Below are 115,343 nucleotides of genomic sequence, written 5' to 3'. Positions count from 1 at the left end.
TCTACGACCAACATCCCATTATGCTCGCAGAGAACCTTATCACAGCCGGTTAGCGACTGCACTCCTAGCTCAACCTTAACGCGTTACCATCTCAGCCGACGGCGACGTGGTTTCATTTTGCGCACGAACGCAGTACATCAGCACCACCGATGACAGCAGAGCAATCGCCATGAAGGTGTAGGAGACGCCCGGCCCGCCGGTCACGCCGTTGAGGTAACCCACCAGCCACGCGCCGAGGAATGCCCCTAACGCACCAAAACTGTTGATCATTCCCATCGACACGCCGGAGACGTTGCGCGGCAGCAGTTCGGGGATCAGCGCAAAGAACGGTCCGTAAGGCGCATACATACAGGCGGCGGCCACGACCAGCAGCGCGTAGGAGAGCCAGAAGGACTGGTTGCCCAACAGCCACGAGGCAAAGAAAGCGATGGCGGCAATCAGCAGCAGCGGCCAGATAAACAGCTTACGGTTCTGGTATTTATCGGATAGCCAGGAAACCGTCAGCATCAGGCAGATCGCCGCCAGATACGGCACTGCCGCCAGCCAGCCCACCGCCACAATATCCATCTGCGCCGCGTTTTTCAGAATCGACGGCATCCACATCATGAAGCCATACACCCCGATGCTCCACAGCGCATGCACCGCGCACAGCATAATGACGCTGCGTGAACGCATCGCTTCACCGTAGTTGCGCATCGGTTTGATGTCCCGCTGCTCGCGGTCCATCGCCTGCTGTAACGCCTGTTTCTCCTGCTCGCTCAACCAACCCGCATCCGCCGGTTTATCGCGCACCAGAATCACCCAGCAGAAAGCCCAGATCACCGCTGGAATGCCTTCGAAAATGAACATTTCGCGCCAGCCCCAGGCTTCAATCAGGTAGCCAGAGACAATCGACATCCACAGCACTGTGACCGGGTTACCGAGAATTAAAAAGGTGTTGGCGCGCGAGCGTTCAGTTTTGGTAAACCAGTTGCTGATATAAATCAGCATCGCGGGCATCACCGCCGCTTCGACGATGCCGAGAATAAAGCGGATCGCCATCAGCATCGGGATATTGCTGACAAAGCCGGTCGCCGCGGCACAAAGCCCCCAGAGGATCAGGCTGTAAAAAATCATTTTACGGACGCTATGTTTAACGGCATACATGGCGCCAGGCACCTGGAAAAAGAAATATCCCAGGAAAAAGAGCGCGCCAATCAGCGAGGCCGTGCCCTGGGTGATCCCTAAATCGTGTTCGATACCAGCGGCAGCGGCAAAGCCGTAATTGGCGCGATCGAGGTAGGCTAAGCTGTAGGTAATAAAAATAATCGGCATTAAATACCACCAGCGACGCGCTGGCAGTTTTGCGAGCATATTCATACTCACTCCTTGGATTATCATTAAAGGATGAGGTTGCTTCCCGCGGCCTCGTTAGCGATCAAACAGCGGCCAGCATGCCGCCATCGACAAACAGAAGATGCCCATTCACAAAGTCAGAGGCGGGCGCAGCGAGATAAACCGCCGCGCCGATCAACTCTTCCGGGTTACCCCAGCGAGCAGCGGGCGTGCGCTGGAACAGCCAGGCGGAGAATGCTTCATCGTTAACCAGCGCGGTGGTCATGTCGGTAGCGAAATAGCCGGGAGCAATACCGTTGACCTGAATATTGTATTCCGCCAGTTCCACGCACATGCCACGGGTTAACATTTTGACCGCGCCTTTTGACGCCGCGTAGGGGGTAATGGTTTTACGACCTAATTCGCTTTGCATTGAGCAGATATTAATAATCTTCCCGCGGCGGCGTTGCACCATGTAGCGGGAAACCTGCTGTGATACCAGAAAGACCGATTTCTGGTTTACATCAATCACTTTGTCCCATTCAGCCTCCGGGAATTCGGTGAAGGGATAACGACGCTGGATTCCGGCGTTGTTAATTAAAATATCAATGGCCCCAACGTCCTTTTCAATTTGCGCGATGGCGCACGCCACCTCTTCCCCGCTGGTAACATCAAATCCATAGCCAACAGCGCGATAGCCTTCGGCCACCAGTTTGTCCGCCGCCGCCTGCGCCCGCTGCTGGGTAATGTCGTTAATAACAATCTCAGCACCGTGCGCCGCCAGACCGCTGGCCAGCAGGTTACCAATGCCCTGAGCGGAACCGGTAATCAGCGCGCGTTTACCGGTCAGGTCGAATAGGTTTTTCATGAAAAAACTCCTTTTTTGATAACTGTTACGCGTAACTGTATACGCGTAACAGTAGAAAAAAGAAGATCAAGGAAGAGGAAAATGATCGTTATGTGATCAACGTTACATTTACGTGCAAGATAAAAAAAGAAGGATAGGCCTGATAAGCGTAACGCGTTCAGGCCGTAGGGACAGGTTGCCGGATGGCGGCGTAAACGCCTTATCCGGCCGACAAAAACGACAAAAACTAATGCAAAATATCGCCAGGCCGGGCACTACGACGCCAGGACTGCGCCGGACTAAACGTCCTTCACCCGCCCGGTCATCCACAGCGTAACCACCGAAATCACCGCAATCACCCAATAGACGGCATAGTGACCATAGCTTTGCGCAACTGCCCCCTGAATCACCCCTGCCAGAATGACTCCCGTTGAAATACTGTTGGTAAATAATGTGGTCGCTGACCCCGCACGTCCAGGCATCAGATCCTGAAACCACAGCATGCCTATCCCGGCGATAATACCGATAAATACCGCGTTAAACAGTTGCAGCACCAGCAGCGCCATACGGCTGTGAAAGAAGATCAAACCAATATAAAACAGCACGCCTGCCGCTACGGCCGCGATCATCATTCGCCGTTTACCAAAGCGCTTCACGTAATAGCCTGCCAGAATCATCGCCGGAATTTCCAGCCCAGCCGCCGTCCCCATCAGGATCCCGGCCAGCTTGTCCGGCAAGCCCAGTTCAAGACTTATCCACAGTGGCATATCAATGATGTACATGGTGTTGCAGGTCCACATCAGCGTGGAGGCAATAAACAACATACGCACATTTTTGTCCTGCCAACCGCCGGTCTGTTCCAGCGGCGCGTCTACAGGCTGCTCCACCCGCGCGACAGACGGCAGTATCAGCGCAATCAGCACCAGGCTAATGGCAAAAATCCCTGCGGCAATGGAAAACATCGCCGTAAAGCCGTAATTCAGCGCCAGCATGAATGCCAGTGGCGGTCCTATCACCCAGGCCAACGAAAGCTGCGCACGCATCACCGAGCTAAACATCACCACTTCACGCGCGGAGTTATCAGCATATTCTCGCGCCAGCGCAAACAGCTGCGGCATGGCGGTGTTCGCTAGCGAGGCCAGCAGCACACCGCAGGTGATCAGCGTGAGATAGTGGCGATTAAAGGCAAACAGCAGCGCATTGCCAATCGCCATCAGGCAGCAAAACATGATCAGCTTGCGCCGATCGCCCTGGCTGTCGGATCGTTTCGCGAGGCCAAGGCTGACGACGATCCCGACAATTGCATTGACGGTGTAAAACAGCCCGACCCAAAATGGCTGCGCCCCGACTTCACGGCTCAGGAACAGACTCAGGGTGGGTGCCTGCAATGCCCCCGCCACGCCCATCATAAAAGCGACCAGCATAAATGCCGCGTAAACGCCGTTGAGGCGCCGTCCCATGGTCATAATCCAGAGCATATCTTTCCTTTTAAGCGCAGCTGAAACGAAAAAAGCCAGCAGATAATACCTGCTGGCGGGTGAACGAGGCTGTATCCTGCCATTATATCTGGCATCGACGCTGGGTAAAAAACGCATAATCCAGGCGGAGGGCGCTGGGTATAGAAATCTATTCCCAAGCCTGACAACGCAGAGTATGCGTTTTTTACACGCGTCCCGGAGGGCTGGGGCCATTTTTTCACATAGCTGTGTTGCTCACACCTTATTTGGTTCACCAAATTTCACTGTTCGCGCCTTGCCATGTGAAAAAATAGCCACCAGCGATGCTCAGAGATAATGGCAGGATACAGCCTGCACCAATACTCAGTCACACATGATGTCTGCAATTTCCAATTCAGGAGTCAGATGTCATCTCCCACTGCATCAGCTCTTCGAGCATCTTTAAGCGCTGCGGTGCGCTCAGGCAAGCCAACCAGGACGATTTTTCCGTCGTGGTAAAGTACTTCAACCAGAACTGACGCATAGATGACCCCTTCGTTGTCTCATCGCTTCATCGGAATCTATTATTGGCTTAATATAGGGATTATAAAATTGCTGAGTTTTCCGCAGGAGTTCCCCTTTTATGTCTTCTGGTCGTTTGCAACAACAGTTCATCCGTCTGTGGCAATGCTGTGACGGCAAAGCGCAAGACACGACGCTCAACGAGCTGGCGGATCTGCTGAGCTGCTCGCGCCGCCATATGCGTACGCTGCTTAATACCATGCAGGATCGCGGCTGGTTAACGTGGGAAGCTGAAGTTGGACGAGGTAAACGCTCGCGCCTGACATTCCTCTATACCGGGCTGGCGCTCCAGCAGCAGCGCGCGGAAGACCTACTGGAACAGGATCGCATCGATCAACTGGTGCAACTGGTCGGTGACAAAACGGCCGTACGGCAAATGCTGGTCTCCCATCTGGGTCGCAGCTTTCGCCAGGGTCGGCATATCATGCGCGTTCTCTATTACCGCCCCATGCACAACCTGCTCCCCGGCACGGCATTACGACGCTCCGAAACCCATATCGCCCGGCAAATCTTCAGCGCCTTAATTCGGGTAAATGAGGAAAATGGGGAACTGGAAGCGGACATTGCCCATCACTGGCAGCAAATTTCACCTTTACACTGGCGATTCTTCCTGCGTCCGGGGATCCATTTTCATCATGGCCGCGAGCTGGAAATGGCAGATGTTATCGCCTCACTGATGCGCATTAACAGCCTGCCGCTGTACTCACACATCACGCAGATCGTCTCTCCCACGGCCTGGACGCTGGATATCCATCTGGCCCAGCCAGACCGCTGGCTTCCCTGGCTTTTGGGGCAGGTCCCCGCCATGATCCTGCCGCGAGAATGGGAAACGCTAAACAACTTCTCCAGTCACCCGATTGGTACCGGTCCGTATGCGGTAATACGAAACACCAATAACCAACTGAAAATTCATGCATTTGATGATTACTTTGGCTACAGGGCCCTGATCGACGAAGTTAACGTTTGGGTATTACCTGACATCGGAGAAGAGCCTGGCGGCGGGTTGACGCTAAAAGGTCCCACAGAGGATGAAAAGGCGATCGAAAGCCGCCTCGAAGAAGGTTGCTACTACCTGCTGTTTGATGCGCGTAGCCACCGTGGAGCTAACCAGGAGGTCCGCGAATGGGTAAGCCGCATTCTCTCGCCAACGAATTTAATCTGCCACGCCGACGAACAGTACCAGCGACTGTGGTTTCCCGCGTATGGTTTACTCCCCCGCTGGCATCACGCAAAACCCGGCCATGGTGAAAAACCCGCCGGGCTGGAAACGCTGACTATCACTTACTATCGCGATCACATCGAACACCGGATTATCGCGCAGATAATGAAGACATTGCTGGCTGCGCATCAGGTGCAGTTGAATATTCAGGAGATCGACTACGATCAATGGCATGCAGGTGAAATCGTCAGCGATATCTGGCTCAACAGCGCCAACTTTACCCTACCGCTCGACTTCTCACTGTTCGCCCATTTGTGCGAAGTCCCGTTGCTGCAAAACTGTATCTCGCGGGACTGGGAAAACGATGCGGCTCGCTGGCGAACGGGCGAAATGAGCCTGGCTGCATGGTGCCAACAGCTGCTCGCCACAAAGGCCATTGTGCCATTAATCCACCACTGGCTGATCATTCAGGGACAGCGCAGTATGCGCGGGCTGCGCATGAATACCCTCGGCTGGTTTGATTTTAAATCGGCGTGGTTTGCTCCGCCGGATCCTTAATTGCTGCTAAGCAACAAAATCATTACACTAACGCCGTTCTCAACGGGGTGCTAAATAAAAACATACACAAAATCATTCGATCTGCGTATGGGCTGAGAGATACCCGTCGAACCTGATCCGGATAATGCCGGCGAAGGGATTTGAGGCTTATCTCAAGTCCTTTGCCACCCAACTCTTGAGGTGCAAAGTGTTTAAAAAATGTCTTCCGCTTTTACTGCTGTGCGCAGCGCCTGTCTTCGCCAAACCTGTACTGACCGTCTATACCTACGACTCGTTCGCAGCTGACTGGGGCCCGGGCCCAACAATCAAAAAAGCCTTTGAAGCTGACTGCAATTGCGAGCTGAAACTGGTCGCGCTGGAAGATGGCGTCTCGCTGCTTAACCGCCTGCGCATGGAAGGAAAAAACAGCAAAGCCGACGTCGTGCTGGGTCTGGATAACAACCTTCTGGAAGCCGCCACACAAACCAAACTGTTTGCCAAAAGTGGTGTAGCAAACGACACCGTTAACGTACCCGGCGGCTGGAAAAACGATACCTTCGTGCCGTTTGACTACGGTTATTTCGCCTTCGTTTATGATAAGAACAAGCTGAAGAATCCGCCCAAAAGCCTGAAAGAACTGGTAGAGAGCGACCAAAAATGGCGCGTCATTTATCAGGATCCACGCACCAGCACGCCAGGTCTGGGTCTGCTGCTATGGATGCAGAAAGTCTATGGTGATAAAGCGCCAGAGGCGTGGCAGAAACTGGCAGCCAAAACCGTCACCGTCACCAAGGGCTGGAGCGAAGCCTACGGCCTGTTCCTGAAAGGTGAAAGCGATCTGGTGCTCAGCTACACCACCTCTCCGGCCTATCACATCATCGCCGAGAAAAAAGACAACTACGCCGCCGCTAATTTTAGTGAAGGCCACTATTTGCAGGTGGAAGTCGCCGCCCGCACAGCGGCCAGCAAGCAGCCGGAACTGGCCGAGAAATTCCTGAAGTTCATGGTGTCTCCGGCATTCCAGAATGCGATTCCGACCGGCAACTGGATGTATCCTGTGACGCAAGTCGCCCTGCCGTCAGGATTCGAGCACCTGAATAAACCGACCACCGCGTTGGAATTTACGCCGCAGCAGGTTGCAACTCAACGTCAGGCATGGATTAGCGAATGGCAACGCGCCGTCAGCCGTTAATCCCCGGCTGGCTGGTTCCAGGGCTTACCGCCGCCACGCTGATGGTGGCCGTTGCCCTGGCCGCGTTTCTGGCACTGTGGTTTAACGCCCCGCAGGGAGAGTGGTTCTCGCTGTGGCAAGATGACTACCTGTGGCACGTGGTGCGCTTTTCTTTCTGGCAGGCTTTTCTATCCGCTGTGCTGTCGGTTGTCCCGGCGATTTTCCTTGCCAGAGCGCTCTATCGTCGCCGTTTTCCAGGACGTCTGGCGCTGCTGCGCCTGTGCGCCATGACGTTAATCCTGCCGGTGCTGGTCGCGGTCTTCGGTATTCTTAGCGTCTATGGTCGTCAGGGCTGGCTGGCCTCACTCTGGCATGTCTTCGGGCTGGAATGGACCTTTTCGCCTTACGGTTTGCAGGGCATTCTGCTGGCGCACGTCTTTTTCAATCTGCCAATGGCCAGCCGTCTGCTGTTGCAGTCGCTGGAGAATATTCCCGGCGAACAGCGACAGTTAGCCGCTCAACTCGGGATGCGCGGCTGGCATTTCTTCCGTTTTGTTGAATGGCCGTGGCTGCGTCGTCAGATCCTGCCCGTCGCAGCACTCATCTTTATGCTGTGCTTCGCCAGCTTCGCCACCGTTCTGTCGCTGGGCGGCGGGCCACAGGCCACGACCATCGAGCTGGCTATCTATCAGGCGCTGAATTTTGATTACGATCCTGCCCGCGCAGCCATGCTGGCGTTGATCCAGATGGTTTGTTGTTTGGCGCTGGTGCTTCTCAGTCAACGTCTGAGCCGCGCGATTGCTCCCGGTGCTACCCTGGTACAAGGCTGGCGCGATCCTGACGATCGCCTGCACAGCCGACTGACTGACGCAATCCTGATTATTCTGGCCCTGTTGCTGTTGCTGCCGCCGCTGCTGGCGGTGATTGTCGATGGCTTAAACCGCCATGTTCTGGATGTACTGATGCAGCCAGTGCTGTGGCAGGCGCTGGGAACCTCGCTGCGCATCGCATTAGCAGCAGGAGCGTTATGCGTCATACTCACCATGATGCTGTTATGGAGCAGTCGTGAACTTCGTGCACGACAGCAGGTGCTGGCAGGTCAGATGCTGGAACTGAGCGGCATGATGATCCTCGCCATGCCGGGTATCGTGCTGGCAACCGGCTTCTTTCTGCTGCTCAATAACACTATTGGGCTTCCCGAATCTGCCGACGGCATTGTCATTTTTACCAATGCGCTGATGGCGATCCCTTATGCATTGAAGGTGCTGGAAAACCCAATGCGTGACGTCACTGCGCGCTATAGTATGTTGTGCCAATCGTTGGGCATTGAGGGATGGTCGCGCCTGAAAGTGGTTGAACTGCGCGCCCTGAAGCGCCCGCTGGCACAGGCGATGGCGTTTGCCTGCGTGCTGTCGATTGGCGATTTTGGCGTAGTGGCGTTATTTGGTAATGAGGATTTCCGCACCCTGCCGTTTTATTTATATCAGCAGATTGGCTCTTATCGCAGTCAGGATGGCTCAGTTACGGCGTTATTACTGCTGATCCTGTGCTTTACGCTGTTTACCGTTATTGAGAAATTGCCGGGTCGAAATGTTAAAACTGATTGATATCACATGGCTTTATCACCATCTGCCCATGCGCTTTACGCTGTCGGTCGCGCGCGGTGAGCAGATAGCGATACTCGGGCCCAGCGGCGCCGGGAAAAGTACGCTGCTGAATCTGATTGCCGGCTTTCTCACGCCTGCCAGCGGTAACATGGTGATTGACGGTGAAGATCACACCACGACACCACCCTCGCGCCGTCCTGTTTCTACGCTGTTTCAGGAAAACAACCTGTTCAGCCATCTGAGCGTACAGCAAAATATCGGCCTGGGCCTGAATCCTGGATTGAAGCTTAACGCATCGCAGCGGGAGAAAATACTCCACATCGCCCAGCAAATGGGGATCGACTCTCTGCTGGAACGCCTCCCCGGTGAGCTTTCCGGCGGACAGCGGCAGCGCGTGGCGCTGGCGCGTTGTCTGGTGCGGGAACAACCTATTTTACTGCTTGATGAACCGTTCTCTGCACTTGATCCCGCGCTGCGCCAGGAGATGCTAACGCTGGTGGCCGAAGTCTGTCGCGAGAAGCAGCTGACGTTACTGATGGTTTCCCACAGCGTAGAAGATGCGGCGCGAATTGCGCCCCGCTCGATTGTGGTCGCCGACGGGCGCATCGCCTGGCAGGGCGATACGGACGATCTGTTAAGCGGCAACGCTAGCGCCTCGGCGCTATTGGGCATTAAAGCATAATGCGTTGCCGGATAAGGCGAAGCCGCCATCCGGCAAAAGATTCGTCAGTAACCCACGACTTTACGCAGAATATCGATATACACCGGCATCAGTGGATGGCGCAGTAACGCCACCAACGCAACCACACCGATCCCGAGCGTCAACGGCGCCAGATACAGCAAACGGCTGCGGGGGAAATACGCCGTTAAGCGATCGACAGCCGCTTTGCCACTGCGCCATAGCCGCCAGCAAAACCAGCCGCCAACCCAGAGCAACACCGCCGTCGCCAGCAGCAACCATTTGAAATCCCCGCTCTGCATATCAGAAGGAATATCAATTGCCGCTCCCGCCAGGATCCCCGGCAGGAAGTAGAACGGTGGCCACAGCACGCAGCCGATAATATTCGGGACGATAAATTTAGCGACAGGCAGATCCAGCATGCCTGCTACCATCGGCACCAGCGGACGCGTCGGTCCGACAAAACGCCCCACCAAAATAGTAAACATGCTGTGCTGATGCAGGGCGTGCTCGGTTTTATCCAGCAACGCCTTGTTCTTTTTCATGAACGACCAACGGTGCAATGGCTTTTTAAAGCGCCAGCCCAGCCAAAAAGAGATCCAGTCCCCCAATAAGCAACCTATAATGCCCGCAAGCCAGGCATGCCAGAAGTTCAGTTCGCCGCTGCCAATCAGCGCACCCAGCCCCGCCATCATCACGGTCCCGGGTAGAATCAGGCCAACCAGCGCCAGCGACTCCAAAAAAGCCACCAGAAGTACGGCGATCAGAGAGTACAGGGCGGACTGGAGAATAAAGTGTTCCAGCAATGCTTGCATAATGTGTCCGTCAGATTTACGAAGCAGGGATTTTGATAACCCCTCTCAACTTCGTCAAGCCATCAATTGTCTGAATAGATTGCGAGTTATGACAACTTTCAAGATACATCATTCACTTTTTATTCACATCCAGCGCGAAACTCGCTCGGACTGGCGCCGGTACATTTTTTGAAAACACGAGAGAAATAGAGCTGGTCGTCAAAGCCAACATTGCGACCTACGGTGGCAATGGGCATACGTGTGGTACTCAGTAATAGCTTCGCCTGGCTGATGCGCTGGTCCTCGCGCCAGCTTAATACGCTGATACCTAACTGCTGACGGAACAGATGCGACAAACGGGAAGGCGACAGGCAGACGTGCTGCGCGACGCTGGCGATATCAAAATTGCTGTCCGCCAGGTGATCGCTGATGTACTGGCAGGCATCGCGGACGCGGTTGTCCATGGGCGGGTGTAGCGATTCATTGATGGCTTCCATACGTCGGAGCAACAACTGTTCCAGTAAATTAATCGCCAGTAGTTCGGAATAACGACCTTCTCCCTGCCCGGCGTTAATTATCTGCCCAAACAGCTCGTTAAAATGCGGCTGATGCGCTTCATCCGGGCGGAAAAAACCGGTCTGGGCAAAAATGGCTGGCCAGGTCAGCCACTCCTGCCAGTAGGCGCGCGGGCGAAAGTAAACCCACTGGTGATACCACTCGCTGGCGTCAGGGTGGCGTCCGTAGTGGTGAATTTCTCCTGGTGGAAACAACAGAATATCGCCAGGCCGACAGACAAACTGCTTGCCCTGATTATTGATAACCCCTTCGCCACGGATGGTGAGATTGAGGATATAACCCTTCATACCCAGCGGCCTGTCGATAAAAAAATCCAGGTATCCGTTCGCCTCAATGGGGGTTAATCCGGCCACCAAATGCGCGTTAAACGAATAACCTGGCAACAGGGGATCGTTTTGCGTTTCAGCCATAATTTCAATACTCCCTATGTCCTGCCAAGAAACAATTTGTCCATATTACGCCAGACATCATCGCTGTCGCCCCTGCGGGCCGCTGTATTTGCGGTAATGGACCACCAATCCCGCTTGTGAAAAGCTCTTTGTAAAAAACATGTACTACGCCAACGTCAAAATCGGCTAACAAAAGTGTCTATAACTACGGCAGAAATGTCCACATTGATTATTTGCACAGCGTCACACTTTGTGATGCCACAGCATTTTAATCCATAAGATTAGCGGATCCTGCCTGACGGTTTTTATCGCTACTCACTACTGTTTATCCATACCCGTATTTTTGGATGGAGTAAGACGATGGCGATTGCAATTGGCCTCGATTTTGGTAGTGATTCAGTACGCGCTTTGGCGGTGGAATGTGCCACCGGCGAAGAGATCGCCACCAGCGTTGAGTGGTATCCACGTTGGCAGGAAGGGCAGTATTGCGATGGCCCAAACAACCAGTTTCGCCATCATCCGCGCGACTACATTGAATCCATGGAAGCGGCGCTGAAAACCGTATTGGCCGAACTGAGCGCTGAACAGCGCGCGGAAGTGGTCGGGATAGGCGTTGACAGTACCGGCTCAACCCCGGCGCCCATCGATGCAGACGGTAACGTACTGGCACTGCGTCCGGAGTTCGCGGAAAACCCGAATGCAATGTTTGTCCTGTGGAAAGATCACACCTCAGTAGAAGAAGCCGAAGAAATCACCCGCCTGTGCCACACACCGGGCAAGATCGATTACTCCCGCTATATCGGCGGCATTTATTCCAGCGAATGGTTCTGGGCCAAAATCCTGCATGTAACTCGTCAGGACCATGCGGTAGCCGAAGCTGCGGTCTCGTGGATTGAGCTATGCGATTGGGTTCCGGCCCTGCTCTCCAACACCGTACGCCCACAGGATATTCGTCGCGGTCGCTGCAGCGCCGGACATAAATCCCTGTGGCATGAAAGCTGGGGTGGTCTGCCGCCAGCCAGTTTCTTTGACGAACTCGACCCCATCCTCAACCGCCATCTGCAATACCCAATGTTTACCGATACCTTCACCGCGGATCTGCCGGTTGGCACCCTGTGCGCTGAGTGGGCACAGCGCCTGGGGCTACCGGAAAGCGTGGTGATTGCAGGCGGTGCTTTTGACTGCCATATGGGCGCGGTTGGCGCAGGCGCACAGCCTAACACGCTGGTGAAAGTCATCGGCACGTCGACCTGCGACATTCTGATTGCCGACAAGCACAGCGTCGGCGAACGCGCGGTGAAAGGCATATGCGGCCAGGTTGATGGCAGCGTAGTACCTGATTTTATTGGCCTCGAAGCTGGCCAGTCTGCATTCGGTGATATCTATGCCTGGTTTAGCCGCGTGCTGAGCTGGCCTCTGGAACAGCTTGCCGCACAGCATCCGGAACTGCAGTCCCAGATTAAAGCCAGTCAAAAACAGCTGCTGCCTGCACTCACTGAAGCATGGGCGAAAAATCCATCGCTGGAGCATCTCCCGGTGGTGCTCGACTGGTTCAACGGTCGCCGTACGCCCAATGCCAACCAGCGTTTGAAAGGGGTAATTACCGATCTGAACCTGGCAACTGACGCGCCAGCGCTGTTCGGTGGGCTGATTGCCGCCACGGCCTTTGGCGCACGCGCCATAATGGAATGCTTCACCGAACAAGGCATTGCGGTTAACAACGTAATGGCGCTTGGCGGTATCGCGCGCAAGAACCCGGTCATCATGCAGGCCTGCTGTGACGTGCTGAACCGCCCGCTACAGATTGTCGCTTCAGACCAGTGCTGCGCACTCGGTGCGGCTATCTTCGCTGCCGTTGCCGCGAAAGTACACGTCGATATCCCAGCCGCTCAGCAGCAAATGGCAAGCGCCGTGGAAAACACGCTGCAACCTCGCCCAGAGCAGGCTCAACGTTTTGAACAACTCTACCGCCGCTATCAGCAGTGGGCGGTAAGCGCTGAACAACAATACCTTCCGACTGCCGCTCCGGCGCAACAAGCCCCGGTAGACCTGGCAACCCTGACACATTAAGGACACGACAATGACGATTTTTGATAACTATGAAGTGTGGTTTGTGATTGGTAGCCAGCATCTGTATGGCCCTGAAACCCTGCGTCAGGTAACCCAACATGCGGAGCACGTCGTTAACGCACTGAATACTGAAGCCAAACTGCCCTGTAAGCTGGTATTAAAACCGCTGGGCACTTCCCCTGACGAGATTACCGCTATCTGTCGTGACGCTAACTACGACGATCGCTGTGCAGGGATGGTGGTCTGGCTGCATACCTTCTCCCCGGCCAAAATGTGGATCAACGGCCTGACTATCCTTAATAAACCGCTACTTCAGTTCCACACCCAGTTCAACGCCGCCCTGCCGTGGGACAGCATTGATATGGACTTTATGAACCTGAACCAAACCGCGCACGGCGGTCGTGAGTTCGGCTTTATCGGCGCACGTATGCGTCAGCAGCACGCCGTGGTCACCGGTCACTGGCAGGACAAACAGGCACACGAACGCATCGGCTCCTGGATGCGCCAGGCCGTGTCTAAACAGGACACTCGCCATCTGAAAGTCTGCCGTTTTGGCGACAACATGCGCGAAGTTGCGGTCACAGATGGCGATAAAGTCGCTGCGCAGATCAAGTTCGGTTTCTCGGTAAACACCTGGGCCGTGGGCGATCTGGTGCAGGTCGTGAACGCAATTAGCGACGGCGAAATCAACGCGCTAATCGATGAGTATGAAAGCACTTACACCATGACGGCGGCGACGCAAGTCCACGGTGAAAAACGTCAGAACGTCCTGGAAGCTGCCCGTATTGAACTGGGGATGAAGCGCTTCCTGGAACAGGGTGGATTCCACGCCTTCACCACCACATTTGAAGATTTACACGGCCTGAAACAGCTTCCGGGTCTGGCCGTACAGCGTCTGATGCAGCAAGGCTATGGCTTTGCGGGTGAAGGCGACTGGAAAACCGCCGCTCTGCTTCGCATCATGAAGGTGATGTCAACCGGTCTGCAGGGCGGCACCTCATTTATGGAGGATTACACCTACCACTTCGAGAAAGGCAACGATCTGGTACTCGGTTCGCACATGCTGGAAGTTTGCCCGTCCATCGCGGTGGAAGAGAAACCGATCCTCGACGTACAGCACCTCGGCATTGGTGGTAAAGACGATCCCGCCCGTCTGATCTTCAACACCAAAGCCGGCCCGGCCGTGGTTGCCAGCCTGATCGATCTCGGCGATCGTTTTCGCCTGCTGGTTAACTGCATCGACACGGTACAAACACCGCACTCCCTGCCGAAACTGCCTGTAGCTAACGCGCTGTGGAAAGCTCAACCCGATCTGCCGACCGCATCTGAAGCCTGGATCCTGGCCGGCGGCGCGCACCACACCGTGTTCAGCCACGCGCTGGATCTGAACGATATGCGCCAGTTCGCTGAAATGCACGATATCGAGATCGCGGTGATCGATAACGATACCCGCCTGCCGGCCTTTAAGGACGCGCTGCGCTGGAACGAAGTGTATTACGGGTTCAAACGTTAATTGTCGAAACGGATTGCCCGGTGGCATTTCATTTACCGGGCCTACAAATCACCGTAGGCCGGATAAGCGAAGCGCCATCCGGCATTCAGGAGTTAACATGCTAGAAGATCTTAAACGTCAGGTACTGGAAGCCAATCTGGCGTTGCCTAAGCACAATCTGGTCACCCTGACCTGGGGGAACGTCAGCGCCGTCGATCGCGAGCGCGGCGTGTTTGTGATTAAACCTTCCGGGGTCGATTACAGCGTAATGACCGCAGACGATATGGTGGTAGTCAGTATCGCCACGGGTGAAGTAGTCGAAGGCCAGAAGAAGCCCTCTTCCGATACCCCAACGCACCGACTGCTGTATCAGGCATTCCCGACCATTGGCGGCATTGTTCACACCCATTCGCGTCATGCAACCATCTGGGCGCAGGCGGGTCAGTCGATTCCGGCCACGGGTACCACCCATGCGGACTATTTCTACGGTTCGATTCCCTGCACACGGAAAATGACCGACGAAGAAATCAACGGCGAATATGAATGGGAAACCGGCAATGTGATCGTTGAAACCTTTGAGAAACAAGGTATTGACGCCGCGCAGATGCCTGGCGTGCTAGTGCACTCTCACGGTCCGTTTGCCTGGGGAAAAAATGCCGAAGATGCAGTGCATAACGCCATCGTGCTGGAAGAAGTCGCCTACATGGGGATCTTCTGTCGCCAGCTCGCGCCGCAATTGCCAGATATGCAACAAACCCTGTTAGATAAGCATTACCTGCGTAAACACGGTGCTAAAGCCTACTACGGGCAATAGTCCCTGCTGACACATAACAACTGTATAAAATCACAGCCAATCTATCAGAACCAGGCTATAATAATGCCTGGTTTTTTAATGGATACACAGCGTGGCGCAGGCAGGCTTTATTCTAACCCGACACTGGCGGGACACTCCGCAGGGAACTGAGGTCTCATTCTGGCTGGCTACAGACGATGGGCCGCTGCAGGTCACGCTTGCGCCACAGGAGTCAGTCGCGTTTATTCCCACCAGTCAGGTTCCTCGCGTCAGGTCATTATTACGCACTGAAAACGGCTATCGCCTGACGCCTCTTCAGTTGCAAGACTTCCACCGCCAGCCCGTTTCCGGCCTGTATTGCCGCTCACATCGCCAGCTTATGCGGCTGGAAAAACTGCTGCGCGAAAACGCAGTCACCGTCTACGAATCCGACGTACGGCCGCCGGAGCGGTATCTGATGGAGCGCTTTATCACCTCCCCTGTTTGGGTCGAAGGCGACAGACATGACGACATGCTGGTTAATGCCCGCCTGAAGCCGAACCCTGACTATCGACCACCGCTAAAATGGGTATCGCTGGATATCGAAACCACGCGCCACGGCGAACTCTACTGCATCGGTCTTGAGGGCTGTGGGCAGCGTATTGTCTATATGCTCGGCCCGGCAAACGGTGACGCCTCTGCGCTGGATTTTGAACTTGAGTACGTTGCAAGCCGCCCGCAGTTGTTGGAAAAGCTCAATGACTGGATTGCCCGTCACGATCCTGATGTGATAATCGGCTGGAACGTCGTGCAATTCGATTTACGCGTCCTGCAAAAGCACGCCGAACGTTACTGCATTCCCCTGCGTTTTGGTCGTGACAATAGCGAGCTGGAGTGGCGCGAGCATGGCTTCAAAAACGGCGTGTTCTTCGCGCAGGCTAAAGGTCGCCTGATTATCGACGGCATTGAGGCGCTCAAATCCGCATTCTGGAATTTCTCGTCATTTTCGCTGGAGACGGTGTCGCAGGAGCTACTGGGCGAAGGGAAGTCAATTGATAATCCCTGGGACAGGATGGACGAAATCGATCGCCGGTTTGCCCAGGATAAGCCCGCGCTCGCCACCTACAATCTCAAAGACTGTGAGTTGGTCACGCGTATTTTTCATAAAACCGAGATCATGCCATTTCTGCTTGAGCGATCGACGGTCAACGGTCTGCCGGTCGACCGGCACGGTGGTTCAGTTGCCGCCTTCGGACATCTCTACCTGCCACGAATGCACCGGGCGGGTTATGTGGCACCGAACCTGGGTGAAGTCCCCGCGCACGCCAGCCCCGGTGGCTACGTGATGGACTCGCGCCCCGGCTTATACGACTCGGTACTGGTGCTGGATTACAAAAGCCTGTACCCCTCAATAATTCGTACTTTTTTAATCGATCCGGTGGGGCTTATCGAAGGAATGGCGCAGCCGGATCCGGAGCACAGCACCGAAGGGTTCCTTGACGCCTGGTTCTCACGTGAAAAGCACTGCCTGCCGGAAATCGTGACCCGGATCTGGCATGGTCGCGATGAAGCAAAACGCCGCGGCAATAAGCCGCTCTCGCAGGCGCTGAAAATCATCATGAACGCATTTTACGGCGTGCTGGGAACCACCGCCTGTCGCTTTTTCGACCCGAGACTGGCCTCGTCCATTACCATGCGCGGCCATGCGATCATGCGCCAGACCAAAGCGCTGATTGAAGCTCAGGGTTACGACGTTATCTATGGCGATACCGACTCGACCTTTGTCTGGCTGAAAAAGGCGCACTCAGAAGACGATGCCGCCCGGATTGGCCGTGAGCTGGTGAGCTATGTCAACGACTGGTGGGCGCAGTCGCTGAAACAACAAAAATTGACCAGCGCGCTGGAGCTGGAATTTGAAACCCATTTTTGTCGCTTTCTGATGCCGACCATTCGCGGTGCAGATACCGGCAGTAAAAAACGCTATGCAGGGATGATTCAGGACGGCGCTGAACAACGTATGGTGTTTAAGGGACTGGAAACGGTACGAACCGACTGGACGCCGCTGGCCCAACAGTTTCAGCAGGAGCTATACCTGCGAATTTTTCGTAACGAACCTTATCAGGAGTTTGTTCGCGAGACTATTGACCGTCTGATGGCCGGTGAAATGGATGAACAACTGGTGTACCGCAAGCGCCTGCGCCGCCCGTTAAGCGAATACCAGCGAAATGTTCCACCACACGTGCGTGCCGCGCGACTCGCCGATGAGCAGAATGTAAAGCTGGGGCGTCCACCGCAGTATCAAAATCGCGGAACCATAAAATATGTCTGGACGGTCAATGGCCCAGAACCTGTTGATTATCAGCTATCTGCGCTCGATTACGAGCATTATCTGACACGCCAGATCCAACCCGTTGCCGAGGGAATTCTTCCCTTTATTGACGATAATTTTGCTACACTACTCACAGGGCAACTGGGGTTATTTTGACGCGTGACGAAACCGTCGCCATCCAGTACCATAGCGCCCTTTCCATTCCTGGACCCCAATACACTTGCTGCCACTTTACTCTGGCAGAGGGTGAGTATTGCCTGCAACTAAAGATATAGAGCCGAACATATATGCCTTTTACACTTGGTCAACGCTGGATCAGCGATACAGAAAGCGAATTGGGACTTGGTACCGTTGTCGCCATGGATGCGCGAACCGTCACATTACTTTTCTCATCGACGGGCGAAAACCGTCTGTATGCGCGCAGTGATTCCCCCGTGACCCGCGTGATGTTCAATCCTGGCGATACGATAACAAGCCATGAAGGCTGGCAACTGCATGTCGATGAAGTAAAAGAAGAAAACGGCCTGCTTGCCTATATCGGAACCCGCCTGGATACCGAAGAAACCGGTGTCATGCTGCGTGAAGTACTACTCGACAGCAAACTGGTATTCAGCAAACCACAAGATCGCCTGTTTGCCGGCCAGATTGACCGCATGGATCGCTTTGCTCTGCGCTATCGCGCGCGTAAATTTCAGAGCGAACAATACCGTATGCCGTGGAGTGGTTTGCGTGGTCAACGTACCAGCCTGATTCCTCACCAGCTGAACATTGCCCATGATGTTGGCCGTCGTCATGCCCCTCGCGTTTTACTGGCAGACGAAGTGGGTTTAGGTAAAACCATTGAAGCCGGGATGATCCTGCATCAACAACTGCTGTCCGGCGCCGCAGAGCGCGTGCTGATCATCGTCCCGGAGACATTACAGCACCAGTGGCTGGTCGAAATGCTGCGTCGCTTCAACCTGCGTTTTGCACTGTTTGATGATGAGCGTTATGCAGAAGCGCAGCACGACGCCTACAACCCGTTTGAAACCGAACAACTGGTCATCTGCTCGCTGGACTTTGCCCGCCGCAGTAAACAGCGCCTGGAGCACCTGTGTGACGCCGAATGGGATCTGCTGATCGTCGATGAAGCCCACCACCTGGTGTGGAGCGAAGACGCGCCCAGCCGCGAATATATGGCCATTGAACAACTGGCAGAACGTGTGCCGGGTATCCTGCTGCTAACCGCTACACCTGAGCAGCTGGGCATGGAAAGTCACTTTGCGCGCCTGCGCCTGCTGGACCCTAGCCGTTTCCACGATTTCGCCCAGTTTGTTGAAGAACAGAAAAATTACCGTCCGGTCGCCGACGCCGTCGCTATGTTACTGGCAGGCAACAAGCTGAGTAACAATGAGCTGAACATGTTAGGCGACATGATTGGCGAGCAGGACATTGAGCCGCTATTGCAGGCGGCAAACAGCGACAGCGAAGATGCCCAGAGCGCGCGTCAGGAGCTGGTTTCGATGCTGATGGACCGCCATGGCACCAGCCGCGTGCTGTTCCGTAACACCCGTAATGGTGTGAAAGGCTTCCCAAAACGCGAGCTGCACACCATCAAGCTGCCGCTGCCGACCCAATACCAGACGGCGATTAAAGTCTCCGGCATTATGGGTGCGCGTAAAAGCGCGGAAGACCGGGCGCGCGATATGCTCTACCCGGAACAGATTTATCAGGAATTCGAAGGCGACACCGGCACCTGGTGGAACTTTGATCCGCGCGTGGAATGGCTGATGGGCTACCTGACCAGCCACCGCTCGCAAAAAGTACTGGTTATCTGTGCGAAAGCCACCACCGCGCTTCAGTTGGAGCAGGTTCTGCGCGAGCGCGAAGGTATCCGCGCAGCCGTGTTCCATGAAGGGATGTCGATCATTGAGCGTGACCGCGCCGCAGCCTGGTTTAGCGAAGAAGATAGCGGCGCCCAGGTAATGCTGTGTTCTGAAATCGGCTCCGAAGGGCGTAACTTCCAGTTCGCCAGCAATCTGGTGATGTTTGACCTGCCGTTCAACCCGGACCTGCTGGAACAGCGTATTGGCCGTCTGGACCGTATTGGTCAGGCACATGATATTCAGATCCACGTTCCGTACCTGGAAAAAACCGCGCAATCCGTGCTGGTGCGCTGGTACCACGAAGGTCTGGATGCGTTCGAACACACCTGCCCGACCGGCCGTACCATCTACGACACGGTCTATAACAATCTGATCGGCTACCTGGCTGAACCAGAAAATACCGATGGCTTTGACGATCTGATCAAAACCTGTCGCGAACAACATGACGCGCTGAAAGCACAGCTGGAACAAGGTCGCGATCGTCTGCTGGAGATCCACTCTAACGGCGGTGAAAAAGCGCTGGCGCTGGCTGAGAGTATTGAAGAACAGGACGATGATACCAGCCTGATCGCCTTCGCCATGAATCTGTTTGATATCGTTGGTATTAATCAGGATGACCGTGGTGACAATTTGATCGTGCTGACGCCGTCCGATCATATGCTGGTGCCAGATTTCCCGGGATTGCCGGAAGATGGCTGCACCATTACGTTCGAGCGCGATGTCGCCCTGTCGCGTGAAGACGCACAGTTTATTACCTGGGAGCATCCGTTAATCCGTAATGGTCTGGATCTGATCCTCTCTGGCGACACCGGCAGCAGCACCATTTCATTGTTGAAAAACAAAGCATTGCCGGTCGGAACGCTGTTGGTTGAGCTGGTGTATGTGGTTGAAGCGCAAGCGCCGAAACAGCTGCAGCTGAACCGCTTCCTGCCGCCAACGCCGGTACGTATGCTGCTGGATAAAAACGGCAATAACCTCGCTGCACAGGTTGAGTTCGAAACCTTTAACCGTCAGCTCAGCGCCGTTAACCGCCACACCGGCAGTAAACTGGTCAACGCCGTGCAGCAGGACGTACATGCTATTCTGCAACTCGGTGAAGCACAGGTGGAAAAATCAGCCCGCGCGCTGATCGACGCGGCGCGTAAAGAAGCGGACGAAAAACTGACTGCGGAACTCTCCCGTCTGGAAGCGCTGCGTGCCGTTAACCCGAACATCCGTGATGACGAACTCAGCGCAATTGAAAGCAACCGTCAGCAGGTGATGGAAAGCCTGGATCAGGCGGGCTGGCGTCTGGATGCCCTGCGCCTGATCGTCGTGACGCATCAGTAACGGAGCCATACATGGGGATGGAAAACTACAATCCGCCGCAGGAACCCTGGTTGGTCATCCTGTATCAGGATGAGCACATTATGGTGGTCAACAAGCCGAGCGGTTTGTTGTCTGTGCCGGGTCGTCTGGATGAGCACAAAGACAGCGTGATGACGCGTATTCAGCGCGATTATCCGCAGGCTGAATCCGTCCATCGTCTGGATATGGCCACCAGCGGCGTGATTGTAGTCGCGCTAACCAAAGCGGCAGAGCGCGAGCTAAAACGCCAGTTTCGCGAGCGCGAACCGAAAAAACAGTATGTTGCACGCGTCTGGGGGCATCCCGCTCCGGCCGAGGGTCTGGTTGATTTACCGCTGATTTGCGACTGGCCGAACAGGCCAAAACAAAAAGTGTGTTATGAGACCGGGAAATCAGCGCAGACAGAGTATGAGGTGGTGGAGTTCGCGGCGGATAACACCGCCCGGGTCGTGCTTAAACCGATTACCGGACGCTCCCACCAGTTGCGTGTGCATATGCTGGCGTTAGGGCATCCAATCCTCGGCGATCGCTTCTATGCTCCGCCTGAAGCGCTGGCGTTGGCACCCCGCCTGCTGCTGCACGCCGAGATGCTAACCATCACGCATCCCGAATACGGCAACAGTATGACGTTTAAAGTCCCGGCGGATTTTTAAATTCTGAGCCAATTTATGCCGGGGGCGCTTCGCTTGCCCGGCCTACATTCATTACCGTAGGCCGGATAAAGCGCTAGCCGCATCCGGCATAATTATTATTTAAAGCCTTTTTGTTCTTTGATTAACTCGTAAGCCTTCTGGATTTCCTGCGCTTTTTGCTTCGCCATTTCCATCATCTCTGGCGGCAGACCTTTCGCGACCAGTTTGTCCGGATGGTGCTCGCTCATCAGCTTACGGTAAGCGCGCTTTATGGTAGTCGCATCATCGGTCGTTTTCACACCCAGCACATTACAGGCGTCTTCCAGCGTCGGGCCGCGTTGCGCCTGCTGCCAGCTACCGCCGCCAGACTGCTGCTGATATCTGCCGCCAAACTGTGCACCGCCCTGCATCATGCGCAGGAACTGATCAAATTGGGTACGTGAGATCCCCAACTCTTCAGCAATCACATACAGCACTTCACGTTCGTTAGGATGTAACGACCCATCGGCAAATGCCGCCTGGATTTGAATTTCCAGAAACATGCGGATCAGATCGAATCGACCGAAACAGACGCTGCGAAACTGACGCATCTTTTCACGTAATGGATAATTATCCGATTTTCCTACCCGGAAGGCGTGTTGTGCAGCCGTTCGCGAATCACCGTGCAAATTCATCCGATCCATCAACTGGCTGGCGATATGAATATCGGCTTCCGTGACGCGACCTTTGGATTTGGTCAGATGTCCCATCACCTCAAAAGTGGTGGCAAAAAACAGCGCCTGGCGTTCACGTTGGTTGGCAAACCACGCCATTTTGCGCATGCGGGCTTTGTCGAACATGTGGCCAACTAACAGCCCCAGAACGACACCCCAGAAGCCGCCACCCATCATTAAGGCCACGGCTACACCAATTATCTTTCCCCAATACTGCATAGACTCCCCAAATCTTTATGCTCTCAGCCAGGCTATGTCCCACAATATAAGGTGCTTTTACCGATTTACGGCTGCGGTCAATTGTGGGACATCGCCTATAATTTGCATTATCATACCTGTCATTCAATGCCGTGCCTAACACCACGGATGCCTAAATGGGCAGGATTAACACTAGCGCAGTGAAGATGAGATAAGTTAGGCTGTGACCGTTTGTCACGCGCGACGCTACTGATGATGGAACAATAAATACAACGTATGAAAAAACGTATTCCCACTCTTCTGGCTACCATGATTGCCAGTGCCCTCTATAGCCATCAGGGCCTGGCAGCCGATCTCGCCTCACAGTGTATGCTGGGCGTGCCGAGCTATGACCGTCCTCTGGTACAGGGCGAGACTAATGAATTACCCGTCACCATCAATGCCGACAACGCTAAAGGGAATTATCCCGATGACGCGGTGTTTACCGGCAACGTGGACATCGCACAGGGTAACAGCCGCCTGCAGGCCGACGAAGTACAGCTTCATCAGAAGCAGGCTGAAGGCCAGCCGGAGCCAATACGTACCGTCGATGCGCTGGGCAATGTCCATTATGATGACAATCAGGTTATTCTGAAGGGGCCGAAGGGTTGGTCGAATCTGAATACCAAAGATACCAACATCTGGGAAGGTGATTACCAGATGGTGGGCCGTCAGGGACGCGGGAAAGCCGATCTGATGAAACAGCGTGGGGAAAACCGTTATACCATTCTGGAAAACGGTAGCTTTACCTCCTGTCTGCCAGGTTCCGATACCTGGAGCGTCGTCGGTAGCGAGGTGATCCACGACCGTGAAGAACAGGTCGCAGAGATCTGGAACGCCCGTTTTAAACTGGGTCCGGTTCCGGTCTTTTACAGTCCTTATTTACAGTTACCCGTCGGCGATAAGCGCCGTTCCGGTTTCCTGATCCCGAACGCAAAATATTCCACTAATAACTATTTTGAGTTCTACCTGCCGTATTACTGGAACATTGCGCCCAACATGGACGCCACCATCACGCCACATTATATGCACCGTCGTGGCGGGATCATGTGGGAAAACGAATTCCGCTACCTGACGCAAGCAGGTGCGGGCCTGATGGAGTTCGACTATCTGAACTCCGATAAAGTGTATGAGGACGAACATCCGAAGGATGACAATTCACGTCGCTGGCTGTTTTACTGGCAACACTCTGGGGTGATGGACCAGGTGTGGCGTTTCAACGTTGACTATACCAAGGTCAGCGACACCAGCTACTTTAATGATTTCGATAACAAATACGGTTCCAGTACCGACGGCTACGCCACGCAAAAATTCAGCGTCGGCTACGCGGTACAGAACTTTGATGCCACAGTTTCGACCAAGCAGTTCCAGGTCTTCGACGCGCAAAACAGTAACAGCTACTCTGCGCAGCCGCAGTTAGACGTCAACTACTACCAGAATGACGTTGGTCCGTTTGATACCCGTATTTATGGTCAGGCGGTGCACTTCGTTAACACCAACGACAACATGCCGGAAGCGACGCGTGTTCACCTTGAACCGACCATCAATCTGCCATTGTCGAACAACTGGGGAAGTATCAATACCGAAGCAAAACTGCTGGCAACGCACTATCAGCAGACTAATCTGGATTGGTACAACAGCAACCCGCAGAACACCAAGCTCGATGATTCAGCTAACCGCGTCATGCCGCAGTTTAAAGTTGACGGCAAGATGGTGTTTGAGCGTGACATGCAAATGCTGGCGCCGGGTTATACCCAGACGCTGGAGCCGCGCGCGCAGTACCTGTACGTACCGTATCGCGACCAAAGTCATATCTATAACTATGACTCGTCCCTGCTGCAATCCGACTATAGCGGCCTGTTCCGTGACCGTACCTATGGCGGTCTGGACCGCATTGCCTCCGCCAACCAGGTCACGACTGGGGTCACATCTCGCGTTTATGATGACGCAGCCGTTGAACGTTTTAATATATCCGTGGGTCAAATCTACTATTTCACCGAGTCTCGCACCGGCGATGACAACATTAAATGGGAGAATGACGACAAAACGGGCTCACTGGTATGGGCGGGTGACACCTACTGGCGCATCTCCGATCGCTGGGGTTTACGCAGTGGGATCCAGTACGACACGCGTCTGGACAGTGTTGCAACCAGTAGCAGCAGTATCGAATACCGCCGCGACGAAAACCGTATGCTGCAGTTGAACTACCGTTATGCCAGCTCGGAGTATATCCAGGCTACTCTGCCGTCTTACTACTCTACGGCAGAGCAGTATAAAAACGGGATCTCACAGGTGGGCGCAGTGGCAAGCTTCCCAATCGCCGACCGTTGGTCGATTGTTGGCGCTTACTACTTCGATACCAACGTGAACAAAGAAGCAGATTCAATGCTGGGGCTGCAGTACAACTCCTGCTGTTACGCCATTCGCTTCGGTTACGAACGTAAGCTGAACGGCTGGGATAACACCCAGAAACACGCGATTTATGACAACACGATCGGCTTTAATATCGAACTGCGCGGCCTGAGCTCCAACTACGGTCTCGGCACCAACCAAATGTTGCGTTCAAACATTTTGCCGTATCAAAGCTCTTTATGATCTGATTGATTTACAACGTAATCCGCATCGCGGTTAATTGAAATGGAAAAAGTATGAAGAACTGGAAAACGCTGCTTCTCGGTATCGCCATGATCGCGAATACCAGTTTCGCTGCCCCACAGGTAGTCGATAAAGTCGCAGCCGTCGTCAATAACGGCGTCGTTCTCGAAAGCGACGTCGATGGCTTAATGCAGTCAGTAAAACTTAATGCGGGTCAGGCTGGTCAGCAGTTACCGGACGACGCCACGCTGCGTCATCAGATCCTGGAACGTTTGATCATGGATCAAATCCTCCTGCAAATGGGTCAGAAGATGGGTGTTAAAATCTCTGACGAGCAGTTGGATCAGGCTATTGCCAACATCGCCAAGCAGAACAACATGACGTTGGATCAGATGCGCAGTCGTCTGGCACAGGATGGTTTAAGCTATTCGACCTATCGTAGCCAGATCCGTAAAGAGATGACCATCTCTGAAGTGCGTAACAACGAAGTTCGCCGTCGCGTCACTATCCTGCCTCAGGAAGTGGATGCCCTGGCGCAACAGGTAGGCAACCAAAACGATGCCAGCACCGAACTGAACCTGAGCCACATTCTGATCCCATTACCGGAAAACCCAACTTCCGACCAGGTTAACGCGGCTGAAAGCCAGGCGCGCTCTGTTGTTGATGAAGCGCGTAACGGTAGTGATTTCGGCAAACTGGCTATTACTTATTCCGCTGACCAGCAGGCGCTGAAAGGCGGCCAGATGGGTTGGGGACGTATTCAGGAGCTGCCGGGTATCTTCGCCCAGGCGTTAAGCACTGCGAAAAAAGGCGATATCATCGGCCCAATTCGTTCAGGTGTCGGCTTCCACATCCTGAAAGTCAATGATATGCGTGGCCAAAGCCAGAGCATCTCCGTGACTGAAGTTCACGCCCGCCATATTCTGCTTAAGCCGTCGCCGATCATGACCGATCAGCAGGCGCGTCTGAAGCTGGAACAAATCGCGGCAGATATTAAGAGCGGTAAAACTACCTTCGCAGCAGCCGCTAAAGAGTTTTCTCAGGATCCAGGCTCTGCCAACCAGGGCGGCGATCTGGGTTGGGCTGCAGCGGATATTTTCGACCCAGCTTTCCGCGATGCGCTGACCAAACTTCATAAAGGCCAGATGAGCGCCCCGGTGCACTCCTCTTTCGGTTGGCATCTGATCGAACTGCTGGACACGCGTAACGTTGATAAAACTGACGCGGCGCAGAAAGACAGAGCTTACCGTATGCTGATGAACCGTAAATTCTCGGAAGAAGCAGCAACCTGGATGCAGGAACAGCGCGCCAGCGCTTACGTTAAAGTTCTGAGCAACTAATGGCTCGTACTCAACGCGTTGTTATCACTCCCGGCGAACCCGCCGGGATTGGCCCGGACCTGGTGGTTCAGCTCGCCCAGCGCGATTGGCCTGTAGAACTCGTTGTCTGTGCGGATGCAGGACTTCTCAGTGACCGGGCAGCAATGCTCGGTTTACCGCTTTCACTCCTCCCCTACTCTCCAGATACCCCAGCCAGACCGCAATCAGCAGGCACATTGACGCTGTTACCGATTGCGCTGCGGGCACCTGCTGTCGCGGGTCAGTTGGCGGTAGAAAACGGGCAATATGTAGTGGATACGCTGGCTCGCGCCTGCGATGGTTGTCTGCAAGGTGAGTTTGCGGCGCTGATTACTGGTCCGGTTCACAAGGGCGTAATCAATGACGCAGGCGTTCCGTTTACCGGGCATACCGAGTTTTTTGAAGAGCGCTCACAGGCAAAGAAAGTTGTTATGATGCTGGCGACCGAAGAACTGCGCGTTGCCCTGGCAACCACGCATTTGCCGCTCAGAGCCGTTGCCGACGCCATTACGCCCGCCCTGCTTCAGGAAGTGATCGGCATTTTACATCATGATTTACGCACTAAGTTCGGCATTGCCGATCCACATATTCTGGTGTGCGGTCTTAACCCGCATGCTGGTGAAGGCGGTCATATGGGAACGGAAGAGATAGACACCCTCATTCCGGTACTCGATGAACTGCGTGCGCAGGGGATGAAATTAAACGGCCCGCTGCCCGCAGATACGCTTTTTCAACCCAAATATCTCGACCACGCGGATGCCGTGCTGGCAATGTACCACGATCAGGGTCTCCCCGTGCTAAAATACCAGGGATTTGGTCGCGGTGTGAATATCACGCTGGGCCTGCCCTTTATTCGCACATCCGTCGATCACGGCACCGCACTTGAACTCGCGGGCCATGGACAAGCAGATGTCGGCAGTTTTATTACGGCGCTTAATCTCGCCATCAAAATGATTGTTAATACCAATGAATAATCGAGTCCATCAGGGCCATTTAGCCCGTAAACGTTTCGGGCAGAACTTCCTCAACGATCAGTTTGTGATCGAAAGTATTGTCTCTGCTATCAACCCGCAGAAAGGTCAGGCTATGGTCGAAATCGGCCCAGGCCTGGCGGCATTGACCGAACCAGTAGGCGAACGTCTGGACAAGCTCACGGTCATTGAACTGGACCGCGATCTGGCAGCACGCTTACAGACACACCCGTTTTTAGGGCCTAAGCTGACGATTTATCAGCAAGATGCCATGACCATGAACTTCGGCGAACTGGCACAAACGATGGGTCAGCCGCTGCGCGTATTCGGCAACCTGCCGTACAACATCTCCACGCCACTCATGTTCCATCTTTTTTCCTATACTGATGCCATTGCCGACATGCATTTCATGTTGCAAAAAGAGGTGGTCAATCGTCTGGTTGCAGGGCCAAACAGTAAAGCGTATGGTCGATTAAGCGTCATGGCGCAGTATTACTGCAATGTGATCCCGGTACTTGAAGTACCGCCTTCCGCATTTACGCCAGCGCCTAAAGTTGATTCAGCTGTTGTGCGTCTGGTCCCTCACGCGACGATGCCGTACCCGGTTAAAGATGTTCGTGTGCTGAGCCGTATTACCACCGAAGCGTTTAATCAGCGCCGTAAAACGGTACGTAACAGTCTCGGCAACCTATTTAGCGTTGAAGTACTGACAGAGCTGGGCGTTGATCCGGCGATGCGAGCGGAAAATATCTCTGTCGCGCAATACTGCCGGATGGCTAACTATCTGTCAGAAAACGCGCCATCGAAGGAGAGTTAAACATGATCAATTCGCCCCGAGTGTGCATTCAGGTACAAAGCGTCTACATTGAGGCGCAATCCTCACCTGATGATGAACGTTACGTTTTTGCTTACACCGTAACTATCCGCAATTTGGGGCGAGCGCCTGTGCAGCTGTTGGGGCGTTATTGGTTAATCACTAATGGTCATGGCCGCGAAACAGAAGTCCAGGGTGAAGGCGTGGTTGGCGTCCAGCCCCATATCGAACCCGGCGAAGAGTACCAGTATACCAGCGGTGCGGTGATTGAAACACCGCTGGGCACCATGCAGGGTCACTACGAAATGATCGATGAACAAGGCATCGCCTTTACCATCGACATTCCCGTATTCCGACTCGCCGTTCCAACACTCATTCATTAAAACAATAACTATGGCGACATACCTTATTGGCGACGTTCACGGTTGTTACGATGAACTGGTAGCCTTGCTGCATCAGGTAGACTTTAATTCCCAAAAAGACACCCTATGGCTCACTGGCGATCTGGTCGCTCGTGGGCCGGGCTCGCTGGACGTTTTGCGCTACGTGAAATCACTGGGCGACAGCGTGCGGTTAGTATTGGGTAATCACGATTTACACCTGCTGGCCGTATTTGCTGGTATCAGTCGTAATAAACCTAAAGACAGGGTCACATCTCTGCTCGAAGCACCGGATGCCGACGAATTACTTAACTGGCTCCGCCGTCAACCGCTGTTGCAGGTAGACGAAGAGAAGAAGCTGGTGATGGCACATGCCGGTATCACCCCACAGTGGGACCTGCAGACGGCAAAAGACTGTGCTCGCGATGTTGAAGCCGTGTTGTCGAGTGACTCATATCCCTTCTTCCTTGATGCGATGTACGGCGACATGCCCAATAACTGGACCCCGGAACTGACCGGGCTGGCGCGCCTGCGTTTTATTACCAACGCCTTTACCCGCATGCGTTACTGCTTCCCCAACGGTCAACTGGATATGTATAGCAAAGAGTCACCAGAAGACGCACCTGCCCCGCTGAAGCCGTGGTTTGCCATTCCTGGACCTGTCAGTGAAGCGTACAGCATTGCATTCGGGCACTGGGCATCGCTGGAAGGCAAAGGCACACCAGAAGGTATTTACGCGCTGGATACGGGGTGTTGCTGGGGAGGCGATCTCACCTGTCTGCGCTGGGAAGACAAACAGTACTTTGTGCAGCCATCAAATCGCCATCTGAATCTGGATCCTGGCGAAGCGGTCAACGCCTGAGAGATTTATGCCTGATGGCGCTACGCTTATCAGGCCTACATCTGGCACAAGAGTAGGCCGGATAAGACTTTTCGCCGCCATCCGGCACTTACAGGATTAACGACGCTCCAGAATCTCGAAGCAGTAGCTGTGAGAGTTTTGCGCGTCGGCATCGTGGAATTCACTGAACACCGACTCCCAGTCATCCGGTTCGTAGTCCGGGAAATGCGTATCCCCTTCGACTTCAGCATCAATGTGCGTCAGATACAGCTTCTGCGCTTTTGGCAGGAACTGCTCATACACGCGCCCACCGCCAATCACCATAATCTCTGGTTCATCACCGCAGGCCGCAATGGCTTCATCAACAGACTTCACCCACTGCACACGATCGTCAGTGCCAGGCTTGCTGCTGATGACGATATTTTTACGCCCAGGTAACGGTCGCCCGATGGATTCCCAGGTGTGGCGTCCCATGACAACCGGCTTGTTTAAGGTATTACGTTTAAACCAGGCGAGATCGGCAGGGAGGTTCCACGGCATGGCGTTCTCCATACCGATGACGCGATCTACCGCTAACGCCGCAATCAGACTGATCATTGAATATTTCCCGGATACAAAAAAATTGTCGCCACTATACGGAAAGCGCAATCTTTCGTCGACTGGCGGAAAGAGGATGAACAGGAAAATTTTCCGTTCTGCTGGCGAACCGACCTATTTAAGGTGGTACGCCAGCATTACAGTAGTTCAAAAACAGCCAATTAGCAGTAAAGTTTGCAGAACATCACATTTTTTACCCTATGCTGACGGTTTCACTTCCGGCTCATCGGCGACGTCGCCCGTATGCTTACCTTCATCCGTGCCTTGCCAGCCATGGCGTTGAATTAACGATAAGTGCTGACGATCTTCCGCAATAATTTCACTCAGCATTGCGCTGGTGCGTTTATAAACGGCCGCGCGGGAAGTCGCGTCATTTTCCCCTTTCACCATCTCCTCTACCATCATGGTATTGAATCGGCGGAATACGTCCGCCCGCTCACGTGCCTCATAGCGCCCAAGCCCGAGACCCTCCAACGCCAGACGTCCGGTCTTCAGTGCACCTTCAAAGGTTTCGCGTTCCGGCATATCCACGCCCGCGTGGCGCAGGCGGATGTAATGATCCACATCGCGCGCACGAGCAATAATTTGCAGATGCGGGAAATGCTCTTTCACCATTTCGGTTAACTGCAGGCTGGTTTGCGGATCGTCAATGGCATTAATAATGACTTCAGCTTTCGCCGCCCCGGCAGACTCCAGCAGATCCATCCGGGTCGCATCGCCATAGAAAACCTTCATCCCGAATTTACGCAGCGTTTCGATATGGTCCGGGTCATGATCAAGAACCACCATTTTGACCCCACTCGACAACAACAGACGACCGGTTATCTGGCCAAATCGCCCAAATCCAGCGATGATCACCCGCGGTTGCTCCTCATCAATTTCATCGGCTTCCCGCTCTTCCGAAGTCGCCGATTTTTCCAGACGCGTCAAAATCACCAGCAAAATCGGCGTAGCCGCCATCGACAACGCCACCGCCAGCGTCAGCGATTTCGCCCAGTCAGGATCGAGCACATTTGCCATTTGCGCCGCGCCAAACACCACAAAGGCAAACTCACTGCCCTGCCCTAACAATACGGCAAACCAGCGACGCTGCTTGTTCGGCACCTGCAACGGTTTCGCTATCAACCACAGCATGACGGTTTTGATAACCAGGAAACCGACCAGCAAAATGATAATGCGCAAGGGATTATCAATCAGCGTACCAAAGTCGATAGACATCCCCACGCCAATGAAAAACAGTCCCAGCAGCAATCCTTTAAATGGCTCAATGTCGCTTTCCAGCGCGTGGCGATACTCAGAGCTCGCCAGCAGCACCCCGGCCAGGAAGGCCCCCATCGCCATCGACAGGCCAACCTCTTCCAGGAGCAGACCGAAGCCAAACACGAGGAACAGCGCAACGGCACTGAATACTTCCCGCAGGCCCGAACGCGCAACAAAACGCAAGGCCGGACGTGTGACATAACGCCCCAATACCACCACCAATACCAGTGCGCCCGCTACCTTCAGGGCTGACAATGCAAACGCCCCAAGCGTAGTCGATGCGCCGCTCGCCGCCAGTAACGGGATCATCGCCACCAATGGAATAGCGGCGATATCCTGGAACAGCAGCACGGCAAACGCGCTGCGGCCCATTTGCGAAACCATCAGGTTGCGTTCATTCATTGCCTGCATAGCGATAGCCGTTGAGGAAAGCGCCAGCGTCATGCCGATCAGTTCCGCTACCTGCCAGCGCAGGCCAAGGAACATACAGAACAAACCAATTAAGCCGCCGCAAACCACCATCTGTAGCGCACCGCCGCCGAACACCGATGCCCGCAATTTCCACAAACGTTGCGGATCCAGCTCCAGACCGATGACAAACAGCATCAGTACCACACCGATCTCCGCAAAATGCAGGATGGATTCGGCGTCCGTCACCAGCCTCAGCCCCCAGGGTCCGATAATGCATCCGGCGATGAGATACCCCAGTACCGACCCTAATCCCAGCCGTACGGCGATGGGTACAATCAGCGCCGCCGATCCGAGATAAATCAGCGCCTGTATCAGCGTATGGCTATCCATGGTGTGCCTCCTGCCATTCCATCAGACGCTGTTTGTAGTGACGCGCCTGCGCTTGCAGCGTTTCATCATCACAGATAAACGTACAGTGCATCGCAAACGGCGGCAGCCATTTGAGGCCGCAATAGAGCGCTGTTGCCTGTAAAGGCTGAGAAAGCACATCAAATCCGGGATGGGAGCCAATATCGAAGTGGTTTTCACCGCCGCCGGTCGTCACCGCCCACAGCAGTTGTTTACCGTGCAGCGCAGTACCGCCATGGCCATACGCCCAGCCGTGCGAAAGGACTTTATCCATCCACAGCTTGAGTAATGGAGGTGTGCTGTACCACTGCATCGGATGCTGCCAGATGATCAAATCAGCGCGCGCCAGCGCATCCTGTTCAGCGGCAATATCGATATTGAAGTCGGGGTAGAGCTGGTAGAGCGAGCGTATCTCCACGCCCTCCAGCGTCCTTGCCTGTTCAAGCATCCGCTTATTCGCATGCGAATGCTGCGGATAGGGATGCGCATAAATGATGAGAATCATGATTAGCCTGTGTCACTGCATTATTGTAATAACAGTGAGTTTAGTCACTTAATCCACAGGCTAACAGTCAATATTATTGAGTGGCTGAATGGAGAAAACTGAACTAGTTGTCCAGTTCGCTCATATCCTTAACCTGATCGCGGTTAATCTGTTCCGTCTTACCCGTCTGGGCATTTTTGTACGACACCAGACCAGTATCATCATCAACCTGCGGTTTGCCGTCAGTGACGATTGTTTTGCCATCGGTGGTTTTAACCGCCTGGTTTGAGGAACAACCGACCACGGTAAACAGTGCTGCTGCGGTAAAAATTGAGGTGATCAGGATATGTTTTTGCATGGTGTTCTCCCTGCTTTTCAGTTGTTTTCAGTGATATACCCAGTTAACTGTAGGCTAACTGACTGAGTTGCAGGGAAAATACAGAACACTCCTAATAGCCTGCCCTGGTCACGGGCTTACTGCGAATCGTCATTTGACTGGTTTGCGCCAGCGTCAGACCTCGCGTTTCCGGGGCGAAAGCGATGGACACAAGCAGGCCAATCAGCGAAATTCCTGCGCCCATCAGCATGACATTGCTGATACCGTATTTGGTGATGAATACCGGCAGCGCCCAGGTTGAAACAATAGTACCGATGCGGCTTAAGGACATAATCACCCCGACGGCAGACGCGCGAATGTCGGTAGGGAACAGCTCGTTTGGGTATAGCCACTGCAGGTTTCCCGGTCCCCCCGAGAAAAACGCGTACACGGCAAACGCCAGCACTACCAGCCACGCCCCCATATCAGGAATTAACCCCAGCACAGCCAACGCCAGCGTCATCATAATAAAGCTGCCAATCAATAGCGGTCGGCGACCTGCGCTATTGAGCCAGAACATGGGCGGAATGCACCCCAGCATAAAGCACAGGCTTATCACCACATTGCCCAACGCGGCGCTTTTCCCGGCACCAAGCCCCAACAGTCCAACAATCTGCGGACCAAAGGTATAAATGGCGAACATCGGGATTACCTGACAGGTCCAGATAGCGGCAACAAACAGGACAAACGGGAAATGACGGCGGTTAAACAGCTGGAGAAAACGCGTCTCCTGCGGCGCCTCTTCGTCGAACACCACCGGTTCGCCGAACAGTTTGATCATCATCGCTTCACACTCTTTCACCCGACCTTTACGCAGCAGCCAGCGCGGCGATTCAGGAAGATCGAAGCGCCCAATCAGGATCAAAATACAGGGGATCACCGCGCTGCCCAGCATCCAGCGCCATCCTCCCTCAACATCATAAAGCCAGTAACCGACCAGATCGGCACAGGTGGCGCCGACATACCACATCGCGGCGATAAAACCGATGGAGAAAGCGCGCTGGCGGGTATTGGAGAACTCGGTAATCATCGAGGTAGCAATCGGATAATCGGCACCAATCACAATGCCGATCAGCACGCGCATCACCAACAGCTCAACGGGCGAGGAAACAAACATAGTTGCTGCCGATATCACGCCAATGGCGATAATATCGATGATGAACATTTTGCGCCGCCCGACCTTATCGGAAATGTAGCCAAACAGCGACGTCCCCACAAACAGACCAGCGAGCGTGCCGGCGCCCAGCAGACCAATCCACTGTGCGTCCAGTTTCAATGCTGGCGTGAGCTGTTCCAGCGCCACGCCAATCATCACCAGCACATAACCATCCAGAAATGGCCCACCGCTTCCCCACAGCATTATCCGGCGGTGAATAGAGGTAAATTTGATGTCATCAAAGTTCCTGGGCTGCTGCATAGCGACTTCCTGTTTCAACACGGGCAAAGCGTCATCTATAGGCCGGATAAGGCGTTTACGCCCCCATCCGGCACTGGCGTCACATGATTGCCGGATGGCGACGCTAGCGCGTCTTATCCGGCCTACGGGTGCACAACCTCGTACTTATTAACCGTAGCGAAACTCCACGCCAAATGTCCCACGCGGGTATTCCCACTTTTCCAGCGCTGTATCGAGTCCGAGAATGCGGCACGTTCCGCACTCCAGACATCCGGCATAATCAAACCGTACGCTGCCGTCGTCCTGCTTTTTATACAGCCCCGCTGGACAGGCCTTAATCAGCACTTCCAGCGCCTGTTTATCAGGATCGGTTTTGAGAATGATATGTGGGCTGTCTTCATCGACATTGAACTTATTGACGCTCAGTTTGACGTCCACATTGACGGGAGATGTCATAATACGGTCACTCCTTTCAGGCCATCTTTCATCAGGTTGATGAAGCCCACTTTCTTCGCATGGCGCAGGATTTTTTTACGCATTGGCACTGGGGCGGAACCATCTACGGTGAACAGGTCGCGTGCGATACTGACCGCCATTTCGGGATAGGCGGTAAACATGCGCGGGTTATCAAGAAAAGCAGGAAGCTTCTGGTACATACGCATATCGCGCATCGGGCCATCGTCCAGATGCTGACGGTATTCACCCAGCGACTGCTTGCTAAAGTCGTCGCGCTTCATCGCTGAAAGCACCGTTTTCGCCGCCGCTTCGCCTGCGGAAATGGCGAGATCCATACCGCGAATGGTAAAGCCGAGGTTCATACACATTCCGGCAGCGTCACCGGCGATCAGCACACCGTCCCCCACCAGTTCTGGCTGCATATTCATACCGGCTTCAGGTACGACGTGCGCGGCATATTCCACCAGCTTGCCACCGGCGATCAGTGGGGCAACCGCCGGATGCTGTTTGAAATCTTCCAGCATTTGCGGGACCGATTTTTTCGCGTCTTTCAGGTGATGAAGGCCGCAGACCAGCCCCAGAGAAAGGGTCGTTTCATTCGTATAGAGAAAGCCACCACCCATCAATCCATCAGTTGGCGAACCGGCAAACAGGCAAGCTGCACCTTCGTTCCCCTGTAACTGGAAACGATCTTCAATTACCGATTTTGGCAGTTCGATCAGCTCTTTTACGCCGACGGCAACATGCGATGCCTCGACGCGCTTTGCCATACCCAGCTTTTCAGCCAGCAGAGAATTCACCCCGTCGGCGAGGATCACCACTTTGGCTTCCAGAATATCGCCGTCGGCTTCCACGCCCACGACTTTACCCTCGCGCTGCACAACATTATCCACACGAATACCGGTGATGAGCTGGGCGCCCGCCTCCTCGGCCTGCTCCATCAGCCAGGCGTCAAATTTGCTACGTAAGACGGAATAAGAAACCTGCGACGATGCGGCCTCTTCACCATTGCAATAGTCGATGGTCATCGCCCCTTTGTCGGTCATAAAGGCGAGTTTTTCGTGGGTGATTATGCGTTCAATGGGGGCCTGCTCAGCAAAACCGGGAATAATGCGCTCCAGGCTATGCGCATACATGCGCCCACCAGTGACATTCTTCGCGCCAGCAGAATTGCCGCGCTCGATAACCAGCACCTGTGCTCCTTCCCGAGCCAGCACCAGCGCCGCAACCGAACCAGCCAGACCTGCACCCACGATGATGGCATCAAAGATATCTTCGGACATACGTACTCCTGTCAGCGGCAGGATACCTTCGCATCCTGCCCGAATGGTTTAACGCGCTAAGGCAGCCGTCAGCGCAGGCAGGATCTTCAGCGCATCGCCAACGATGCCATAATCTGCATACTGGAAAATCGGCGCATTTTTGTCTTTGTTGATGGCGAAAATCGTCTGTGCGCCGTTGGCGCCGACCATATGTTGGATCTGCCCGGAGATCCCCACGGCCAGATACAGTTCAGGCTTAAGCATCAGGTTGGAGATGCCGACGTAGCGTTCATGCTCCATCCACTTCTCGTTTTCCGCCACCGGACGGGAACAGGCCAACTCAGCGCCAATCGTTTGGCACAGCGCTTCTGCCAGCGAGATATTTTCTTTGCTACCAATACCGCGTCCCACGCTGACCACCAGACGGGCTTTGTCGAGATCGACGCTGTTGCTCTGACGCGCCTGAGTTGCCGTACGGGTCACGACAATGGCCGGAGCCTGCCACTGGACGGTGTGCACCTCACCGCTGCGAGCGGTATCCGGTTGCTGCGCGTCAAACGTTCCGCTACTGAGAGTGATCACGGCAAACGGTGAAGCGATTGTTTCTGCTCCCATCGCCAGGCCGCCGTAGACCATATGTTTGACCGCCGCTTTTCCATCCTGCACCGCGACTGCGCTGGCGTCATTTGAGACTGCAGCCGACAAGCGAAAGCCCAGCTTTGCCGCTAACAGCTTGCCCCGACGTGTATTCGGCAGCAGCACCGCGCCGCCCTCGCTGTGCTGACGAATGATTTCGGCCATCGCATCGGCGTAGTCTTCAACCATACGGTCTTCTGGTTTGCCGCTGAGCAGCCAGACATGATCCGCGCCTAAATGACATGCCGTTGCACTGTCCGCATCGCTGAGCACAAACGTGTTAACTTTTTCGCCTAAAGCCTGCGCACCTTTCATCAGTTCCGGCAGACGAGAAGGGGTATCGCTGAATACCCAGATACTGGAAAATTTGTTCATAACATCCCCTGATAATTAAATGATTTTGCGAAGATTCTCGACAAACGCGGCAATCTGTTCTTCACCGTCACCTTCAATGACAACGCGCTGACGCTCGCGCTGTTTCGGCGCAGCAACCTGCTGTGCGGAATACGCCTGCACGCTGTTCAGCCCAATGTCTGCAGGTGACCAAACCTGAACCGGTTTTTTCGCCGCACCAAGAATGGCTTTCATGGAAGGGATTTGAGGGGTGTTGATGTCAGTAGAGACCGCGATAACCGCCGGAAGCGGGATACTCAGGGTTTCAACTTCATCTTCCAGTTCACGCTCTACCGTCAGAGTGCTGTCGGTAAGAGAGAGGATTTTGCTCACGCCGTTTATCGCCGGCACGTCCAGCATTTCGCCCACCAGCAGACCAACCTGCTGAGCATAAAGATCGGAAGAACCGTCGCCGCAAATAAGCAGATCAAAACCGGATTTTTGCACGGCGGCAGCCAGCGCAGTGGCAGTTTGTTGCGGCAGCGCCTGTTCAAATTGATCGTCAATGACAACAATCAGTTCATCAGGGCCACGGGAAAGCACATCTTTGCGCCCTTTTGCATTGGTCAGCGCTTTGCCTCCGACGCTCATGGCCACAACCTGAGCCTCTCCCACCTGCTGTTTTAACTGGCAAGCCGCTTCGATCGCATTCAGATCATATTGGCTGATTTTGCCATCTGCTTTGCTGAAATCGAGTGTTCCATCAGCATTATTAATCGCAATATCCTGCTCATCAGGTACGCATTTGTAGCAAGTAATTATCTTCATTGCATCTCCAGAAATCATGAAGGAAACGTATTTATATCGGCGGTGTTAAATACAGATATCACGCTCTTTAATTCGGAAATAAAACCTTAATCACCAATATTGAAAATGTCACACATTGAAATTCGTAACTTTCAATAGTGTTACATGCCTCACCAATATTGAAAGAATCACGTCAAATATGAAAATTTTCAATATTGTCTGCGGGTTCAACAATATTGAACGCCAGTCACTTAAAAAAGTTAAAAAACCAATATCAAGATTTTGATTAATAAGGAAATTATCTAGATTTCCAGACAAAATAATCAGCATAGAAAAGTGTGATACAGATAACAGAATAGCCGGAAATGAATACCCATTATGAGTTACTCACTGAGGCGCCCCAGAGGTTAAAAAGTCATCAACAAATCATTAATAATAAATAAACAAACGATCACATACGGGCACGCTAAATAAATTTCGTTTTCACACTGGAATTCACTTATGAAAAATGAAAAGAGAAAGTCGGGAATTGAACCGAAGGTTTTTTTTCCGCCATTAATAATTGTTGGGATACTTTGTTGGCTAACAGTAAGAGATCTTGATGCCGCTAACGTCGTTATTAATGCGGTATTCAGTTATGTCACCAACGTCTGGGGTTGGGCATTCGAATGGTATATGGTCGTCATGCTCTTCGGATGGTTCTGGTTAGTCTTTGGCCCGTATGCCAAAAAGAAATTAGGCGACGAAAAACCCGAGTTTAGTACCGCCAGCTGGATTTTTATGATGTTCGCCTCCTGTACATCCGCCGCGGTGCTGTTCTGGGGTTCCATCGAGATCTACTACTATATCTCTACCCCGCCGTTCGCTTTGGAGCCCAATTCCACGGGTGCGAAAGAGATCGGTCTGGCGTACAGCCTGTTCCACTGGGGGCCGTTGCCGTGGGCAACCTACAGCTTCCTTTCTGTGGCCTTTGCCTATTTCTTCTTTGTGCGCAAGATGGACGTCATCCGTCCCAGCTCCACGCTGGTACCGTTAGTGGGCGAAAAGCATGCGAAAGGGCTGTTCGGCACCATCGTTGATAACTTCTACCTGGTGGCGCTGATCTTCGCGATGGGTACCAGCCTCGGTCTGGCGACGCCGCTGGTAACCGAGTGTATGCAATGGCTGTTCGGTATTCCGCATACGCTGCAATTAGATGCCATCATCATTACCTGCTGGATCATTCTGAACGCCATTTGCGTAGCCTGTGGCCTGCAAAAAGGAGTCAGAATCGCCAGCGACGTGCGTAGCTACCTGAGCTTCCTGATGCTGGGCTGGGTGTTTATCGTCAGCGGCGCCAGCTTCATCATGAACTACTTCACCGACTCGGTCGGCATGCTGCTGATGTATCTGCCGCGCATGCTGTTCTATACCGATGCCATCGGCAAAGGCGGATTCCCGCAGGGCTGGACTGTTTTCTACTGGGCGTGGTGGGTCATTTACGCCATCCAGATGAGTATCTTCCTGGCGCGTATTTCTCGTGGCCGTACCGTGCGTGAACTGTGCTTTGGGATGGTGCTGGGCCTGACCGCTTCCACCTGGATCCTGTGGACAGTCCTTGGCAGCAACACGCTGCTGCTGATGGATAAAAACATTCTCAACATCCCGCAGCTGATTGAACAACACGGCGTGGCGCGCGCCATTATCGAAACCTGGGCCGCCTTGCCATTCAGCACCGCCACCATGTGGGGCTTCTTTATCCTCTGCTTTATTGCCACCGTCACGCTAATTAACGCCTGCTCCTACACCCTGGCGATGTCCACCTGTCGCGAAGTTCGTGATGGTGAAGAACCGCCGCTGTTGGTGCGTATCGGTTGGTCCGTTCTGGTCGGCGTCATCGGCATCGTTCTACTGGCGCTGGGCGGGCTGAAGCCGATACAGACCGCGATTATCGCCGGAGGATGCCCGCTGTTCTTCGTCAACATCATGGTGACGCTGTCCTTTATTAAAGACGCCAAAGTGCACTGGAAAGACAAGTAATTCTTATTAACCCAATTGATCAAGAGGCTGAAAGATGGATTTCAACTTAAATGACGAGCAGGAACTGTTTGTCGCCGGTATTCGTGAACTGATGGCCAGTGAGAACTGGGAAGCTTATTTTGCCGAGTGCGATCGCGACAGCGTCTACCCTGAGCGTTTTGTAAAAGCACTGGCAGATATGGGCATCGATAGCCTGTTGATCCCGGAAGAACACGGCGGGCTGGAAGCCGGTTTTGTCACCGTTGCCGCCGTCTGGATGGAACTCGGCCGCCTGGGCGCGCCAACCTATGTGCTGTACCAGTTACCGGGGGGTTTTAACACCTTCCTGCGTGAAGGGACTCAGGAACAAATCGATAAAATCATGGCGTTCCAGGGAACAGGTAAGCAGATGTGGAACTCTGCAATTACCGAACCGGGAGCGGGATCGGATGTTGGCAGTCTGAAAACCACTTATACACGCAAAAATGGTAAGGTTTATCTTAATGGCAGTAAGTGCTTTATCACCAGTAGCGCCTATACCCCGTACATCGTAGTGATGGCGAGAGATGGTGCATCGCCGGATAAACCTGTTTATACCGAGTGGTTTGTTGACATGAGCAAGGCGGGTATCAAGGTCAACAAACTGGAGAAACTCGGTCTGCGTATGGATAGCTGCTGTGAAATCACCTTTGATGACGTTGAACTGGACGAGAAAGACATGTTCGGTCGGGAAGGTAATGGCTTCAACCGCGTGAAAGAAGAGTTTGACCATGAACGCTTCCTCGTCGCACTGACCAACTACGGTACGGCAATGTGCGCTTTTGAAGACGCAGCGCGTTATGCCAACCAACGCGTACAGTTTGGCGAAACGATCGGCCGTTTCCAGCTGATTCAGGAGAAGTTCGCGCACATGGCGATCAAACTGAACTCCATGAAAAACATGCTGCTGGAAGCCGCATGGAAAGCAGATAACGGCACTATTACCTCGGGCGACGCGGCCATGTGCAAGTACTTCTGCGCCAACGCGGCATTTGAAGTGGTAGACACCGCCATGCAGGTGCTGGGTGGCGTGGGTATCGCGGGTAACCATCGCATCACGCGCTTCTGGCGCGACCTGCGCGTTGACCGTGTTTCTGGTGGTTCTGACGAAATGCAGATCCTGACGTTGGGTCGTGCGGTATTGAAGCAATACCGTTGATTCGTTCGTTTCGTAGGCCGGATAAGGCGTTTACGCCACCATCCGGCAATATGCCCGGTGGCGCTGCGCTTACCGGGCCTACAAAAAAAATGCCAGGAGAAAAATGATGAATCATTTACCAATGCCAGCCTTCGGCCCGCTTTCCGGGGTACGCGTTGTCTTTTCAGGGATCGAAATTGCCGGTCCGTTCGCCGGACAGATGTTCGCCGAATGGGGTGCTGAGGTTATCTGGATTGAAAACGTCGCATGGGCCGATACCATCCGCGTGCAACCTAACTATCCGCAGCTCTCACGCCGTAATCTGCATGCCCTGTCGCTGAATATTTTCAAAGATGAAGGCCGGGAAGCGTTTCTGAAGCTGATGGAAACCACCGATATTTTCATTGAAGCCAGTAAAGGCCCGGCCTTTGCCCGCCGCGGTATTACCGATGAAGTGCTGTGGGAACATAACCCGAAACTGGTTATCGCCCACCTTTCCGGCTTCGGCCAGTTTGGTACCGAGGAGTACACCAATCTTCCGGCGTATAACACCATCGCACAGGCGTTCAGTGGCTATCTGATCCAAAACGGTGACGTGGATCAGCCAATGCCAGCCTTTCCGTACACCGCCGATTACTTCTCCGGGATGACCGCAACGACAGCGGCGCTGGCGGCTCTGCACAAAGTCCGCGAAACGGGTAAAGGTGAAAGCATCGATATCGCCATGTACGAGGTGATGCTGCGCATGGGTCAGTATTTCATGATGGATTACTTCAACGGCGGCGAAATTTGCCCACGCATGACCAAAGGCAAAGACCCGTATTACGCTGGCTGCGGCCTGTATAAATGCGCCGATGGCTATATCGTCATGGAGCTGGTCGGCATCACGCAAATCAACGAGTGCTTCAAAGATATTGGCCTCGCCCACATTCTTGGCACACCGGAAGTTCCGGAAGGTACCCAGCTTATCCATCGCGTGGAATGCCCTTACGGCCCGCTCGTGGAAGAGAAACTGGACGCGTGGCTGGCAACACACACCATCGCCGAAGTCCAGGCGCGTTTTGCTGAGCTGAATATCGCCTGCGCGAAGGTGCTGACCATTCCGGAACTGGAAGGCAACCCGCAGTACGTTGCCCGTGAATCCATTACTCAGTGGCAAACAATGGATGGCCGCACCTGCAAAGGGCCAAACATCATGCCGAAATTTAAAAACAACCCGGGGAAAATCTGGCGTGGCATGCCGTCACATGGCATGGATACTGCCGCCATTCTGAAAAACATTGGTTATAGCGAAGCAGACATAAATGAGCTGGTCGGCAAAGGCCTGGCCAGAGTTGAGGAATAAACGCGACGCGCTGACCGCTCATTGGTTAGCGCTCACGCCTGATTTCAGTGGATAAAGCAATATGGATATCGTTGGCGGACAAAACTTACGTCAGATGTGGGACGACCTGGCCGGGGTGTACGGAGATAAAACGGCGTTAATTTTCGAATCCTGCGAAGGAGTCGTTCGGCAATTTAGCTATGCCTCGCTCAATGAAGAGATTAACCGCACGGCAAACCTGTTCCATTCCTTAGGGATCCGCAAGGGCGATAAGGTCGCATTGCATCTGGATAACTGTCCGGAATTCATTTTTTGCTGGTTTGGGCTGGCAAAAATTGGCGCCATTATGGTACCGATTAATGCCCGCTTACTGGGCGAAGAAAGTGCTTGGATCCTGCAAAACAGCCAGGTAAGCCTGCTGGTCACCAGCGCCCAGTTTTATCCTATGTACCGCCAGATACGGCTGGAAAATACCACACCGCTTAATCATATCTGTCTGATTGGCGAACAGCTTCCGGTTGACGACGGCGTGAGCCACTTTACCCAACTGCAATCCCGCCAGTCGACTACGCTGTGTTATACGCCCGCGTTATCCACTGACGATACGGCGGAAATTCTGTTTACCTCAGGCACCACTTCACGGCCTAAAGGGGTGGTGATTACCCACTACAACCTGCGTTTTGCAGGCTACTACACTTCCTGGCAAATCGCTCTGCGCGATGATGACGTCTACATGACGGTGATGCCCGCTTTTCATATCGACTGTCAGTGTACCGCCGCAATGCCCGCATTCTCCGCTGGCAGCACCTTTGTGCTGCTAGAGAAGTACAGTGCCAGGGCGTTCTGGAATCAGGTGCATAGATATAAGGCGACGGTTACCGAATGCATTCCGATGATGATCAGAACGCTGATGGTACAACCTGCCGCGCCAACCGACAGACAGCATCACCTGCGCGAAGTAATGTTCTATCTCAATTTATCCGCACAGGAAAAAGACGCCTTTACCGAACGCTTTGGCGTCAGGCTGCTGACCTCCTACGGTATGACTGAAACCATCGTCGGTATTATCGGCGACCGTCCCGGTGACAAACGACGCTGGCCCTCCATTGGCCGCGTGGGATTTAGCTATGAAGCCGAAATCCGTGACGATCACAATCGTCCCCTGCCCGCCGGAGAAATTGGCGAAATCTGTATTAAAGGCGTGCCGGGCAAAACAATCTTCAAAGAGTACTATGCCCAGCCGGAGGCTACCGCCAAAGCGCTGGAACCTGAAGGCTGGTTACATACCGGAGATTCGGGCTATCAGGATGCGGATGGCTATTTTTATTTCGTCGACAGACGCTGCAACATGATTAAACGCGGCGGAGAAAATGTCTCCTGCGTCGAGCTGGAAAATATTATTTCTGCGCATCCGAAAATTCAGGACATTGTGGTTGTCGGTATTAAAGATTCAATCCGTGATGAAGCCATTAAAGCGTTTATCGTCCTTAATGAAGGTGAAACATTAAGCGAAGCCGAGTTCTTCAGCTTCTGCGAAAACAATATGGCGAAATTCAAGGTTCCCTCGTTTATGGAGATAAGAACCGACCTGCCGCGCAATTGTTCAGGAAAAATAATCAAAAAAAATCTGAAATAACCCTCCCTGTAGGAATTCCTCCTGCCGGGAAATCTATTTATCTGGAGATGAACTATGAGTGAATCATTACATCTGACCCGTAACGGCCCGATTCTGGAAATTACCCTCGACCGGCCTAAAGCCAATGCCATTGATGCCAAAACCAGCTTTGCCATGGGTGAAGCGTTTCTTAATTTTCGTGATGACCCGGAATTACGCGTAGCGATAATCACCGGCGGCGGTGAGAAATTCTTTTCTGCGGGCTGGGACTTAAAAGCGGCAGCTGAAGGTGAAGCGCCGGATGCCGATTTTGGCCCAGGCGGCTTTGCCGGTTTAACCGAAATTTTCGACCTCAATAAACCGGTCATCGCTGCGGTAAACGGCTATGCGTTTGGCGGTGGTTTTGAATTGGCGCTGGCGGCGGATTTTATCGTCTGCGCGGAAAATGCCAGCTTCGCGCTACCGGAAGCCAAGCTCGGGATCGTGCCTGACAGCGGCGGCGTTCTCCGTCTGCCTAAACTGCTGCCACCGGCTATCGTCAACGAAATGGTGATGACCGGCAGACGAATGAGTGCCGAAGAAGCGCTGCGTTGGGGTATCGTCAACCGCGTTGTCAGCCAGAGCGAACTGATGGATAGTGCGCGCGAACTGGCGCAGCAGCTGGTGAATAGCGCCCCACTGGCGATCGCCGCGCTGAAAGAGATTTATCGTGCGACCAGCGAAATGCCGGTAGAAGAAGGCTACCGCTACATCCGCAGCGGCGTGCTGAAGCACTATCCGTCAGTGTTGCACTCCGAAGATGCGCTCGAAGGACCGCAGGCGTTTGCGGAAAAACGCGATCCGGTGTGGAAAGGACGCTGATAACAGATGAGCTATTACGCCTTTGAAGGCCTGATTCCGGTAGTGCATCCAGAGGCGTATGTTCATCCCAGCGCTGTGTTGATTGGTGATGTGATCGTGGGGGCTGGCGTCTACGTCGGCCCGCATGCCTCACTGCGCGGTGACTATGGTCGCCTGATTCTGGAGGCAGGTTCTAACTTGCAGGATGGCTGCATCATGCACGGTTATTGCGACACTGACACCATCGTGCATGAGAATGGGCATATCGGCCATGGCGCAATCCTGCACGGTTGCATGGTGGGCAGAGATGCGCTGATCGGCATGAACAGCGTCATTATGGACGGCGCAGTGATTGGTGAAGAGAGCATTGTCGCCGCCATGAGCTTTGTCAAAGCCGGATTTCAGGGGGAGGCAAGGCAGATGCTGGTGGGCTCACCCGCTCGCGTATTGCGTGAAGTCACGGACCAGGAACTGCACTGGAAACGGTTAAACACCAAAGAGTATCAGGATCTTGCGGTCCGCTGCCGGGCAGGTTTACGCGAAACGCAGCCATTAACGCAAGTCGAAGAACACCGGCCGCGCCTGAAAGGCACGACGGACGTAAAACCCAAATCAGCACAGTAATTGATGCCGGATTCGCTCACGCTTATCCGGCCTACGCGTCAACCACCGTTTATACCGCCATCAGGCAACTGACAATTAGCGACGCATACTCTTGGAGAGCATCATCTGCCATTTCTGCTCACGGTTGAGCTCTGTTGGGGGAACGGCAGACAGCCGCGGCGTTTTCGCCACACTCACCTTTTTTTCCTGCAAATTGTGGCTCAATCGGTTGTAGAGGTGAGAATCAATACTGATGACTTTTACCAGACGCTGGCACTGGCAGCCCCGGCCTGCAATCTGATTAGGGATCATCTTAACTTCACAAACAATTTCTCCCACTTCCGACAGAATATAAGAGAGCGTATTAATTGCTTTGCAGTGTTCAATATCAAAATGGCGGGAAATTTCTTTTGCGGTGATCCAACGATCTTCAGCCATCATCCAGTCAGCAATTAACAAATAAAGCGGTCTTTCAACATATTTTTCACACATAAGCACACCATTTCACAAATTAAAAATCTGGCTACGGCCTGTCCAAATTAATAAAAACTAAGCCATATTAAAATTGTGGATATAAAAGATAGTATGCGACTTGAATGTTGATTAGTGTGAGCAATATCGTGCTTATTACATTGAAAATGTGGTTATGAAACTGCATTTGGCCAGGAATGACCTTACGAGAGATAAAAAAAGGGTTTCTTTACAGAAACCCTTTCAAGATTATATTGCAGGTCCGGTTAACGCAATTATCACCGGACTCTTTGTTTATGACTTTTTGATCTGCGCGTGCATTTCCTGCACCGAGGTCACCTTCTCAGTGGCATCGGCATTCAGCGCCATCGCCGTCGCGAAACCTCCGTTCAGGGTAGTGTCATAATGCACTTTGTACTGCAGGGCGCTACGGCGAATCAGCTTGGAATCCTCAATCGCCTGACGACCTTCGGTGGTGTTGATGATGTAAGTGTACTCGCCATTCTTGATACGGTCCTGAATGTGCGGACGCCCTTCATGCACCTTGTTCACCAGACGTGGATTGATACCCGCTTCGCCCAGCACAATCGCCGTGCCGTGCGTTGCATCCAGCTCAAAACCAAACTTCAGCAGTTTCGCCGCCAGGTCAACCACACGCTCTTTATCGCCTTCGCGAACGGAGAGCAGCGCACGCCCCTGTTTTTTCATGGTGGAGCTGCTGCCCAGCTGTGCCTTGGCGAACGCTTCCGCGAAGGTACGACCTACGCCCATCACTTCCCCGGTAGAGCGCATTTCTGGCCCTAACAGCGGGTCAACGCCCGGGAATTTGTTGAACGGCAGCACCACTTCTTTTACTGAGTAGTACGGCGGGATAACTTCTTTGGTTACGCCCTGCTGTGCCAGTGTTTTCCCGGCCATCACGCGCGCCGCAACTTTCGCCAGCGGTACGCCAGTTGCCTTGGAGACGAACGGAACGGTACGCGCCGCACGCGGGTTCACTTCAATCAGGTAAACTTCGTTATTCTTCACCGCAAACTGAACGTTCATCAGACCGCGAACCTGCAGTTCGAAGGCCAGTTTCTGCACCTGCTGACGCATCACATCCTGAATTTCCTGGCTCAGGGTGTACGCAGGCAGAGAACATGCGGAGTCACCGGAGTGTACGCCCGCTTGTTCGATGTGCTCCATGATGCCGCCAATCAGCACCATTTCGCCGTCGCAGATAGCGTCCACGTCCACTTCAACCGCATCGTCAAGGAAACGGTCCAGCAGTACCGGCGCATCGTTAGAAACGCTGACCGCAGTCTGGAAGTAGCGACGCAGGTCGGCTTCGTCGTAGACAATTTCCATCGCGCGGCCGCCGAGAACATACGACGGACGCACCACCAGCGGGTAGCCAATCTCTTTCGCCTTCTCAACAGCCTGTTCGATAGCCGTTACGGTAGCGTTCGCCGGTTGCTTCAGCTTCAGACGGTCAACCGCCTGCTGGAAACGCTCACGGTCTTCCGCGCGGTCGATGGCATCCGGGCTGGTGCCGATTACCGGTACACCTGCCGCTTCCAGCGCACGCGCCAGCTTCAGCGGGGTCTGGCCGCCGTACTGTACGATGACGCCTTTCGGCTTCTCAATACGCACGATTTCCAGTACGTCTTCCAGCGTGACCGGCTCGAAGTACAGGCGGTCGGAAGTGTCGTAATCAGTAGAGACGGTTTCCGGGTTACAGTTGACCATAATGGTCTCGTAACCGTCTTCGCGCAGCGCCAGAGAGGCGTGTACGCAGCAGTAGTCGAACTCAATGCCCTGACCGATACGGTTTGGACCACCGCCCAGCACCATTATTTTATCGCGGTCGACGGACGGATTCGCTTCACACTCATCTTCATAAGTGGAGTACATGTAAGCGGTGTCGGTGGCGAATTCTGCCGCACAGGTATCCACGCGCTTGTAGACCGGGTGCAGGTTATATTGGTCACGCAGTTTGCGGATTTCCGCTTCGCGAACGCCGGCCAGTTTTGCCAGACGCGCATCAGCGAAGCCTTTGCGCTTGAGTACGCGCAGGAAGTCAGCGTCGAGGCCGTTGATGCCAAGGTCAATGACTTTTTCTTCCAGACGCACCAGCTCTTCAATCTGCACCAGGAACCAGCGGTCGATGTTGGTCAGGTTGAACACACCATCGACGGACAGGCCAGCACGGAAGGCATCGGCGATGTACCAGATACGCTCAGCGCCAGCGTCTTTCAGTTCGCGACGGATTTTGGTCAGCGCTTCAGGGTCGTCCAGGCTGACTTTCGGGTCGAAGCCGGTCGCGCCCACTTCCAGACCGCGCAGCGCTTTCTGCAGCGATTCCTGCTGGGTGCGGCCAATCGCCATCACTTCACCAACAGATTTCATCTGCGTGGTCAGACGGTCATTAGCACCAACGAATTTCTCGAAGTTGAAGCGTGGAATTTTCGTCACAACGTAGTCGATGGACGGCTCAAACGAGGCCGGAGTACGGCCGCCGGTGATGTCGTTCATCAGTTCGTCGAGGGTGTAACCTACGGCCAGCTTGGCGGCGACTTTCGCAATCGGGAAGCCGGTAGCTTTGGACGCCAGCGCCGAGGAGCGGGATACGCGCGGGTTCATCTCGATGACAATCAGGCGACCGTTTTTCGGGTTTACCGCAAACTGGACGTTAGAACCGCCGGTTTCCACGCCGATTTCACGCAGTACCGCCATCGAGGCGTTACGCATGATTTGATATTCTTTGTCGGTCAGCGTCTGGGCAGGTGCTACGGTGATGGAGTCACCGGTATGGATGCCCATCGCGTCGAAGTTTTCGATGGAGCAGACGATGATGCAGTTGTCGTTTTTATCACGCACCACTTCCATCTCGTACTCTTTCCAGCCAATCAGCGATTCATCAATCAGCAGCTCGTTGGTTGGGGAAAGGTCCAGACCACGTTCGCAAATCTCTTCGAACTCTTCACGGTTATAAGCGATACCGCCGCCGGTGCCGCCCATGGTGAAGCTCGGTCGGATGATGCACGGGAAGCCCACGTCAGCAGCAACCGCCAGCGCTTCTTCCATGGTATGGGCGATGCCAGAGCGCGCGGTGTCGAGACCAATTTTCTTCATCGCGATATCAAAGCGACGACGGTCTTCTGCTTTATCAATCGCATCAGCCGTGGCACCAATCATGGTCACGCCGAACTCAGCCAGCACGCCCTGACGCTCCAGTTCCAGCGCACAGTTCAGCGCCGTCTGACCGCCCATGGTTGGCAGCACCGCATCCGGGCGCTCTTTCTCAATGATTTTGCGTACCACTTCCCAGTGAATCGGCTCGATGTAGGTGGCATCGGCCATTTCCGGGTCGGTCATGATGGTTGCCGGGTTGGAGTTCACCAGAATAACGCGGTAACCCTCTTCACGCAGGGCTTTACACGCCTGTGCGCCGGAATAGTCAAACTCACACGCCTGACCGATAACAATCGGACCCGCGCCCAGAATCAGGATACTTTTTATGTCTGTACGTTTTGGCATGGCTCTTTTACTCCTGATTATTTCGCGGACTGACGGTATTGCTCAATTAACTCGATAAAGTGGTCGAACAGCGGTGCAGCGTCGTGCGGACCCGGACTCGCTTCAGGGTGCCCCTGGAAGCTGAATGCCGGTTTGTCGGTACGATGAATCCCCTGCAAGGTGCCGTCGAACAGTGACTTGTGGGTCACGCGCAGGTTGGCAGGCATGGAGGCTTCATCTACAGCAAAACCGTGGTTCTGCGCGGTGATCATCACGGTGTTGTTATCAATATCTTTTACCGGATGGTTGCCGCCGTGGTGGCCAAACTTCATCTTAATGGTCTTCGCACCGCTCGCCAGCGCCAACAGCTGATGGCCGAGGCAGATGCCAAATACCGGAATATCGGTTTCGAGGAATTTCTGAATCGCGGTAATCGCATAGTCGCACGGCGCCGGGTCGCCAGGGCCGTTGGACAGGAAGATACCGTCCGGATTCATCTTCAGAACGTCTTCTGCTGAGGTTTTCGCCGGTACAACCGTCAGGCGGCAACCGCGGTCCGCTAACATACGCAGAATGTTACGTTTAGCGCCGAAATCGTAAGCCACAACGTGGAACGGCAGTTCATCGGCAGATTTTGCTTCCGGCAGGTCACCCGCCAGCGTCCAGCTCCCCTGCGTCCAGCTATAAGGCTCCGCGGTGGTCACTTCTTTCGCCAGATCCATACCGTTCAGGCCAGGGAAAGCTTTTGCCTTCTCCAGTGCCAGCGCCGCATCCGGGTTATCGCCCGCGATGATGCAGCCGTTCTGTGCGCCCTTTTCACGCAGCAAACGCGTCAGCTTACGGGTATCGATATCAGCAATCGCCACAATGTTATGGCGCTTCAGGTAAGAAGAGAGGTCTTCGGTATCGCGGAAGTTGCTGGCAATCAGCGGCAGGTCGCGGATGACCAGGCCTTGCGCATGTACCTGTGAAGATTCTGCATCGGCTTCATTGGTGCCGACATTACCGATATGAGGATAAGTAAGAGTGACGATTTGGCGGGAATAGGAAGGATCAGTGAGGATTTCTTGATAACCGGTCATTGAAGTATTGAAAACGACTTCCCCAACCGCCGAACCTGTTGCCCCTATGGCCCGACCGTGAAACTGGGTTCCGTCTTCCAGAACCAATAGCGCTGACTTAATCAAAACACCCTCCAGAGAATATTCACTCACTTTATTTGCATATTAATTCATTAACACCTCATGAATCAATGCAAATTTGCTTACCTATGGATTTCTGGCAAACGGCGGCATTCTAGAGATAGCCCACGTAAAAGTCTACCCAAAAGGGTAATTTTTATTATTATTTTGCGCCACTGGGATAAATCACACGATTTAACAGGCAAAAAGATCAGCTAACTTGTGGTGGAAAACGCTTGCGGTAGGCAAAGAGTGTAAAAACAGAATGCGGGAGAGAAAAAAGTGGACCATTTGGTCAAAATTTACATTGAGGTAACATAAAAACCCAACAAAACATATACAAACACTCATTTAAAAGAAAAAATATATTCAAAAGATAAAAATTAAAGGGCAATAAAATATTGCCCCATGCAATCAAATAATTATGATTACAATAACCACATCACGAAGGGTAGTAAAAGCTATAAATTACGTAAATCAAGCACATCTTTCATATCAAAAAGACCATTTGACTTTGATTTTAGCCAAATTGCCGATCTCACCGCGCCGTTCGCAAAAGTCATGCGGCTGGACGCTTTATGCGTGATCTCAATACGCTCGCCAATATCAGCAAACATCGCGGTATGCTCACCAACGATATCCCCCGCCCGCACCGTGGCAAAGCCGATCGTGCCCGGTACGCGCTCGCCGGTGTAACCTTCACGCGAATAGACTGCGCAGTCTTTCAGATCTTTATCCAGCGCCCCGGCAATCGCCTCGCCCATCGCCAGCGCAGTGCCTGACGGCGCATCAACTTTATGGCGGTGGTGGGCTTCAATAATCTCAATATCGGTGTAATCGCCCATCACTTTCGCCGCTTTCTCCAGCAGCTTAAGCATAACGTTCACGCCGACGCTAAAGTTCGCGGCGAAAACGATAGCAATCTCCTGCGCGGCATCACGAATAGCCTGTTTACCCGCGTCATCAAAGCCGGTGGTGCCAATCACCATTCCTTTACCGTACTGGCGGCAAAACGCCAGATGCGTCAGCGTGCCTTCCGGGCGGGTAAAATCGATGAAAACATCAAAATCATCTTTCACCGCTTCAAGGCTACTTTGTACGGTAACGCCCGTTTTCCCGGCTCCCGCTAACTCTCCGGCATCGCTTCCTAATAAGGAGGAACCTTCGCGCTCCAGCGCCGCGCCCAGCTGTACGCCTTCCATGCCGAGAGTGGCCTGAATCAACTGACGCCCCATGCGTCCTCCGGCTCCCGCGATGGCAACGCGGATTTGTGCATCATGCATAGCTATTCTCTTTTGTTAATTTTACGTAAATCGTTTTCAGATTAACCAGCGCAACGCTGCGCCGCCAGCCGAAAACGTCGATAATTAGAATTTAATGATAAACAGGCAGAGATATCAGTAAAAGGCATGACGCCACGGAATAAGCAGCGTCATCGGGTTATAAAGCGTGGAGATCAAGGGGCCAGCGCCAGTACCTCTGCCACCCACTGCTGGAAACCTTCAACGTTCAGGCCCAACGCAACCTGCGCATTTGCTGGATGCCCCAGACGTCCTTCGATGTCCACCACCGTCGTACCCGAGGTATATTCGCCCTGGGTTTCAACCGCCACGAAACACGACTGCAGGGTAAACAGTTCCGGACGCACCAGCCAGGCAATGGCACACAGATCGTGCATTCGCAGCCCCGTATTCATACTGCCGCTACGGTAATGGCTAAACAGCGCGTGCAGCATTTTTCCCGTCTGGTTAAGCTGGGGGAGCGTCGCCAGATAGTCCGGGGCGAGCATGGCCTGGTTAGTAACATCCAGCCCACACATCACAATATCCAGCCCGCTCTGGAAGACTTTCGCGGCGGCCTCGGGATCGATAGCAATATTAAACTCGGCGTTGGGTGTGAAGTTCCCGCGCCCGGCAGAGCCGCCCATAATCACCAGACGGTGAATGTTGAATACGCATTCAGGATAATGGGTCAGCAGCAGCGCAATGTTGGTCAGCGGGCCAATTGCCACCAGCGTCACGGGCTGCGGGGCATGCATCAGCGCATCGCGAATCGCCTGGAAGGCGGGTTTTGCCATCGCCTGGCGATCATGTTCAACAAATTCATACCCTTCCATACCGGACTCGCCGTGCACGGAAGCGGCATCACGCAGTGGCCGCACCAGCGGCATCGATGCTCCCTGCGCCAGTGGAACATCCGCATTCCAGAAGTGCAGCAGTTGCAACGCATTACGGGTGGTTTTTTCCACCGACACATTGCCTGCTACCGTGGTCATCAGTTGCAGATCCAGCTCAGGGGCAAACAGCGCGGCGGCAATGGCGGCGGCATCATCAATGCCGGGATCGGTATCAAGAATGATCGGTAAGCGCATGGTTTCTCCATAAAAAAATGCCAGACGTTAAGTCTGGCATCTTCTCATAATTGTAACCGGAAAGACTTACTCTACTTCACGAACATCCACACGCAGCTCTTTCGGCACTTCGAAAACGATGTTCTCTTCGCGGCCTTCCAGCGGAATAGCTTCCCCACCGCCAAGCTCCTGCAGGCGAGCAATCACATTTTGCACCAGGATATCCGGCGCCGAGGCTCCGGCCGTCACACCTACGCACTTCGCCTCTTTCACCCACGCTTCCTGGATGTCGGTCGCATCGTCAATCAAATACGCCGCTTTCCCCATTCGCTGTGCCAGTTCAGCCAGACGGTTGGAGTTAGAGGAGTTCTTCGAGCCGACCACCAGCACAACATCAGCCTGTTCCGCCAGCGCGCGAACCGCTTCCTGACGGTTGGTGGTGGCATAACAGATATCGTCTTTGCGCGGTCCGACAATTTTCGGGAAGCGTTGACGCAGAGCATCAATAACGTCAGAAGTATCGTCAACGGAGAGCGTGGTCTGCGTCATGAAGGATAATTTGCCTTCATTTTTCACATTCAGTTTCAGCACATCATCTGGTGATTCAACCAGATACATTCCGCCTTGCGGGTTGCTGTACTGGCCCATCGTGCCTTCAACTTCCGGGTGTCCGGCGTGACCAATCAGAATGGATTCTTCGCCACGACGGCTGGCGCGGGCAACTTCCATATGCACTTTCGTGACTAGCGGACAGGTTGCATCAAAAACCGTGAGGTCGCGGCCTTTGGCTTCGTTACGCACCGCCTGAGACACGCCATGAGCGGAGAAAATCAGGATCGCGCCATCCGGCACTTCGCTGATTTGCTCGATAAAAATAGCGCCGCGCTCGCGCAGGCTATCCACCACATAACGGTTATGTACCACTTCATGACGGACATAAATCGGCGCGCCGTAAATAGCCAACGCGTTTTCGACAATGCTGATAGCGCGGTCTACGCCAGCGCAAAAACCGCGCGGGTTGGCCAACAGGATCTGCATTTTACGCCTCCAGTGCCGGTTCGACTTCCAGCACTTCAATATCAAAATGAACGGTATGCCCAGCCAGCGGATGGTTGAAATCAACCGTGATCGAGTCACCGTTGATTTCACGGATCACGCCAGGCATCTCACTGCCGTCCATTGCGGTAAAGAGCATGATAGCGCCAATTTCTGGCTCGCCCGCGTCCATAAATTCCCGACGCGAGAAATACTGAATTAAGTCCGGACTTGATACGCCAAAGGCGGCATCCGGCTCCAGAGCAAAGGTGGTTTTATCGCCTTCTTTTAGCCCCAGCAGGTGTTGCTCCAGTCCTTCAGACAGAGAACCGTCGCCCAGGCGAAACAGCGCAGGCTTGCCGTTATTGCGGGTTGACTCTGCGGTGGAGCCATCGTCGAGCTTAAGGGTGAAGTGCACCAGCACCGCACTGTTACTCTGTACTGATTTAGACATGCAGGTTGCTCTTTAAAATTGCTGCCGCCTGTCTGCCCGGTGGCGCTACGCTTACCGGGCCTACAAGGATCGCAGTAAATTGTAGGCCGGATTAGCATAGCGCCATCCGGCATTTTTTTATGCGGCTTTTTTCTCTTTCGACGGCAGGAAGCCTTCGAGAACAATCAATGCCGCCCCGATACAGATAGCTGTATCGGCCAGATTGAAGGTCGCGAAATGCCAGTCGCCGACGTAAAAGTCAATCATATCAACCACGAAGCCGTGCCACAGGCGGTCAAACAAGTTGCCCAGCGCACCGCCAATGATTAACGCATACGCGATGTTGTTCAGCTTCTGCGTCGCCTTCGAGCGATACATCATCACCATCAGGATGACGCAAATACCGATAGCGATACCGGCAAAGAACCAACGTTGCCAGCCGCCGCTGTCAGCTAAGAAGCTAAACGCCGCACCATAGTTACGCGCGTAGTGCAGATTAAGCGACGGAAACAGCGACACCGTATTCCCCAGAGCAAAGTTCTGGAGGATCAGGTACTTGCTGCCTAAATCGATAATCAGCACGACTACCACCAGCCACAGCCAGCGTAGTCCTGTTGAACAAAGAGGCTTACTCATCAGGCAAACTTACGTTGTTCGCCATCACCGGCGATGTTGCTGACACAGCGTCCGCAGATATCTGCATGTTCCGCCACCTGGCCGACGTCGGTAGTGTAATGCCAGCAGCGCGGGCATTTCTCACCTTCGGCTTTGCTCAGTACGATTTTCAGACCTTTGAGCAGTTCGCTCTGCTGAGCATCAGCAGGAGCAGCCGCATAATCCGCAACCGTCGCACCTGAGGTCAGCAGTACAAAACGCAACTCTTCACCCAGCGCGGTCAGTTTCGCCGCCAGCTCAGGTTCAGCGTACAGGGTCACTGCCGCTTCCAGAGAACCGCCGACTTTCTTATCCGCACGCGCCTGCTCGATAACCTTGTTCACTTCGCCGCGCACTTTCAGCAGCTCGTCCCAGTAGGCATCGTTCATCGCTTCGGTTTCGCCTAAGCCAAACAGACCTTCGTACCATTCACCGGTAAAGACGTACTTCTCACGATCGCCCGGCAGGTAGCCCCAGATTTCATCGGCGGTGAAGGACATGATCGGCGCCATCCAACGAACCAGCGCTTCTGCAATATGGAACAGCGCAGTCTGGCAGCTACGACGCGCCACGCTGTCCGCTTTCGCGGTGTACTGACGGTCTTTGATGATGTCGAGGTAGAACGAACCCATTTCTACGGAGCAGAAGCGCATCAGGCGCTGTACCACTTCGTGGAAGTCATAGGCTTCATAGGCTTTCAGGATTTCGTCCTGCGCCGCTTGCGCACAACCTACCGCCCAACGATCCAGCACCACCATCTCTTCCGGTTTCACCATGTCTTTAACCGGATCGAACCCGTTCAGGTTCGCCAGCAGGAAGCGCGCGGTGTTACGGATACGACGATAGCTGTCGGCAGCACGTTTCAGGATTTCGTCAGAAACGGCCATTTCACCGGTGTAATCGGTAGAAGCAACCCACAGACGCAGAATATCCGCGCCCAGTTTGTTCATCACGTCCTGCGGAGAAACGGTGTTACCGATAGATTTGGACATCTTACGGCCCTGACCATCAACGGTGAAACCGTGGGTCAGTACCTGGCGATAAGGTGCTTTGCCTTTCATGGCGGTGGAGATCATCAAGGAAGACATGAACCAGCCACGGTGCTGGTCAGAACCTTCCAGATACATATCTGCCGCATGGCCCGCAAACTCAGGACGCACATCCACGACGGATGAGTGGGTTGAACCGGAGTCGAACCACACGTCCAGCGTATCCGGGACTTTGACATACTGGTCAGCTTCGTCGCCGAGGATATCTTTCGGATCGAGATCCCACCACGCCTGGATACCGTCAACTTCAACGCGTTTAGCCACTTCTTCCATCAGTTCGATAGCGCGCGGATGCAGCTCTTCGGTGTCTTTGTGAACAAACAGAGACATCGGCACACCCCACGTACGCTGACGGGAGATACACCAGTCAGGACGGTTGGCAACCATCGATTCAATACGCGCCTGGCCCCAGTCCGGGATCCACTGTACGCCTTTGATCTCTTTCAGCGACTGCGCGCGCAGGCCTTTCTGATCCATGCTGACGAACCACTGCGGGGTCGCACGGAAGATGATCGGTGACTTGTGACGCCAGCAGCATGGGTAGCTGTGCTGCATCTTCTCAACGTGCAGCAGCGCGCCTTTTTCGCTCAGCAGCGCAACGATTTTGTCGTTGGCTTTAAAGACGTTCACACCGTCCAGATCCGGATAGGTACCCGCCAGGTATGCGCCGTCCGGGCCAACCGGGTTAGCGATTTCCAGACCGTATTTCTGGCTGATGACGTAGTCATCCGGACCGTGACCGCCAGCGGTATGGACCGCGCCGGTACCCGCGTCCAGCGTAACGTGATCGCCAAGGATAGCCGGCACGTCAAAGCCCATAAACGGATGGGTAAAGCGCAGCAGTTCCAGCTCAGCGCCTTTCACTGTGCCGAGAATGGTGTATTCAGCCGCGCCAATACGCTGCATGACGCTTTCAACCAGATCTTTCGCCAGAATCACAGCCTGGCCGTCAATCTGCACCAGCGCATAGTCAAAATCAGGTGCCAGAGAGATTGCGCGGTTCGCCGGTAACGTCCACGGGGTAGTGGTCCAGATAACCAGAGAGATCGGGCCGTTGACGTCAGAAACGCCAAACTTCGCTTTCACCGCATCCTGATCGGCAGCGTGGAACGCCACGTCGATGGACGGGGAGGTTTTGTCATAATACTCAACTTCCGCTTCCGCCAGCGCGGAACGGCAGTCAACGCACCAGTGCACCGGCTTCGCACCTTTGTGCAGGTGACCGTTGCCGATGATTTTACCCAGCGCGCGAATGATATTGGCTTCGGTTTTGAAGTCCATGGTCAGGTACGGATGCGACCAGTCGCCCAGTACGCCAAGACGGATAAAGTCTTTACGCTGACCGTCAACCTGCGTAGCAGCGTATTCACGGCATTTAGCGCGGAACTCAGCGGCGGTGAACTTCTCGCCCGGCTTGCCGTATTCCTGCTCTACTTTCAGCTCGATCGGCAGACCGTGGCAGTCCCAGCCCGGAACGTAAGGCGAGTCATAGCCCGTGAGTCCTTTGGACTTCACGATAATGTCTTTCAGAATCTTGTTAACCGAGTGACCAATATGAATGCTGCCATTCGCATAAGGAGGGCCATCATGCAGAATGAAGGTTTTTTTGCCTTTTTTGGCCGCACGAATGATGCCGTACAGGTCATCATCAGTCCAACGCGCCAGCATTCCCGGTTCGCGCTTGGCGAGATCGCCGCGCATCGGGAACCCTGTTTCCGGCAAATTCAGGGTTGATTTATAGTCACTCATCAGATTCTCGGTTCCGTATTTAAAACTCGTATAGGCATTAAGCCGGTTTTGTTAGCCCAAAAAATTCACGGGCAGTCAACTCATCACGCGCAATCTGCGCTTTTAGTTCATCCAGCGAGGCAAATCGCTGTTCGCTGCGTATTTTTTTACGCAGTACTACATCTATATGGCGACCATACAGGTCCATTACAACGTCCAATAGATGCACTTCCAACTGCTGGCGTACGCCTGCTACCGTCGGGCGGGTGCCGATGTTGGCGACGCCGGGCAACGGTTTGTCACCCAGTCCCATCACTTCAACCGCATAAACACCTTTCACCGGAGAAACCTGACGACGAAGCGGTAAGTTTGCCGTCGGAAAACCGATGGTACGCCCTAACTCATCACCGTGAACGACGCGTCCTGAGATAGTAAAAGGATGCCCAAGCAGGCTTTCGGCCTGTTGCAGGTTATCTTCGGCCAGCGCCTGACGTACTGCGGTGCTGCTGATACGCACACCGCCTTCACAGAAGGTTTGGGTGCTGGTGATATCAAAACCATACTCAGCGCCCGCTTCCTGTAATAACAAGAAATCGCCCGCACGGCTAGCGCCAAAGCGGAAATCATCGCCAACGGCAAGAAATTGTACACCAAGGCGCTTCACCAGCAGGTCGCTAATGAAGGTCTGCGCCGTTAATGCGGCGAAACGCCTGTCAAAACGCACACACAGCACGTAGTCCACACCGCATTCGGCCAGATAACGCAGTTTTTCCCGCAGGCGGGTAAGGCGCGCAGGTGACTTGTCCGTCGCAAACAGTTCCAGCGGTTGTGGCTCGAAAATCATTACCACCACCGGTAAATTGCGTTTGCGCCCTTCTTCCCGTAAGCCTTGCAGCAACGCACGGTGGCCACGGTGCACACCGTCGAAATTACCAATAGTCAGCACACACCCATGCGGGGCCTGGCTGAGATTATGTATGCCTCGTATCAGCTTCATGTCTGGCTCAAAACAGTGAAAATCGTGAAAGTATACCCTGTACCGCGGTCAAGGTTAACCGGCGATTGTTTCTACGAAACAGAAAGAGGATGGTTTTCATTGTTATGAAACAAATTGACGCCCTTCACGGGTACGCCAATGCAATTTTTCTCGTCGAAAAGCTGTATTCACGCCACGCAAGCTGGTAGAATCCTGCGCCATCACTACGCAACGAGTGCTGGAATTTAAACGGCGCTTATTTGCACAAATCCATTGACAAAAGAAGGCTAAAAGGGCATATTCCTCGGCCTTTGAATTGTCCATATAGAACACATTTGGGAGTTGGACCTTGGCTAATATCAAATCAGCTAAGAAGCGCGCCGTTCAGTCTGAAAAGGCCCGCAAGCACAACGCTAGCCGTCGCTCTATGATGCGTACTTTCATCAAGAAAGTATACGCAGCTATCGAAGCTGGCGACAAAGCTACTGCACTGAAAGCATTTAACGAAATGCAACCAATCGTGGACCGTCAGGCTGCTAAAGGTCTGATCCACAAAAACAAAGCTGCACGTCATAAAGCAAACCTGACTGCACAGATCAACAAACTGGCTTAATCGCCTGCTTGTTGACGCTTTGTGAAAAAACCCGCGAAAGCGGGTTTTTTTATGCCTGCTATCTGGCGTTTTTCTCTTCAACCACTGATGTTGTTCTCACTCGCCCACGCTCTTCCTGACCAGCCTGTTTTTTCAGCTATCCCTCCCTTAGTTAGTCGCGTCGCGTAATACTTGAAAGTTATTTTCTTTCACTGTTTTCCTTTTTTTATTTCATTATTAAAAAAACTGTGACCACCTTAGCAAATAGAAACATCGCTCATTCAAAAACGAATAAACGCAATCCTGATGTAAGATTTGATAATTGATTGCTGCGGTAGGGTCAACTACTTTCCATGTACACCTTACTCACTCATTTTAATCTGAGGTTAAATTCAGTAACGACATAAAAAATAATATTTAAAACTTGCTTGGAAAGTAAAAGTTGTTTTTCTGGGCGTATCGCACCAATATCGGAGTTATTATTATGAGTTCTGTTATTGAGGATACCCAGTCTTGCGGGTCAGCATCATTATCTTTACTACAGCGTATTAGCTACGGCTCTTTGGATGTGGCAGGTAATCTACTGTACTGTTTCGGCTCAACCTACATCTTATATTTCTACACTGACGTTGCGGGTATTAGTCTCGCCGTAGCAGGTGTCATCCTGCTGTTGGCGCGTATCGTAGATGGTATAGATGCCCCAATCTGGGGGATCATTATCGATAAAACACGTTCACGTTACGGTAAATGTCGTCCCTGGTTCTTATGGCTGCCGCTGCCTTTTGGTGTATTCAGCGCGCTGTCATTTTGGTCTCCAGATATCAGCATGACAGGAAAAGCCATATATGCAGCAATATCCTACATGATTGCCAGCATTTTATTTACCGGACTCAATACACCGCTCAGCGCAATATTACCTCTAATGACTCTGTCCCCTAAGGAACGGCTGGTATTAAATTCCTGGAGAATGACCGGGGGACAAATTGGGGTTTTATTAATGAATGCCACAGCATTACCCCTGGTTGCATTTTTAGGTAACGGAAATGATCATGCCGGATTTATTTACACGGCAATTCTGTTTGCTGCGATATCCTGTTCGCTAACGCTTTTCGCCTTTAAAAATATCCGCGAAATGGATGCGGATAAAATACAGCAAGAACCCAAACTGCCGATGAAAAAAAGTTTCACGGCAATGAAAGGTAACTGGCCATGGATCCTGATGGTGCTGGCCAATCTGATCTTCTGGATTGCCCTGCAACAGCGGTCCACAACCATTGTTTATTATCTGACCTACAACCTCGATCGCAAAGACCTGGTTCCGCTGATTAACAGTCTGGCGACGATTCAGATCCTGTTCATCATCGCCATCCCTTTCTTTAGCAAATTCCTGGCTAAAACCTGGATATGGGTAGGAGGCTTGCTGGTCGCCACGTTCGGCGGCGTCTTGATGTGGCTGGCGGCGGACAACATACCTTTCCTCATCGCGGCCTGGGTGCTCGGCAATATCGGTAGCGGAATCGCCTGCTCAATGCCGTTTGCCATGTTGGGCTTTGCCGTCGACTTCGGTGCCTGGAAAACGGGCATCAAGGCCACGGGCATTCTTATCGCCTTCGGCAGTACTTTCTGCATCAAGATGGGCAGTGGTCTGGGTACCGCTTTCGCCGCCTGGATCATGAACAGTTTTGGCTATGTCCCGAACCATGCCCAAAGCGCTGCGGGCCTGGAAGGCATTACCTGGGCCTTTATCTGGGCGCCCGCCCTACTCTTCGCACTCGCGGCGATCCCGCTACTTTTCTTCCGTAAGTACGAAGCAATGGAAGAGACGATTCGCCACGATCTGGAAACCATCACCCAATAACTTTCTTAATCTTTACCCTCAAAATATGGGAGGCACCACCATGCCATTTGTGCAACATGACCCGCGTCGTCTGGTCTGGCAGCAAAACGATCGCTATTTGTGGATTGAACCCTGGGGCGAGAACAGCCTGCGCGTACGCAGTGGTCGTCATCTGCCGGTAATGAGAAATGAAGACTGGGCATTGATTGAGCCAGTCGCAGAAAGCCACTGCCACATCGATTATGAGCACCACCAGGCGACAATGACCAACGGCAAAATTATCGCTATCGTCAATCAAAAAGGACAAGTTACCTTTTACCGTCATCCACACAAACCCCTGTTGCAGGAGTTCTGGCGCCTGCGGGGCGAAATTGGCGAGGATGAATCTTCTCACGGCCAGTACGTCAGCGCACTCAACCTTGAGGGACGCGAATTCCGCCCTATTCAGGGTGGGAAATATTCACTTAAAGCCCGCTTCGAAGCCACCGAAGGGGAAAAAATTTACGGCATGGGCCAATATCAGCAGGCTAATCTGGATCTCAAAGGATGCGTGCTCGAACTGGCCCAGCGCAACTCTCAGGCCTCGGTGCCCTTTATGCTCTCAAGCCTGGGCTACGGATTTTTATGGAACAATCCGGCGGTCGGCCGCGTGACATTCGCCCACAACGTGACCGAGTGGGAAGCTCAAATCAGCGAGCAACTGGACTACTGGATCACCGCTGGCGATACCCCGGCAGAAATTAGCCGGGCGTATGCGCTCGCCACGGGCACGCCGCCGATGATGCCGGATTACGCCATGGGCTTCTGGCAGTGCAAGTTACGTTATCGCACTCAGGAGGAGTTGCTCGCCGTCGCCCGCGAGTACAAACGGCGCAATCTCCCCATCTCGGTAATCGTGATCGATTTCTTCCACTGGCCAAATCAGGGGGACTGGATGTTCGACTCGCGGGACTGGCCCGATCCCGATGCCATGATCGCCGAGCTAAAATCGCTGGGTATTGAGCTAATGGTCTCCGTCTGGCCAACTGTGGATAGCCGAACCGAGAGCTATCGGGAGATGCGCGAAAACGGCTGGCTGGTGCAAACAGAGCGCGGATTGCCGATTAATATGGATTTCCTCGGCAATACCACTTTCTTTGATGCCACCCATCCCGACGCTCGCGACTACGTCTGGGGTAAAGCAAAACGCAACTATTACGATAAAGGCGTGAAGCTCTTCTGGCTAGACGAAGCCGAGCCGGAGTTCAGCGTTTACGACTACGATAATTATCGCTACCACGCCGGACCGGTGCTGGAAGTGGGCAATATCTACCCGCGAATGTACGCCAAAACCTTTTTTGACGGCATGAAAGCCGATGGCGAAGACCAGGTGATCAACCTGCTGCGCTGCGCCTGGGCCGGAAGTCAGAAATACGGCGCGCTGGTCTGGTCAGGTGATATCCACTCATCGTTTCGTTCTCTGCGCAATCAGTTTGCCGCCGGGATGAACATGGGTATTGCAGGTATCCCGTGGTGGACAACAGATATTGGCGGCTTTCATGGCGGCAATATTCACGACCCACACTTTCATGAGTTGCTGATTCGCTGGTTCCAGTGGGGCGTGTTTAGCCCAGTGATGCGCCTGCACGGCAACCGCGATCCGCAGATTTTACCAGAACATCCTTACCGTGACGGTATTGCCCAGTGTCCGACCGGTGCTGCAAACGAAGTGTGGAGCTATGGTGAAGAGGTGTGCGAAGTGTTGACCGGCTGTCTGACGTTGCGAGAAAAGTTAAAGCCGTACATCAAAGCGGTGATGGCGGAAACACACGAACGCAATGCCCCGGTTATGCGCACCCTGTTTTTTGAATTCCCAGAACAGACAAGGAGTTGGGAGATTACCGACCAGTACTGTTTTGGCCCCGACCTGCTGGTTGCGCCCGTCATGCTTGAAGGTATGCGCGAGCGTGACGTTTGGCTACCGGAAGGTGAAACATGGACGGATCTTGCAACCGGCGAGAGCTATCAGGGAGGACAAACGCTACGCTATGACGCTCCCCTGAACAGAATTCCGGTATTTATCCGCGAAGGCGGGCAGTATCGTAATATGTTGAAACTGTAGTCACAGTCCGGCTGCGGTTAGTACACCGCAGCCGGCAACATGAAGGCGTTTAGACCTGTGGCGACTTGAACAGTGCTGAGTAGTCCGTATTGCAAATACGCTGCACCGCCGGATGCTGGATCATCCTTTCAGCAAATATGGCGTGATACTCCTCCATCACATTCTCTACGCGTCCAATTTCAACAATAGAATCATCGGCATAGAAATTGTGTGAATACAGCGTAGGTGCAACGAAAATGGCATTATGCGTTGCGCCAAACGCTTTCATCAGCGCAGCGTCATCAAACTCGCCGAGGATTTCGACATTCAATCCTTGTGAGTTGATCCAATTCAGCAGCTTACGACCGAGCATTGAACGACGTCCAGGGATCAGTAATCGACGCTCCTCAAGGCAGGCCGGGAAGGGTTTTTCAGGCAACGGTTTGGTGCACCAAAAACTCACGCTGCATTCGCCTATCCGCACTGAGAACAGCCCTTCCTGCTGCGTAGAGTCGATCGGGCAGTCGGAGATAATCATATCCAGCTTATGCTGACTGAGTTGATCCAACAGCATCTCATGTGTTGACTCAAAACAACGCAGATGGATTTGTTCATCTTCAACCACAGCGGCATCCAGCACGCTACTGACCAACTGCTTCGATAGCGCATCCGCCACGCCGACATCAAACAGTAAATTAGACTCTTTGCGGTAGTTCACGATATCCAGCATTTCCTGGCTTAAGGTGAACATCTTATCCGCATAACGAAAAACTAATTCGCCTAACTCACTAGGCTCCAGTCCACGCCCCTTGCGCTTGAACAGCTTTCCCTGCAAACGTTCCTCAAGCGCTTTAATCTGTCCGGTAATGGTTTGCGGCGTCAGATAAAGCGCTTCTGCAGCGCCAACCACCGAACCTTCTTTATAGACATGCCAAAAGTAGTACAGGTGGTTGTAGTTTATATGAGACATACTCACTCCCTGAAAATTGTCACAAAAGGGTTATCCCGTCAGGCTGACGCGTTCAACCGGGTGCGTAACCAGCAGTAACCTATTACCGCCGACAGCAAGGAACCGATCAGGATCCCCAGTTTCGCCCAGTTAATCAGCTCAGGATCGACGTTCCCAAACGCCAGGCTGGCGATAAAAATCGACATCGTAAAGCCAATGCCGCATAGAATGCCGACCGCCATAATCTGCTGGAAATTCGTTCCCTCTGGCAATCGCGCCACCTTGAGGCGTAACGCCAGCCAGCAAAACAGACTGATACCCAACGGTTTACCGATCAACAAACCAGCAATGATCCCCAGCGGTAACACCGAGGTCAGTCCATCAATAGTAACGCCCTGCAGTGAAACGCCCGCGTTGGCGAAGGCAAACAGTGGCAGGATCAGGTATGCCACCCATGGATGCAGAACATGCTCCAGTCGCTTCGCCGGTGAACGCCCGTGTTTTTCCTTTAACGGAATGAAGAAACCGACGATCACGCCAGCCAGCGTCGCATGCACGCCGGACTTCAGTACCGCAGTCCACAGCACCACGCCAACCAGAATATAAATCCCGGTACGTCTCACTCCGCACAGATTCAATGCCGCCAGAACGAGGATCGCGCACGCGGCAACCCCCAGCGACAACAGCGAGAGATCGCTGGTATAGAACAGCGCGATAATTACGATAGCACCGAGGTCATCGATAATCGCCAGCGCCATCAGGAATATTTTCAACGCCAGCGGTACACGGCTGCCCAACAGCGCCAGCACGCCTAATGCAAAAGCGATATCCGTTGCCGCCGGGATCGCCCACCCTTCACGGGTGATGGGATCGGCATAGTTGAATGCCAGGTACAGCAGCGCCGGGACAATCATGCCCCCGATAGCGGCAATGATCGGAAACGCTGCCTGACGCAGGCTGGCCAGCGAGCCTTGCATCAACTCGCGCTTCACCTCCAGACCAATCAACAGGAAGAACACCGCCATCAAAGCGTCGTTGATCCACAGCAGCATATTTTTGTTGATCTCAAGCGCGCCAACCCGCAGTTGAACGGGCGTTTCCAAAAAGGCGTGGTACCATCCACTGGTTACCCCGATGTTTGCCATCAGCATAGCGACCACGGCAGCGATGATCAGAATGATGCCCCCCGAGGCGTCACTACTAAAAAAACGATGCAGATGTTTCACTTTTATTCTCTCTATTGGGTGAATACTTCGTAAATACTATCTTACACCCTCAAAAAGCTCGTTAAAATTAGATTATTTGTGATTGATAGATCGGTTTTTACGATGTATCCAAATAAAGTCGATAAAGATTTTCCGAGCGGAAAACAGAAATAAAAAAGCCTGAGGCTTTTCAGTCCCAGGCTTTTTATTCGAGATAAAACGGCGAATTAGCGAGTCAGATCGTCAAAGAACTTCTTCACACCGTCGAAGAAACTTTTGGAGCGCGGACTGTTTTGTTCACCCGTCGGGCCGCCAAAGCTGTCCTGCAAATCTTTCAGCAGTTGCTTCTGCTTGTCGTTCAGGCCAACCGGGGTTTCCACTACCACGCGGCACAGCAGGTCTCCCTGAGCGCCACCGCGTACAGACTTGACGCCCTTTCCACGCATGCGGAAAAGTTTGCCAGTTTGCGTTTCGCCCGGAATTTTTAGCTTCACGCGACCGTCCAGCGTCGGGACTTCAATCTCGCCGCCCAGAGCAGCCATCGCAAAGTTAATCGGCACTTCGCAGTAGAGGTTATTGCCTTCACGTTCGAAAATTGGGTGTTGTTTTACCTGCACCTGAACGTACAAATCACCTGCTGGCGCGCCATGCTCACCGGCTTCGCCTTCACCAGACAAACGGATACGGTCGCCGGTATCAACCCCAGCCGGGATTTTAACAGACAGCGTTTTGCTCTTCTCAACGCGACCATGCCCGTGGCATTTGTTGCACGGATCTTTGATCAGCGTACCGCGGCCCTGACAGTGTGGACAGGTCTGCTGTACGGCAAAAAAGCCCTGACGCATCTGCACCTGACCGGAACCGTGACAGGTTGGACAGGTTTGCGGCTGAGTGCCCGCCTTCGCGCCGCTACCGTGGCAGACGTCACACTCTTCCAGAGTCGGAATACGGATCTCTTTGGTGACGCCACGCACGGCTTCTTCCAGAGTGAGATCCATGTTGTAACGTAAATCAGCACCACGTGAGGCGCGCTGACGACCACGACCGCCGCCAAAGATATCGCCAAACACGTCACCAAAGATATCGCTGAAGTCAGCCCCGCCGCCAAAACCGCCGCCGCCGCCCATACCGCCTTGCTCAAACGCAGCATGACCGTACTGATCGTAGGCCGCACGTTTTTGCGCATCGGTCAGGATCTCGTACGCTTCTTTGATCTCTTTAAACTTGGCTTCGGCCTCTTTATCACCCTGGTTGCGATCCGGGTGATATTTCATGGCCAGGCGCTTGTAGGCCTTTTTGATTTCACGCTCTTCCGCTGATTTGGAAACGCCTAAAATCTCGTAATAGTCTTGCTTAGCCATCTCTTTTTATCTGCCCCTAACATGCGTGCACGGGCGGAGAGGAAACCTCTTCGCCCGTGCCAGTAATTACCCGTTCAAAGGGCGATTATTTTTTGTCTTTCACTTCTTCAAACTCGGCGTCGACAACGTCGTCATCTTTCGCGTTATTTGCAGAAGCATCAGCGCCTGCTGCACCAGCCTGTTGCTGTGCGTGCTGCTGCTGAGCGATTTCCATCAGTTTCTGGGAAACCTGTGCCAGCGCCTGCATTTTCGCTTCGATATCCGCTTTGTCTTCACCTTTCAGAGAAGTTTCCAGCGCGGTCAGTGCAGACTCGATGGCAGTTTTGTCGTCAGCCGGCAGTTTGTCGCCTGCTTCTTCAACCTGCTTGCGAGTGCTGTGCAGCAGATGGTCACCCTGGTTACGGGTCTGAACCAGCTCTTCAAACTTACGGTCAGATTCTGCGTTCGCTTCTGCTTCGCGAACCATTTTCTGAATTTCTTCTTCGTTCAGACCAGAAGAAGCCTTGATGGTGATCTTCTGCTCTTTACCGCTGTTTTTGTCTTTCGCGGAAACGTGCAGGATACCGTCGGCATCGATGTCAAAAGTAACTTCGATCTGCGGCATACCGCGCGGAGCCGGGCTGATACCATCCAGGTTAAACTGACCCAGATCTTTGTTATCAGCAGCACGTTTACGTTCACCCTGCAGCACATGGATGGTTACCGCAGACTGGTTGTCTTCAGCGGTAGAGAACACCTGGCTGTGCTTGGTCGGGATAGTGGTGTTTTTCGCGATCAGCGGAGTCATTACGCCACCCATGGTTTCGATACCCAGAGACAGCGGGGTAACGTCCAGCAGCAGCACGTCTTTAACATCACCGGTCAATACACCACCCTGAACAGCAGCACCGATTGCTACGGCTTCGTCCGGGTTAACGTCTTTACGCGGTTCTTTACCGAAGAACTCAGCGACTTTCTTCTGCACCATCGGCATACGCGTCTGACCACCAACGAGGATAACGTCGTTGATATCAGATACGGACAGGCCAGCATCCTGCAGAGCAACTTTCAGCGGCTCGATAGAACGGTTAACCAGGTCTTCAACCAGGCTTTCCAGTTTCGCACGGGTCACTTTGATGTTCATGTGTTTCGGACCGGTCGCGTCTGCAGTGATGTACGGCAGGTTCACGTCGGTCTGCTGAGCGGAAGACAGCTCGATCTTCGCTTTCTCAGCGGCTTCTTTCAGACGCTGCATCGCCAGCGGGTCATTACGCAGGTCGATACCCTGATCTTTCTTAAACTCGTCAACCAGGTAGTTGATCATACGGCTGTCGAAGTCTTCACCACCCAGGTGGGTATCACCGTTGGTTGCCAGAACTTCGAAGGTTTTTTCGCCGTCAACTTCGTCGATTTCGATAATAGAGATATCGAAAGTACCACCACCGAGGTCATATACCGCGATAGTACGGTTGCCGACTTCTTTATCCAGACCGTAAGCCAGCGCAGCTGCGGTTGGTTCGTTGATGATACGTTTTACTTCCAGACCTGCGATACGACCGGCGTCTTTAGTTGCCTGACGCTGAGCATCGTTAAAGTATGCAGGTACGGTGATAACTGCTTCAGTTACCGGCTCACCCAAGTAATCTTCAGCCGTTTTCTTCATTTTTTTCAGCACTTCAGCAGAAATCTGCGGCGGTGCCAGTTTCTGACCTTTTACGTCAATCCATGCATCACCGTTGTCAGCACCGATGATTTTGTACGGCATGATGGCTTCATCACGCTGTACTTCTTCGTCCTGGAAGCGGCGGCCAATCAGGCGTTTAATCGCAAACAGGGTGTTTTGCGGGTTTGTCACTGCCTGACGTTTAGCCGGCTGACCAACCAGAGTTTCACCATCCTGGGTATAAGCAATGATAGAAGGCGTGGTGCGATCGCCCTCGGCGTTCTCCAGCACACGTGCAGTAGTGCCATCCATAATCGCTACACAAGAGTTGGTAGTACCCAGGTCGATACCAATAATTTTACCCATCTAAACGTCTCCACTAAAAATTCGGTCATCATGTGGTTGTGAATCTGTAATAAGGGCGAAACGTGCGGTTTCAACTACCCTGAATCGTTTTTTTTCAGACTCACCACTGCGGTTGCTTACAAGATGGGGTCGTAACCCACGTCATCAAGGGGGGCATGAAAATTTTTTTTAGCCTTGTGGCAATAAAATCGCAGAAAAAAGGCTAAAAGATTAAAAAATGAATAGTCTCAAATCAAAATTAATTCATAAAACAGATAAATTCAGCACAACCATTCACATAAAAATTGTAATAAAAAGAAAAGATTACAAGCATGAATCATGATTCTGACAGCGGTAAGATGGTCTGAAACGACACACTTTTACAGCCGTCAAAGAGAAATTCCATGAAATCCGTATTAACCCTTTCCGCCAGCCTGCTTATGGGCCTGCTGCTAAGCAGCGCCGCACACGCTAACGATCATAAAGTCCTCGGCGTGATCGCCATGCCTCGTAATGAAACCAACGATCTAACGCTGAAACTTCCCGTTTGCCGCGTGGTGAAACGCATTCAACTTACGGCCGATCATGGTGATTTACAGCTCAGTGGTGCATCGGTTTATTTCAAAGCTGCCCGCATGTCCAGCCAGAGTCTGAACGTGCCTTCCTCCATCAAAGAAGGGCAAACGACCAATTGGATCAACATCAATAGCGACAACGACAATAAGCGCTGCGTGAAAAAAATTACCTTCTCCGGCCATACGGTGAACTCTTCTGATATGGCGACGCTGAAAATCATCGGCGACGACTAATTCCCCATTCTTTTATTCAAAAGCCATAGAAACATGAATGTCACCTATTTGAATGACGACGATCTCGATTTTCTTCAGCATTGCAGTGAGGAGCAGCTCGCCAATATTACCCGCCTGCTTACACATAATGAAAAGGGGAAAGCCCGTCTGTCGAGCGTTCTCAACCACAACGATTTATTTAAATCGATGGAAGGACATCCGGAACAGCACCGCCGCAACTGGCAACTGATTGCTGGCGAACTGCAGCATTATGGGGGCGACAGCATTGCCAATAAACTCCGTGGACATGGAAAACTGTATCGGGCGATTTTGCTGGACGTTTCGAAGCGTCTGAAGATTAAAGCTGATAAAGAGATGTCCACGTTCGAAATTGAACAGTCTCTGCTGGAGCACTTTTTACGCAATGCCTGGCAAAAAATGGATGCCGGACAAAAGCAGGAATTTCTGCAGGCTGTCGATGCAAAAGTTTCTGAACTGGAAGAACTGCTACCGTTATTATTGAAGGATCGTCACCTGGCAAAAGGCGTCTCTCACCTGCTCTCCGGCCAGTTAACCAAAATTCTGCGAACCCACGCCGCCGTCAGCGTAATCGGGCACGGATTACTGCGCGGAGCCGGACTTGGCGGCCCGGTAGGTGCGGCTTTAAACGGGGTTAAAGCGGTGAGCGGCAGCGCTTATCGGGTGACGATCCCAGCTGTACTCCACATTGCCTGCCTGCGCAGAATGTTCAACCACGCACAAGCGTGATGCCCATCACAGGGAAAATAATTCGTTTTCCCTTCGTTAGATCATAGACAGTGCCCTCTCCCCTGATTATTATGCCGCGCCCCGAAGACAGTGATCGTTATTTGGGGAAACTATTTCACCATTCAATCAATGATGATTTTGAGGAATTATGGGCAACACTAAGTTGGCTAATCCGGCACCGCTGGGCCTGATGGGCTTTGGCATGACCACCATTCTGCTTAACCTGCATAACGCGGGTTTCTTCGCTTTAGACGTTATTATTCTGGCGATGGGCATTTTCTACGGCGGTATCGCGCAAATTTTTGCCGGTCTTCTGGAATATAAAAAAGGCAACACCTTCGGTTTAACCGCCTTTACCTCCTACGGTTCGTTCTGGCTGACGCTGGTTGCGATTCTGCTGATGCCGAAAATGGGCCTTGCGGATGCAACCAATGGTCAGTTCCTGGGCGCTTACCTGGGTCTGTGGGGCGTGTTCACTCTGTTCATGTTCTTCGGTACGCTGAAAGCCGCGCGCATGCTGCAGTTCGTGTTCCTGAGCCTGACAGTGCTGTTCGCCCTGCTGGCCGTTGGCAACATTGCAGGTAACGAAGCAATCATTCACGTAGCGGGTTGGGTTGGCTTAGTGTGTGGTGCAAGCGCCATTTACCTGGCGATGGGTGAAGTGCTGAACGAACAGTTTGGCCGTACCATCCTGCCGATTGGTGAAGCGCACTAATCTGACAATATCCCCCCTGAAGGGGGGATATTCCTTACAAACGCTGTAACTCTCCCTGTACGCTCGTATCGCGATGATAAATATCCTGTCGCAGCCAAATCCCCAGACCTAACCCCACCAGCGATAACGCCAGCACATACCAGGCCGGAGCCATTGGCGACACGCTCATTAACATCGTCACGGCGATTGGCGTCAGACCACCAAAAATGGCATATGAGACGTTATAGGAAAAGGAAATGCCGGTAAAACGGACTTCCGCCGGAAACGCCCGCACCATGACATAAGGCACTGCGCCGACCACGCCAACGCATAATCCCACCAGCCCGTATAACAGGAACAAGTGCTGAGGATGGCTGCCGGTCAGGTGATAGAAAAACCAGCTCGAACAGGCCAGCAGCAGGCTGCCGACAATAAAGGTTTTGCTGGCGCCGACCCGGTCGACAATAAATCCGGCCAGCAGACAGCCGACGCACAGCATAATGGTAGCGACACTGTTGGCCTGTAACGTTAGCGCGGGTGCAAAGCCATACTGCTTCTGCAGCCAGACTGGTGACATCAGGATCACCACCACAATCCCGGCCGATAACAGCCAGGTCAGCAGCATTGAAATAACCACCGCTTTTTTATGCTTACTCACCACCGACTTCACCGGTAGCTCTTGCGCAAGTGCTTTACGCTGCTGCATTTCGAGGAAGATGGGCGTTTCCTGCAACCAGCGACGCAGGTACATCGCCACCAGCCCAAAAACGCCCCCCAGCAGGAACGGGATACGCCAGCCGTAGTCATGCACCGCCTGTTGCGTCAGGTTGGTATTCACCAGCGTAGCAACCACCGATCCCAACAAAATCCCCACAGTCAGCCCGGCGGTCAGCGTGCCACAGGCAATGCCGATGCGGCGCTCCGGTACGTGCTCCGCCACGAACACCCACGCGCCCGGCACTTCTCCGCCGATGGCAGCGCCTTGCAAAATGCGCATCAGCAGTAACAGCAGCGGTGCGAGGATCCCCATTGAGGCGTAGGTAGGCAAAAGACCAATCGCCAGCGTCGGTATCGCCATCAGCAAAATGCTCAGGGTGAACATTTTCTTACGCCCGACCAGATCGCCAAAGTGCGCCATGATGATGCCACCCAGCGGACGCGCCAGATATCCGGCGGCAAAAATGCCGAAGGTTTGCACCTGACGTAGCCACTCAGGAATGTCTGCCGGAAAGAACAGTTCACCAACAACAGCGGCAAAGAAGACGAAGATAATGAAATCATAAAACTCAAGCGCACCGCCGAGGGCAGCAAGCGTAAGAGTTTTATAATCCTGGCGATTAAGCGGTCGAGTGTGTTGTGACATAGCAAACCATCAGTCAGTGGAGTTATTGAATCTGTCTGTCGATACATGTAAAGCAAAAATTACTATATCGTAAACAATTCAATACTCCACTATGATTGGCACTTATGTCACGATCGGGCTACTTTCAGGCGTTTGTATCGCGAATTGCGCTTTTAGGACGAAAAGATGCTACAACAGCCGGTGCGGTTTCCACATACGGCCCATCCAGCAACTGTATACAATACGGTACACTTGCAAAAATACCCGGTACGATAACCTTACCGTCGGCATCTTTCACGCCTTCCAGCGTTTCTTTGATCGATTTCGGCTGCCCAGGCAGATTCAGGATCAACGCCTGTTTGCGAATCACACCAACCTGGCGGGAGAGAATAGCCGTTGGCACAAAGTGCAGACTTATCTGGCGCATCTGTTCGCCAAAGCCTGGCATCTGGCGGTCAGCGACGGCAAGCGTAGCATCGGGGGTCACGTCGCGACGTGCCGGACCCGTTCCGCCGGTAGTCAGCACCAGATGACAGCTCATTTCATCAACCAGCTCGCATAAGGTCTGTTCGATGATCGCCTGTTCATCCGGGATCAGTCGCGTTTGCAGCTCAAAAGGGGTGGTAAGGGCAGATGCCAGCCACTCTTCAAGGGCCGGGATACCTTTATCCTGGTAAACGCCGCTGGAAGCACGGTCAGAAATGGAAACCAGGCCAATGCGTAAAGTATTCATGATTATTCCGTTTAAACAGTCTCGTTAAACAGAATGATACACTGCGAAAGGAAGGACAGACAGGTTTCAGAAGAGGTAGCGTGACCCATATCAGGGTCACGCTTAAATGATTACAGCAGATCGCCGATCATTTTTTCCAGTTTACCCTGGTCTACAGCAAACTTACGGATACCGTCCGCCAGTTTATCTACAGCCATCGGATCCTGGTTGTGCTGCCACAGGAACTCAGCTTCGGTGATGCGTGCAGGACGCGCTTTCACTTCGCCGGAGAAGGACAGTTTACGTTCGATAGCGCCTTCGCTTTCCGCCAGCTCTTTCAGCAGTGCCGGAGCAATCGTCAGACGATCGCAGCCTGCCAGCTCAATGATTTCGCCGATGTTACGGAAGCTCGCACCCATCACCACGGTTTCGTAACCGTGCTGTTTGTAGTACTCGTAGATTTCCGTTACGGAAACCACACCCGGATCTTCTGCCGGTGCATACTCTTTCTTGTCGGTGTTGGCTTTGTACCAGTCAAGAATACGACCAACGAACGGAGAAATCAGGTATACGCCAGCTTCTGCACATGCACGTGCCTGCGCGAAGGAGAACAGCAGAGTCAGGTTACAGTTGATGCCTTCTTTTTCCAGCTGCTCAGCGGCACGGATGCCCTGCCAGGTTGAAGCCAGTTTAATCAGAATGCGATCGTTGCTGATGCCAGCGTCGTTGTACATCTTGATCAGACGTTTTGCTTTCGCGATGGACGCGTCGGTGTCGTAAGACAGACGAGCGTCAACTTCAGTAGAGATACGACCCGGGACCAGTTTCAGGATCTCCAGACCGATATTTACTGCCAGTTTGTCGGTCGCGTCGACGATCTGCTGTGCGCGGTCGTTGCTCTGCTGCTTAGCCCAGGCTACAGCGTCATCAATCAGCTTGCGGTATTCTGGGATCTGCGCTGCGTTAAGAATGAGAGAAGGGTTAGTTGTGGCATCCTGAGGCTGATACAGCTTCATTGCCGCGATGTCTCCGGTGTCGGCCACTACTGTGGTGAACTGACGAAGGGAGGTCAATTTGTCCGTCATGATAGCGATTCTCTTTAAACAGCTTGTTAGGGGGATGTAACCGATCTTCCCTGATGATAGCACGACGCACTCTCAGCGCAACCGCCTGGATTGTCCGACCCGCCGCTCAGCCCTGATTACGCATCTCAAAGCCTGTGATGCGCAATTGCGGGATATAACGATTGTTATGATAAACTCCCGCAATCACTCTCATGACAAGGTATATACTGGTCGATTATTGGTAGCGCTTACACGGAAATCTTCGCGCTTACCGGCATCAACAAGAGGGATGTTAATGCCTGATTTTTTCTCATTTATTAATGAAATACTCTGGGGATCGGTGATGATCTACCTCCTGCTTGGCGCAGGATGTTGGTTCACCTGGCGTACAGGGTTCGTGCAGTTCCGCTACATTCGCCAGTTTGGCACAAGTCTTAAAAACAGCATTAGCCCGCAGCCGGGCGGTTTAACTTCCTTTCAGGCTCTGTGCACCAGCCTTGCCGCGCGTATCGGTAGCGGGAACCTGGCCGGCGTAGCGTTGGCGATCGCCGCTGGCGGCCCTGGAGCCATTTTCTGGATGTGGGTCTCAGCGGTCATTGGTATGGCAACGTCATTCGCCGAGTGCTCACTTGCCCAACTGTATAAAGAACGCGATAGCAAAGGACAGTTCCGCGGTGGCCCTGCGTGGTATATGGCACGTGGTCTGGGCATGCGCTGGATGGGCGTCCTTTTTGCCATCTTTTTACTGATTGCCTATGGACTGATTTTTAACAGCGTTCAGGCGAACTCGGTCTCTCGTGCGTTGACCTTTGCTTTTGACATCCCTCCCCTCTACTCCGGTATCGCACTGGCAATAGTGTCATTACTGGTCATCGTCGGCGGTATTAAAGGCGTCGCACGCCTGATGCAATGGTTCGTTCCGATGATGGCACTGCTGTGGGTTGGAAGTAGCATCATCATCTGTCTGTGGCATATCGGGCAGCTTCCCGACATTATCGTCACCATTATAAAAAGCGCCTTTGGCTGGCAGGAAGCAGCAGCGGGTGCGGCCGGATATACGCTAAGCCAGGCTATTGCCAACGGTTTTCAGCGCGGCATGTTTTCTAACGAAGCCGGAATGGGATCTACGCCGAATGCAGCCGCATCGGCCGCCTCCTGGCCACCGCATCCTGCGGCACAAGGCATTGTGCAAATGATTGGGGTATTAGGCGACACTCTCGTGGTCTGTACGGCTAGCGCGATGATTATTCTGTTGGCAGGCAATGGCACCAGCTATGTGCCAATGGAAGGCATCCAGTTACTTCAAAAAGCAATGGTAACGCTGACGGGAGAATGGGGAGCCGGATTCGTGGCTTTTATTGTGATTCTGTTTGCCTTTAGCTCGATCGTCGCCAACTACATCTATGCGGAGAACAATCTCGTCTTTCTGAAACTGGACAATATGCGCATCATCTGGCTATTGCGAATCGCTACCATTAGCACCATTATCGGCGGAACGTTTGTCAGCTTCCCGCTGGTCTGGCAGTTGGCCGATATCATTATGGCTTGTATGGCCATTACTAACCTGACAGCGATTCTGCTGCTTTCTCCGGTTGTCCATACCATCGCCAGCGATTATCTGCGCCAGCGTAAACTCGGGGTGCGCCCGGAATTCGATCCGCGCCGTTATCCTGATATCAGACAACAGCTTGCCCCCGAAAGCTGGGATGAAACGCCGCGCGGATAGCGCGGCAATCACAACCATCGATCAAATCTGTCGTTTTTTTTGCTAAAGTCGCAGTAAATTTCCTGCAAGGACTGGATATGCTGATTCTGATTTCACCTGCAAAAACGCTCGACTACCAAAGTCCGCTGGCAACAACACGCCATACGCTACCCGAACTGCTGGATCACTCTCAGCAGCTTATCCATGTGGCGCGCCAGCTCTCTGCGCCGCAGATTGGCAAGCTGATGGGAATTAGCGACAAACTGGCGGATTTGAATGCCACGCGTTTCCATGACTGGCAGCCTGACTTCACGCCGGACAATGCGCGCCAGGCCATTCTGGCATTTAAGGGCGACGTGTATACCGGGCTGCAGGCTGAAACCTTCAGCGAGGCGGATTTCGACTTCGCTCAGCAGCATTTAAGGATGTTGTCCGGACTGTACGGCGTTCTACGTCCGCTGGATTTGATGCAGCCTTATCGTCTGGAGATGGGCATTCGTTTGGCCAATGCGAAGGGTAAAGATCTCTACCAGTTCTGGGGAGATATCATCACCGATAAACTTAATGAAGCACTTGAAGCACAAGGCGACAGCGTGGTGATTAATCTCGCTTCGGATGAGTATTTTAAATCCGTGAAGCCGAAAAAGCTCAATGCCGAGCTGATTAAACCAGTCTTCCTAGACGAGAAAAACGGCAAGTTCAAAGTCATCAGCTTTTATGCCAAGAAAGCGCGCGGCCTGATGAGCCGCTACATCATTGAGAACCGCTTAACGCAGCCGGAACAGCTGACCGCATTTAACAGCGAAGGCTATTTCTTTGATGAAGAAGCGTCAGGAAACGGCGAACTGGTGTTTAAACGCCACGAGCAATAATTTACATGCCGGATGACGGCTAACGCCTTATCCGGCCTACAGGTTTTGTAGGCCCGCTAAGCAAAGCGCCAGCGGGCACAACCATTACCCGCGGGTCATCATCAGCTTACGCAGTTGCGCAAAATCAGCAGGCAGGTGATGAGAAAGCAGCGGCAAGTCCGCGCGTTCCGCCAGCTCTTTTGGCAACGCCAGCGTCAGATCAAGAATCTCTTCAACGCTTTCTTTAAACTTCGCCGGATGCGCAGTACCAAGGAACAGGCCGTACTCGCCAGGGTTCAGTTGGTCACGCAGCGCACGGTAAGCCACCGCCGCATGCGGTTCTGAGGTGTAGCCTATCTCATGTAACTCACGCATGGTGTCCTGAGTCGTGGCATCATCAACGGCGGCATAACCCAGCTCATTCAGACGCCAGATTTTACGGCGGAACAGTTCTTCCACGCGCGGCCAGTTGTTCGGCTGGCTGACATCCATCGCATTCGATAACGTCGCCTGAGTCGCTTTCGGCGCCCACTCACCTTCAGCAAGGAAACGCGGAACCGTATCGTTAACGTTAGTCGCCGCGATAAAACGCTTCACCGGCAAGCCCAGTGATTTCGCCAGCAGCCCGGCGGTCAGATCGCCAAAGTTACCGCTGGGAACAGAAATCACCAGCTGATTCCGCGCCTCTTGCGGTAGCTGAGCCACAGCCTCAAAGTAGTAACAGATTTGCGCCAGCAGACGGCTGATGTTAATTGAATTAGCCGAGTTCAGTCCCAGAGCCACCTTCAGCTCTTCGTCATCAAACGCCTGTTTCACCAGCGCCTGGCAGGCATCAAAATCGCCATCAATCGCTACAGTTTCAATGTTACCGCCCAGCGTACAGAACAGTTTTTCCTGTAATGGGCTGATCTTGCCGTTCGGGTAGAGGATCACCACGCGCACATTTTTCAGGCCATAAAAGGCATGTGCAACCGCCGCGCCGGTATCACCTGAGGTCGCCGTCAGAATGGTTACCGGCTTGTCGCCGCTGATGTGCGTCAGCATTTGCGCCATAAAGCGCCCGCCAAAGTCTTTAAATGCAAGCGTAGGGCCGTGGAACAGTTCCAGACAGCCGACATCTGCGGCAACCTGAGCAACCGGTGCCGGAAAAGCAAATGCAGCACGCACGCGTTTTTCCAGAATTTCCTGAGGGATCTCATCACCAATAAATGCGGACAGGATCTTCGCGCTGCGGCTAACGAAGTCCTGGTTCAGCATCTCATCCACTTCTGTCAGATTGAATTCCGGTAGATCGTGCGGAAAAAACAATCCCTGATTCTTGCCAAGCCCTTGCGTGACGGCCTGCGCAAAGCTGACCTGCTCGTTATGATCTTTCAGATTATACAGTTTCATTGATTATCCCAGTACCCGTGCGCCCGCCGTGTCCAGCCGGCAAATATGAACAAAGCCTTCCTGATTTTGCAGGTAATTTTTACTCAGCCAATCTGCTACGCGCTGCGCCGTATCCGGCTTATCGCACAAGGCGAACAGCGTCGGCCCTGACCCGGAGATCCCGCTGGCCAGCGCGCCAATTTCTGTTACCGCCTGACGCGCCTGACTAAAGCCTGGTAGCAAGCGGGTACGATACGGCTCAGCAATGACGTCCTTCATCAGCTTCGCGGCAAGCCCAGGCTGACGGGAATAGCAGGCATGGATAAATCCAGCCAGATGTCGCCCGTGGGCGATACAGTCCTGACGGCGATACTGCGCAGGTAGAATCGCCCGCGCTTCTGCCGTCGACACTTTAATCCCCGGATACGCCAGTACCCATAGCCACTCATCAAAGCCTGGCACCTGCTGGCTGATAATGCCGTTTTCTTCGATCATTAACTGCATGCCGCCCAAAAAGCACGGGGCAACGTTATCGTAATGAATACTGCCGGAGATACGCCCTTCCAGCTCGCCCATTATCGCCAACAGGCGCGTATCGTTGAGCGGCTTACCGCAGTGTTCGTTCATAGCGACTAACGCCGCCACGACGGAACAGGCGCTGGAGCCTAACCCGGAGCCAATCGGCATATTTTTTTCCAGCGTCATCGCCACCGGAACCGTTTTACCCAGCTCCTGGCAGAATCGCTCCCAACACTGATAGACAATATTTTCGCGCGGCTCTGACGGCAGCTTGTTGGCAAAGCGCCCAAGGTTGTTCAGGCTGAACTGATCAGCCGCCTCAACGGACACCACATCGCCCAACAGCGAACCGTCCACCGGAGTTACTGCCGCACCAAGCACATCAAACCCGACGCTCATATTGGCACTGGAAGCCGGGGCATAAACTCTCACCATGTCAGACTCCTAACTTCCATGAAAGGGTGCGTAGCAGGTCAGCAAAGACGCCCGCTGCCGTCACGTCGTTACCCGCGCCATATCCGCGCAGAACCAACGGTAACGGCTGATAGTAGTGGCTATAGAATGCCAGCGCGTTCTCACCGTTTTTCACTTTAAACAGCGGATCGTTGCCGTCTACTGCATCAATTTTCACGCGACAAACGCCGTCCTCTTCGATATTGCCAACATAACGCAATACTTTTCCCTCATCACGGGCTTTCGCCACGCGCGCGGCAAAGACGTCATCCAACTGTGGCAATTTCGCCATAAACGCGGATACATCACCAGAATCATCAAACTCGTTTGGCAGAACTGGCTCAATGACCACGTCTGAAAGCTCCAGCTCACGACCGGTCTCACGGGCGAGGATCAGCAGCTTACGTGCCACATCCATGCCGGAAAGATCGTCACGCGGATCGGGCTCGGTATAGCCCATCTCACGTGCCATGGTGGTGGCTTGCGAGAAGCTCATGCCTTCATCCAGCTTGCCGAAAATAAACGACAGCGAGCCGGAAAGAATACCGGAGAAACGCTGCAATTCATCACCTGCGCTGAGCAGGTTTTGCAGGTTTTCAATTACCGGCAAGCCTGCGCCCACGTTGGTGTCGTAGAGGAATTTACGCCGGGACTTCGCGGCGGCAAAACGCAGCTGATGGTAGTAATCCATCGACGAGGTGTTGGCCTTTTTGTTCGGCGTAACCACATGGAAGCCTTCGCGCAGGAAATCAGCATACTGATCCGCCACCGCCTGGCTTGACGTACAGTCGACAATCACCGGATTAAGCAGATGATATTCTTTCACCAGGCGAATTAAGCGCCCAAGGTTGAATGGCTCTTTCGCGCTTTCCAGCTCCGCCTGCCAGTTTTCCAGATTCAAACCATGGACGTTGGTCAGCAGAGCCTTCGAATTCGCCACGCCGCACACGCGCAGATCGATATGCTTCTTTTTGAGCCAGGTTTGCTGACGTTTAAGCTGCTCCAGTAGCGCACCGCCCACCCCGCCTACGCCAATCACAAACACTTCAATCACCTGGTCGGTGTTGAACAGCATTTGATGGGTCACGCGAACGCCGGTAGTCGCGTCGTCGTTGTTCACCACCACTGAAATAGAACGCTCAGACGAACCCTGGGCGATCGCCACGATATTGATGTTCGCACGAGCCAGCGCGGCAAAGAATTTCGCCGAAATGCCACGCAGAGTACGCATACCATCGCCAACAACAGAGATGATAGCCAGACGCTCAGTCACCGCCAGCGGCTCCAGCAGGCCTTCTTTCAGTTCGAGGTAGAATTCATCCTGCATCGCGCGTTGCGCACGCGCGCAGTCGCCCTGCGGGACGCAGAAGCTGATGCTGTATTCGGAAGAGGATTGGGTGATCAGCACTACCGAAATGCCCGCACGCGACATTGCGGCAAAAACGCGTGCCGCCATACCCACCATGCCTTTCATTCCTGGGCCGGAAACGCTAAACATAGCCATGTTATTGAGATTAGAAATACCTTTTACCGGCAAATCGTCGTCATCACTGCTGGCGCCAATCAACGTGCCAGGCGCTTGTGGATTGCCGGTATTTTTAATCAGGCAAGGGATCTGGAACTGGGCAATAGGGGTAATGGTGCGCGGGTGCAGCACTTTGGCGCCGAAGTAAGAAAGCTCCATCGCTTCCTGATAAGACATCGACTTCAGCAGTCGGGCGTCGGGTACCTGACGCGGATCGCAAGTATATACGCCGTCAACATCGGTCCAGATCTCACAACAATCCGCGCGCAAACAGGCGGCCAGTACGGCGGCAGAGTAGTCGGAGCCATTACGCCCCAGCACTACTAACTCACCTTTCTCATTCCCGGCGGTAAATCCGGCCATCAAAATCATGTGGTCCGCAGGAATACGGCTGGCGGCAATGCGGCGCGTAGATTCGGCGATATCAACGGTAGATTCGAGGTAATGGCCGACTGCCAGCAATTTCTCCACCGGGTCGATGACCGTCACGTTGTGCCCGCGCGCTTCCAGCAGGCCAGCCATGATGGCGATCGACATTTTTTCGCCGCGGCAGATAAGCGCGGCATTGATGCTGTCCGGGCACTGTCCCAACAGGCTGATGCCATGCAAGACGTGTTTAATCTGGGCAAACTCTTGTTCAACAAAGGCTTTGAGCGGAGCCAGCGGAAAACCCGGCTGCGCAGCGGCCAAACCCACCAACAGCTCAGAGAAAATACGTTCGGCGTCGCTGATATTGGCTAAAGCATCCTGACCACCGATGGTCTTCTCAATCATCGCCACCAGATGGTTGGTAATTTTTGCGGGGGCAGAGAGCACGGTCGCGACCTGCCCCTGTCTGGCATTGCTTTCCAGAATATCGGCAACCCGCAGAAAGCGCTCTGCATTTGCCACTGATGTACCGCCGAACTTCAACACTCGCATGGTTTACCTCATTGCCTTTGGTCGAAAAAAAAGCCCGCACTGTTTAGGTGCGGGCTTTTTCTTGTGTTTCCTGTACGCGTCAGCCCGCACCGTTACCTGTGGTAATGGTGATGGTTGTGGTAATAGTGATGCTGATGCGTTTCATGATGTTGTGTGCTCTGTAATTATTATCTGTCTGTCTTGTATTCTTTTAGGGTTAAAGTATCTGCTGACCTAAGTCAATAAATTTTTAAATTGATCACATTCCGAAACTTGTTCATGAGCGACTGCTTGCCCTTTTACTTTCAACCAATACAGCATGTCTCGCCCACTTGAAACCAGAGTAAAACACTGCACAACAAACATTGATCAACACTTTATTTTGTTAGATTTTTTTCTATATCATGTAAAAAACGGTGCAACATTGCCGTGTCTCGCTGCTCTAACAGACCCATTCGCTGTTGCAGCCAGTCCGTCAACTTAATGTCGTCAGAAACGTTCAGCGTGGCTAATAAACGCAAAACACGTTCGCGCAATGCCTGTAGCTGATGCTCATCCGTCATCTCAATGTTTCTGGCCGGTTGTTGTATTAAACCTGCTAATTGATAGCAATACACCATCACCGCCTGCCCCAAATTGAGTGATGGATAGTCAGCCACCATCGGTACCCCGGTGAGGACATCCGCCAGAGCCAATTCTTCGTTGGTCAGCCCCGAATCTTCACGACCAAAAACCAGCGCGGCGTGATCCATCCACGTTGATTTTTCCTGCAACAGGGGAACCAGTTCGACCGGCGTAGCGTAATAATGAAACTTCGCGCGGCTGCGCGCCGTGGTCGCGACGGTAAAATCCACGTCGTGAAGCGCCTCGGCTAACGTTGGAAAAACGTTAATATTATCAATAATATCACCCGAGCCATGCGCAACCCATCGCGTGGCAGGTTCCAGGTGGGCCTCGCTGTCAACGATCCGCAACTGGGTGAATCCCATGGTCTTCATCGCACGGGCTGCCGCACCAATATTTTCCGCTCTGGCGGGGGCAACCAGAATAATTGTTAAACGCATTTCGATACTCTTTTAGCCTATGTGCAGGTAATAATGTGACGTGCATCAACATATTACGCAGCGCGAATTTACATATTTTTAACAGAAATCACTGAAAAAGCATTTCGCATCCGGTAAAAAATGCTAAACTATTTCCAGACTGAACTATTGCCCTTTATGTTAACAAAAGTTGCATATCCTTCTGTTTATCCATGATAATTTAATTTAAAATGGATCGCATTGGTTGGATTCATTACATTTATTAATTAGCGCGTGCAACTAGTTGTAATATTGCAATTTTGTGATGAAAGCAAACATTTGGATACGTTGATTTCATCAAACTGTTAACGTGCTACAATTGAACTTGATATATGTCAACGAAGCGTAGTTTTATTGGGTGTCCGGCATGTCTTAGCCTGTTATGTTGCTGTTAAAATGGTTAGGATGACAGCCGTTTTTGACACTGTCGGGTCCAGAGGGAAACTACCCACGACCAAGCTAATGATGTTGTTGACGTTGATGGAAAGTGCATCAAGAACGCAATTACGTACTTTAGTCATGTTACGCCGATCATGTTAATTTACGGCATGCATCAGGCAGGTCAGGGACTTTTGTACTTCCTGTTTCGATTTAGTTGGCAATTTAGGTAGCAAACATGCAGACCCCGCACATTCTTATCGTTGAAGACGAGTTAGTAACACGCAACACGTTGAAAAGCATTTTCGAAGCAGAAGGCTATGATGTATTCGAAGCGACAGATGGCGCGGAAATGCATCAGATTCTCTCTGAATATGACATCAACCTTGTGATTATGGATATCAATCTGCCTGGGAAAAATGGCCTCCTGTTAGCGCGCGAACTCCGCGAACAAGCTAACGTTGCGCTGATGTTCCTGACGGGCCGTGATAACGAAGTCGATAAAATTCTCGGCCTCGAAATCGGCGCAGACGATTACATCACCAAGCCGTTTAACCCGCGCGAACTGACTATCCGTGCTCGTAACCTGCTGTCGCGTACCATGAACCTGGGTACCGTCAGCGAAGAACGCCGTAGCGTCGAGAGCTACAAGTTCAATGGCTGGGAGCTGGACATCAACAGCCGCTCTCTGATTGGTCCTGATGGCGAGCAGTATAAACTGCCACGCAGCGAATTCCGCGCCATGCTTCACTTCTGTGAGAATCCGGGCAAAATCCAGTCTCGCGCAGAACTGCTGAAAAAAATGACCGGTCGCGAACTGAAGCCGCATGACCGTACCGTTGACGTGACTATCCGCCGCATTCGTAAACATTTCGAATCAACGCCGGATACGCCAGAAATCATCGCCACCATTCACGGGGAAGGCTACCGTTTCTGCGGCGACCTGCAGGATTAATTCGATCCTCACAGGTAAAAAAAACGGCGCAATATGCGCCGTTTTTCATTTCACCACAGCCCTATTTCCATAAGCGAAACTCGTCACTCTGCGCAGGCTGAGACTCCGGAATTTCTGTCGGCTTTGGTTTTGGCTGTGCCAGCGAGTGCCAGTCAAGATGACGCGTCAGGAACATCACGCCACACAACGCGACCAACAGCACGCCGGTTCCCAGCAGTAAAGAGCTGTCCTGTGAACGGAGCAACACCCACATCACACCATCCAGCCCCAGCAGCGCTACGGTGAACAAAATACTCTTAAGCCAACCCTGTAATATCGCCTGCAGATACACACCGTTCATCAACGCCCCCACCAGACTCGCCGTAATCCACGCGGCGGTAAAACCAATATGTTCTGACAACGCCAGCAGCAACAGATAAAACATCACCAGCGATAATCCCACCAGCAGGTACTGCATCGGGTGCAGTCGAAGGCTGGTCATGCTTTCAAGAACAAAGAAAGACATAAAGGTCAGCACAATCAGCAAAATGGCATATTTTGTCGCCCTGTCCGTCAGTTGGTATTGATCCGCAGGCGTGGCGACAGCGACGCTAAATGCAGGCATTCCCTCCCAGCCAATCTTTTCGCCATCAAAGCGTTCGCCGAGGTTATTGGCAAACCAACTGCTTTGCCACTGTGCATTGAATCCAGACTCACTGATTTCGCGCTTAGCCGGAAGAAAATCCCCAAGAAAGTTGGGATGCGACCAATTGCTGGTTAAGGTCATTTCACTGTTACGGCCAACCGGAACAACGGAGAAATCTCCTGTTCCGCTCAAATTCAGCGACAGCGTCATGCTCAGGTTTTGCTCCGCCCAGCTCGCGTCGGGTAACGGAATGTGGATCCCCTGCGCACGTCCATCCAACCCCGTCCCCGGCTCAACCGCCAGCGACGTTCCATTGACCTGCGGCGCTTGCACCACACCAATCCCGCGCGCATCCCCCACTCCAACCACGATAAATGGTTTGCCGACGCTGACGTTGGGATGGTTTAAATCACGCAAACGTTCAGCGTTAAACTCGGCCTTCACCGAGAGGTCATTGTGCCAGACCTGGCCCTCATAAATACCGATTTTACGCGCTTCAACGTTCTGACTCCCCTCAACCACCAACGACTCCGGCAGCCAGAAATGGATATAGCTTCGCTTACGCTGGATCTCTTTGCCATCCTCCAGCGAGGTATAAAGCTCTGTCACCGGAATGGCTATCAACGGGCCGACCATCTTTTGCGGTCCGCTGGTGCTCTGGCGGATTGCATCTTCAACGTCATTGCGATAATCCGATCGCTCTACGATTATCTGCCTGACCATTGTCAGGGGAATTAACAACAGCAGCATGGCGCCACCCAGAGTGACGATTTTCCAGAACAGGGGTGATTTCAACATAGCGTTCTCCTTTGCAATATCAGCAAGGTAGAACAGCTATGTGCGGAGAATTTGAAGTTATGTGAAGTGACGGTGAAGCGTAAACGAAGCTTGTGCACCGCCTTCTGGTCGGTTAGATAATGTCACCGCGCCTTCATGCAGTCGTGCAACTTCACTGACAAACGCCAGCCCCAAACCGCTGCTCTTGTGTCCATTCTCGCGGGGCAGCGAGTAGAAGCGCTCAAAAATACGCGGCAACGCAAAGTCAGGGATCCCGCTACCGCTGTCGGTAACCTGCAACGTGACCCGATCCTCGTGCTGATGTGCACTCAGAACAATCGTCCCGTCCTGTGGCGTAAAGTCGATAGCGTTGTCGAGTAAATTCCCCAATGCCTGCTCCAGTAACGCGGGATCGGCTGCGACGCTAAGCGATGAAGGCAGAATGGTCAGCGTGATGTTTTTTGCCGCCAGCTGCACGCTACGCGCCTCTTTAAGCTGAGCAAACAGCGCATCTACCGCCACTGGCGTCAACGTAATGTCCTGCCGATTCTCCAGTCGCGCCTGACGTAACAAGGTTTCAACCAGCGCCTGCATGCGCGCATTTTGCGTCAGAATATTATCGGTAAAGCGCGCTACCACGTTTGGCGGCGGACCTTCGCGCAGTATCTCCGCCGCGCCACGAATGGCCGCCAGCGGGCTTTTCAGCTCATGGGTTAACGCGTAGACATACTGCTCAATGTAGTTCTTGCCTTCGAGCTTCAGACGCATACTTTCCAGCGCCTGCGCCAGTTTGCGTAACTCGCTACTGCCTAAATCAGGCAGTGGGACGGGGCGATTCTCAGTAACGGAATCGGCATAACGCGCCAGCCGGGCAATGGAGCGGTTTATCCACCATACCATCCCGAAGCCAATCACCAGGGCAATACCCAGCAATACGGCGCTGGCCCACAGCATTCGCCGTTCACTGCGTTTAATCACCGGCGCCATCGCTGCATTTGGTTTGCCGACACTGAGCACACCGATAATACGACCACCGTCTACAATCGGCGCGGCAACGTACATCACCGAGCTTTCCGGGTCGTCCGGATTTTGCGGCGTACTACGAGCGCCATACTGCCCACGTAATGTTAACCACACGTCGTTCCAGCGGGAGTAGTCCTGACCGACGGCCTGATTAGCTGAATCAAACACCACCTTGCCCTGTGCGTCCGTCATGTAGACATGGTATTCATTACGTACTTTGTTAATGCCGCTGATATTGGCGCGGAATGGGCGGTTATGCAGTTGCGAAAAGGCCTGCGCCAGCTTGCCGTTGGCGGGGGTATCAGAGAGTAAGTCATCACGCGCCAGCACAGCCAGCAGCGTGGCGGTATCAATCAATGTGCCCTCAGTCGCTCGACGGACGCCTGGCTTAATTTCCTGCACAAAGATAGACAGAACGAACCAGGCAGCGACGGCAACAATCAGAAAATAGCCGAGCAGCAAACGCATGCCAATGCGCATCAGACGCTCCTCAGGCTGTATCCCATACCACGATGCGTATTGATGGGGGAAAGCTCGGGGTTGATGGCCCGCAGCTTGGCGCGCAGCGTTTTGATGTGGGTATCGACCGTTCTATCAAAGGTATCCTGCGCATCGGCCCAGACTAAATCCATCAGTTGTTGGCGGGAGTAAATACGTCCCGGCGACATCAGGAATGTTTTCAGCAGCAGGAATTCATAGCGCGTCAGGTTCAACGGCATGCCGAACCAAGTAATCTGCGCGGCCAGCTCATTAAGTTCAAAATCCCCACAGCGCGTTGTCAATGAAGGCGTGGAGAATTTTTGCACCCGCCGCAGCAGCGTACGCACACGCGCGCACACTTCACGCGGCGAGAAAGGCTTGGCAACATAGTCATCCGCGCCAATTTCCAGCCCCAACAGGCGATCCACTTCATCGCTGCGTGCGGTCAGAAACAGGATCGGCAACGCCGGGTGGCGTTCAAGTAAACGTCGGCACAGTTCAAAACCGCTTATATCCGGTAGCCCGACATCCAGAATGATGGCATCAGGGCATTGCTGGCGAGACTTCTCCAGCACGGGAAATCCGCGCTCAAACGCCTCTACGCTAAACCCCTCTTGCTGCAGCATGTAGATAAGCGTATCAGCGATTCCCTGCTCATCCTCAACCAACCAGATCAACGGCTGTTGCATTGTGCTTCCTTGTTATTGCCGCCACGGCATGATGGGTACCGCACTAATGGCATTTTTGGGCGATCCATCGACGACTTTATCTGAATAAGCCAGATAGGCCAGCGCATTACGTTTCGCATCGTAAAAACGCACGACCTGTAAAGATTTAAACACCAGCGAGGTACGTTTTTTAAATACCACTTCGCCCTGAGCTTTACCGTTCTTGATTCTGTCGCTCAGTTCTACCGGCCCAACCTGCTGGCAGGAAATGGCGGCATCGGAGGTATCTTCCGCCAGCCCCAGACCACCTTTGATGCCGCCAGTCTTCGCCCGACTCACGTAGCAGGTCACGTTGGTAACATCCGGATCGTCAAACGCTTCGACCACAATTTTATGATCCGGGCCGAACATTTTGAACACCGTATCGACAGATCCAATCTGCTCCGCATGGGCAACCTGCGCCAACATCAGCAGAATTGAGGAAATGACTAAGCTCTTATATTTCATATTGTTACCATTTTTAAAAGTTACTCTGTGCAATTATTCGACATTCTAAGATAAAACGTATACAGATCACAGGATTACAATAATCACGCTTTCGTATGTCCGAAAAAAGCATTTATGAGCAAAAAAAACACTGAATGCTAAAACAGCAAAAAATGCTATTATCCTCATACCTGACGTCAGGTACTCGTTGTTGAAAGGATGAGGATATTTTATGGATCAGGCTGGCATTATTCGCGACCTATTAATCTGGCTGGAAGGTCATCTGGATCAGCCTTTGTCGCTTGACAATGTGGCGGCAAAAGCGGGCTATTCCAAGTGGCACCTGCAGAGAATGTTTAAGGACGTGACGGGCCATGCTATTGGCGCCTATATCCGCGCCCGTCGTTTATCGAAATCTGCAGTGGCGCTGCGCCTGACTGCGCGCCCAATTTTGGATATTGCGCTGCAATATCGCTTCGACTCTCAACAAACCTTTACTCGCGCGTTCAAGAAACAGTTTTCCCAAACGCCTGCGCTGTATCGTCGCTCCCCGGAATGGAGTGCGTTTGGTATTCGCCCGCCAATGCGCCTGGGTGAATTTGCGATGCCTGCGCACGAGTTTGTCACCCTGGAAGATACGCAACTACTCGGCACCACGCAAAGCTATTCCTGCTCGCTGGAACAGATTTCAGATTTCCGTCATGAAATGCGTATTCAGTTCTGGCGCGACTTCCTCAGTCAGGCTCCTGCGATCCCGCCAGTCCTGTACGGGCTTAACGAAACGCGTCCGAGCATTGAAAAAGATGACGAGCAGGAAGTGTTTTACACCACTGCACTGACGCCGGAACAGGCCAATGGCTATGTGCCGTCGGCGCAGCCTATCCTGTTACAGGGTGGCGAGTACGTGATGTTTACCTACGAAGGGCTGGGAACCGGCGTGCAAGAGTTTATCCTGACGGTTTACGGCACATGCATGCCAATGCTGAACCTGACGCGCCGTAAAGGACAGGATATCGAGCGATATTACCCGGCAGAAGATGCCAAAGCGGGAGATCGCCCGATCAACCTGCGCTGCGAATTCCTGATTCCGATTCGCCGCTAGCGCTGTAGTTCATCCAACGCAGGGGCGTCCAGATGTGAGATGTCCCCTGCCGTTTCAACGACCCATCCCGGCGCCAGCCATAAGCTTTCCTGGTAATCAACGCGAGAAATAGAACAGTTGCGCAGACGCAAGCGACGTTCAGCCCATGCCGGTAATCCAAGAATTGTACTCACCAGGCAACCCAGCGCGATACCGTGACTGACCAGCAGCGGACGACTTCCCGGCGGCAATTCCAGACAGGATGCCAGCGCTGCGTTGACGCGATCGCTCAATTCCTGCATCGATTCCCCTTCAGGGATACGCCCATCCACCGTACCGTTCACCAACTGGCGACGCCAGCCCTCTTCCTCCGGCGTCAGCGTATCGATGTGACGTTTTTCCAGCACACCCATATTTAGCTCGCGCAGACGGGAGTCATAGGTGATATCACAGCCACAGGCCTGGGCGATGATTTCTGCGGTGCGTCGTGTACGACCAAGATCGCTACTGATGACATGCGTAATACCAAACGAGCGAGCGCGTTCACCCACCTGCATGGCTTGCTGTTCACCTTTAGCGGTTAGTGGGCTGTCTGACTGGCCTTGAATACGTCGCTCGGCGTTCCACTGCGTTTCGCCATGGCGAACAAGGTATACCTGTAACATGCTTTTTTTCCGTTATACTGCGATGCGATGAATTTTCAAACTGAGCTTAATTATGCACAAGGTTATCTCTGCGACCACCAATCCTGCCAAAATTCAGGCAATTCTGCGGGCATTTGAAGAGATTTTCGGGGAAGGATCCTGCCATATAGAACCCGTCGCCGTCGAGAGTGGCGTGCCGGAACAACCTTTCGGAAACCAGGAAACGCGCACTGGCGCACGAAATCGCGTTGATAACGCTCGCCGCCAGCACCCGCAGGCTGATTTCTGGGTCGCCATTGAAGCAGGAATTGACGACGATGCCACCTTCAGTTGGGTGGTGATTGATAACGGCCACCGGCGCGGTGAAGCCCGTTCAGCCACGCTGCCATTGCCTACTGTCATTCTCGACAGAGTCCGCAAAGGTGAAGCACTCGGCCCGGTGATGTCGGACTATACAGGTATTGATGAGATTGGCCGTAAAGAGGGCGCAATCGGCGTCTTTACCGCGGGTAAGCTGACGCGCTCGAGCGTCTACCATCAGGCGGTGATTCTGGCGCTCAGCCCGTTTCATAACGCGGTGTATTTATAGCATTGTGCCGGATGTTCAATCGTAGGCCGGATAAGGCAAAGCCACATCCGGCGGATCAATTTTTCCCGAGCAACACCTGTTCCAGCCACTGACGCAGATCCACCGGCGCGGATTTGAGGCTGTTCGATCCTCGCGTAATAGTAGCAATCCCCGCCCCGAGCTCGTTTTTAAGCTCACGCTGGCTCATCTCACCGCGCAGCAGCTCTTCAATGATACGCACACGCGTGCCCAACGCTTCACGCTCATCCGGCGTTAACATCAAATTGAGCAGTGGCAGGTGTAAATCTTGTTCGTAGGCGTGTTTAAGCAGATCGACAAAACGTAACCACTCCTGGTGACGTTGTTCTGCCATCTCTGCTGAATAGGGTGATTGCTGAGTCATAAGATATCGCCATCGTTGCGGGGGAAGCGTGCTTGCCTCCCCCTTTTGTACTCTTTAACGAGTACGATAGCATAACACAATCGACACAATCAGTAACGACGTTGCCATTCTGCGTCGCTCATCAACTCCGGTTTATCGCCGAGGAAATAGCGATAGTACGCATCGTAAGCCAGCACGTTCTTCACATAACCACGCGTCTCTGAGAATGGAATGCTCTCGACAAACGCGACGGCATCAATGCGGCCAGCGCTATTGCCAAGCCAGGTGCGAACGCGTCCCGGACCGGCGTTATAGGCTGCTGACGCAAAGATGCGGTTATTGCCAAATTGCTGATACACGTACTGCAAATAGCTGGTTCCGATGTTGATGTTGGTATCAGGATCCAATAGCTGGCTCGGACTGCTGTAACCTGGAATCGAGAACATTTTCACCGTATGCGTCGCCGTACCCGGCATAATCTGCATCAGCCCGCTTGCGCCAACCGGTGATTTCACTTTCGGGTTCCAGGCGCTTTCCTGACGCGCTATCGCCATCGCATAGCTTGGCTGAATATCCTTGCCGCTGGTGTAACGGGTAAAAAGATCTTTATAGGCCAATGGGAAGCGCTCTTCCAGATGATCCCACAGCTTTCCGGCGATCGTCGCCTGAACGCTTAGATCCCACCAGTGATTGTTGAACGCGTAACGCGCCAACTGAGCCTGCTCGGACTTGGTACGGCTGGAGACCAGATTAGCCCATTCACTGCGCGCAGTATTATCCATGTTCCAGTACATTAGCTCGCGGACGCGTGCCATTTCCGAGCCCTGAGTCAGCGCAGAATCAACGTTCGCTGGTGCTTTATCCACTTTCAGCTCGTACTCTTCGCCCAGGCGCTGCGCCGCCACCATCGGATAGAAACCGCGCTGCTGCATGAGTTGGTGCAGGATCTCTTTGGCTTCCGCATCGCGTCCGCGCTCCAGCAGCAGATCCGCTTGCCAGTAGCGCCACTCATCTTTTTCTTTGGCTTCCATTGGCAGACGCGCCAGCCAGGTATTCAGGCCACGACGATCGCCGGTTCCCAGCGCCATGCGCACCCGGCGCTCCACAAGCGAGGTGGAGTTGGAGCGCATAATCGCATCATCACGCCATTTGGCCTGCTCGTCGGTAACGTCATTGCCCATCAGACGCCAGGCGACAATGTCGCGCAGCTCCTGGGTTTGCTCGTCATTCAACTGTTGCGCCTGCACCAGGGAAGGGATCATCAGGCGGGCATTCTCCACATCCTGACGCGCCACGCTGGCAAAGGCGACCGCCGCCATCTGTCGGGTGAAATCCGTTGCGCCGGTGGTGCGAGCAAAGGTCATTACCGAATTCGGATCGTTGGCCAGCGCGATGATCGCTGAAGCAATGGTTTGGTATTGCGCGGGCATCTGTCCGGCCAACGCCGTGACCAGTCCGGTATTCCCGGCTTTCATCGCCAGACGAATACGTTCCAGATACGCCAGCGGATCCTGAGTGCCTGAGGCACGCCATACGCCGAATAATTTGTCACAGGCGTTCGGCTGACTTTTTCCGCTCAGCCACAGTTCTTTCGCCCCCTGCCAGGCTTCTTCAGTTTGCCCGGTACTCCATTTCGCGAAGTAATAGTTACATTGCGCTTCGGTGGTGCCCGGTTTTTCCGGACTGAACGCCAGCAGCCCACGCCAGTCTTCGCGGCGCGCCAGTTCATTCACGAAACGAGATTGCAGAGTACGCGCCGGGGGCAGCGTCGGGTTGGCGCGCACAAAATTGGTGACGGTAATGGTGGGCTGATTCATCAGATCGTCAGTGATCTGGCGATATTCCAGATAAGGATACAGAGGATAGTTCTTCAGGCCAGGCATCATCTGCTCTACGACATCCATCTGTCGGTTATCCCAGGCCTGCTTAATTTGCGCATAGCGATTGCGCTGCTCATCCAGGGAATCCGCTCGCGCTACTTGACTGACCGTCAGCAGACATACGCTGGCAGCCAGCAGGCGCCAGGTAAATTGTTTGGCTTTGTCCACAAGCTCTTCCTCTTCTCATGTTACGTCTGTGCAGCATCATGCCGCTTAATTCATTCATGCTAACCAGACATTGCAGAATGCGCCACGTCACGGACACTTTTTTACTTTTGTTGCGAGTGGGATCTGCTGGCTGGGATTGGACAATGAAAAAGGCTACACTTCGCCTTTGATAACTATTTACCAATAATTAGCCCTAAATAATTCAAGTTGCAGCAAGGCGGCGAGGAAGTGAATCCCCTGAGCGTACAAAAGTACGTGACTGGGGTGAACGACACAGCCAACGCATCTGCGGCTTGAAGTATGACGGGATAAACATAGAGGCGAGTCCAACGTGGCCCAATTCGTTTATACCATGCATCGTGTCGGCAAGGTCGTTCCGCCGAAACGTCATATTCTTAAAAACATCTCACTGAGCTTCTTCCCTGGCGCCAAAATCGGTGTTCTCGGTCTGAACGGCGCGGGTAAATCTACCCTGCTGCGCATCATGGCTGGCATTGATACCGAAATTGAAGGTGAAGCTCGCCCGCAGCCAGGCATTAAAATCGGTTACCTGCCGCAGGAACCAAAACTGAACCCGGAACATACCGTTCGTGAATCCGTGGAAGAAGCGGTTGCCGAAGTGGTTAACGCGCTGAAAGGTCTGGATGAAGTGTACGCCAAGTACGCCGAACCGGACGCTGACTTCGATAAGCTGGCCGCGCAACAGGGCAAGTTTGAAGAGATCATTCAGGCGCACGACGGTCATAACCTGAACGTGCAGCTTGAGCGTGCCGCTGACGCTCTGCGTCTGCCGGACTGGGATGCCAAAATTGAAAATCTTTCCGGTGGTGAACGCCGCCGCGTCGCGCTGTGCCGCCTGCTGCTGGAAAAACCAGACATGCTGCTGCTCGACGAACCGACTAACCACCTGGACGCCGAATCCGTCGCGTGGCTGGAACGCTTCCTGCACGACTTCGAAGGTACCGTAGTGGCAATTACCCACGACCGTTACTTCCTCGACAACGTTGCCGGCTGGATCCTGGAGCTGGACCGTGGTGAAGGTATTCCGTGGGAAGGTAACTACTCTTCCTGGCTGGAGCAGAAAGATCAGCGTCTGGCCCAGGAAGCCTCTCAGGAAGCCGCTCGCCGTAAATCCATTGAGAAAGAGCTGGAGTGGGTTCGTCAGGGCGCGAAAGGCCGTCAGTCTAAGGGCAAAGCCCGTCTGGCACGCTTTGAAGAACTGAACAACACTGAATACCAGAAACGTAACGAAACCAACGAACTGTTTATCCCACCTGGACCACGTCTCGGCGATAAAGTCGTTGAAGTCACTAATCTGCGTAAATCTTACGGCGATCGCGTGCTGATCGACGATCTGAGCTTCTCGGTACCGAAAGGCGCTATCGTCGGCATCATCGGTCCGAACGGTGCGGGTAAATCAACCCTGTTCCGTATGATGTCCGGCCAGGAACAGCCTGACAGCGGTACCATCACGCTGGGTGAAACCGTCAAACTGGCCTCCGTTGACCAGTTCCGTGACGCCATGGACAACAGCAAAACCGTGTGGGAAGAAGTGTCCGGCGGGCTGGATATCATGAAGATCGGCAACACCGAAATGCCAAGCCGTGCCTACGTGGGCCGCTTCAACTTCAAAGGTGTGGATCAGGGTAAACGTGTCGGCGAGCTGTCCGGCGGTGAGCGTGGTCGTCTGCACCTGGCGAAGCTGCTGCAGGTTGGCGGCAACATGCTGCTGCTCGATGAACCAACCAACGACCTGGATATCGAAACCCTGCGCGCGCTGGAAAACGCCCTGCTGGAGTTCCCGGGTTGCGCGATGGTTATCTCGCACGACCGTTGGTTCCTTGACCGTATCGCGACCCACATCCTGGATTATCAGGATGAGGGTAAGGTTGAGTTCTTCGAAGGTAACTTTACCGAATACGAAGAGTACAAGAAACGCACGCTGGGCGCCGATGCGCTGGAGCCGAAGCGTATTAAGTACAAGCGTATTTCTAAGTAATTAGCGTTAAGTGCCGGATGGCGGCCTCATGCCACATCCGGCCTACGAGGTTAGTGCGACTTGTAGGCCGGATAAGCGCAGCGCATCCGGCATTAAAACCTACCTCTGCTCGCCCATCAACTCTTTCACCAGCTCCACGCAGCGCAGGAAGCGGCCGTCGTAGTCAGGCTCCTGAACGTGCACAAAATTGATATTGTTTTCCTGCAACATCTCGACCAGCAGCGTCTGAAACGCTTTTCTGTCAACCGAACTTCCAAGGCTGCGCAAGCCATCCGCTACCCACGGGGTGTTGTTTTCCAGCAGGATAACCAGGTCGAAGCGATACTCGTCAATCAGCGCTTGCACAAACGGGTGTTCACGCCCTTCATACTTTTTGCAGAAAGCCTGAGTGGTCACGAAATCGGTGTCGATGAACGCCACTTTATTGGCGTACTTAACAGCAAAATCAATGTATTGCGCTTGTCCCAGTGCGATTTTATCGTAATCAGAATACTGTAACGCCATCTCATCGCCGCCCAAATGGGAGAAGACGTAATCACGCCCATATTCCCACGCACTGGTGGTGTTAAAGATGTTGGCGAGCTTGTTCACCAGCGTCGATTTACCGCTCGACTCCCCGCCGAGGATCGCCACGGTGCGCACGAAAAATGGCTTCACTTCGGTCGGAATATACTCCCAGTAGCGAAACGGGTTTTCACGGATTTGCCCGCCGCTGATGCTCATAAACGTCCGCTTGGGATCCACCAGCACGGTTTCGATCCCCAGATGTTCGAGATACTGCGGGGCATCTGATTCTTCAGAGGTGTAAATCCAGTTTGGCTGGATCCCTTTCTCCTGCATAAACGTTTTGATCCCGTTGCTCCACACGTCCCAACCGTGTGGATACGGCTCCATGCCCTCTTCGTTGAAGGCATGAATACGGATATTTTTCTGATACTTAAAGGTTTGCAGCAGCCAGCGTAGACGATCGGGCACCGTAGGCTGTTGCGACATGGCACTGTCTTCAAACAGACTGCGATCGCGCGTGTCGTCATAGCCCATGATGATATGCAGTTCATCAACCTGACTACAGGCGCGCTGGATAAGGTAGATATGGCCGGTATGCAGCGGATAAAACTTACCAAATACCACACCGATATTTTTCTGCTGGCGCGGAAACTCCAGTCCGAGAAAACGGTGCAACGCCTCCAGCTTTTGCGCGCTGGGGCTTTTAATTTTGGCATTCAGAAGCTGGCTTAGATATCCCTTGGTCATGCCACTGGCATCTGCCACCTGTTGCAGGGTACAACCCTTTTTCTTAATGGCGGTTTTCAGATAATCAAATGACACAAGAGCCTCCTGCTGGAAAAATCGCGTAACACTGCCTGATGGCGCATCGCTTATCAGGCCTACAAATTCAGTACGTACGGGTATTTGATTATAGGTCGTCAAACACGCTTAACGCATCCGCAAGCTTCTTAACGCCAAAGACCTGCATCCCTTCCGGTACTTTTTTCGGTACGTTAGCGGCAGGAACAATCGCCCGGCGAAAACCGTGTTTCGCCGCTTCCGAAATACGCTCCTGCCCGCTGGGTACCGGACGGATTTCGCCTGCCAACCCCACTTCGCCAAAGACCACTACGTCCTGTGGCAGTGGCCTGTCGCGCAAGCTGGAGACCATTGCCAGCAGCAACGCCAGGTCGGCGCTGGTTTCGGTGACTTTTACGCCGCCGACTACGTTAACGAACACGTCCTGATCCGCCATCTGCAAGCCACCGTGACGATGCAGCACCGCCAGTAGAATCGCCAGACGGTTCTGTTCCAGACCGACCGCCACGCGACGCGGGTTCGCCATCATTGAGTGATCGACCAGCGCCTGAATCTCGACCAGCAGCGGGCGCGTGCCTTCCCAGACTACCATCACCGAACTACCGGAAGTGACTTCATCGCCACGGCTTAAGAAAATAGCAGAAGGGTTGCTAACTTCGCGCAGACCCTGTTCCGTCATGGCAAAGACGCCCAGCTCATTCACCGCGCCAAAGCGGTTTTTATGGCTACGCAGTGTACGGAAGCGGGAATCGGCGTCGCCGTCGAGCAACACCGAGCAGTCAATACAGTGCTCCAGTACCTTCGGCCCGGCCAGCGAGCCATCTTTGGTGACGTGGCCGACCATCACAATCGCCACGCCGCGCGTTTTAGCAAAGCGCGTCAGGTAAGCAGCGGTTTCACGCACCTGCGCCACGCTGCCCGGCGAAGACTGAATATCCGCCATGTGCATCACCTGAATGGAGTCGATCACCATCAGCTTCGGCTGTTCTTCTTCAGCAATCAGGCAAATTTGTTCGATACTGGTTTCCGACAGCATGTTCAGGTTCGCCGTCGGCAGGCCAAGCCGATGCGCGCGCATCGCCACCTGTTGCAGCGACTCTTCGCCGGTGACGTACAGGGTTTTCATCTGCTCGGCGAGCCTGCACAGCGTTTGCAACAGCAGCGTTGATTTGCCCGCGCCAGGGTTACCGCCAATCAGTATGGCGCTGCCGGGCACCACACCACCGCCGAGCACGCGGTCAAACTCTTTAAATCCGGTAGAAAAACGCGGCAGTTCCTCAAGGCTGATGTCAGAGAGCTTCTGCACTTTTGCAACGCCCGCATTTCCGGCGTAGCCGCTGAGTCGCTCGTTGCGCGCCACCGTTGGCGATGCGGCAAGGCGCACCTCGGTAATGGTATTCCAGGCCTGACAGGCGCTGCATTGCCCCTGCCAGCGCGGGTAATCGGCCCCGCATTCATTACAAACAAAGGCGCGTTTAGGAGCTTTTGCCACGTTTTACCTCATTATTTCTGATTCATACTGCCAGAGAGAATGCAGAACACGCCCATCAGGTCAGCGTGACGGATAGTAATCTCCGTCTTTTCATTCACTTTGGGTTTCGCATGATACGCAATCCCCAGCCCGGCCGTTTTGATCATCGGCAGATCGTTGGCACCGTCGCCGATCGCCACCGTCTGCGCCATCGGGATCTCATATTCTTGCGCCAGGCGGGTCAGAGTACTGGCTTTGTACTGAGCATCGACGATATCGCCGATCACGTTGCCAGTAAATTTACCGTCCATGATCTCCAGCTCATTCGCCACAGCTGCCGTCAGGCGCAGCTTGTTGCGCAGATAATCGGCAAAGAAAGTAAACCCGCCGGAAGCGATAGCCACTTTCCAGCCAAGCGTTTCCAGTTTTAACACCAACTGAGTCAGGCCTGGCATTAGCGGCAATGTTTCGCGCACCTGGTGCAGAATATTGGCATCAGCGCCCTTCAGCGTCGCCACGCGGCTGCGCAGGCTGGCGGTAAAGTCCAGCTCGCCGCGCATTGCGCGTTCGGTGACTTCGGCAACCATCTCGCCGGTTCCGGCCAGTTTAGCAATTTCATCAATGCATTCGATCTGGATAGCCGTTGAATCCATGTCCATCACCAGTAAACCCGGCGTGCGCAGATGCGGAATTTTACCCAGCGGCGCAACATCCAGTTTGGCGTCATGCGCCAGTTTTGCCGCACGCGGCGTTAACGAGCCCGCCAGACGAATTACCTGATAATCCTCAACGCACCACGCCGCCACGATCACCATCGCCGCGCCCAGTTTACTCTGGTATTGCGTTAACCGTTGTTTATCCAGCCCACGACCGTACAGCAGCCAGCCACTGCGGCCCGCGTGGTAATCCAGCGGCATCACTTCATCACCGCTTAAAGAGAGGGGCAGACCTGGCCACAGAGAGACATCTTCAGGTAGATCGCACCAGGTAATGTTAGGCATTAAAGCTCCTGTAAAATCGTTCGGGTCGGAATCATCAGGGGAAAATAACGCATGAGGCTACCCTGTAACCAGCGCTTCTGGCAACATTAAGTCTCAAATTTTCAGCAGGTGGAATATGGCTCGCACAAAACTGAAATTCCGACTTCATCGTGCAGTGATTGTATTGTCCTGCCTTGCGCTGCTCGTCGCGCTGATGCAGGGGGCTTCCTGGTTTAGTCAAAGCCACCAGCAGCAGCGTAATCCGCAGCTCGAAGAGCTGGCCCGCACGCTGGCCCGTCAGGTCGCGCTGAACGTCGCCCCGCTGATGCGTACCGAAACGCCGGATGAAAAGCGTATTAAGGCTGTGCTCACACAGTTGACGGAGAGTAGCCGTATTCTGGACGCAGGCGTGTACGACGAACAGGGAGACCTGATTACGCGCACCGGTGAGAGCGTCAATGTTCGTGATCGTCTGGCGCTCGACGGCAAAAAAGCCGGGGGCTATTTTAACCAGCAGATCGTCGAACCCATTCAGGGAAAAAATGGTCCGCTGGGCTATCTGCGCCTGACGCTGGATACCCACACTCTTGCCACTGAAGCCAAGCAGGTGGATAACACCACCAACATCTTACGCCTGATGCTGCTACTGTCACTGGCAATCGGTGTAGTGCTGACCCGTACCTTATTGCAAGGTAAGCGTACCCGCTGGCAGCAATCTCCTTTCCTTCTCACTGCCAACAAACCGGTGCAGGAAGAAGACAACGAGAAGATAGAGTAAAGCTGTAAAAACTGTAAAACAGAAGGGAAATCAACCATGACAACACTACGCCTGCTTATCTCAGACTCTTACGATCCGTGGTTTAACCTTGCGGTCGAAGAGTGCATTTTTCGCCAGATGCCCGCCACGCAGCGCGTTCTGTTCTTGTGGCGTAACGCCGATACGGTGGTAATTGGCCGGGCGCAAAACCCGTGGAAAGAGTGTAATACACGCCGCATGGAAGAAGACAACGTGCGGCTCGCCAGGCGCAGCAGCGGTGGCGGCGCGGTGTTCCATGACTTAGGCAATACCTGCTTTACCTTTATGGCTGGTAAACCGGAATACGACAAAACCATCTCCACCGCGATCGTCCTCAATGCGCTGAATTCGCTGGGCGTAGAAGCTGATGCCTCCGGGCGTAACGATCTGGTGGTGAAAACCCCGGACGGCGATCGCAAAGTTTCCGGCTCTGCTTATCGGGAAACGAAAGATCGCGGATTCCACCACGGCACGCTGCTGTTGAATGCCGATCTCAGCCGCCTGGCAAACTATCTCAATCCCGATAAAAAGAAACTTGCCGCCAAAGGCATCACTTCGGTTCGCTCGCGCGTAGCGAATTTGACCGAGCTGTTACCGGGCATCACTCATCAACAGGTCTGTCAGGCCATCACGGAAGCCTTTTTTGCCCACTACGGCGAACGCGTAGAAGCCGAGATCATCTCCCCAGACAAAGCGCCGGATCTGCCGAACTTCGCCGAAACCTTTGCCCGCCAGAGCAGTTGGGAGTGGAATTTTGGTCAGGCGCCTGCTTTTTCACATTTACTGGACGAACGTTTCACCTGGGGCGGCGTAGAGCTTCATTTTGACGTCGAAAAAGGCGTGATTACCCGCACCCAAGTCTACACCGATAGCCTCAATCCTGCGCCGCTGGAAGTACTGGCAGAACGACTACAGGGCTGCCAGTATCGCGCCGATATTTTACAGCAGACTTGTGAAGCGCTGCTTGCGGAGTATCCAGATCAGGAAAGCGAGTTGCGTGAGCTGGCTGCTTGGGTAGCGAAGGCCGTGCGCTAAGCGATTAGTGGCGAATTACCGGATGGCGGCTGCGCCTTATCCGGCCGACAAGACCGCTCCCGTAGGCCTGATAAGCGAAGCGCCATCAGGCATTAATAGCGGCATTCCCGTAGGCCCGGTAAGCGCAGCGCCTCCGGGCCACAACAAAACTTACTCTTTATCGCCCAGCAGAACGGATTCCAGCGCGATTTTGATCATGTCGTTGAAGGTCGTCTGACGCTCAGCGGCAGTGGTCTGCTCGTGGGTACGGATATGGTCGGATACGGTGCAGATGGTCAGCGCTTTCGCACCGAATTCCGCCGCCACGCCGTAGATACCCGCCGCTTCCATTTCCACGCCCAGAACGCCGTATTTTTCCATCACGTCGAACATTTCACCGTCCGGAGAGTAGAACAGGTCAGCGGAGAACAGGTTGCCCACACGAGCGTCTACACCCAGCGCTTTTGCCGCATCAACTGCGTTACGCACCATGTCGAAGTCAGCGATAGCTGCAAAGTCATGATCTTTAAAACGGATACGGTTAACTTTGGAGTCGGTGCAAGCGCCCATACCGATAACCACGTCACGCAGTTTAACGTCCATACGCACAGCGCCGCAGGAGCCTACGCGAATGATTTTCTTCACGCCGAAGTCGGTGATCAGCTCTTTGGTGTAGATGGAGCAGGACGGGATACCCATACCGTGGCCCATTACGGAAATCTTACGGCCTTTGTAAGTACCGGTGAAGCCTAACATGCCGCGAACGTTGTTCACTTCACGAACATCTTCGAGGAAAGTTTCAGCAATATGCTTTGCACGCAGCGGGTCGCCCGGCATCAATACGACGTCAGCGAAATCACCCATTTCTGCATTAATATGTGGAGTTGCCATCTTCAGTTCCTTTTATATTGTTGTTTTTGCCGAGTGGCGGCTGCGCCTTACCCGGCCTACAAAACCGTAGGCCCGGTAAGCGAAGCGCCACCGGGCAATTGCATCAGAGCATATTTTTACCGTAGTCCATCGGCGACGTACCAAAGTAGCTCGCCAGCGTCTGACCGATATCCGCGAAGGTTTCACGGTGACCTAAAGAACCAGGTTTCACTTTCGGGCCGTAAACCAGTACCGGAATGTGTTCACGGGTATGGTCAGTGCCGGTCCAGCTTGGGTCGCAGCCGTGGTCAGCGGTCAGGATCAGAATGTCATCTTCACCCACCAGCTCCATCAGCTCAGGCAGACGGCGGTCGAACAGTTCCAGGCCCGCAGCATAACCGGCGATATCGCGACGATGTCCCCAGGAAGAGTCGAAATCAACGAAGTTGGTGAAGACGATGGTCTTATCACCGGCTTCTTTCATCTCTTTGATGGTGGCGTCAAACAGCGCGTCCAGACCGGTGGCTTTCACTTTTTTGGTGATACCGCAGTTAGCGTAGATATCCGCGATTTTACCGACGGAAACCACGTGACCATCTTTTTCGTCGACCAGTTTCTGCAGCACGGTCGGTGCTGGCGGCTCAACGGCCAGGTCGTGGCGGTTACCGGTACGCTGGAAGTTACCGGCTTTATCACCGATAAACGGACGGGCGATAACACGACCGATGTTGTAACCACCTTCGGTCAGCTCTTCACGGGCGATTTCGCACAGCTCATAGAGCTTATCCAGGCCAAAAGTCTCTTCGTGGCAGGCAATCTGGAACACGGAGTCAGCGGAGGTATAGAAAATCGGCTTGCCGGTTTTCATATGCTCTTCACCCAGTTGATCCAGGATCACGGTACCGGAAGAGTGGCAGTTGCCGAGGTAGCCCGGCAGGTTGGCACGTTTTACCAGTTTATCCAGCAGTTCTTGCGGGAAGCTGTTTTCATGATCGGAGAAATATCCCCAGTCAAACAGAACCGGAACACCCGCGATTTCCCAGTGGCCAGACGGCGTGTCTTTCCCGGAAGAAAGTTCATGCGCCCATGCGTAGGCACCAATCACTTCCGCGTTGCCGTCCATGCCAGCAGCAATTTTACCAGTAGAACCTTCGTGAGCTTTCACCAGGCCCAGACGGGTCAGGTTAGGCAGATTCAGTGGTCCTTTGCGACCATTGTCAGCTTCACCTTTCGCACAGGCTTCTGCAATGTGTCCCATAGTGTCTGAACCTACGTCGCCAAAGCGATCCGCATCTTCAGTCGCACCAATACCAAAGGAGTCCAGCACCATAATAAATGCACGTTTCATCTTGTTCTCCATACATCTGCGCCGCAAAAAAGCGATCAGATCAGTATACAGTTATTCGGTAATACGACGATAGACTGTCGGTGTAATTTCTGGCGCTTTATCGTCAAGGCTAATTGCCGCTTTGACCGCTTTCGCCGCTTCCTGCCAGCTGGCTTCGTCTTTGGCGTGGATCACCGCCAGTGGGCGCTGTCCGTCTACGCTGTCGCCCAGACGCGCCATATCGCTAAAGCCAACGCTGTAATCAATGGTGTCCGATGCCTGACGACGACCGCCCCCCATGGAAACAACCGCCATTCCCAGCGCACGGGTATCCATCGCGCTGACAAAGCCTTCGGTATCAGCATATACCGCTTTGCTGAGCATTGCCGTCGGCAGGTACTTCGCATAATTTTCTACGAAATCGGTCGGGCCTTTTTGCGCCGCCACCATGCGACCAAAAATCTCTGCTGCTTTGCCGTTATCCAGCACCGTCTGCAATTTCGCACGGGCTTCGGCGTCATCTTTCGCCAGGTTGCCGGAGATCAGCATTTCCACGCACAGCGCCATGGTGACGTCTAACAGACGTGGATTGCGGTATTCACCGGTCAGGAACTGCACCGCTTCGCGGACTTCGACCGCGTTACCTGCGCTGGAGGCCAACACCTGGTTCATATCAGTTAACAGCGCGGTGGTACGTACACCCGCACCGTTTGCCACGCCGACAATCGCTTCAGCAAGGGCTTCAGAAAGCTCGTAGGTCGGCATAAAGGCACCGCTGCCCACTTTCACATCCATCACCAGCGCATCCAGCCCTTCCGCCAGTTTTTTCGCCAGAATGGAACCGGTAATCAGCGGGATGGAATCCACCGTCGCGGTAATATCGCGGGTGGCATAAAAACGTTTATCCGCCGGTGCGAGCGAGCTGGTTTGCCCAATAATCGCCACACCCACGTCTTTAATAATTTCACGGAAACGCGCGTCGTCCGGGAAGATGTCAAATCCAGGAATCGCTTCCAGTTTATCGAGCGTACCGCCGGTATGCCCCAGGCCACGCCCGGAGATCATCGGAATATAGCCGCCGCACGCAGCAACCATCGGGCCTAACATCAGTGACGTTACGTCACCTACGCCGCCGGTAGAGTGTTTATCCACAATCGGGCCGTTCAACTGCAGGCTTTTCCAGTCCAGCACGGTTCCTGAATCACGCATTGCCATGGTCAGCGAAACACGCTCAGGCATTGTCATATCGTGGAAAAAAATGGTCATCGCCAGGGCGGCGATTTGCCCTTCAGAGATGGTATTGTCGCGAATGCCATTGATAAAAAAACGAATTTCTTCATCGCTCAGCGCATGACCATCACGTTTTTTACGAATAATTTCTTGTGCGAGAAACACGGTAACCCCCAGGGGAAAAGAGTAGAAGGCCGTTGTAAGCCGGGTAAGCAACGCGCCACCCGGCAGTCGTCTTAATGCCGGATGGCGGCTGCGCCTTATCCGGCCTACGGGCTTAGTAGCTGCTTGCGCTCTTGCCGTCGCCGTGACCCAGCGCTTTCAGCAAGCTAGCCAGCAGGCTGGATGCGCCAAAACGGTAGTGACGAGAATCAGCCCAGTCAGCGCCAAACAGTTCATCGGCAATCGCCAGGAACTGCTGTGCATCTTCTGCAGTACGCACGCCGCCAGCCGGTTTGAAACCTACAGTTTTAGAAACACCCATGTCACGGATCACTTCCATCATGATGCGTGCGCTTTCCGGCGTCGCATTGACCGGCACTTTACCGGTAGACGTTTTGATGAAATCAGCACCGGCTTTGATGGAGATTTCAGACGCTTTGCGAATCAGTGCTTCTTCTTTCAGCTCACCGGTTTCGATGATCACTTTCAGCAGCACGTTTGCCGCCGCACACGCGTCTTTGCAAGCTTTAACCAGATCAAAACCAATCTGCTCGTTACCGGCGATCAGCGCACGGTACGGGAACACCACGTCAACTTCATCGGCACCGTAGGCGATCGCCGCGCGGGTTTCCGCCAGCGCAATCTCGATGTCGTCGTTGCCGTGCGGGAAGTTGGTGACGGTTGCAATGCGGATGTCCGGCGTACCCTGCTCTTTCAGAGTCTTACGCGCAATAGGGATGAAACGCGGATAGATACAGATTGCGGCAGTGTTGCCAACCGGGGTCTTCGCCTGATGACACAGCGCGATCACTTTTTCATTGGTGTCGTCGTCATTCAGGGTGGTCAGGTCCATCAGTTTCAGTGCACGCAGGCTGCTTGCTGTTAAATCGGTCATAACATTCTCCAACGGCATCGCCGTATAAAATTTCACCTTGCGAGTTTGTTAGTATTCTAACATCCGCTCGCTATTACACTTCGATATACATCACAGTTAATGAAAACCACATACAGATTTGCATTACTCTAATGAGATCTACTTCAAATAAATTACCTTTTCTAAAGGGATGCGGTGGCATCAGGCGCATCCGGATCAAAGGTTGTGGCGGCGTTGCTTTCTACAATGGCGTTACACCTTCGGGACAAAAAGGAATCAACGATGCCCACTTCAAGCGAACTCGCGCTGCAACAGCGTTGCCAACAAATCGTGACCAGCCCGGTGCTCAGCCCTGAGCAGAAACGCCACTTTCTGGCGCTGGAAGCTGAAAACGCGCTGCCTTATCCGCAACTACCTGCACAGGCACGTCAGGCGCTGGATGATAGGGTAATCTGCGATATGTACGAAGGTCATGCCCCGTTCAAACCGCGCTACGTTTTACCCGATTACGCGCGTTTTCTGGCCAATGGTTCATCGTGGCTGGAGCTGGAAGGCGCCAGCGATCTTGATGATGCGTTATCCTTACTCACCATCCTGTACCACCACGTTCCGTCAGTGACGTCGATGCCGGTTTATCTCGGCCAGCTCGATGCGCTGCTGCAACCGTATGTTAGAATTCTAACACAAGAAGAGATCGATATTCGAATAAAACGTTTCTGGCGTTATCTCGACAGAACCCTGCCAGACGCGTTTATGCATGCCAATATCGGCCCCGCCGATACTCCAGTTACCCGTGCAATTTTACGCGCAGATGCAGAGTTAAAGCAGGTTTCACCTAATCTGACATTCATTTATGACCCGCAAATCACACCTGACGATCTGCTGCTCAGCGTGGCGAAAAATATCTGCGAGTGCAGTAAGCCACATATTTCCAATGGCCCTGAAAATGATAAAATTTTCACAAAAGGTCAGTATGGCGTCGTCAGCTGTTACAACTCTTTGCCGCTCGCCGGGGGTGGTAGCACGCTGGTCAGGCTTAATCTGAAAGCCATCGCAGAGCGCAGCGCCTCTGTCGATGACTTCTTTACGCGCACTCTACCGCACTATTGCCAACAGCAAATCGCCATCATTGATTCACGATGTGAATTCCTCTATGAAAAATCACATTTCTTTGAGAATAGCTTCCTCGTGCAGGAAAGGTTGATTGATCCCGAACGTTTTGTGCCTATGTTCGGCATGTATGGCCTGGCGGAGGCGGTGAATCTACTGTGCAATAAGGCGGGACAAAATGCGCGCTACGGAAAAGATGAGTTCGCCAATCAGCTTGGCTATCGCATCAGCGCCCAATTGGCGGAGTTTGTCGAAAGCACCCCGGTGAAATATGGCTGGAAGCAGCGCGCGATGCTGCATGCACAGTCGGGGATCAGTTCTGACATCGGCACCACACCGGGTGCACGCCTGCCTTACGGCGATGAACCAGACCCGATCACTCATCTGCAAACCGTCGCGCCACATCACGCGTTTTATCACGCCGGGATCAGCGACATTCTCACGCTGGATGAAACCATCAAGCGCAATCCTCAGGCGCTGGTGCAGCTGTGCCTCGGCGCATTTAAAGCCGGGATGCGTGAGTTTACCGCCAACGTGAGCGGCAACGATCTGGTTCGCGTTACGGGTTACATGGTGCGTCTGTCGGATCTGGAAAAATATCGCGCCGAAGGTTCTCGCACCAACACCACCTGGCTTGGCGAAGAAGCCGCGCGTAATACGCGCATTCTGGAACGACAACCTCGCGTGATTAGCCATGAACAGCAGATGCGCTTCGGTAAGTAAGATTATCCCTTTCTCCTGCGTCGACGGGCCGGGCAGTCGCCTGGCTCTGTTTCTGCAGGGATGTAATCTGCGCTGTAAAAATTGCCACAATCCGTGGACGATGGGACGCTGCAACGACTGCGGGGAGTGTGTGCTGCATTGCCCGCATGAGGCGCTGAGCCTGAGCGCGGGGAAAGTGTGGTGGCAGTCCGATTTGTGTCAGCAGTGTGACACCTGCCTTCATATGTGCCCCCAGCAGGCCACGCCGATGGCGCAGACCATGAGTGTTGATGAGGTGCTGCAACATATTCGCAAGGCAGCACTGTTTATTGAGGGAATTACGGTCAGCGGCGGCGAAGCGACAACCCAGCTACCGTTTATTGTGGCGCTGTTTCGTGCGATCAAAACCGATCCGCAACTGCAACACCTGACCTGTATGGTCGACAGCAATGGCATTCTGAGCGAAACCGGCTGGCAGAAGCTGCTGCCGGTGTGCGACGGCGTAATGCTGGATTTAAAAGCCTGGGACAGCACATGTCATCGTCAGTTGACCGGTCGCGATAACACGCTGATTAAACAAAGCATTACCTTTCTGTCCGGGCAAGGGAAACTTGCGGAACTGCGCCTGCTGGTTATCCCTGGCCAGGTGGATTATCTACAGCATATTGATGCGCTGGCGGCGTTTATCAGAGGTTCAGGTGACGTGCCGGTACGGCTGAATGCCTTTCATGCGCACGGGGTGTATGGCGAAGCGAAGGACTGGCCGAGCGCCACGCCGGAGGATGTGGAACACCTGGCGCAAAGATTGCGCGAACGCGGGGTGGATAATTTGATTTTCCCGGCGCTGTACCTGTGATGGCCGGATGCGATGCAATAGCGCCGCATCCGGAATTCAAAAATCAAACAACGCCGTGGTATTACGATACAGCGCGTCAGCGATCTCGTCCGCAGGTTCCGGGCGCAGTTCGCATAAGACGTCAAAGACTCTGGCTACCTGCTCCGGGCGATTAGGCTGCCCCTGAAAGCCGTTGAGCGGCATATCCGGCGCGTCGGTTTCCAGCAACAGCGACTCCAGCGGCAGCTGCGCCATTACTTCGCGGGTTTTACTGGCGCGCGGATAGGTAATGGTGCCGCCCACGCCAATTTTGTATCCCAGTTGCACAAAGCGTTCGGCCTGCTGCACGCTCCCGGAAAACCCATGCACCACGCCTGTTCGTGGCAAAGCATGGCGTTTAAGGTACATCGCCAGCTTGTCATGCGTGCGTCGCGAATGCAGGATCACCGGCAGTTCGTACCGCTTCGCCAGCTTAAGTTGCGCTTCCAGCACCCGCTCTTGCTTGTCGAATTGCGGAACGTCGCGATACAGATCCAATCCAATCTCACCTACCGCCACCAGCTTTTGTGGGCGCTTATCCAGCACCTGTTGCAACTGGTCCAGGCAGTCATCACTATGTTGTTCAATAACAATGGGATGTAGACCAAGCGCGGCAAATAATGGAGGATAATTTTCCGCTAACGCCAGTACACGGGAAAAATTCGCCGCCTGGGTGGCCGGAACGATAATGCTCTGTACACCAACCTCCGCCGCGCGCTGAATGCTGACAGGTTCATCGCCGGTAAACGGCGGGAAATCAAAGTGACAGTGCGTATCGATAAAACGATAACTCACGCCAAATCCTCATTATTAAACGTTGTATCGTTGGCCTGAGGCGCATTGGCCACCACCGGCGCGTGGGCATCGTTGGCCACCGGCGCGGGAGGAACCACCACCGGTCCCGGCACCACAATCTTCGGCGTCTGACGAGACAGCGGCACGTTTTTCCCCAGCAGTTTGCCGACGGTAGCGAGGAAGTAACGACCGCACAGGCGTCCGGTTTTGTAGTCTTCCCGCAAGGCCGGAATACGGCTTCCCAACGCCATGCTATGGAGCGGTTTGGGAGGGTAGATCTCAAAGATACGCAGCTTGCCCGGCGGTTTCTCAATAAAGCTCTGAATCGCGCGATAGGTGGCTTCATGGTGCTGCACCAGATTCAACAGTGGTTGCAGGCTGCTTTCGCCCAGCCAGCGTTCCATACGCTTGAACCACTGCGGGGTGTAATACATTTGCGAAGGCACAGTGCGGATAACCACCAGCGTTTTCGCCCCCTGCTTCGCCGCTTCCTGCACGGGAATGGCGTCGCTGACGCCCCCATCCAGGTAATTCACGCCGTCCAGCACAACCCCTGTGCGGTAGAACCCGGGAATCGCGCTGGAGGCACGAATAAGATCGAGCCAGTTTTGCCGGTTCGGCGAAAAATAGCCCGGCGTGTAGTCATCACCCCGACAGGCGCACATATAAAACGCTTTCCCCGCGGCAAACAAGCGCTCAGCGTTGTCCATCGCCAGCGGCATTTGGGACGAGGTCGAATCCACCAGCCAGTCGAGATCGATTAAGTTTCCCCCGCGCACAAAGCGCACCGGGTCAAAAAACTCACGTCGGGTAGTGTAACGCATGATGACTTTACGACCGTAACCGGGCTGGTTACAGAGATAAGCTGAAAGGTTTTGCGCACCAGCGGACGTCCCGTAGAAGAGATCAAAGGGATTGAACTGCGCGCGCATGAATTCATCCAGTACGCCTGCGGTGAAGATGCCTCTTTGTCCCCCGCCCTCGCACACCAGCGCCATACTGCCTGGTTGAAACGGACGTAACGATAACGGCGCGATATTACCGAGCGTGACGGGTATTCTCTGCCCCACCTCTGCCTTCCTGTTGTTTTTGTAATAGGACAACAAAGTAACGCAAATTGCCTGCAGCTAAAACCGTAAAAGCCAGTCCGCTGGACTGGCTCAGTAGCAAGTTATCTTTACGGTTTACGTACTAGGGTCGTTTACGCCCGGTGAACAGGCTGACCAGAAACAGAATGATACCCACCACAAAAACAATTTTCGCTGCGCCTGCAGCGGTACCCGCCAGTCCACCAAAACCCAGTGCAGCGGCAATTAACGCGATAACCAGAAATATGATGCCCCATCGAAACATATGCTTCTCCTTTACCATAGTTAATTTCACCGCTTGATATGAGCGCTCAGGCTACCCATCGGCGATATTTTCAGTGTGGTGCACAATACGCCTCCCGACAAACGTCAGGAGGGCGAATTAAGTCTAATTAGTGAGTTTTGAGATCGTTTTTGACGCTTTTCACGCCATCAATCGCTTTGGCGATGCTCTCAGCGCGATCGCTTTGAGCTTGTGAATCGACAGAGCCTGAAAGTTGCACAACGCCATCGGTGGTCTCAACTTTCACCTTGCGTGAAGGGACAATATCATCGGCCAGCAGCTTGGCTTTTACTTCACTGGTGATTGCCGTATCGCCCGCATAGCCTTTAACGGAGGTTTCTTTACTATCACGCACGTGCAGTTTGTCGCTAACGGAGGTCACACCCTCAACGCCTTTCGCCACTTTCACCGCTTCTTCAGCCTGCGCCTGGCTTTCAACAAAGCCGCTTAGCGTTACTACTTTCTGATCGGTCTTGACGGAAATATCGGTGCTCTTAATGCTATCGTGGTCCACCAGCGCGGCTTTTACTTTCGCGGTGATGGTGCTGTCATCCATGAAATTACCGACTTTGTTCATAGAGCTATCGACTTTCTGCCCCGCACTTTCGACGCCGGATTGCGCTTTATCCGTCGTGGCGTTTTCTGCATAAGCAGAACCCGTTGCAACAGCGGAGGTCAGCATCACGGCCAGCAGCGTTTTAGAAATCTTAAGTCCTGTCATTGTCATCGATGTATTCCTGTATGTTTTGCTAAAAGCCAGGCTCTGCCGTTACACGGCCTGAACCAGCAACTAATTTTGTAAGTGGAATAAATATCAGCAATAGAAGCTGCAACAGGCAGCCTAAAAAGCATTTAACGCCGATATTTATGTCATCACATTGTTAAATATAGTTCAGGATTTCGTGATCGCTGCCCGAGTTGACTAAAAAACAGGCAAACAAAAGAAAAACGCGAGGTTTTAAGAACATTCCGCAAGGGATTTAAAAGACAGGAAAAGTTGCAGGGCACGGCGGATACCGTGCCCTGGAAGGTCGATTAGTGTTCGCGTGTTTTACGGAACTGAACGTCCGGGTAACGTTCCTGGGTGAGATTCAGGTTAACCATGGTTGGCGCGATATAGGTGAGGTTATCGCCGCCATCCAGCGCCAGCTGAATTTCGTTCTTACGCTTAAATTCTTCGAATTTCTTCACGTCAGAACATTCTACCCAGCGCGCAGTCGCCACGTTGACGGATTCATAAATCGCTTCAACGTTGTACTCACTCTTCAGACGTGAAACCACCACGTCAAACTGCAGCACACCCACCGCACCGACGATCAGATCGTTGTTGGCGATCGGACGGAATACCTGCACTGCACCCTCTTCTGACAGCTGAACCAGCCCTTTCAGCAGCTGTTTCTGCTTCAATGGATCCTTCAGGCGAATACGACGGAACAGCTCCGGCGCGAAGTTCGGAATACCGGTGAACTTCATCATTTCGCCCTGGGTAAAGGTATCGCCGATCTGGATAGTGCCGTGGTTATGCAGGCCGAGAATATCGCCCGGATACGCTTCTTCCACATGAGAACGGTCACCGGCCATAAAGGTGAGTGCGTCGGAGATCACCACGTCTTTACCAATGCGCACCTGGCGCATTTTCATGCCTTTCTCATACTTGCCGGATACCACACGCATGAACGCCACACGGTCACGGTGTTTCGGGTCCATGTTGGCCTGAATTTTAAACACGAAACCGGTGAACTTCTCTTCTGAGGCTTCGACGACGCGGGTGTCGGTTTTACGCGGCATCGGCGCAGGCGCCCACTCCACTAAGCCATCCAGCATATGGTCAACGCCGAAGTTACCCAACGCGGTACCGAAGAAGACCGGGGTGATTTCGCCCGCAAGGAACAACTCATGGTCGAACTCGTTGGACGCGCCCTGCACCAGCTCCAGCTCGTCGCGCAGCTGCTGCGCCAGGTCTTCACCCACGGCAGTATCAAGTTCCGGGTTGTTAAGACCTTTAACAACACGCACTTCCTGAATGGTGTGGCCTTTACCGGTCTGATACAGGTAAGTTTCATCTTTATAAAGGTGATAGACACCTTTGAACAACTTACCGCAGCCAATCGGCCAGGTGATCGGCGCACAGCCGATTTTCAGTTCGTTCTCAACTTCATCCAGCAACTCCATCGGATCGCGGATGTCACGGTCGAGTTTGTTCATAAAGGTCAGGATCGGCGTATCGCGCAGACGGGTAACTTCCATCAGCTTACGGGTACGATCTTCAACGCCTTTTGCAGCATCGATAACCATCAGGCAACAGTCCACCGCCGTCAGAGTACGATAGGTATCTTCGGAGAAGTCTTCGTGCCCCGGGGTGTCCAGCAGGTTCACCAGGCAGTCATGATACGGAAACTGCATCACAGAGGTGGTAATGGAGATACCACGTTGCTTTTCCATTTCCATCCAGTCAGATTTTGCATGCTGGCTGGAGCCACGGCCTTTTACCGTACCGGCGGTCTGAATGGCCTGTCCGAATAACAGTACCTTTTCAGTAATTGTCGTTTTACCGGCATCCGGGTGAGAAATAATGGCAAAAGTGCGGCGTTTGGCCACCTCTTGCAAATAAGGAGACAACGTCATAGTCAAATCTTCTTAGGTAAGCACGGCAACGGGCCGGGCAAGTTGAATACGAAAAATTGCGGCTATTTTACCCATCAACGGGGGGGAGGCAATCAGTGTTTACACAGGAGCTGCTCCAGTTCGCTTAATGACGCTACGGTCCAGGTCGGCTGAATGCCCGCTGGCTGCTCGCGGTGGTGCGTATTTAGCCAGCAGGTGGATAGCCCGGCGTTAATGCCGCCAAGAATATCGGACTCTGCGGTGTCACCCACCATTAGCACGCGAGAACGGTCAGGATTGCCCGCCTGCTCCAGCGCATGGTCAAAAATACGGGAATCAGGTTTTGCCACCCCAACCTGCTCAGAAATCACCAGCAGGTCGAAATAATCGCGCAGCCCCGTCCGCTCAAGGCGGATTTGCTGCAACGCGGTAAAGCCGTTAGTAATGATGCCGATTTTCGCTTTATCACGAATCGCATTGAGCAGAGAAACCGCCCCCGGCAACGGCGAGCAGATCTCCGCCATCGCATTGATGAATGCATCATTAAGCTGGCCCGGTTCAACCTTCAGGCGTTCGGCCCAGCTCTGAAAACGGGCATGCTGCAGTTGTAATGAGGTAATCGCGCCGTTTTGGTAATCCACCCACAGCGGTTTATTCACGGCCTGGTAGTCCTGAAAATCTTCAGCGGTAAAGGTAATGCTATAGTCGAGAAACATCCGCTGTAAGCCGGTAAACGAGTCAAATGTAAACAGCGTTTCGTCGGCATCAAAGAAAATCCAGTCCCACTTCTTCATCATTACACCTTGTCTTACATGCTGATTGGCAACGCCATGATGATGGCGTCTTCGTGACCATCGGCCGTTGGATAGTAATTGCGACGGATTGTCGCCTCGTTAAAGCCTAAGCTTTCGTACAGCGCGATAGCGGCCGCATTCGAGGCGCGCACTTCAAGCCACAGCGTCAAAATGCCACGCTTTTCCAGCTCATCGATCAAATGCTCCAACAGCTCACGCCCCAGCCCACGGCGCTGAAAGTCAGGATCGACGGCAATATTGAACAGCGTAGCTTCATCCAGCACGACCTGCGTAATCGCAAAAGCCGCCATCACGTCATCAACCCTCAACTGAAAATTGAGGTAGCGATCGCCCTGGTTGCTGGCAAATGTTTTTTCACTCCACGGAAAAGCGTGGGCGCGTTTTTCAATATGAAATGCTGCGGGTAAATCAGTCGGTTCGAGGGAAGAAATCGTGTTCATATGCGCAGATTTGTTGCCATAACGCGGCGCGTGCCGCTGGGTTTTCCCGTAATTCATTAAACGCAGGACTCTCGACCTGAGCGCCCTCCAGCAGCAGCGGCTCTTCGGTTCCTAGCCGCCAGCTATTACAGCGACTGCCTTGCGGCAGCATGGCGACACGGTCAGGCGTCAGTTGTAAAACCTGATCCGGGCTGACGGTTAATGCGCGTAAAATATCGCTCATCAATGGTTCGGTTAGCGCGGGTAACTGTGCAGCAACCATCACCAAACGGACATGCGCAGGAATGGAAATCGCGATCTCGCCCTGCAGTGCGCCAGGACGACGCAACGACCACTGCGTAATGCCCAGTTGCTGTAACTGCCAGTCTCGTCGGGATGTCATAGCGAAACACTCCTGTCTATCAGGGGCGCAAATATAGCAAATTTGTCGAATCCGTGCCATCAAACAACTATAATCCCCCGCTGTACAATTTAAGGAGCATTCCATGTCTGCTTTTACCCCGGCAAGTGAAGTCTTGCTGCGCCACAGTGATGATTTCGAACAAAGCCGTATTCTGTTTGCCGGTGATTTGCAGGATGACCTGCCTGCCCATTTTGAAAGCGCCGCCAGCCGAGCGCACACTCAGCAACTTCACCACTGGCAGGTGCTTAACCGCCAGATGGGCGACAACGTTCGCTTCAGCCTCATCGCGCAGGCCGATGACGTTGCCGATAGCGATACGCTGATCTACTACTGGCCGAAGAATAAGCCGGAAGCCCAGTTCCAGTTGATGAACATTCTGTCGCTGTTACCGGTTGGCACCGATATTTTTGTTGTCGGTGAGAATCGCAGCGGCGTACGTAGCGCAGAGCAGATGCTGGCCGAATACGCACCGTTAAACAAAGTCGACAGCGCACGTCGCTGTGGCCTGTACCACGGTCGTCTGGAAAAACAGCCGGTCTTTGATGCAGAAAAATACTGGGATGAATACCAGACAGAAAATCTGACCATCAAAACGCTGCCGGGCGTCTTCAGCCGTGACGGCCTGGATGTTGGCAGCCAACTGCTGCTCTCCACGCTGACGCCGCACACCAAAGGCAAAGTGCTGGATGTCGGCTGTGGCGCAGGCGTTCTCTCCGTCGCCTTGGCCAGCCACTCGCCGAAAGTGCGCTTAACCCTGTGCGATGTTAGCGCCGCCGCCGTTGAAGCAAGCCGCGCAACGCTTGCAGCCAATGGCATTGAAGGTGACGTCATCGCCAGTAACGTCTTTTCTGACGTAACGGGCCGATTTGATATGATCATCTCCAACCCACCGTTCCACGACGGAATGCAGACCAGCCTTGATGCCGCGCAAACGCTGATTCGCGGCGCCGTGCGTCATCTGAACAGTGGCGGTGAACTGCGTATCGTGGCAAACGCCTTCCTGCCTTATCCGAAGGTTCTGGATGAAGTGTTTGGCTTCCACGAAGTTATCGCGCAGACCGGGCGCTTCAAGGTCTATCGCACCATCATGACGCGCCAGGCGAAAAAAGCCTAACCGCTGTAGGCCAGATAAGGCGTTTACGCCGCCATCTGGCGTGACACCGAGCAACGCCGGATGGCGCTATCGCTTATCCGGCCTGCATAAAACGCCAAAGCCGAAGAAACGCCTTTTTTTTCGGCAATCACGTTAAGTTCGATAATTAACAGTTGACGCCCTGCATAAAATCTCTAGAATTCGCCTCCGTGGTAACGATACTTTTTGAGTGTCGATGGTATGCGAAGGTGGCGGAATTGGTAGACGCGCTAGCTTCAGGTGTTAGTGTCCTTTCGGACGTGGGGGTTCAAGTCCCCCCCCTCGCACCATAATCCAC

The 115,343-nt window shown here is 53.4% G+C and carries 100 protein-coding genes, 1 tRNA gene, 1 pseudogene, 1 riboswitch and 1 other annotated feature; of the genes and pseudogenes, 40 read left to right on the top strand and 62 right to left on the bottom strand.

Annotation, left to right across the window (positions count from 1 at the left end; translation table 11 throughout):
• Positions 1-75: 75 nt before the first annotated feature.
• The 4 genes from WC1_RS20290 to sgrT all read right to left on the bottom strand — a co-directional run bounded on the left by WC1_RS20290 (position 76) and on the right by sgrT (position 4,141).
• Positions 76-1,359, bottom strand: a complete 1,284-nt coding sequence (locus tag WC1_RS20290; RefSeq protein ID WP_016149548.1) for an MFS transporter — start codon at positions 1,357-1,359, stop codon at positions 76-78.
• A 58-nt stretch (positions 1,360-1,417) separates the two neighbouring features.
• On the bottom strand, positions 1,418-2,182 hold the full coding sequence (idnO, locus tag WC1_RS20295) for a gluconate 5-dehydrogenase (RefSeq protein WP_016149547.1): 765 nt from the start codon (positions 2,180-2,182) through the stop codon (positions 1,418-1,420).
• Positions 2,183-2,460: 278 nt separating this feature from the next.
• Complete coding sequence (locus WC1_RS20300) at positions 2,461-3,639, bottom strand: sugar efflux transporter (protein ID WP_016149546.1); 1,179 nt, start codon at positions 3,637-3,639, stop codon at positions 2,461-2,463.
• Between the two features lie 373 nt (positions 3,640-4,012).
• The gene (gene sgrT / locus WC1_RS20305) at positions 4,013-4,141 is read right to left on the bottom strand and encodes a glucose uptake inhibitor SgrT (RefSeq protein WP_003018817.1); all 129 of its coding nucleotides are present in this window, start codon (positions 4,139-4,141) and stop codon (positions 4,013-4,015) included.
• 99 nt (positions 4,142-4,240) lie between these two features.
• On the opposite strand from sgrT, the gene sgrR reads away from it, so the two are divergent.
• From sgrR to thiQ, 4 genes are all read left to right on the top strand, one after another.
• Positions 4,241-5,896 (top strand): HTH-type transcriptional regulator SgrR, encoded by a 1,656-nt coding sequence (sgrR, locus tag WC1_RS20310; RefSeq protein WP_016149545.1) that lies wholly within the window; start codon positions 4,241-4,243, stop codon positions 5,894-5,896.
• A gap of 33 nt (positions 5,897-5,929) precedes the next feature.
• Positions 5,930-6,053: riboswitch (TPP riboswitch) on the top strand.
• 30 nt (positions 6,054-6,083) lie between these two features.
• Entirely contained in the window at positions 6,084-7,067 is a 984-nt protein-coding gene (gene thiB, locus WC1_RS20315) for a thiamine ABC transporter substrate binding subunit (protein ID WP_016149544.1), read from the top strand.
• Positions 7,043-8,653, top strand: a complete 1,611-nt coding sequence (thiP, locus tag WC1_RS20320) for a thiamine/thiamine pyrophosphate ABC transporter permease ThiP (RefSeq protein ID WP_016149543.1) — start codon at positions 7,043-7,045, stop codon at positions 8,651-8,653. The genes thiB and thiP overlap by 25 nt, the downstream gene beginning before the upstream one ends.
• Positions 8,637-9,335, top strand: coding sequence for a thiamine ABC transporter ATP-binding protein ThiQ (gene thiQ, locus WC1_RS20325; RefSeq protein WP_016149542.1), 699 nt, complete (start codon positions 8,637-8,639; stop codon positions 9,333-9,335). The genes thiP and thiQ overlap by 17 nt, the downstream gene beginning before the upstream one ends.
• A 44-nt stretch (positions 9,336-9,379) precedes the next feature.
• On the opposite strand, the gene WC1_RS20330 is transcribed toward thiQ, so the two are convergent.
• Together WC1_RS20330 and araC are read right to left on the bottom strand one after the other, a co-directional pair.
• Positions 9,380-10,147: a DedA family protein gene (locus tag WC1_RS20330; protein WP_003837398.1), complete on the bottom strand. Its 768-nt coding sequence runs from the start codon at positions 10,145-10,147 to the stop codon at positions 9,380-9,382.
• 119 nt (positions 10,148-10,266) lie between these two features.
• On the bottom strand, positions 10,267-11,112 hold the full coding sequence (gene araC, locus WC1_RS20335; protein WP_003018834.1) for an arabinose operon transcriptional regulator AraC: 846 nt from the start codon (positions 11,110-11,112) through the stop codon (positions 10,267-10,269).
• Between the two features lie 339 nt (positions 11,113-11,451).
• On the opposite strand from araC, the gene araB reads away from it, so the two are divergent.
• The 6 genes from araB (at position 11,452) to rluA (ending at position 21,619) form a co-directional block, all read left to right on the top strand.
• A complete protein-coding gene (gene araB / locus WC1_RS20340; protein ID WP_016149541.1) occupies positions 11,452-13,161 on the top strand; it encodes a ribulokinase in 1,710 nt (569 codons plus the stop codon).
• Between the two features lie 10 nt (positions 13,162-13,171).
• Positions 13,172-14,674 (top strand): L-arabinose isomerase, encoded by a 1,503-nt coding sequence (gene araA / locus WC1_RS20345; RefSeq protein ID WP_016149540.1) that lies wholly within the window; start codon positions 13,172-13,174, stop codon positions 14,672-14,674.
• Positions 14,675-14,771: 97 nt separating this feature from the next.
• Positions 14,772-15,467, top strand: coding sequence for an L-ribulose-5-phosphate 4-epimerase (gene araD / locus WC1_RS20350; protein ID WP_003018841.1), 696 nt, complete (start codon positions 14,772-14,774; stop codon positions 15,465-15,467).
• 91 nt (positions 15,468-15,558) lie between these two features.
• The gene (gene polB, locus WC1_RS20355; protein WP_016149539.1) at positions 15,559-17,910 is read left to right on the top strand and encodes a DNA polymerase II; all 2,352 of its coding nucleotides are present in this window, start codon (positions 15,559-15,561) and stop codon (positions 17,908-17,910) included.
• Between the two features lie 131 nt (positions 17,911-18,041).
• Positions 18,042-20,948, top strand: coding sequence for an RNA polymerase-associated protein RapA (gene rapA, locus WC1_RS20360; RefSeq protein WP_016149538.1), 2,907 nt, complete (start codon positions 18,042-18,044; stop codon positions 20,946-20,948).
• A gap of 11 nt (positions 20,949-20,959) precedes the next feature.
• Positions 20,960-21,619 (top strand): bifunctional tRNA pseudouridine(32) synthase/23S rRNA pseudouridine(746) synthase RluA, encoded by a 660-nt coding sequence (gene rluA / locus WC1_RS20365; protein WP_003018849.1) that lies wholly within the window; start codon positions 20,960-20,962, stop codon positions 21,617-21,619.
• A 95-nt stretch (positions 21,620-21,714) separates the two neighbouring features.
• On the opposite strand, the gene djlA is transcribed toward rluA, so the two are convergent.
• Positions 21,715-22,530 (bottom strand): co-chaperone DjlA, encoded by an 816-nt coding sequence (djlA, locus tag WC1_RS20370; RefSeq protein ID WP_016149537.1) that lies wholly within the window; start codon positions 22,528-22,530, stop codon positions 21,715-21,717.
• Between the two features lie 255 nt (positions 22,531-22,785).
• Here djlA and lptD point away from each other — a divergent pair, with 255 nt between their 5' ends.
• From lptD to apaH, 6 genes are read left to right on the top strand one after another with little or no spacing between them, the layout of a single operon-like run.
• Positions 22,786-25,143: an LPS assembly protein LptD gene (lptD, locus tag WC1_RS20375; RefSeq protein ID WP_016149536.1), complete on the top strand. Its 2,358-nt coding sequence runs from the start codon at positions 22,786-22,788 to the stop codon at positions 25,141-25,143.
• A 53-nt stretch (positions 25,144-25,196) separates the two neighbouring features.
• Complete coding sequence (gene surA, locus WC1_RS20380) at positions 25,197-26,483, top strand: peptidylprolyl isomerase SurA (RefSeq protein WP_003018860.1); 1,287 nt, start codon at positions 25,197-25,199, stop codon at positions 26,481-26,483.
• On the top strand, positions 26,483-27,475 hold the full coding sequence (gene pdxA / locus WC1_RS20385; RefSeq protein WP_016149535.1) for a 4-hydroxythreonine-4-phosphate dehydrogenase PdxA: 993 nt from the start codon (positions 26,483-26,485) through the stop codon (positions 27,473-27,475). Before surA ends, pdxA begins: the two co-directional genes overlap by 1 nt.
• Entirely contained in the window at positions 27,468-28,289 is an 822-nt protein-coding gene (gene rsmA / locus WC1_RS20390) for a 16S rRNA (adenine(1518)-N(6)/adenine(1519)-N(6))-dimethyltransferase RsmA (protein ID WP_003018865.1), read from the top strand. Before pdxA ends, rsmA begins: the two co-directional genes overlap by 8 nt.
• A 2-nt stretch (positions 28,290-28,291) precedes the next feature.
• Complete coding sequence (gene apaG, locus WC1_RS20395; RefSeq protein ID WP_003018867.1) at positions 28,292-28,669, top strand: Co2+/Mg2+ efflux protein ApaG; 378 nt, start codon at positions 28,292-28,294, stop codon at positions 28,667-28,669.
• Positions 28,670-28,679: 10 nt separating this feature from the next.
• On the top strand, positions 28,680-29,528 hold the full coding sequence (apaH, locus tag WC1_RS20400) for a bis(5'-nucleosyl)-tetraphosphatase (symmetrical) ApaH (protein WP_016149534.1): 849 nt from the start codon (positions 28,680-28,682) through the stop codon (positions 29,526-29,528).
• Positions 29,529-29,624: 96 nt separating this feature from the next.
• Here apaH and folA read toward each other — a convergent pair whose 3' ends face one another.
• The 9 genes from folA to WC1_RS20445 all read right to left on the bottom strand — a co-directional run bounded on the left by folA (position 29,625) and on the right by WC1_RS20445 (position 37,954).
• Entirely contained in the window at positions 29,625-30,104 is a 480-nt protein-coding gene (gene folA, locus WC1_RS20405) for a type 3 dihydrofolate reductase (protein ID WP_003018873.1), read from the bottom strand.
• A gap of 198 nt (positions 30,105-30,302) precedes the next feature.
• Positions 30,303-32,165: a glutathione-regulated potassium-efflux system protein KefC gene (gene kefC, locus WC1_RS20410; RefSeq protein ID WP_016149533.1), complete on the bottom strand. Its 1,863-nt coding sequence runs from the start codon at positions 32,163-32,165 to the stop codon at positions 30,303-30,305.
• Positions 32,158-32,688, bottom strand: a complete 531-nt coding sequence (kefF, locus tag WC1_RS20415) for a glutathione-regulated potassium-efflux system oxidoreductase KefF (RefSeq protein ID WP_003018878.1) — start codon at positions 32,686-32,688, stop codon at positions 32,158-32,160. The genes kefC and kefF overlap by 8 nt, the downstream gene beginning before the upstream one ends.
• 103 nt (positions 32,689-32,791) lie before the next feature.
• Positions 32,792-33,025, bottom strand: coding sequence for a YgdI/YgdR family lipoprotein (locus WC1_RS20420; protein ID WP_003837373.1), 234 nt, complete (start codon positions 33,023-33,025; stop codon positions 32,792-32,794).
• A gap of 91 nt (positions 33,026-33,116) precedes the next feature.
• On the bottom strand, positions 33,117-34,460 hold the full coding sequence (locus tag WC1_RS20425; RefSeq protein ID WP_003845694.1) for an MFS transporter: 1,344 nt from the start codon (positions 34,458-34,460) through the stop codon (positions 33,117-33,119).
• A gap of 147 nt (positions 34,461-34,607) precedes the next feature.
• Complete coding sequence (fixX, locus tag WC1_RS20430) at positions 34,608-34,895, bottom strand: ferredoxin-like protein FixX (RefSeq protein WP_016149532.1); 288 nt, start codon at positions 34,893-34,895, stop codon at positions 34,608-34,610.
• Positions 34,892-36,178, bottom strand: coding sequence for an FAD-dependent oxidoreductase (locus WC1_RS20435; protein ID WP_003018887.1), 1,287 nt, complete (start codon positions 36,176-36,178; stop codon positions 34,892-34,894). The genes fixX and WC1_RS20435 overlap by 4 nt, the downstream gene beginning before the upstream one ends.
• A 48-nt stretch (positions 36,179-36,226) precedes the next feature.
• Complete coding sequence (locus tag WC1_RS20440; RefSeq protein ID WP_016149531.1) at positions 36,227-37,168, bottom strand: electron transfer flavoprotein subunit alpha/FixB family protein; 942 nt, start codon at positions 37,166-37,168, stop codon at positions 36,227-36,229.
• Between the two features lie 15 nt (positions 37,169-37,183).
• Positions 37,184-37,954, bottom strand: a complete 771-nt coding sequence (locus WC1_RS20445) for an electron transfer flavoprotein FixA (protein ID WP_003018893.1) — start codon at positions 37,952-37,954, stop codon at positions 37,184-37,186.
• 480 nt (positions 37,955-38,434) lie between these two features.
• Here WC1_RS20445 and caiT point away from each other — a divergent pair, with 480 nt between their 5' ends.
• From caiT to caiE, 6 genes are all read left to right on the top strand, one after another.
• Positions 38,435-39,952, top strand: a complete 1,518-nt coding sequence (caiT, locus tag WC1_RS20450; RefSeq protein ID WP_003018896.1) for an L-carnitine/gamma-butyrobetaine antiporter — start codon at positions 38,435-38,437, stop codon at positions 39,950-39,952.
• A 34-nt stretch (positions 39,953-39,986) separates the two neighbouring features.
• A complete protein-coding gene (gene caiA / locus WC1_RS20455; protein ID WP_003018898.1) occupies positions 39,987-41,129 on the top strand; it encodes a crotonobetainyl-CoA dehydrogenase in 1,143 nt (380 codons plus the stop codon).
• 106 nt (positions 41,130-41,235) lie between these two features.
• A complete protein-coding gene (caiB, locus tag WC1_RS20460; RefSeq protein ID WP_003018901.1) occupies positions 41,236-42,453 on the top strand; it encodes an L-carnitine CoA-transferase in 1,218 nt (405 codons plus the stop codon).
• 61 nt (positions 42,454-42,514) lie between these two features.
• Entirely contained in the window at positions 42,515-44,068 is a 1,554-nt protein-coding gene (caiC, locus tag WC1_RS20465; RefSeq protein ID WP_003845685.1) for a crotonobetaine/carnitine-CoA ligase, read from the top strand.
• Between the two features lie 54 nt (positions 44,069-44,122).
• A complete protein-coding gene (gene caiD, locus WC1_RS20470) occupies positions 44,123-44,908 on the top strand; it encodes a crotonobetainyl-CoA hydratase (RefSeq protein WP_003018906.1) in 786 nt (261 codons plus the stop codon).
• 6 nt (positions 44,909-44,914) lie between these two features.
• Positions 44,915-45,511, top strand: coding sequence for a carnitine operon protein CaiE (caiE, locus tag WC1_RS20475; RefSeq protein WP_016149530.1), 597 nt, complete (start codon positions 44,915-44,917; stop codon positions 45,509-45,511).
• Positions 45,512-45,586: 75 nt separating this feature from the next.
• Here the strand turns inward: caiE and caiF are convergent, their stop codons facing one another.
• The 11 genes and pseudogenes from caiF to WC1_RS24900 all read right to left on the bottom strand — a co-directional run bounded on the left by caiF (position 45,587) and on the right by WC1_RS24900 (position 59,100).
• Entirely contained in the window at positions 45,587-45,982 is a 396-nt protein-coding gene (caiF, locus tag WC1_RS20480; protein ID WP_003018912.1) for a carnitine metabolism transcriptional regulator CaiF, read from the bottom strand.
• Positions 45,983-46,255: 273 nt separating this feature from the next.
• Complete coding sequence (gene carB, locus WC1_RS20485; protein WP_003018915.1) at positions 46,256-49,483, bottom strand: carbamoyl-phosphate synthase large subunit; 3,228 nt, start codon at positions 49,481-49,483, stop codon at positions 46,256-46,258.
• Positions 49,484-49,500: 17 nt separating this feature from the next.
• Positions 49,501-50,649, bottom strand: a complete 1,149-nt coding sequence (gene carA / locus WC1_RS20490) for a glutamine-hydrolyzing carbamoyl-phosphate synthase small subunit (RefSeq protein ID WP_003018918.1) — start codon at positions 50,647-50,649, stop codon at positions 49,501-49,503.
• A 455-nt stretch (positions 50,650-51,104) separates the two neighbouring features.
• Positions 51,105-51,926, bottom strand: coding sequence for a 4-hydroxy-tetrahydrodipicolinate reductase (gene dapB / locus WC1_RS20495; RefSeq protein ID WP_003845676.1), 822 nt, complete (start codon positions 51,924-51,926; stop codon positions 51,105-51,107).
• 173 nt (positions 51,927-52,099) lie between these two features.
• Positions 52,100-53,014, bottom strand: a complete 915-nt coding sequence (gene rihC / locus WC1_RS20500) for a ribonucleoside hydrolase RihC (RefSeq protein WP_003018923.1) — start codon at positions 53,012-53,014, stop codon at positions 52,100-52,102.
• Positions 53,015-53,080: 66 nt separating this feature from the next.
• Entirely contained in the window at positions 53,081-54,031 is a 951-nt protein-coding gene (gene ispH, locus WC1_RS20505; RefSeq protein ID WP_003018925.1) for a 4-hydroxy-3-methylbut-2-enyl diphosphate reductase, read from the bottom strand.
• 1 nt (position 54,032) lies between these two features.
• Positions 54,033-54,482, bottom strand: a complete 450-nt coding sequence (fkpB, locus tag WC1_RS20510; protein WP_003018929.1) for an FKBP-type peptidyl-prolyl cis-trans isomerase — start codon at positions 54,480-54,482, stop codon at positions 54,033-54,035.
• 117 nt (positions 54,483-54,599) lie between these two features.
• A complete protein-coding gene (lspA, locus tag WC1_RS20515) occupies positions 54,600-55,097 on the bottom strand; it encodes a signal peptidase II (protein ID WP_016149529.1) in 498 nt (165 codons plus the stop codon).
• On the bottom strand, positions 55,097-57,913 hold the full coding sequence (gene ileS, locus WC1_RS20520) for an isoleucine--tRNA ligase (protein WP_016149528.1): 2,817 nt from the start codon (positions 57,911-57,913) through the stop codon (positions 55,097-55,099). Before ileS ends, lspA begins: the two co-directional genes overlap by 1 nt.
• A 37-nt stretch (positions 57,914-57,950) precedes the next feature.
• Entirely contained in the window at positions 57,951-58,889 is a 939-nt protein-coding gene (gene ribF, locus WC1_RS20525; protein WP_003845657.1) for a bifunctional riboflavin kinase/FAD synthetase, read from the bottom strand.
• A gap of 7 nt (positions 58,890-58,896) precedes the next feature.
• Positions 58,897-59,100 (bottom strand): annotated as a pseudogene (locus tag WC1_RS24900) (DUF2575 domain-containing protein).
• A gap of 117 nt (positions 59,101-59,217) precedes the next feature.
• On the opposite strand from WC1_RS24900, the gene rpsT reads away from it, so the two are divergent.
• The 3 genes from rpsT (at position 59,218) to WC1_RS20540 (ending at position 63,398) form a co-directional block, all read left to right on the top strand.
• Positions 59,218-59,481, top strand: coding sequence for a 30S ribosomal protein S20 (rpsT, locus tag WC1_RS20530; protein WP_003018940.1), 264 nt, complete (start codon positions 59,218-59,220; stop codon positions 59,479-59,481).
• Positions 59,482-59,944: 463 nt separating this feature from the next.
• Positions 59,945-61,318, top strand: coding sequence for an MFS transporter (locus WC1_RS20535; RefSeq protein ID WP_003837335.1), 1,374 nt, complete (start codon positions 59,945-59,947; stop codon positions 61,316-61,318).
• Positions 61,319-61,358: 40 nt separating this feature from the next.
• On the top strand, positions 61,359-63,398 hold the full coding sequence (locus WC1_RS20540; RefSeq protein WP_016149527.1) for a glycoside hydrolase family 31 protein: 2,040 nt from the start codon (positions 61,359-61,361) through the stop codon (positions 63,396-63,398).
• 49 nt (positions 63,399-63,447) lie between these two features.
• Here the strand turns inward: WC1_RS20540 and nhaR are convergent, their stop codons facing one another.
• From nhaR to dnaK, 4 genes are all read right to left on the bottom strand, one after another.
• Positions 63,448-64,347, bottom strand: coding sequence for a transcriptional activator NhaR (gene nhaR / locus WC1_RS20545; RefSeq protein ID WP_003837333.1), 900 nt, complete (start codon positions 64,345-64,347; stop codon positions 63,448-63,450).
• A 38-nt stretch (positions 64,348-64,385) separates the two neighbouring features.
• Positions 64,386-65,552: a Na+/H+ antiporter NhaA gene (gene nhaA / locus WC1_RS20550; protein WP_016149526.1), complete on the bottom strand. Its 1,167-nt coding sequence runs from the start codon at positions 65,550-65,552 to the stop codon at positions 64,386-64,388.
• A 206-nt stretch (positions 65,553-65,758) separates the two neighbouring features.
• Positions 65,759-66,892: a molecular chaperone DnaJ gene (gene dnaJ, locus WC1_RS20555; protein WP_003837322.1), complete on the bottom strand. Its 1,134-nt coding sequence runs from the start codon at positions 66,890-66,892 to the stop codon at positions 65,759-65,761.
• A gap of 85 nt (positions 66,893-66,977) precedes the next feature.
• A complete protein-coding gene (gene dnaK / locus WC1_RS20560; RefSeq protein WP_003018959.1) occupies positions 66,978-68,900 on the bottom strand; it encodes a molecular chaperone DnaK in 1,923 nt (640 codons plus the stop codon).
• Between the two features lie 383 nt (positions 68,901-69,283).
• Between dnaK and WC1_RS20565 the strand changes: the two genes are divergently transcribed.
• From WC1_RS20565 to satP, 3 genes are all read left to right on the top strand, one after another.
• The gene (locus WC1_RS20565) at positions 69,284-69,688 is read left to right on the top strand and encodes a DUF2541 family protein (RefSeq protein WP_003018965.1); all 405 of its coding nucleotides are present in this window, start codon (positions 69,284-69,286) and stop codon (positions 69,686-69,688) included.
• A 33-nt stretch (positions 69,689-69,721) separates the two neighbouring features.
• On the top strand, positions 69,722-70,435 hold the full coding sequence (gene msyB / locus WC1_RS20570) for an acidic protein MsyB (RefSeq protein WP_003837316.1): 714 nt from the start codon (positions 69,722-69,724) through the stop codon (positions 70,433-70,435).
• Positions 70,436-70,583: 148 nt separating this feature from the next.
• The gene (gene satP / locus WC1_RS20575; RefSeq protein WP_003018969.1) at positions 70,584-71,150 is read left to right on the top strand and encodes an acetate uptake transporter; all 567 of its coding nucleotides are present in this window, start codon (positions 70,584-70,586) and stop codon (positions 71,148-71,150) included.
• A 34-nt stretch (positions 71,151-71,184) separates the two neighbouring features.
• Here the strand turns inward: satP and WC1_RS20580 are convergent, their stop codons facing one another.
• From WC1_RS20580 to tal, 3 genes are all read right to left on the bottom strand, one after another.
• Positions 71,185-72,492 carry an MFS transporter gene (locus tag WC1_RS20580; RefSeq protein ID WP_003837314.1) on the bottom strand — a complete coding sequence of 436 codons (1,308 nt, stop codon included), beginning with the start codon at positions 72,490-72,492 and terminating at the stop codon, positions 71,185-71,187.
• Between the two features lie 124 nt (positions 72,493-72,616).
• Complete coding sequence (mog, locus tag WC1_RS20585; RefSeq protein ID WP_003018973.1) at positions 72,617-73,204, bottom strand: molybdopterin adenylyltransferase; 588 nt, start codon at positions 73,202-73,204, stop codon at positions 72,617-72,619.
• Positions 73,205-73,314: 110 nt separating this feature from the next.
• Positions 73,315-74,268 carry a transaldolase gene (gene tal, locus WC1_RS20590; RefSeq protein WP_003018974.1) on the bottom strand — a complete coding sequence of 318 codons (954 nt, stop codon included), beginning with the start codon at positions 74,266-74,268 and terminating at the stop codon, positions 73,315-73,317.
• 274 nt (positions 74,269-74,542) lie between these two features.
• On the opposite strand from tal, the gene WC1_RS20595 reads away from it, so the two are divergent.
• Together WC1_RS20595 and yaaA are read left to right on the top strand one after the other, a co-directional pair.
• Entirely contained in the window at positions 74,543-75,973 is a 1,431-nt protein-coding gene (locus WC1_RS20595) for an alanine/glycine:cation symporter family protein (RefSeq protein WP_016149525.1), read from the top strand.
• Positions 75,974-76,050: 77 nt separating this feature from the next.
• Entirely contained in the window at positions 76,051-76,824 is a 774-nt protein-coding gene (gene yaaA, locus WC1_RS20600) for a peroxide stress protein YaaA (protein ID WP_003018978.1), read from the top strand.
• Positions 76,825-76,908: 84 nt separating this feature from the next.
• Here yaaA and thrC read toward each other — a convergent pair whose 3' ends face one another.
• From thrC to yjjY, 6 genes are all read right to left on the bottom strand, one after another.
• A complete protein-coding gene (gene thrC / locus WC1_RS20605) occupies positions 76,909-78,195 on the bottom strand; it encodes a threonine synthase (protein ID WP_016149524.1) in 1,287 nt (428 codons plus the stop codon).
• A 3-nt stretch (positions 78,196-78,198) separates the two neighbouring features.
• On the bottom strand, positions 78,199-79,128 hold the full coding sequence (gene thrB / locus WC1_RS20610; protein WP_003018982.1) for a homoserine kinase: 930 nt from the start codon (positions 79,126-79,128) through the stop codon (positions 78,199-78,201).
• A 1-nt stretch (position 79,129) separates the two neighbouring features.
• On the bottom strand, positions 79,130-81,592 hold the full coding sequence (gene thrA / locus WC1_RS20615) for a bifunctional aspartate kinase/homoserine dehydrogenase I (protein WP_016149523.1): 2,463 nt from the start codon (positions 81,590-81,592) through the stop codon (positions 79,130-79,132).
• A 23-nt stretch (positions 81,593-81,615) separates the two neighbouring features.
• Positions 81,616-81,742 (bottom strand) — a sequence feature (Thr leader region).
• A complete protein-coding gene (thrL, locus tag WC1_RS23230) occupies positions 81,672-81,737 on the bottom strand; it encodes a thr operon leader peptide (protein WP_032337689.1) in 66 nt (21 codons plus the stop codon). Its footprint overlaps the feature before it by 66 nt.
• A gap of 206 nt (positions 81,743-81,948) precedes the next feature.
• Entirely contained in the window at positions 81,949-82,635 is a 687-nt protein-coding gene (locus WC1_RS20620; protein ID WP_003018988.1) for a tRNA/rRNA methyltransferase, read from the bottom strand.
• Positions 82,636-83,033: 398 nt separating this feature from the next.
• The gene (gene yjjY, locus WC1_RS24605) at positions 83,034-83,174 is read right to left on the bottom strand and encodes a YjjY family protein (protein WP_042998021.1); all 141 of its coding nucleotides are present in this window, start codon (positions 83,172-83,174) and stop codon (positions 83,034-83,036) included.
• A gap of 95 nt (positions 83,175-83,269) precedes the next feature.
• On the opposite strand from yjjY, the gene arcA reads away from it, so the two are divergent.
• Positions 83,270-83,986 (top strand): two-component system response regulator ArcA, encoded by a 717-nt coding sequence (gene arcA / locus WC1_RS20625; RefSeq protein ID WP_001194359.1) that lies wholly within the window; start codon positions 83,270-83,272, stop codon positions 83,984-83,986.
• A gap of 61 nt (positions 83,987-84,047) precedes the next feature.
• Here arcA and creD read toward each other — a convergent pair whose 3' ends face one another.
• From creD to creA, 4 genes are read right to left on the bottom strand one after another with little or no spacing between them, the layout of a single operon-like run.
• The gene (creD, locus tag WC1_RS20630) at positions 84,048-85,409 is read right to left on the bottom strand and encodes a cell envelope integrity protein CreD (RefSeq protein ID WP_016149522.1); all 1,362 of its coding nucleotides are present in this window, start codon (positions 85,407-85,409) and stop codon (positions 84,048-84,050) included.
• Positions 85,410-85,466: 57 nt separating this feature from the next.
• Positions 85,467-86,891 (bottom strand): two-component system sensor histidine kinase CreC, encoded by a 1,425-nt coding sequence (gene creC, locus WC1_RS20635; protein WP_016149521.1) that lies wholly within the window; start codon positions 86,889-86,891, stop codon positions 85,467-85,469.
• Positions 86,891-87,580: a two-component system response regulator CreB gene (gene creB, locus WC1_RS20640; RefSeq protein WP_016149520.1), complete on the bottom strand. Its 690-nt coding sequence runs from the start codon at positions 87,578-87,580 to the stop codon at positions 86,891-86,893. Before creB ends, creC begins: the two co-directional genes overlap by 1 nt.
• A 12-nt stretch (positions 87,581-87,592) precedes the next feature.
• Positions 87,593-88,066, bottom strand: a complete 474-nt coding sequence (creA, locus tag WC1_RS20645; protein WP_003018998.1) for a protein CreA — start codon at positions 88,064-88,066, stop codon at positions 87,593-87,595.
• 211 nt (positions 88,067-88,277) lie between these two features.
• On the opposite strand from creA, the gene robA reads away from it, so the two are divergent.
• Complete coding sequence (robA, locus tag WC1_RS20650) at positions 88,278-89,147, top strand: MDR efflux pump AcrAB transcriptional activator RobA (RefSeq protein WP_003837295.1); 870 nt, start codon at positions 88,278-88,280, stop codon at positions 89,145-89,147.
• Here robA and gpmB read toward each other — a convergent pair.
• Positions 89,144-89,791 carry a 2,3-diphosphoglycerate-dependent phosphoglycerate mutase GpmB gene (gpmB, locus tag WC1_RS20655; protein ID WP_003019006.1) on the bottom strand — a complete coding sequence of 216 codons (648 nt, stop codon included), beginning with the start codon at positions 89,789-89,791 and terminating at the stop codon, positions 89,144-89,146. The two genes, robA and gpmB, sit on opposite strands and share 4 nt — an antisense overlap.
• A gap of 52 nt (positions 89,792-89,843) precedes the next feature.
• On the opposite strand from gpmB, the gene yjjX reads away from it, so the two are divergent.
• A complete protein-coding gene (gene yjjX / locus WC1_RS20660) occupies positions 89,844-90,359 on the top strand; it encodes an inosine/xanthosine triphosphatase (RefSeq protein ID WP_016149519.1) in 516 nt (171 codons plus the stop codon).
• Positions 90,360-90,414: 55 nt separating this feature from the next.
• Here the strand turns inward: yjjX and trpR are convergent, their stop codons facing one another.
• Entirely contained in the window at positions 90,415-90,741 is a 327-nt protein-coding gene (gene trpR / locus WC1_RS20665; RefSeq protein WP_003837292.1) for a trp operon repressor, read from the bottom strand.
• 89 nt (positions 90,742-90,830) lie between these two features.
• Positions 90,831-92,768, bottom strand: coding sequence for a murein transglycosylase (gene sltY, locus WC1_RS20670; protein WP_016149518.1), 1,938 nt, complete (start codon positions 92,766-92,768; stop codon positions 90,831-90,833).
• Positions 92,769-93,099: 331 nt separating this feature from the next.
• Between sltY and ettA the strand changes: the two genes are divergently transcribed.
• Positions 93,100-94,767: an energy-dependent translational throttle protein EttA gene (ettA, locus tag WC1_RS20675; RefSeq protein WP_003845630.1), complete on the top strand. Its 1,668-nt coding sequence runs from the start codon at positions 93,100-93,102 to the stop codon at positions 94,765-94,767.
• A 99-nt stretch (positions 94,768-94,866) separates the two neighbouring features.
• On the opposite strand, the gene nadR is transcribed toward ettA, so the two are convergent.
• The 3 genes from nadR to serB all read right to left on the bottom strand — a co-directional run bounded on the left by nadR (position 94,867) and on the right by serB (position 98,547).
• Positions 94,867-96,096 carry a multifunctional transcriptional regulator/nicotinamide-nucleotide adenylyltransferase/ribosylnicotinamide kinase NadR gene (gene nadR / locus WC1_RS20680; protein ID WP_003019021.1) on the bottom strand — a complete coding sequence of 410 codons (1,230 nt, stop codon included), beginning with the start codon at positions 96,094-96,096 and terminating at the stop codon, positions 94,867-94,869.
• 88 nt (positions 96,097-96,184) lie between these two features.
• On the bottom strand, positions 96,185-97,567 hold the full coding sequence (gene radA, locus WC1_RS20685; protein WP_016149517.1) for a DNA repair protein RadA: 1,383 nt from the start codon (positions 97,565-97,567) through the stop codon (positions 96,185-96,187).
• An 11-nt stretch (positions 97,568-97,578) separates the two neighbouring features.
• On the bottom strand, positions 97,579-98,547 hold the full coding sequence (gene serB, locus WC1_RS20690) for a phosphoserine phosphatase (protein WP_003019027.1): 969 nt from the start codon (positions 98,545-98,547) through the stop codon (positions 97,579-97,581).
• Between the two features lie 115 nt (positions 98,548-98,662).
• Between serB and WC1_RS20695 the strand changes: the two genes are divergently transcribed.
• Both WC1_RS20695 and lplA read left to right on the top strand, forming a co-directional pair.
• Positions 98,663-99,304 (top strand): YtjB family periplasmic protein, encoded by a 642-nt coding sequence (locus WC1_RS20695; protein WP_003019032.1) that lies wholly within the window; start codon positions 98,663-98,665, stop codon positions 99,302-99,304.
• 36 nt (positions 99,305-99,340) lie between these two features.
• A complete protein-coding gene (gene lplA / locus WC1_RS20700; protein ID WP_003019035.1) occupies positions 99,341-100,357 on the top strand; it encodes a lipoate--protein ligase in 1,017 nt (338 codons plus the stop codon).
• A 150-nt stretch (positions 100,358-100,507) separates the two neighbouring features.
• Here the strand turns inward: lplA and deoD are convergent, their stop codons facing one another.
• The 4 genes from deoD to deoC form a co-directional block, all read right to left on the bottom strand.
• Positions 100,508-101,227 (bottom strand): purine-nucleoside phosphorylase, encoded by a 720-nt coding sequence (gene deoD / locus WC1_RS20705; protein ID WP_000224864.1) that lies wholly within the window; start codon positions 101,225-101,227, stop codon positions 100,508-100,510.
• Positions 101,228-101,330: 103 nt separating this feature from the next.
• On the bottom strand, positions 101,331-102,554 hold the full coding sequence (deoB, locus tag WC1_RS20710; RefSeq protein ID WP_003019037.1) for a phosphopentomutase: 1,224 nt from the start codon (positions 102,552-102,554) through the stop codon (positions 101,331-101,333).
• A gap of 51 nt (positions 102,555-102,605) precedes the next feature.
• On the bottom strand, positions 102,606-103,928 hold the full coding sequence (deoA, locus tag WC1_RS20715; protein WP_003845626.1) for a thymidine phosphorylase: 1,323 nt from the start codon (positions 103,926-103,928) through the stop codon (positions 102,606-102,608).
• A gap of 112 nt (positions 103,929-104,040) precedes the next feature.
• Positions 104,041-104,820, bottom strand: coding sequence for a deoxyribose-phosphate aldolase (gene deoC / locus WC1_RS20720; protein ID WP_003019042.1), 780 nt, complete (start codon positions 104,818-104,820; stop codon positions 104,041-104,043).
• Between the two features lie 261 nt (positions 104,821-105,081).
• Between deoC and WC1_RS20725 the strand changes: the two genes are divergently transcribed.
• On the top strand, positions 105,082-106,632 hold the full coding sequence (locus tag WC1_RS20725) for a YjjI family glycine radical enzyme (RefSeq protein ID WP_016149516.1): 1,551 nt from the start codon (positions 105,082-105,084) through the stop codon (positions 106,630-106,632).
• Complete coding sequence (locus WC1_RS20730; RefSeq protein WP_016149515.1) at positions 106,604-107,467, top strand: YjjW family glycine radical enzyme activase; 864 nt, start codon at positions 106,604-106,606, stop codon at positions 107,465-107,467. The genes WC1_RS20725 and WC1_RS20730 overlap by 29 nt, the downstream gene beginning before the upstream one ends.
• A 36-nt stretch (positions 107,468-107,503) precedes the next feature.
• Here the strand turns inward: WC1_RS20730 and WC1_RS20735 are convergent, their stop codons facing one another.
• The 8 genes from WC1_RS20735 to holD all read right to left on the bottom strand — a co-directional run bounded on the left by WC1_RS20735 (position 107,504) and on the right by holD (position 113,892).
• On the bottom strand, positions 107,504-108,280 hold the full coding sequence (locus WC1_RS20735; protein ID WP_016149514.1) for a metal-dependent hydrolase: 777 nt from the start codon (positions 108,278-108,280) through the stop codon (positions 107,504-107,506).
• A complete protein-coding gene (locus tag WC1_RS20740) occupies positions 108,277-109,350 on the bottom strand; it encodes a patatin-like phospholipase family protein (RefSeq protein ID WP_016149513.1) in 1,074 nt (357 codons plus the stop codon). Before WC1_RS20740 ends, WC1_RS20735 begins: the two co-directional genes overlap by 4 nt.
• 121 nt (positions 109,351-109,471) lie before the next feature.
• Positions 109,472-109,633, bottom strand: coding sequence for a DUF1328 domain-containing protein (locus WC1_RS23220; RefSeq protein WP_003019081.1), 162 nt, complete (start codon positions 109,631-109,633; stop codon positions 109,472-109,474).
• A gap of 127 nt (positions 109,634-109,760) precedes the next feature.
• Positions 109,761-110,378: a molecular chaperone OsmY gene (gene osmY, locus WC1_RS20745; RefSeq protein ID WP_003837258.1), complete on the bottom strand. Its 618-nt coding sequence runs from the start codon at positions 110,376-110,378 to the stop codon at positions 109,761-109,763.
• A gap of 308 nt (positions 110,379-110,686) precedes the next feature.
• Complete coding sequence (gene prfC / locus WC1_RS20750) at positions 110,687-112,276, bottom strand: peptide chain release factor 3 (protein WP_003019086.1); 1,590 nt, start codon at positions 112,274-112,276, stop codon at positions 110,687-110,689.
• Positions 112,277-112,368: 92 nt separating this feature from the next.
• Positions 112,369-113,049, bottom strand: coding sequence for a pyrimidine 5'-nucleotidase (yjjG, locus tag WC1_RS20755; RefSeq protein WP_003019088.1), 681 nt, complete (start codon positions 113,047-113,049; stop codon positions 112,369-112,371).
• Between the two features lie 14 nt (positions 113,050-113,063).
• The gene (rimI, locus tag WC1_RS20760; protein WP_003019092.1) at positions 113,064-113,510 is read right to left on the bottom strand and encodes a ribosomal protein S18-alanine N-acetyltransferase; all 447 of its coding nucleotides are present in this window, start codon (positions 113,508-113,510) and stop codon (positions 113,064-113,066) included.
• A complete protein-coding gene (holD, locus tag WC1_RS20765) occupies positions 113,479-113,892 on the bottom strand; it encodes a DNA polymerase III subunit psi (protein WP_003837254.1) in 414 nt (137 codons plus the stop codon). The genes rimI and holD overlap by 32 nt, the downstream gene beginning before the upstream one ends.
• Before the next feature lie 103 nt (positions 113,893-113,995).
• Here holD and rsmC point away from each other — a divergent pair, with 103 nt between their 5' ends.
• Together rsmC and WC1_RS20775 are read left to right on the top strand one after the other, a co-directional pair.
• Entirely contained in the window at positions 113,996-115,027 is a 1,032-nt protein-coding gene (rsmC, locus tag WC1_RS20770) for a 16S rRNA (guanine(1207)-N(2))-methyltransferase RsmC (protein WP_003837251.1), read from the top strand.
• A gap of 221 nt (positions 115,028-115,248) precedes the next feature.
• Positions 115,249-115,335, top strand: a tRNA-Leu gene (locus WC1_RS20775).
• Positions 115,336-115,343: the final 8 nt, after the last annotated feature.

The sequence above is a fragment of the Citrobacter sp. KTE30 genome, from assembly GCF_000398825.1.
In the GTDB taxonomy this organism is placed as follows: Bacteria; Pseudomonadota; Gammaproteobacteria; order Enterobacterales; family Enterobacteriaceae; genus Citrobacter; species Citrobacter freundii.
This window is presented reverse-complemented; position numbering and strand designations above follow the sequence as displayed.

Excerpts from the sequence above, each read along its gene's own strand:
- WC1_RS20290 (WP_016149548.1), bottom strand. The coding sequence starts at position 1,359 with ATGAATATGCTCGCAAAACTGCCAGCGCGTCGCTGGTGGTATTTAATG.
- idnO (WP_016149547.1), bottom strand. The coding sequence starts at position 2,182 with ATGAAAAACCTATTCGACCTGACCGGTAAACGCGCGCTGATTACCGGT.
- WC1_RS20300 (WP_016149546.1), bottom strand. The coding sequence starts at position 3,639 with ATGCTCTGGATTATGACCATGGGACGGCGCCTCAACGGCGTTTACGCG.
- sgrT (WP_003018817.1), bottom strand. The coding sequence starts at position 4,141 with ATGCGTCAGTTCTGGTTGAAGTACTTTACCACGACGGAAAAATCGTCC.
- sgrR (WP_016149545.1), top strand. The coding sequence starts at position 4,241 with ATGTCTTCTGGTCGTTTGCAACAACAGTTCATCCGTCTGTGGCAATGC.
- thiP (WP_016149543.1), top strand. The coding sequence starts at position 7,043 with ATGGCAACGCGCCGTCAGCCGTTAATCCCCGGCTGGCTGGTTCCAGGG.
- thiQ (WP_016149542.1), top strand. The coding sequence starts at position 8,637 with ATGTTAAAACTGATTGATATCACATGGCTTTATCACCATCTGCCCATG.
- WC1_RS20330 (WP_003837398.1), bottom strand. The coding sequence starts at position 10,147 with ATGCAAGCATTGCTGGAACACTTTATTCTCCAGTCCGCCCTGTACTCT.
- araC (WP_003018834.1), bottom strand. The coding sequence starts at position 11,112 with ATGGCTGAAACGCAAAACGATCCCCTGTTGCCAGGTTATTCGTTTAAC.
- araB (WP_016149541.1), top strand. The coding sequence starts at position 11,452 with ATGGCGATTGCAATTGGCCTCGATTTTGGTAGTGATTCAGTACGCGCT.
- araA (WP_016149540.1), top strand. The coding sequence starts at position 13,172 with ATGACGATTTTTGATAACTATGAAGTGTGGTTTGTGATTGGTAGCCAG.
- araD (WP_003018841.1), top strand. The coding sequence starts at position 14,772 with ATGCTAGAAGATCTTAAACGTCAGGTACTGGAAGCCAATCTGGCGTTG.
- rapA (WP_016149538.1), top strand. The coding sequence starts at position 18,042 with ATGCCTTTTACACTTGGTCAACGCTGGATCAGCGATACAGAAAGCGAA.
- rluA (WP_003018849.1), top strand. The coding sequence starts at position 20,960 with ATGGGGATGGAAAACTACAATCCGCCGCAGGAACCCTGGTTGGTCATC.
- djlA (WP_016149537.1), bottom strand. The coding sequence starts at position 22,530 with ATGCAGTATTGGGGAAAGATAATTGGTGTAGCCGTGGCCTTAATGATG.
- lptD (WP_016149536.1), top strand. The coding sequence starts at position 22,786 with ATGAAAAAACGTATTCCCACTCTTCTGGCTACCATGATTGCCAGTGCC.
- surA (WP_003018860.1), top strand. The coding sequence starts at position 25,197 with ATGAAGAACTGGAAAACGCTGCTTCTCGGTATCGCCATGATCGCGAAT.
- pdxA (WP_016149535.1), top strand. The coding sequence starts at position 26,483 with ATGGCTCGTACTCAACGCGTTGTTATCACTCCCGGCGAACCCGCCGGG.
- rsmA (WP_003018865.1), top strand. The coding sequence starts at position 27,468 with ATGAATAATCGAGTCCATCAGGGCCATTTAGCCCGTAAACGTTTCGGG.
- apaG (WP_003018867.1), top strand. The coding sequence starts at position 28,292 with ATGATCAATTCGCCCCGAGTGTGCATTCAGGTACAAAGCGTCTACATT.
- apaH (WP_016149534.1), top strand. The coding sequence starts at position 28,680 with ATGGCGACATACCTTATTGGCGACGTTCACGGTTGTTACGATGAACTG.
- folA (WP_003018873.1), bottom strand. The coding sequence starts at position 30,104 with ATGATCAGTCTGATTGCGGCGTTAGCGGTAGATCGCGTCATCGGTATG.
- kefC (WP_016149533.1), bottom strand. The coding sequence starts at position 32,165 with ATGGATAGCCATACGCTGATACAGGCGCTGATTTATCTCGGATCGGCG.
- kefF (WP_003018878.1), bottom strand. The coding sequence starts at position 32,688 with ATGATTCTCATCATTTATGCGCATCCCTATCCGCAGCATTCGCATGCG.
- WC1_RS20420 (WP_003837373.1), bottom strand. The coding sequence starts at position 33,025 with ATGCAAAAACATATCCTGATCACCTCAATTTTTACCGCAGCAGCACTG.
- WC1_RS20425 (WP_003845694.1), bottom strand. The coding sequence starts at position 34,460 with ATGCAGCAGCCCAGGAACTTTGATGACATCAAATTTACCTCTATTCAC.
- fixX (WP_016149532.1), bottom strand. The coding sequence starts at position 34,895 with ATGACATCTCCCGTCAATGTGGACGTCAAACTGAGCGTCAATAAGTTC.
- WC1_RS20435 (WP_003018887.1), bottom strand. The coding sequence starts at position 36,178 with ATGTCCGAAGATATCTTTGATGCCATCATCGTGGGTGCAGGTCTGGCT.
- WC1_RS20440 (WP_016149531.1), bottom strand. The coding sequence starts at position 37,168 with ATGAACAAATTTTCCAGTATCTGGGTATTCAGCGATACCCCTTCTCGT.
- WC1_RS20445 (WP_003018893.1), bottom strand. The coding sequence starts at position 37,954 with ATGAAGATAATTACTTGCTACAAATGCGTACCTGATGAGCAGGATATT.
- caiT (WP_003018896.1), top strand. The coding sequence starts at position 38,435 with ATGAAAAATGAAAAGAGAAAGTCGGGAATTGAACCGAAGGTTTTTTTT.
- caiA (WP_003018898.1), top strand. The coding sequence starts at position 39,987 with ATGGATTTCAACTTAAATGACGAGCAGGAACTGTTTGTCGCCGGTATT.
- caiB (WP_003018901.1), top strand. The coding sequence starts at position 41,236 with ATGAATCATTTACCAATGCCAGCCTTCGGCCCGCTTTCCGGGGTACGC.
- caiC (WP_003845685.1), top strand. The coding sequence starts at position 42,515 with ATGGATATCGTTGGCGGACAAAACTTACGTCAGATGTGGGACGACCTG.
- caiD (WP_003018906.1), top strand. The coding sequence starts at position 44,123 with ATGAGTGAATCATTACATCTGACCCGTAACGGCCCGATTCTGGAAATT.
- caiE (WP_016149530.1), top strand. The coding sequence starts at position 44,915 with ATGAGCTATTACGCCTTTGAAGGCCTGATTCCGGTAGTGCATCCAGAG.
- caiF (WP_003018912.1), bottom strand. The coding sequence starts at position 45,982 with ATGTGTGAAAAATATGTTGAAAGACCGCTTTATTTGTTAATTGCTGAC.
- carB (WP_003018915.1), bottom strand. The coding sequence starts at position 49,483 with ATGCCAAAACGTACAGACATAAAAAGTATCCTGATTCTGGGCGCGGGT.
- dapB (WP_003845676.1), bottom strand. The coding sequence starts at position 51,926 with ATGCATGATGCACAAATCCGCGTTGCCATCGCGGGAGCCGGAGGACGC.
- rihC (WP_003018923.1), bottom strand. The coding sequence starts at position 53,014 with ATGCGCTTACCGATCATTCTTGATACCGATCCCGGCATTGATGATGCC.
- ispH (WP_003018925.1), bottom strand. The coding sequence starts at position 54,031 with ATGCAGATCCTGTTGGCCAACCCGCGCGGTTTTTGCGCTGGCGTAGAC.
- fkpB (WP_003018929.1), bottom strand. The coding sequence starts at position 54,482 with ATGTCTAAATCAGTACAGAGTAACAGTGCGGTGCTGGTGCACTTCACC.
- lspA (WP_016149529.1), bottom strand. The coding sequence starts at position 55,097 with ATGAGTAAGCCTCTTTGTTCAACAGGACTACGCTGGCTGTGGCTGGTG.
- ileS (WP_016149528.1), bottom strand. The coding sequence starts at position 57,913 with ATGAGTGACTATAAATCAACCCTGAATTTGCCGGAAACAGGGTTCCCG.
- ribF (WP_003845657.1), bottom strand. The coding sequence starts at position 58,889 with ATGAAGCTGATACGAGGCATACATAATCTCAGCCAGGCCCCGCATGGG.
- WC1_RS20535 (WP_003837335.1), top strand. The coding sequence starts at position 59,945 with ATGAGTTCTGTTATTGAGGATACCCAGTCTTGCGGGTCAGCATCATTA.
- WC1_RS20540 (WP_016149527.1), top strand. The coding sequence starts at position 61,359 with ATGCCATTTGTGCAACATGACCCGCGTCGTCTGGTCTGGCAGCAAAAC.
- nhaR (WP_003837333.1), bottom strand. The coding sequence starts at position 64,347 with ATGTCTCATATAAACTACAACCACCTGTACTACTTTTGGCATGTCTAT.
- dnaJ (WP_003837322.1), bottom strand. The coding sequence starts at position 66,892 with ATGGCTAAGCAAGACTATTACGAGATTTTAGGCGTTTCCAAATCAGCG.
- dnaK (WP_003018959.1), bottom strand. The coding sequence starts at position 68,900 with ATGGGTAAAATTATTGGTATCGACCTGGGTACTACCAACTCTTGTGTA.
- WC1_RS20565 (WP_003018965.1), top strand. The coding sequence starts at position 69,284 with ATGAAATCCGTATTAACCCTTTCCGCCAGCCTGCTTATGGGCCTGCTG.
- msyB (WP_003837316.1), top strand. The coding sequence starts at position 69,722 with ATGAATGTCACCTATTTGAATGACGACGATCTCGATTTTCTTCAGCAT.
- satP (WP_003018969.1), top strand. The coding sequence starts at position 70,584 with ATGGGCAACACTAAGTTGGCTAATCCGGCACCGCTGGGCCTGATGGGC.
- WC1_RS20580 (WP_003837314.1), bottom strand. The coding sequence starts at position 72,492 with ATGTCACAACACACTCGACCGCTTAATCGCCAGGATTATAAAACTCTT.
- mog (WP_003018973.1), bottom strand. The coding sequence starts at position 73,204 with ATGAATACTTTACGCATTGGCCTGGTTTCCATTTCTGACCGTGCTTCC.
- tal (WP_003018974.1), bottom strand. The coding sequence starts at position 74,268 with ATGACGGACAAATTGACCTCCCTTCGTCAGTTCACCACAGTAGTGGCC.
- WC1_RS20595 (WP_016149525.1), top strand. The coding sequence starts at position 74,543 with ATGCCTGATTTTTTCTCATTTATTAATGAAATACTCTGGGGATCGGTG.
- yaaA (WP_003018978.1), top strand. The coding sequence starts at position 76,051 with ATGCTGATTCTGATTTCACCTGCAAAAACGCTCGACTACCAAAGTCCG.
- thrC (WP_016149524.1), bottom strand. The coding sequence starts at position 78,195 with ATGAAACTGTATAATCTGAAAGATCATAACGAGCAGGTCAGCTTTGCG.
- thrB (WP_003018982.1), bottom strand. The coding sequence starts at position 79,128 with ATGGTGAGAGTTTATGCCCCGGCTTCCAGTGCCAATATGAGCGTCGGG.
- thrA (WP_016149523.1), bottom strand. The coding sequence starts at position 81,592 with ATGCGAGTGTTGAAGTTCGGCGGTACATCAGTGGCAAATGCAGAGCGC.
- WC1_RS20620 (WP_003018988.1), bottom strand. The coding sequence starts at position 82,635 with ATGCGTTTAACAATTATTCTGGTTGCCCCCGCCAGAGCGGAAAATATT.
- yjjY (WP_042998021.1), bottom strand. The coding sequence starts at position 83,174 with ATGACTAAAGTACGTAATTGCGTTCTTGATGCACTTTCCATCAACGTC.
- arcA (WP_001194359.1), top strand. The coding sequence starts at position 83,270 with ATGCAGACCCCGCACATTCTTATCGTTGAAGACGAGTTAGTAACACGC.
- creD (WP_016149522.1), bottom strand. The coding sequence starts at position 85,409 with ATGTTGAAATCACCCCTGTTCTGGAAAATCGTCACTCTGGGTGGCGCC.
- creC (WP_016149521.1), bottom strand. The coding sequence starts at position 86,891 with ATGCGCATTGGCATGCGTTTGCTGCTCGGCTATTTTCTGATTGTTGCC.
- creB (WP_016149520.1), bottom strand. The coding sequence starts at position 87,580 with ATGCAACAGCCGTTGATCTGGTTGGTTGAGGATGAGCAGGGAATCGCT.
- creA (WP_003018998.1), bottom strand. The coding sequence starts at position 88,066 with ATGAAATATAAGAGCTTAGTCATTTCCTCAATTCTGCTGATGTTGGCG.
- robA (WP_003837295.1), top strand. The coding sequence starts at position 88,278 with ATGGATCAGGCTGGCATTATTCGCGACCTATTAATCTGGCTGGAAGGT.
- gpmB (WP_003019006.1), bottom strand. The coding sequence starts at position 89,791 with ATGTTACAGGTATACCTTGTTCGCCATGGCGAAACGCAGTGGAACGCC.
- yjjX (WP_016149519.1), top strand. The coding sequence starts at position 89,844 with ATGCACAAGGTTATCTCTGCGACCACCAATCCTGCCAAAATTCAGGCA.
- trpR (WP_003837292.1), bottom strand. The coding sequence starts at position 90,741 with ATGACTCAGCAATCACCCTATTCAGCAGAGATGGCAGAACAACGTCAC.
- serB (WP_003019027.1), bottom strand. The coding sequence starts at position 98,547 with ATGCCTAACATTACCTGGTGCGATCTACCTGAAGATGTCTCTCTGTGG.
- WC1_RS20695 (WP_003019032.1), top strand. The coding sequence starts at position 98,663 with ATGGCTCGCACAAAACTGAAATTCCGACTTCATCGTGCAGTGATTGTA.
- lplA (WP_003019035.1), top strand. The coding sequence starts at position 99,341 with ATGACAACACTACGCCTGCTTATCTCAGACTCTTACGATCCGTGGTTT.
- deoD (WP_000224864.1), bottom strand. The coding sequence starts at position 101,227 with ATGGCAACTCCACATATTAATGCAGAAATGGGTGATTTCGCTGACGTC.
- deoB (WP_003019037.1), bottom strand. The coding sequence starts at position 102,554 with ATGAAACGTGCATTTATTATGGTGCTGGACTCCTTTGGTATTGGTGCG.
- deoC (WP_003019042.1), bottom strand. The coding sequence starts at position 104,820 with ATGACCGATTTAACAGCAAGCAGCCTGCGTGCACTGAAACTGATGGAC.
- WC1_RS20725 (WP_016149516.1), top strand. The coding sequence starts at position 105,082 with ATGCCCACTTCAAGCGAACTCGCGCTGCAACAGCGTTGCCAACAAATC.
- WC1_RS20730 (WP_016149515.1), top strand. The coding sequence starts at position 106,604 with ATGAACAGCAGATGCGCTTCGGTAAGTAAGATTATCCCTTTCTCCTGC.
- WC1_RS23220 (WP_003019081.1), bottom strand. The coding sequence starts at position 109,633 with ATGTTTCGATGGGGCATCATATTTCTGGTTATCGCGTTAATTGCCGCT.
- osmY (WP_003837258.1), bottom strand. The coding sequence starts at position 110,378 with ATGACAATGACAGGACTTAAGATTTCTAAAACGCTGCTGGCCGTGATG.
- prfC (WP_003019086.1), bottom strand. The coding sequence starts at position 112,276 with ATGACGTTGTCTCCTTATTTGCAAGAGGTGGCCAAACGCCGCACTTTT.
- yjjG (WP_003019088.1), bottom strand. The coding sequence starts at position 113,049 with ATGAAGAAGTGGGACTGGATTTTCTTTGATGCCGACGAAACGCTGTTT.
- rimI (WP_003019092.1), bottom strand. The coding sequence starts at position 113,510 with ATGAACACGATTTCTTCCCTCGAACCGACTGATTTACCCGCAGCATTT.
- holD (WP_003837254.1), bottom strand. The coding sequence starts at position 113,892 with ATGACATCCCGACGAGACTGGCAGTTACAGCAACTGGGCATTACGCAG.
- rsmC (WP_003837251.1), top strand. The coding sequence starts at position 113,996 with ATGTCTGCTTTTACCCCGGCAAGTGAAGTCTTGCTGCGCCACAGTGAT.